Genomic DNA, 115343 nt, shown 5'->3' with positions numbered 1-115343 from the left:
CCAAACTGTTCGGAGATCGAGTCCAGCAGGCCGATGAACGCGTCCACGTCTTTGTTCTCACAATTCATGTGGAACATCACACCATCAATGCCATCGAAAATTTCCGGCTTGATGTGGTCAGCTTGTACGCCTAGACGAGAAAACTGACGTGCAGGGTTAGCCAAGTCTTGACCTGCGTAGCTTACGCCTGGGTTAAGGCGAAGACCAATAGACGCTTTGCCCTCAACGATATGGCGGTAAGCCGCTAGCTGTGACTGCGAGTTGAAAATCATCTTGTCACAGATATCTGCTACTTCACGTACGTCATCTTCACTGTAGCCAACGCTGTATGCGTGCGTTTCACCACCAAAAGTCTCGTAGCCAAGCTTCACTTCAAACGGACCTGAACTGGTAGTGCCATCTAAGTAAGGCTTGATGATGTCGAATACGCCCCATGTTGAGAAGCACTTAAGCGCCAACACAAGCTTCACACCAGAAATATCTTTCAGCTGCTTCGCTTTTTCTAAGTTCTCAACCAGTTTGTCTTCATTGATCATGAAGTACGGGGTTTTAAGCTGTTCTTTGTTCATAACTAACCATTTATCAACCATTAACCCCCTCTAACTCCCCCTTAAAAAGGGAGAGTGTAAACTGTACTCGGTTTGCCTCAGCTTCCCCCCTTTTAAAAGTGGAAGATTGGAAACTAAGCTCGATCTGTTTCTGCTCCTCCCATTTTTAAGGGGAGGCTGGGAGGGGTTAACCTCAAATACAACAAAAGCAGCCACGGCTTTTCGCCATGACTGCTCGAATTATCTAAACAAGTTTAATGATAAAACTTATTTGTTCAGTTCGTGAATCAGCGGTAAGCCCTGACCTGCTTCCAACTCCTGAACATGCCAATCTAGACCGATCGTTGGCATTGTTTCTAGGAACGGGTCTGGGTCTAGCTGTTCCATGTTGAACACGCCGTTATCAGCCCACTTGCCACGGAAGAATTGCAGTGCAGCAGTGATTGCAGGAACACCTGTAGTGTAAGAGATCGCTTGGTGTTCTACGTCTTCGTACGCGACTTCATGGTCTGCGTTGTTGTAGATAAACACGCTACGCTCTTTACCGTCTTTCTTACCTTGAACCCAAGTACCGATACACGTTAGGCCAGTGTAGCCAGGTGCTAGAGACGTTGGATCAGGCAACATCGCTTTTAGTACGTGTAGAGGTTGAACTACTGTACCGTCGTGTAGCGTTAGTGGTTCTGGACTTAGTAGGCCAATATCACGCATTACGTTGAAGTAGTTTAGGTAACGGTCACCGAAACCCATCCAGAACTCAATGCGTTTTGCAGGGATGAACTCTTTCATTGAGCGAACTTCATCGTGTGCCATTGAGTACACTTTGTGTGAACCACAGTTCGGGAAATCGAACTCTAGCATACGAGAGTGACAAGGTACTTGTTTCCACTCGCCGTTTTCCCAGTAGAACGAATCGCCTTGGATCTCAAGCATGTTCGTTTCTGGGTCAAAGTTGGTCGCAAACTTCTTACCGTGGTCGCCTGCGTTCACGTCCATTACGTCGATAGTGTCGATTTCATCAAACAGATGCTTCACTGCGTACGCCGCGAATACTGATACTACGCCTGGATCGAAACCCGCACCTAGGATACCGGTGATGCCCGCTTCTTCGAACTTCTCACGGTAACCCCATTGCCAGTCGTAAGCTTCAGGTACTTGCTGACCTTCAGAACATAGATCAACCGCTACTGATGTATCTAAGTATGAAACTTTTGCTCGGTAACACGCTTCCATGATTGGCATGTTAACCCACGGAGGACCCGCGTTAATCACTAGATCCGGTTTTACTTCTTCAATAAGAGCAACCAGAGAATCTACGTCGTCAGCATTCACTGCACGCGCGTCTAGTTTCTTAGCTGAATCTTTCAGGTTGTTTTTCTTCTGAATCGATTCGATGATCTTCTCACACTTACCGATAGTACGTGATGCGATAGTGATATCACCCAGAACGTCGTTGTTTTGTGCTGCTTTATGTGCAACAACCCAGCCAACGCCGCCTGCACCAATCTGTAGAACTGCCATAGTTTTCCGTTACCTTTATTAAACTAGCTCAACTGCTAGCGTGTTGATTTTCAAGAGCAAAGATTCAAAGTCCGCTGTCGTTAGACAAGGATTCAAAATCGTAAATTTAAGCGCGGTCTTACCATCAACGATGGTTTCACCAAGAACTGCAATACCGCGAGTCAACGCCTCAAGACGCAATGTTTTGTTCAGTTCATCTAAATCTGCACAAGCGTTTGTTGCACGGAATAGAACCGTAGAAAGCGCTGGCTCAGCCAGAAGTTCAAACTGCTCGTGGTCACGAACCATGTCCGCTACTTGTTGCGTTTGTACTAGCAAGTGATCGTACATATCGCCAAGCGCCTTAGGACCGACGTTTTGCATCGTCATAAAGACTTTCAATGCATCAAAGCGCTTCGTCGTTGCAATAGATTTGTCCACCAAGTTTGGTAGCTCATCGTGTTCACGGTTCAGGTAGTCAGCATGATGAAGTAGGAACTTAAAGTTCGACTTATCATTAACCAGTAGAGCACCACAGCTGATTGTTTGGTAGAACAGTTTGTGGAAGTCGACACTGATCGAGTGCGCACGCTCTACACCTTTCAGGCGCGATTTGTGGCTGCTAAGAATCAGTGCACCACCATAAGCGCCATCCACGTGCATCCACATTTCGTGTTTCACTGCCATATCAGCAATGAAATCAAGATCGTCAATTGCGCCGTGATCGGTCGTACCCGCGGTGCCAACAATAGCGAATGGAATCAAACCTTCTGCTTTTGCCTGAGTTAGAACGTGATCTAACTGAGTAATGTCCATTGTGCCATCAGCGTTCGCATCGACGGTCATCACGGCTTTCTCACCCAGTCCCATCCAAGATGCTGACTTTTGAACCGTGAAGTGCGATTTCTTCGAACATACGATACGAAGTTTGTCTGCGTAATCAGGAAGACCCAGCTTTTGGATTGAGTGGCTGCTAAGCTTGTCAGCAATCCAGTCACGCGCCAGCATTAAGCCCATTTGGTTGCTTTGTGTGCCGCCGCTAGTAAAGATGCCATCCGCCTTCTCACCAAGCTCGTATTTATCGCACAGCCAGTTAATCACTTTTTGCTCTACGTAAGTCGCAGAAGATGCTTGATCCCATGAATCCATTGATTGGTTCAACGCTGCAATCATCGCTTCTGCCGCGACTGCAGGCATCAGAGGAGGCGTATGCAAGTGAGCAATACAATCAGGGTGTTGAGTGAAGATCGCGTTTTTAGCGACAAGTTCTGCCGCTTCATCAATCACCGATTTCAGCGATGCATTTTTGTTATCCAGATCGACAGCATTAATTGCAGCTTCTAGAAACTGAGGATTCATACCTGAGTATGGTGCGTTCACTTGTTCGAATACCGACTTCATCGCCGCTGTCGTGTGATTCATTACAGACGCAAATTCAGCACTGCCAAGTTCACCGGTATGAATGAAGTGCTTTTTCCATTCTTCTTGTTGCGATGTTTCAACATGGCTACCGCCTGCTGCGATGATCGCATCTTCAAGAACTCGTAGAGCAAAGTCGATTTGCTCGAAAGAGATGATAAGCGGAGGAAGGAAGCGAATTACAGAACCATCACGACCACCCTTTTCTACCATCAAGCCACGCTCAAGTGCCGCTCGTTGGATAGCAAGAGTAAGCTGACCATCAGCGAGAGGCTCACCGAACTTGTTCAATTCGCCGTTTGGATTCTTAATTTCAACACCCAGCATTAAGCCTTTACCGCGAACGTCTGCGATACAGTTAACGCGTTTTTGAATGCTCTCAAGACCAAAGCGTAGATACTGGCCTGCAACGTTTGCGTGCTCAACAAGATTGTCGCGTTGGATGATTTCGAGTGCTTTCGCACCTGAGACCATAGCAAGTTGGTTACCACGGAACGTACCGGTGTGTTCACCTGGCTTCCACGTATCGTGTTGCTTATTGATCACAAGCAGCGACATTGGTAAGCCGCCACCAATCGCTTTAGACAAACACAAAATATCAGGAACGATCTCTGCTTCTTCGAATGCGAAGTTGTAACCAGATTTACCCACACCACATTGAATTTCATCAAAGATCAGAAGGATACCGTGCTCATCACAGATGCGGCGCAACTCACGTAGCCAGAATGCAGGCGCAGGAATAACACCACCCTCACCTTGCACAGGCTCCACGATAATCGCAGCAGGCTTCATGATGCCCGCTTCATCATCGTTGAGCAGACGCTCGATGTAACGAATACTCGCTTTCGCCCCTTCGTCACCGCCTAGACCAAATGGACAACGTAAGCTGTAAGGGAATGGCATAAAGTGTACATCTGACATCAAACCAGTACGGCGAGCTTTAGTGCCTAAGTTGCCCATCATCCCCATGGTACCGTTTGTCATACCATGGTACGCACCGCGGAAAGCAAACATGGTGTTACGACCGGTAGTTTGTTTGGCCAGCTTGATTGCTGCCTCAACCGCGTCTGCACCAGAAGGGCCACAAAACTGAATCACACAATTATCACTCAGTTCTTGAGGCAGGAAGCCTTTCACAGACTTAATGAAATGGGTTTTAGCAGACGTTGCAATATCGAGAGTCTGATACGGTAGGCCAGAGTCCAATTGTTCTTTTAACGCTTGGTTGATTTCTGGGTGGTTGTAACCCAAAGCCAAAGTGCCGGCCCCTGCAAGACAATCTAGGAAGATTTGACCACGCGTATCTTCAACCAAACAGCCATAGGCTTGCTTGATCGCTATTGGTAAACGACGTGGGTAAGAACGAACCTCAGATTCATGTTCCGCCTGTTCAATAAGGATTTGATCTGGCGTTAAATCATACGTTCCATCAACAACTGGAACCTGAGTAGAAAAAGTGTTTGCGATAGTATTATCGACTTCAAAGGCAGTGCTCATACTACATGACCCCTTGAATTAGAATGATTCTCTATCCTGTATTTATTATCGTTAGCATTAAATAACAGGAGATACAGATACACCTCCGCATTCGTCATCGATTAAACGACAAATACAGATAACCCGTCACAAAAAGCGTGACTTTTATTAAGCTTGGGGAGTAATCAAGGCTCCGTAATGCACCCGTTTTGTAAAACAGGACATTTCGGTAGTATGAAGCTGATTAGTGTGTGTTTATTTAAAGGTTTCAATGTTGGGTTTCCCATTAACATGCCGCTTCTACAGCACTAGTATCCCGTCTATCAACAAAAGGCTTTGTCGATACCTACCCTACGCAGTGTCACAATCAGCTTGAATGGTCGCTGCGCGTATCCCCCAGAGAATCAAATGACGTAAAATTACGCTCCGAGATTGCGCGCGAATTTATCACAGAATAAAATCTTCTGGCAATACGTTTTCATCAGTTTCATATTGATTAAGATCACAATAACAATAAACCGAGTGCTAAGGGCTTTGCCACTATATGGATCTGTCTCGCAGAAAAGTGCATTAGAGGTGTGTAAGAAGAAAGAAATAAGCAGAACTAGAAGCAGACCAACATCGTCGAAGCTGCAGTTTAGTGCTAGTAATTGGGATAGTGTCAAACGAGAAAAGAAAAAGCCCAGCATAAACGCTGGGCTTATAATCTGGAGCGACACACGAGGTTCGAACTCGTGACCTCAACCTTGGCAAGGTTGCGCTCTACCAACTGAGCTAGTGTCGCAGATTTTGAGATGGTGCCCCGGGCCGGACTTGAACCGGCACAACGCGAACGTCGAGGGATTTTAAATCCCTTGTGTCTACCAATTCCACCACCAGGGCACACAAATATTCTTTGTGATGCCTTTACAGAAAAGTAAAACACCATCTGATACCGCCAATCGCCATATCATTTAAATTTGGAGCGACACACGAGGTTCGAACTCGTGACCTCAACCTTGGCAAGGTTGCGCTCTACCAACTGAGCTAGTGTCGCATTTATTCTCGAAAGCCTTTCACTCTCAAAAGAATAATGGAGGCGCCTCCCGGAGTCGAACCGAGGTCCACGGATTTGCAATCCGCTGCATAGCCACTCTGCCAAGGCGCCTCATTTGTGAAGGAAGCTTAACTTCTCTCACCACCCTTTCAAGCTATGCTCTCTTGGGTACGGAATGCATTCTACGGATTCGGACGATCGAGTCAACACTATTTTTATTTTTTTAAATCGTTTGACCAGAATTTGTTCGAAAGACGGTAAATTGATTAGTTTTAATACTGAGATTAGCCCAAATACTCTTGTTTATCATGAATATTGCGCTACGCCGTTCACCTACCCTATGGCATTCCTTCTTGTATTAACTATCGATAATTAAAGGAACAAACCGCATTACGCGTTTAGTAGGATTAAAAACAAGACTCATGTCACATTTTTCTTTATCATGAATCCGAGACACAAAAAAGCAGGCTATCAAGCCTGCTTCTTAAAATGCTATTTGTGTTGGATTCTTTTAATGGTGCTCTTCATTGAGCAAATCATCCTTTGCAGCAGCCAGGTACTGAACCATTGACCAATACGTTAGGAAGGTTGCCACATACAAGGCACCAAAGCCTAACCACACCATCCAATCGTCATAACGCCAAATCAGAACCCACAGAGCAAACATTTGTGAGACAGTCTTGACTTTGCCCACCCAAGAAACCGCCACACTGGCTCGTTTCCCGATCTCGGCCATCCACTCGCGCAATGCAGAGATAATGATTTCACGCGCTATCATAGTAACCGCAGGGATCGTGACCCAAATCGTGTGGTAATGCTCAGTGATCAAAATCAACGCCGTCGCAACCAGCACTTTATCAGCCACTGGGTCGATGAAAGCACCAAAACGAGACGTTTGGCCTAGCTTACGAGCAAGCATGCCATCGAGCCAGTCAGTAAAACCTGCAACCCAGAAAACCATTGCTGCTGCAAAAGGAGCCCAAGAGTAAGGTAGATAGAAGACAACCACAAAAACTGGGATTAGGAACAGTCTTAGTAGAGATAGAATGTTCGGGATATTCAAACGCATTTTATTATTCTCTTACACATTGCGGCTTAATGTTGCGGGATTTTCCTTATTGTTTCAATGCTTGGAAAATAATTTCTGCCAAAGAGTGACTAATTCCCGGTACTTTGGCGATTTCTTCAACACTTGCGCGCTTTAATTCCTGTAAACCGCCCATGTATTTGAGCAAGGCTTGACGACGCTTTGGACCCACGCCCTCAATTCCTTCTAACGCACTGGTTCGTCGGGTTTTTCCCCGTTTAGCCCGATGCCCCGCAATTGCGTGGTTATGGCTTTCGTCGCGAATGTGCTGAATGAGGTGAAGTGCTGGCGCGTCACTTGGCAAATTAAACTCATCACCATCTACGGTAATTAAGGTTTCAAGGCCAGGCTTGCGGGTCACACCTTTGGCAATACCAATCATAGTTGGACGCTTCGGCCAATCTCCCCAGTAGTGGGATATGATTTCATGCGCTCGGTTGAGCTGCCCTTTACCACCATCGATGAAGATGATGTCAGGAATCTTCTCTACATCAAGCTGCTTCGAATAACGACGCTCTAGAGCTTGTCCCATTGCTGCGTAATCATCACCACCAGTAATGCCTGTAATGTTGTAACGACGATACTCCTGTTTAACAGGGCCTTCACTGTTGAACACCACGCATGAGGCAATGGTACTCTCGCCCATCGTGTGCGAGATATCGAAACATTCCATACGAGCGATGCTTTCCATCCCCAAGACTTCTCGCAGAGCTTTAAAACGCTGATTGATGGTCATCTTGTGATTGATCTTGGTGGTGATTGCCGTCAAAGCGTTAGTATTCGATAGTTTGAGGTAACGTCCACGTGACCCTGTTGGAGAGGTATGGAACTGAACCTTACGACCAGCAACCTCGCTCAGCGCCTGCTGAATCGGCTCTATATCGCCACTTAGCTCTTGATTCAAAATAATACGAGACGGGATGGTGCGCGCCTCGTTGTGGCTCAAATAGTACTGAGTAAGGAAGCTATCAAAGACTTCTTGTTGACTGGTGTTCTGTGGAATCTTAGGAAAATGACTGCGACTGCCTAGCACCTTGCCCTGACGAATCATCAAGATATGGATACAAGCGATACCGTTTTCTTGTGCAAAACCAAGTACGTCCATATCATCCATACTGTCTTCTGAAACGTACTGCTGTTCTTGTACGCGTCGAATCGCTTGAATCTGATCACGAAATTTCGCTGCATCTTCAAAGCGGAGCTGCTGGCTTGCCACTTCCATCTTCTCGATTAGTTGCTCAAGCACTTGTTTATCTTTACCCTGCAAAAACAAGCGAACAAAGCCCACCAGCTCGGCATATTCTTCATCAGAAATTATGGTGCTGACACACGGCCCTGCACAGCGACCAATTTGGTACATCAAACAAGGGCGAGTACGGTTGGAATAAACCGTATCTTCACACTGACGAACAGGGAGTGTTTTCTGCAAAAGGTGCAAAGTTTCTCGTACCGCACCAGAATCCGGGTATGGTCCAAAGTACTCACCTTTGCGCTTTTTCGCACCACGATGCATAGACAATCGCGGATGTTTATGGCCGCTAATGAAAATATAAGGGTACGATTTGTCATCACGCAGAAGTACGTTGTATTTCGGTAAATATTGCTTGATGTAGTTGTGCTCAAGGATGAGCGCTTCCGTCTCGGTGTGGGTTACCGTGACGTCAATTTTAGCGATATTACTTACGAGAGCGCGGGTCTTTTCACTGTCGACTTTCTTACGAAAATAACTTGAGAGGCGCTTTTTTAGATCTTTGGCTTTGCCGACATAAATCACAACAGCCTCGGCGTTGTACATTCTGTAAACGCCGGGCTGATGAGTTACTGTCTTGAGAAAGGAAGCCGAATCGAAGGGTTGATTCACACTAAAGGGTCTCGGTGTCCAGCATTCCGTGGCGGATCGCTAAGTGTGTTAACTCAACGTCACCATTGATGTCCAATTTACTAAACAGACGGTAGCGGTAGCTGTTGACTGTTTTTGGACTTAAATTAAGTTGTTCAGAAATATCCGTTACTTTCTGCCCTTTGGTGATCATCATCATGATCTGCAATTCACGTTCTGAAAGGTCTTTAAATGGATTCTCTGAGGCTGGTGAGAATTGACTCAACGCCATCTGCTGCGCAATCTCTGGTGAGATGTAACGCTGTCCACTGTTAACCACTCGAATGGCATTCACCATTTCGTCAGGTCCTGCACCTTTCGTTAAATAACCAGAAGCTCCCGCTTGCATGACTTTTGTCGGAAACGGGTTTTCAGTATGAACGGTTAAAACGATGATTTTGACATCAGGATTCACTCGAAGAATCTTCTTAGTAGCTTCCAAGCCACCGATTCCTGGCATATTCATGTCCATCAAAACGACGTCAGCATGATTACTGCGACACCATTTTACTGCATCTTCACCGCTGTCAGCTTCTCCTGCTACGTTCATTCCACGGACGTCTTCAATAATACGTCGTATCCCTGTGCGAACCAGCTCGTGATCATCTACAAGGAAAACATTTATCAAACTTGTATCTCCACACTTTTAATTGGCTCTGCACCCACATTCAGTTTATTCAATGCGGATATCAGTATGAGTGCCTATATAATACCGTATATGGCAAAAATTGCTTTATATGAATATGTGCTGAAACGCAAAGTTTAGCAAGAACTTATTTCTATATCTGGTCAGTAAGGCTGAATTTGCATATTTATCACAACCTTAGCCGAACAAAAAACCATCAACAAGTCGCTTCCCACATCATTGGGACAGCCATACAACAAATTGTCCTCACAACGAAAATGTAAACAAGTAATGCCCGAAAGAAGCGTGCCACAATGTGATACTGGTCAATTTAACAACATTATCAATAAGTTAACCTCGAACAGAAATTGGGTAGGAACGAGTGTCTCATATTTAATTCTAATTCAATTTCATCATTAAATTAGATTTGCAAATGCATATTGTTTCATTATTATGGCCGCCGCAATTTTATATTGCAGTTCTAAATTGGATATAACTTAAATATCAGGAAAATATAATGAAAAAGCTCTTAGCAGTGGCAGCGCTAGCTACTCTTCCTCTTTCAAACGTTGCAATGGCTGACTCTGACATCGGTTGTGGCTTAGGTACTATGATTTTCGACGGTAAGTCTGGCAAAGTATTTAAAGTACTAGGTGCAACAACTAACGGCACTTCTGGTAACCAAACGTTCGGTATCACTTTCGGTACGCTAGGTTGTGACGGTAACGGCACTATCACTTCAGCACAAAAACTAGCACTATTTATCGATGGCAACATGGATAACCTAGCTCGCGATATCGCGAAAGGCGAAGGTGAGACTCTTGCTACGCTTTCTGAAGTTTGGGGCATTCAAGAAGCCGATAAAGCGGCTTTCAACCAAATGGCTCAAGAAAACTTTGCGAAAGTATTCAAATCTGAGAATGTGACTTCACAAGAAGTCTTCGCTAACCTAAACGACTTGGTTGCTGAAAACAACGCTCTAGCTGCTTACACTATCTAAGCACTGGCCCCCCTAATAGAAAGTGTCCTTTTGGACACTTTTTTAATGCTATATTTTCGCGGTATTCGATGAAGTTCCCTTTTTGCACACATGCTTTAATCCTCTCGGCAAGTGTCTTTGCCTCCCCACTCTCAGCTCATGTTCACCAGATAGACTTGCAACAATTGTCCGAGGAGCCTTACTGGTTAAAGTTGGGGCATTACCTTCCTGCGACTTTGAGTGATTATAAAAGCACCGTTGACTCGAAAGCCTTTTTTTTATCAGTGGACGGCAAAACAAACCCAGAAGCTGAGTTGATCGCTACTTTTAATGCCTTTTACAACGCCGATGACACAACAAAGGCTGAAATGCGTTGTCGTTACCCAGCCCGCTTTACTTGGCTTGAACAACAACAGGATCGTGTGGCGATACTAAACTGCCCAGAAATGAATGACTGGAAAGAAGTACTAGACCCGGCAGGCATGACGTTAGTTTTTCCTACCGCCTTTATGAACAACCCTTCCTCCATGTTTGGCCATACATTGCTAAGAATCGATGCAAAGGATCAAACAAGACACAAGGAACTCGTGGCGTTTGCTGTTAATTTTGCTGCTGAGCCTCAGACCAATGATAATGCCGCTTTATACGCTCTCAAAGGCTTAGCAGGCAGCTATCCAGGTCGATTTACTGTCATGCCCTACTATCGCAAAGTCCGTGAATACAACGATATTGAATCTCGTGATATCTGGGAGTACAAGCTCAAGCTATCAGAAGATGAAGTAAATCGTGTGCTATTGCACCTATGGGAAATGCAAACTGCTGAATTCGATTACTACTTCATTGATGAAAACTGCTCTTATCAATTGCTCGCGCTACTTGAACTGGCAAGAGATGATCTATCTTTAGTTGCCGACTTCCCAGTTCACGCAATTCCATCAGATACGGTAGCAACACTCGCAGACAGTCACCTTTTAGATGAGCCTGAATATCGCGCTGCATTTGGCACTCGACTGCTTCATCAATCTAACGAAATAGACGAAGACCTTTTTCAAGCTGCAATCAAGGCTAAGCAAGGAGAATACCCTAGCGCTGCAAAATTTACGGATGAAGAGCGAGCAGCGATACTTGAGTTCGCTTACGAATGGCTAAACTATGAGCTTTACGACGACGGTTTAGAAAGAGATCCAACAGCAAAACAGCTGACTCAACTTCTCTATCAGCGCAGTCGAATCAAAGCTGACTCTCCCTTCTCTCCTGTGGAAGCACCTAAAGTATCCCCTGAAAAAGGCCATGCTTCTGCTCGAGTTGGATTGAGCTACCAATATAATGATGGGGCAACAAATCGAACACTCTTCCATTGGCGTGCTGCCTACCATGATTTGCTCGACTCTCAAGCGGGTTTTATTCCGGGAGCGAAAATTAGCTTTCTAGATACCACATTGAGTATCGACCAAGCGTCAAACGCCAGACTCGAGAACTTTCAACTTTTAGATGCGATGGCTTTAGCACCGGGAAATCGTGTTTTTGACAGCTTAGCGTGGAACATCCGTGGTGGCTTCGACCGAATGCCGGCAGAGAGCAAACTTGCCGGTCGATGGTTTGCTCAAGGTGGTGTAGGTAAAGCTTGGGGCGAGTCAGACAAGCTTCATCTATACACTCTCTTCTCCTTAGATGTTAGCGCAGGAGAACTCACTGAATACGACCTTACCGTGGGCTCTGGTGTTGAAGCTGGTGTTTTATGGCAAGCCACTCACAATCATCGTTTAGCCTTACAAGGTCAGTATCTGTATCTGTTTGACTCACTCGTAGATCAAAATGCTAAAGCAACAGCGAGTTGGAACTGGGCGTTGAGTCGAAACTGGGCAATTCGAAGCGAAGTCGAGTACCAGCATTGGTCTAGAGAAAACACCACAGCGAAGCTCACGGGATATTTTTACTACTGAGTTTTTGCTAATATCCTCTGATTAAGTAAAAAGGCTACCATATGTGGCCTTTTTGGTTTTTAAAGGAAATATTCGTTGGCGATTCAGCAAGGCTTTTTACTCACCAGACAAGCTCGGGACCTTTCAGGGCAAACTCAAATCGATCTTTGGGTCGCGACTAATAACGGGCCCGTAAACCTGACCATTCAAGGCGAAAAGCCTGTCTTTTTTATTGAGCAGAGTCATCAAGATCATGCTAGTACGCTAGCTAAGCAACATCATATCCCTTTAGAAATCAAACCACTCAACCTAAAAAGCTTTGAACTCATCCCCCTAAGTGCTTGCTACTGTCAAACGATCAGAGATTCATACACCTTGTCTGATCTGCTCGCTAAAGATGACATCATGACACTGGAAGCCGATATAAAACTCGCCGATCGCTTTCTCATGGAACGCTTCATTAAGGGAAGCATTGAGTTTACTGGTCGGTTTCAGGCTCAAAAGAATCATACTAAAGTATCTAAAGCCCAGTGCCGTCAAGGCGACTATATTCCTAGTTTGCATGTCGTTTCGCTCGATTTAGAGTGCTCAGAGAAAGGCATCCTCTATTCGATTGGTTTAGATAGCCCTGCTGATTCACGCGTGATCATGATTGGCGAACCTGAACCGGCAGACACACCAATCCAATGGGTGAAAGATGAGAAAGCGCTGCTTCAGGCGCTAATCGCTTGGTTTAAGCAATTTGACCCAGATGTGATTGTCGGCTGGAACGTTATCGACTTTGATTTCCGTCTACTGCACAAGCGTGCCGAGTGGCACAACATGAAGCTGGTGCTAGGCCGCGCTGACCAACCGAGTTTCTTCCGCAGCTCCGCGCAAAGCCAACAGGGCTTTATCTCTATTCCTGGTCGCGTGGTACTCGATGGTATCGATACGCTCAAAACCGCGACATACCATTTCCGCTCTTGGTCACTTGAGTCTGTTTCACAAGAACTCCTTGGCGAAGGTAAAGAGATTCATAACGTTCATGATCGAATGGACGAAATCAATCGCATGTACCGTTCAGACAAACCGTCTCTCGCTAAATACAACTTGCAAGACTGTGTGTTGGTCAACAAGATTTTTGACCACACTCACCTACTCGACTTCGCTATCGAACGCTCCCGCTTAACGGGAGTGGAACTGGATCGCGTTGGAGGCTCAGTGGCAGCGTTTACTAATTTGTATCTGCCGCAGATCCACCGAGCAGGGTATGTTGCGCCAAACCTGCATCCAGAAAACTGGATTGCCAGCCCGGGCGGCTATGTGATGGACTCCATCCCAAACCTTTACGACTCGGTATTGGTGCTAGATTTTAAGAGCCTGTACCCCTCGATTATTCGTTCATTCTTGATCGACCCTATGGGCTTAGTCGAAGGTTTGCAGCTTCAAATCGGCACAGCAGACGATGAAGCGGTACCCGGATTCCGTGGCGGTCAGTTCCATCGCTCGAAACACTTCTTGCCAGAAATGATCGAAAAACTTTGGGCAGCGCGCGATGTTGCAAAGAAGAACAATGAAAAAGCGTTCTCACAAGCGATCAAAATCATCATGAACTCATTTTATGGCGTGCTTGGTTCTTCTGGCTGTCGTTTCTTTGATACCCGCCTAGCTTCCAGCATCACTATGCGTGGGCATGAAATCATGAAGCAGACCAAGGTCTTGATTGAAGACAAAGGCTATCAAGTTATATATGGCGATACTGACTCAACTTTTGTCTCTTTAAACGGCGCCTTTAGCCAAGCAGACGCAGATAAAATTGGTAATGAACTGGTCGACTACATCAACCAATGGTGGAGTGACCATTTACGCAGTGAGTACAACCTCAACTCGATTCTTGAACTCGAATACGAAACCCATTATCGCAAGTTTTTAATGCCAACCATTCGAGGCGCGGAAACCGGCTCCAAGAAACGCTACGCAGGTTTGATTGGTGAAGGCGAACAAGAACGCATTATCTTCAAAGGATTAGAAAGTGCACGCACCGACTGGACACCACTGGCACAGCGATTCCAGAACATCTTGTATCAAATGGTCTTCCATGGTGAAGACCCTAGTGACTATGTGCGAGAGATGGTCGAAAAAACCAATAATGGTGAGTTTGATGATCAGTTAGTGTATCAAAAGCGATTACGCCGTAAGCTGCACGAATATCAAAAGAACATTCCGCCACAAGTACGTGCTGCGCGCTTGGCCGATGATATCAATGCGAAACTAGGCAGGCCATTGCAGTATCAAAATCGTGGTCGAATCGAGTACTTGATTACCGTAAACGGGCCAGAGCCACACGAATACCGTAATAGTCCTATCGACTATCAACACTATATTGATAAGCAGTTAAAACCTGTTGCGGATGCGATATTACCGTTTATTGGTACTAATTTTGAGCAACTCTCTGCACCACAAATGGGATTGTTCTAAAAGTACGACCAATGTTCTTTATTAAGGTTATCCGATTCGAAATTCCGTCTTCTGATATTCCTTCACTAGCCATTGTCCATATCCATCCAACAAGCCAAGCACCGAGCGTTTGGGAATCGAACGTCCAGAAAGCAAAATTCCCAATCGAGCAATTTCCGTCTCTTTCTCTGGGTGGTACTGAAGAAATACATTGCCACACTCCACGGGGTCATCAAACCAGCGTCGGTCTTTGTGCATAATAACAGAATAGGAAGCCCGTAATAGCTTCTTCGCGATAGTAACCTGAGCGCTAATCAGTTCGTCGGTGTCCTTGGCTTGCACTATTTTGGTTCGATATATCGACACCCACTCTTCTACATCCATGTTCCAATGCTTGGCAATCTCCCAGCTTGGAATGTAGTCACCAAAACAATCCGCAAGATCATCGCCGTAGACGCAAACACAACAATGCTTGAGCATGAAACCCCAGGTAAAAATACTATCTAGGTTGGCGACTTCTTTGGTCAGAGCTGTTCGTATAGAAACACCTGTCACTTGGGGATAACCTTTTTGCACACGCCAACGGATGGTATTAAGCAAAGTCACTCTGTTGTCTTCAAACCCAGTCTTAGTCACCACAACAATATCAAGGTTTGATTTGCCTACAACTGCGGTTTTACGCGCCACACTGCCATAGACATAAACACTATGGAGGTTTGGCCCTAAGCCCCCTTTTAAGCACATTAAAACTTCTCGAATCAAGGCTTCAAATTGGGGTTGGCAAGGTTCGCTTGGATCAATAACAGGTAGAGACATGTATCAGGAAATAAAAAGAGTTAATTGGAATATAGCCTATGATCGATCAGCTTCTGTAACGAATCAAGTTTATCGGTACTATACATCTAGGTTTCAGCTAACCACATGACTTCGAAGCTAAGGTTTAGCTTATATGGAGGTAAATATTTTGATGTCAGCTAGACAACTTAGCGCTATAATCTCCAAGTTTTGCTTAATAAGTGTAAATAGGAAAATACAATGCCAAAGGCAAGTGAAATCAAAAAAGGCTTCGCAATCGAGTCTAATGGTAAAACTCTTCTAGTAAAAGACATCGAAGTAACGACTCCTGGTGGTCGTGGCGGCGCTAAAATCTACAAAATGCGTTGTACAGATCTAAACACTGGTGCTCGTGTAGATGAGCGTTACAAGTCTGATGACGTTGTTGAAACAGTAGAAATGAACAAACGTGCAGTTGTGTACTCATACGCTGATGGTGATGAGCACATCTTCATGGATAACGAAGACTACTCACAATACACATTCAAGCACGCTGAAGTTGAAGATGACATGCTGTTCATCAACGAAGATACACAAGGTATCCATATTATCCTTGTAAACGGCGCTGCAGTTGGTATTGAACTACCATCGTCTGTTGAACTAGTGATTGAAGAAACTGATCCATCAATCAAAGGTGCATCTGCATCTGCGCGTACTAAACCAGCTCGCTTTGCTTCTGGCCTTGTTGTTCAAGTTCCAGAATACATCGCAACTGGCGAACGTGTAATTGTGAACACGACTGAACGTAAGTTCATGAGCCGAGCATAAGCATGTCTGATTTGATTTCTTACGACGACGTTATCGACGCTGCGTACGACATCTTCCTTGAAATGGCTCCAGACAACCTAGAGCCAGCTGATGTCATTCTGTTTACTGCGCAATTTGAAGATCGTGGTGCCGCTGAGCTTGTTGAAACTGGTGATGACTGGGTTGAACATGTTGGCTTTGACATCGACAAAGAAGTGTATGCAGAAGTTCGAATCGGCTTAGTAAACGAGGAAAATGACGTACTTGATGACGTTTTTGCTCGTATGCTAATCAGTCGAGACCCAGAACATAAGTTCTGTCATATGCTTTGGAAACGTGATTAACGGTTCCCTCAACATGATCAAAAACACCAGCTTCATGCTGGTGTTTTTTTATGTATGAAACCGACTTACGTCACTGTCCTCTTTTAATAAGACAGACAAGAAAAAGGCTTGCCGGGTAAGCAAGCCTTTCTAATTTTCGCTATCGATTAACGATGCTTGTTACGTGCACCCTGATCACCAGCGCTCTTCTTTGGCTTGCGGCGAGAAGGGTTGTTGCTGCGGCCTTTAGGCGTATTTACGCGCTCTTCGTGACGCTTAACAGCGCGACGGATTTTTTGGCTACGAGCACGTTCACGTTTGCGTGAAGTGTTATCTTTGTTCAGATCAAGCATGGTTTCTTTTTCTGGACGAAGCTCTACCAATTCTCGTAGGTAGTTTACTTCTTTAAGATCAAGTTCCATCCAACCGCCACGAGGCAGTTTCTTGTCCAGATAGATATCACCGTAACGAACACGTTTTAGGCGGCTAACCGTCGTATCTTGCGATTCCCACAGACGGCGAACTTCACGATTACGACCTTCGTTGATTGCAACATAGAACGTGTGGTTCATACCTTCACCACCCGCATATACCACATCTTCAAAGCGCGCCATACCGTCTTCAAGTTCAACACCACGAACCAAGTTTTTCACTTTTTGTTCAGTTACTTCGCCGAAAACACGAACAAGGTATTCACGCTCTACCTGACGACTTGGGTGCATAAGGCGGTTTGCCAACTCACCATCGGTTGTAAACAGCAGTAGACCTGATGTGTTCGCATCAAGACGACCTACTGAAATCCAACGAGAACCACGAATCTTTGGCAGACGATCGAAAACAGTGCGACGACCTTCTGGGTCGTGACGAGTACATAGTTCACCTTCAGGCTTGTAGTAAGCCAAAACACGACAGATCACTTCTTCTTGCGCCTTTGCAGACACAACGTGACCATCGATACGAACTACGCTGTTCTCATCTTCGAGTCTTTCACCAAGTTTAGCTACGATTCCGTTCACGCTAACGCGACCAGATTTAATTAACGATTCAATCTCACGACGAGAACCGTGACCTGCACGTGCTAATACTTTTTGTAACTTTTCGCTCATTTATCTACCTATGTGTCGTCTTCACAGACGTCGAGACCAGAATTGGTCATCATTTTGCAAGTTACCCACATGAATGGGATTTTTTCGGTCGGACATTATACGAGATTCTTAAATCTATTGTAAGAGCATTTCGTGCTTTGGTTGATGAAATTGCAGATTAGGATTCCACTCCAATTCCTCCAGCAAATAACCCAATAGTACTAAAACGAATCAGAAAAATTCGCTCTAAACTCAAACGCTAATAACCCACCACTTCAGCCTTACCTTGATAAAATTATCAGGATTTCTCACAGCTAGGGCGTGTTTCAGTGTCACTAGTCTCTTTGACGCATACAATCAAAAGGAAAAGATATGTCTCGATCAGAAAGCAGCTCAACAGCTCCCGACTATAATTGGATTTTTGGAACGGCTGAGGAAGATGATGTTAAAGGAACGGTCGATTCTTTTACGCCAGATGTATTCGTAGGCGATAGCGGAGATGAAAAGTTCGTCGGCTTTGGCGGAAATGATTATATCGATGGCAAAGGTGGTAATGATTATCTACTGGGTGGCAAGGGCGAAGATCATGTTTCTGGCGGAAGTGGCAACGACTATCTTTCTGGAGGATTAGGGGATGACTTCCTTTACGGTGGAGAAGGTGATGACATTCTATTCGATTACTCTGGCAACAACTTTCTCAATGCGGGCCTAGGAAACGACAAGCTTATCGTGGGTGATGGTAACTCCACGCTCGCTGGAGGCTCAGGCAACGACGAGTTTGTATTCTCTAATCGCCTCTCCGTCAAAACGCCTGAGGGCATCATCACCAGCAATGAGATTGAAATCAAGGCGGAAGTGCTCGACTTCAATATCTTCGAAGACAAGCTGACCTTTGATCTTGGAAGAGATACTGATGGCGATGGCAAGAGAGACTCCTTTCTTGAGTCTGAGGAACAGCTTGAGCTTTCCTTCAATGAATATGGATGGGCGGTTTACTCAAGTGACGAGTTCAATATTGAAGTAACGTTGAAAGGTGTTGATCAAGCGTACGTTGACTACATGAGTAACAACGACATTAATATTTTTGATTTCACCTAAATATACCCAAGTAACCTCGAGATGCTAGGTTCAGCGAGAATGACTTGGTTTGTAGACGCGGCGGCGATTTAAAGGTCTAGTGGGTCTAAATCAAGAATCGGCAACAAAGTATACAAGCCAAGGCAACTCGCCCTTTGGGAGCGTGTCATTGACCCGATTACTGCGTCAAACAACTTGGAAAGAGCTGGCTATTCCGCTGCGTTGTTTTCCTTGACCTCGAATCAATGACAACGCTCTGAATCCTGCATCTTGAAGTCACTTGGGTATAATATCTAAACCCCAATCAAAAAAGGGAAGCGGTAACGCCTCCCTTTCTTATTTCTTTAACAGCAAACCAATTATTCAAATGGTGCAGGGTCGCCAGAGCCAACACGTGCAACAACGGCTTCACCTTCACTAAAGTCAATTACCGTCGTTGGCTGTTCACCTAAATAGCCGCCGTTAAGGATAACGTCTACCGCGTGCTCTAGTTTGTCACGGATATCCTCTGGATCCGATTCTGTCACGTCATTACCCGGAAGGATAAGCGACGTTGACATCATTGGTTCACCAAGCGCTTCCAAAAGGTCTAGCGCAATACGGTTATCTGGTACACGAATACCAATGGTCTTGCGTTTTGCGTTCATCAAACGGCGAGGCACTTCTTTCGTGCCTTTAAAGATGAATGTGTAAGGCCCTGGTGTATTATTTTTCAATAGTCGAAACGCGGTGTTATCAACTCGCGCGTACAGAGAAAGCTCCGATAAATCACGGCATAACAAAGTAAAGTTATGCTTGTCATCCAGACGACGGATCTGACAGATACGTTCCAACGCCTGCTTGTTCTCCAGTTGACAGCCTAGCGCGTAACCGGAATCGGTTGGGTACACCACAACACCGCCATTACGAATGATTGCTACTGCTTGATTAATCAAGCGAGCCTGTGGGTTTTCTGGATGAACGTAAAAAAACTGGCTCATTGTAATTCCTCATTATCGAACCTCTCGGCTCTATATTTTTTAGGGAGTTTCGACTTCGTCTTGTTGCTTGTTGTCCAACGAAGGATCAATACCCCAATCTTTCCAAACTGGTTCTACGCCCGCAGGTAACCAGAGGTTTCTTCCCAACTCCATCCACGGTGATGGATAGTGAAAATCGCTGCCTTGAGAAGCTAATAGTTTGTATTGTATAGCATAATCAGCCAAGTTGCGTCTTTCTTGTTGCGCTTGTTGAGGTTGCGCAACTTCCATGGCATCTCCGCCTGCTTCGACAAATGCCGCTAACAAGCGTTTTACCCACTTTGCGGTAAGCTGATAACGACCCGGATGAGCCAATACAGCAGAACCACCCGCGGCATGAATCGCGTCAACCGCATCTTTCATGGAACACCAATTCGGTGGAACATAACCAGGGTTAGAGCGCGTCAGGAATTTCTTAAACACCATCTGCATGCTTTTGGCGTAACCATTGTCCACCAGCCATTTGGCGAAGTGAGCTCGTGTAATGGGCGCATCACCTGCAATTTGCTGGACTTCTTCTAGTACGCCCTCACGGGTGGCTTTTTGTAGACGCTCCGCGATCAATTCAGCTCGAACCACGCGGTGCGTTTTCTGCTGCTCAATCAGCTCCGTCAATGCTGGGCTATCTGGATCGATATTCAACCCCACAATGTGGATGTCTTTGTTCTGCCAAACGGTAGAGATCTCGATACCGTTGATGATTTTTATCGGGAGATTGTTCTGTTCAACGTATTGCTTGGCCGGAGCTAAGCCGTCAACCGTATCATGATCCGTGATCGCCAAAACCTCGATATCAAAACTCAATGCCCTATCCACTAAATCATGTGGTGCAAATCGACCATCTGATGCCGTAGTGTGGCTGTGTAAATCAATTCTCATCTTTTTTGTCGTTTTAATGCTGTTTTGGGGTTGACTTTTCACCTCTGCACTAGTTAACTAGTACACAAATACAAAGTACCTAGTTAAGGCTCACCATGTTACAAGAATTTAACCAAAACCAGGAAGCGAAAGTTGCAGTTCATACGAATAAGATGAATTCTGCTGATCTTGCTTGGTGGCGCACTTGGACAAGTTCTTGGTGGGCGAACGTGTACTTCTAGTTTATAGAATTAAACAACACAAAGCCCGCTACTTCAGCGGGCTTTTTATTTTGTCGTTCATCTCACATTCAACTGCTTAAACATTCATCGAATATGACCAAAACTTGATTGGGTGAACGTTTGCTTTATGCCACTATGTACGGCAGGAAGATATAAAACAGCTATAAGGAGGTCTTGTGAATAAGGCCATTGATATTCAGAAACTTGGACAGCTTGAAGTGCTAACGGCCTCCGTCCCTTATACTCAAGACCCGACTCGCTTGTTCCACACATTATGTGAGAACAAGACTGACAGCCTATTACTAGAATCCGCTGAGATCGATTCAAAGCAAGATTTAAAATCACTACTGATTGTCGATTCGGCCGTGCGTCTAGTCTGCTTTGGTCATAGCGTCAGCATGCAGGCATTGACCAACAACGGTAAAAACCTACTTTCCCATTTAAACCAGAACATTCGTGGTGACGTTGAGAGTGATTTCGATGGCGAAACGCTGACTTTGGAATTCACTCAACCGTGCGACACACTAGATGAAGACTCTCGCCTACGTGAAGCCTCTTCTTTCGATGCGCTGCGTTTGGTTCAGCATAGTTTTGATATTTCACAGCAAGACAAACACGCGATTTTCCTTGGTGGTCTGTTTGCCTACGACTTAGTCGCAAACTTCGAGCCTCTTGGTAATGCAGAAGCAACAAACCAGTGCCCAGATTACGTTTTCTACGTAGCGGAAACGCTGTTGGTTGTGGATCATCAAACCGAATCTTGCCAGCTGCAAGCGACTTTGTTTGTCGATGATTCAGAAAAAACAACACTAGAAACTCGCATCGCAGAAATCAGCTCTCAATGTGCGGCGCCAAAACTGCTGCCAAGTGCAGAGCAAATCGCCGACGTCACGGTTGAACCTAGCGTATCTGATTCAGACTTCTGCCAAATCGTTCGTGACTTAAAAGAGTTCGTAGTGAAAGGCGATGTGTTCCAAGTAGTACCGTCTCGCCGATTTACACTCCCTTGCCCTTCCCCATTGGCAGCCTACAAAGAACTTAAACAAAGTAACCCAAGCCCTTACATGTTCTACATGCAAGACGAACTGTTTACTTTGTTTGGCGCATCACCAGAAAGCGCGCTTAAGTACGAAACCGATACCAACCAAATTGAAATCTACCCAATCGCAGGCACTCGTCGCCGTGGTAAACGCCCTAACGGCGAGATCGATTTCGACCTAGATAGCCGCATCGAACTTGAACTGCGCACCGACATGAAAGAAAACGCAGAACACATGATGTTGGTTGACTTAGCACGTAACGACGTCGCTCGTATTGCACAAGCGGGCACTCGCCACGTAGCAGACCTACTAAAAGTTGACCGCTACAGCCACGTGATGCACCTAGTATCGCGCGTGGTTGGCCAACTGCGTGAAGACCTAGATGCACTGCACGCATACCAAGCTTGTATGAACATGGGCACGCTCACTGGCGCACCAAAGATTCGTGCGATGCAGTTGATTCGCGATGTAGAAGGCGCACGACGCGGTAGCTACGGCGGCGCTGTGGGTTACCTTACCGGCGAAGGCACACTCGACACATGTATCGTCATTCGCTCTGCTTACGTAGAAAATGGCATTGCTCAAGTTCAAGCCGGTGCTGGCGTGGTGTTCGACTCTGATCCGCAAGCGGAAGCAGACGAAACGCGCGGTAAAGCACAAGCGGTAATCTCTGCTATCCAAGCAGCGCATAAGTCACAATAAGGAATAGGGTTCAGAGATGGCTAATATCATTTTTATCGATAACTTTGACTCGTTCACCTACAACCTTGTGGATCAGTTCCGCTCGCTAGGTCACTCAGTCAAGATTTACCGAAACAACATCCCAGCAGAAACCATCGAACAAGCGGTAAACGAGCTTGAAAACCCAGTGGTTCTGCTATCACCAGGTCCTGGTGCACCGTCAGAGGCAGGGTCAATGCCAGAGCTTATCCAACGCATGAAAGGCAAAGTACCGATGATCGGCATTTGTCTTGGTCACCAAGCGATTGTCGAAGCATACGGAGGCACCGTTGCTGGCGCGGGCGAAATTATTCACGGTAAGGTCTCTATGATGGAGCACCAAAACCATGCGATTTACCAAAACCTACCATCACCACTTGCAATTGCACGTTACCACTCGCTGGTTGCGACCAAGGTTCCTGAGAGCCTAACCATCACAGCAGAAGTGGATGACTTAGTGATGTCTGTGGTTCATGAGGAAGATAAAGTTTGCGGGTTCCAGTTCCACCCGGAATCTATTATGACGACCTACGGAGCAACACTGTTGGCCAATGCCATTGAATGGGCGCTTGAAGAATAAACTTCAGTAAACCCACTCACTGCTTAAAAAGCACTTGGCACATAAGAAATTTAGGAGAGGAAATATGGAAGCAATCATCAACCCTATTATTACCAAACTGTACGAGCAAGAATCGCTTACTCAGGAAGAGAGCCAACAGCTGTTCGACATCATCATCCGTGGTGAGCTAGACCCAATTTTGATGGCATCAGCACTGACTGCACTAAAAATCAAAGGCGAAACGCCAGATGAAATTGCAGGCGCGGCAAAAGCACTACTGGCAAACGCAAACCCATTCCCTCGCCCAGATTACGATTTCGCAGATATCGTAGGTACGGGCGGTGACGGTCACAACACCATCAACATTTCAACCACTGCTGCGTTTGTTGCTGCAGCATGTGGTCTAAAAGTGGCGAAACACGGTAACCGCAGCGTTTCAAGCAAATCGGGTTCTTCTGACCTTCTTGATTCATTTGGTATCAACCTAGCCATGAGCGCAGAAGATACGCGCAAAGCGGTAGACGATATCGGTGTTGCTTTCCTATTTGCACCTCAATACCACGGTGGTGTGCGCCATGCGATGCCAGTGCGTCAAACTATGAAAACACGCACCATCTTTAACATTCTTGGTCCACTGATTAACCCTGCTCGTCCTAACATCGAATTGATGGGTGTTTACAGTGAAGAACTGGTTCGTCCTATTGCAGAAACCATGCTACAAATGGGTATGAAGCGCGCAGCAGTAGTACACGGTAGTGGTTTGGATGAAGTGGCGATTCACGGTGAAACAACGGTTGCAGAAATCAAAGATGGCAAGATCACTGAGTACACGCTAACACCAGCAGACTTCGGTCTAGAAGCGCACCCGTTAGAAGCGATCAAAGGTGGCGATCCTGAAGAAAACAAAGCGATCATTACCAATATCCTGACAGGTAAAGGTACAGACGCACAATTGGGTGCTGTAGCGGTGAACGTTGCTCTGCTAATGCGTCTATTCGGCCACGAAGATTTAAAAGCCAACACGCAACAAGCGATTGAGGCAATGAATTCAGGCAAGGCGTACCAATTGGTACAACAACTTGCCGCACACGCTTAAGGAATTGAAGAAGATGACTGACTTCAACACTCAGCAAGCTGACAACCTGTCTGAACACGTTTCTAAGAAAGAAGCAGAAATGGCAGAAGTACTGGCGAAAATTGTCCGCGACAAATATCAGTGGGTAGCAGACCGTAAGGTGTCTCAACCGCTAAGCACATTTCAGTCTGATTTGCTGCCATCGGATCGCAGCTTCTACGATGCACTGAGTGGCGAAAAAACGGCATTCATTACCGAATGTAAGAAGGCGTCTCCTTCTAAAGGTTTGATTCGTGATCACTTCGACTTGGATTACATTGCATCGGTTTACAACAACCATGCTGATGCAATTTCGGTACTAACAGACGAGAAATACTTTCAAGGTAACTTTGACTTTCTTCCTCAGGTAAGAGGTCAAGTCAAACAGCCCGTTCTGTGTAAAGACTTCATGGTGGACACCTACCAAGTTTACCTGGCGCGTCATTACAGTGCTGATGCTGTCTTGCTAATGCTGTCTGTCCTCAATGATGAAGAGTACAAAGCCCTAGAAGAAGCAGCACACAGCCTGAACATGGGCATCCTGACCGAAGTCAGCAACGAAGACGAGCTTCATCGTGCTGTTAAGCTAGGCGCACGCGTTATCGGCATCAATAACCGTAACCTTCGCGACCTAAGTACTGATTTGAATCGTACGAAAGAACTGGCACCGACAATTCGTGAACTGGCTCCTAACGCAACAGTAATCTCAGAATCTGGCATTTATACACATCAACAAGTTCGTGATTTAGCGGAATACGCAGACGGCTTCTTGATTGGTAGTTCACTGATGGCGGAATATAACCTAGAGCTAGCAGTACGCAAAGTGACGCTGGGCGAAAATAAAGTCTGTGGTCTCACTCATCCAGATGACGCAGCAAAAGCGTATCAATCTGGCGCAGTATTTGGTGGCCTGATTTTTGTCGAGAAGTCGAAGCGTGCGGTCGACCTTGAGAGTGCGCGCTTAACCATGAGCGGTGCTCCGCTGAACTATGTAGGCGTTTTCCAAAATCACGATATCGATTTTGTTGCTTCTGTCGTGACCTCTTTGGGTTTAAAAGCGGTGCAACTGCACGGTCAAGAAGACCAAGCTTACGTAAACCAACTCAAAGCCGAACTGCCAGCAGCGGTAGAAATTTGGAAAGCTTACGGCGTTACTGATGCCAAGCCAGAACTACTAGCAGACAACATTGATCGCCATCTATTAGATGCGCAAGTTGGCACTCAAACAGGCGGAACTGGTCAAGTGTTCGACTGGTCACTGATCGGCGACCCAAGTCAAATTATGCTAGCGGGCGGACTGTCGCCAGAAAATGCTCAACAAGCAGCGACACTAGGTTGCTTGGGATTAGATTTAAACTCTGGTGTAGAAAGCGCACCAGGCAAAAAAGATTCACAGAAGTTGCTCGCGGCCTTCACCGCCATTCGCAACTACTAAAGCTGGATATCAGCTAAAAAATTTAAAGCTATTCGTAGCGAAAAATACGAGAAGGAATATAACGATGGCAAAACTGAATGCCTACTTTGGCGAATACGGCGGTCAGTACGTTCCGCAAATTCTAGTTCCAGCATTGGAGCAACTAGAGCAAGCGTTTATCGACGCGCAAGAAGATCCAGAATTCCGCAGCGAATTCATGACGCTTCTTCAAGAGTATGCGGGCCGTCCAACGGCTTTGACTCTAACTCGTAACCTAACCAAAGGTACGAAAACCAAACTGTACCTAAAACGTGAAGACCTACTTCACGGTGGCGCGCACAAGACCAACCAAGTGTTAGGTCAAGCACTGCTTGCGAAACGCATGGGTAAAAACGAAATCATCGCTGAAACAGGCGCAGGCCAACACGGTGTTGCAACCGCACTAGCGTGTGCACTACTTGGCCTTAAGTGTCGCGTGTACATGGGTGCAAAAGACGTTGAACGTCAAAGCCCGAACGTATTCCGTATGAAGCTTATGGGCGCAGAAGTTATTCCTGTCCACTCGGGTTCAGCAACACTTAAAGACGCGTGTAACGAAGCGCTACGCGACTGGTCTGCAACTTATGAAGACGCGCACTACCTATTAGGTACAGCGGCAGGCCCTCACCCATTCCCAACCATCGTGCGCGATTTCCAACGCATGATTGGTGAAGAAACGAAGAATCAGATTTTGGCACGTGAAGGTCGTCTTCCTGACGCAGTTATCGCGTGTGTGGGCGGTGGTTCAAACGCTATCGGTATGTTTGCTGACTTCATCGAAGAAGAAAGCGTTCGCCTAATTGGTGTTGAGCCAGCTGGTAAAGGTATCGATACCGACCAACACGGCGCACCACTTAAACACGGTAAAACGGGTATCTTCTTTGGTATGAAAGCGCCATTGATGCAAGATCCAAACGGTCAAGTTGAAGAGTCATACTCTGTTTCTGCTGGTCTTGATTTCCCTTCAGTTGGTCCACAGCACGCACATCTAAACGCAATTGGCCGTGCTGAATATGACAACGTGACGGATGATGAAGCACTAGAAGCGTTCCAAGAAATTGCGCGTCACGAAGGTATCATCCCTGCTCTAGAATCTTCTCACGCACTGGCTCATGCACTGCGTATGGCTCGTGAGAATCCAGAAAAAGAACAATTGTTAGTTGTGAACCTATCAGGTCGTGGTGATAAAGATATCTTCACTGTACATGCCATCCTAGAAGAAAAAGGAGCGATCTAATGAGCCGTTATGCAAAGATGTTTGAGCGCCTAAACAAGAAAAAACAAGGCGCGTTTGTACCGTTCGTAACGGTTTGCGATCCAAACGCAGAACAGTCTTACAAAATCATGGAAACATTGGTTGAGTCGGGCGCAGATGCCCTAGAACTCGGTATTCCATTCTCAGATCCTCTTGCGGATGGCCCGACTATCCAAGGTGCGAACATTCGTGCTCTAGATTCTGGTGCTACGCCTGATATCTGCTTCGAGCAAATTGGTAAGATCCGAGCTAAGTACCCAGAGCTACCTATTGGCCTTCTGATGTACGCGAACCTTGTATACTCTCGTGGTATCGAAAACTTCTATGAGCGCTGCGTAAAAGCGGGCATCGATTCGGTTTTGATTGCAGACGTACCAACCAATGAAAGTGCCGAATTTGTTGCTGCTGCAGAGAAGTTTGGTATTCACCCAATCTTCATCGCACCACCAACGGCAAGTGACGAGACACTGAAGCAAGTATCAGAGCTAGGTGGTGGCTACACTTACCTACTATCTCGTGCAGGTGTGACTGGCGCGGAAACCAGAGCAAACATGCCTGTTGGTCACATGCTCGATAAACTGAATCAATTTGACGCGCCACCAGCGCTACTTGGTTTTGGTATTTCCGAGCCAGCGCAGGTAAAACAAGCTCTAGAATCTGGAGCAGCAGGCGCAATTTCTGGTTCAGCCGTTGTAAAAATTATCGAAGCGAACGTTGAGCAACCACAAACCATGCTCGACAAACTAAGCGAATTCGTTTCTGCAATGAAAGCTGCAACACAAAAATAACGTATCACTAATTTTATCAATATGAGATCGATTCCTTATTAAGCGATAAGAATCGATCTTTTTTTTAACATTCACTTTCTAAAATGCCCCTTCCTTTACCATTAATTTTATAAACACATCCAAGCTCGAACATGATCAACACCAATAGCAAACGTTTGCTGCTGGTTAAAAAATTATCACCAGTCAATAAATTACTTATTAGCTAGTCATTTTGTACTGAAATTGTATTGCTAATTGTGAATGATAAGTGTAAAAAGCAAGGCGATATAATTATCCAAATAACAACTTTAGATTGGTGGGTAATTTTAGGATTTTACATATTATTAGCACAGAGGTTATGGAAGTGTTAAAACAAAAGAGTTTGCTAAACAACATTGGCGTGCAAGTCGTCATTGCAATGATCGTCGGTACTGCCGTTGGTGCCTTCATGGGTCACAGTGCAACTGTATTTGCGCCACTAGGTGCTATCTTTATCAACCTAATCAAAATGTTAGTGATCCCATTGGTCGCTGTTGCATTGATTTCAGGTGCGGCAGGTCTGGGCAATAGTCAATCTGCTGGTAAAGTGGGCTTAGTAACCCTAGGTTACTTCGGTCTAACATCAGCTCTGGCAGTAGCACTGGCACTGTTTATGGGTGAAGTATTCCAACCAGGCATGGGTATCGACGTTTCTGGCGTTGAAGGCATGTTCTCGGCAGAATACGCTTCAAAAGGTGAACTACCTACTTTCTGGGCAACCATCACTGGTATGATCCCAACTAACGTTTTCCAATCACTAAACGAAGCAAATATCCTTCAAATCCTAGTGTTCTGTATGTTCTTCGGCATCGCGATTTCAAAGCAAGAGAAAGCTCGCCGCGAACCAATCATCAATGGTGTTAACTGCATCGTTGACGCGATGGTTTGGATGATCAACAAAGTGATGATCATCGCACCTATCGGCGTATTTGGTCTGATGGCAGAAGCGGTAGGTACGTTTGGTTTTGGTGCCCTAATGGTGGTGTTCAAACTGTTCGTCGTTTACGTCGCTGCAATTCTAGTATTTGGTTTCGTGGTTTACCCAGCAATGGTGCACGTGTTCACTAAAACATCAGCGAAGAAGTTCGTATCTGCAATGAAGAAACCACAAGCGGTTGCACTGTCTACAGCTTCTTCAATGGCGACACTGCCAGTAACAATGGATACGTGTGAGAAAGAGCTAGGTGTTCGCAACTCAACAGCGTCATTTGTTCTGCCTCTTGGCGCGACCATCAACATGTCTGGTAACGCGATTTACTACGGCCTAGTGGCCATTTTCTTCGCGCAACTGTTCAACATTGACCTAGGCATGGGCGCTTACATCGCTATCATCGTGACATCTACACTAGGTGCGGTAGGCCAAGCTGGTGTCCCTGGCCCTTCATTTCTAGTTGTGGCGGTACTGCTTGCTGCTGGTATTCCAATCGAAGGCTTACCACTGCTGTTCGCTCTTGACCGTATCTTCGATATGATTCGTACGGCACTAAACATCACCGGTGACGCAGCATGTGCTGTTATCGTTGATGCGCTAGTGGAAGAAGAAGCAGAACAAGTAGAGCTTCAAAAACAAGAAGCGTAATTACCTACTTTATTTTGTATTTAATTGAAACCGGGATTCGTTCCGGTTTTTTATCGCCTTAATTCTTCGCCTCCTCTCACAATATGGCAAAAGAGTCCTAGCCCTACGCCTCTTCTCACTATGAAACCTGTTTTAATACGATTAGTATATTCAGCATAAGAGTCGATATAGAACAAGACCTTAAGCAACTGCTTTTTAGAATGTGCGTTAGACACAACTAGCAGTATGCTCAATCAATTCGACACAAACATAATGATAAGGGTGGTTTGGCAAACACCTGATTGAAACGTCAAACGAGGCTAGGATGGCGCAATACTCGACTGAAGTAGAGTCGAGCCTAGAATTTCATCTTGATTCAAGAGTCAAAAAAGAAAGAGCTTTTGAAGCATTTATTAGGCTTGAAACTATTCAAGGCAAACACCTAATTGAAGAGGTTTGTCGAAAACGTATTTCTGATGCAAGAAAAATAGACCCATCGCTAGAAAGCGGTAATTTGCTCAAAATAATCACCTCCAATGCATATGAGAAAGCATGCCTTTCGAGTTCACTTGGAAGTATAGCCATTGAGCTAGAAGCGCTAGAAAGCACAATTCACCAACACTACCCATCGTGGCTCGATTTTTGGTGTGATTATCTCATCTATAAGCTTCGCAAGAGTTACCAAGGGTATAGCTGTCCAGAGCAAGCTCCAACTTACGCTTACATGCCACGAGTCGATGGGTATTACAAATCCGAACTCGTAAACGTCTCCAGCAATACCGAGTTAGTTTTCACACCATATTGCAGCCAACCGATGAGACTTGCTGATGCCATACTAATGAGCAATTTACAAACCCTTGTCCGCAAAGAGCAATGGTATGAGATTTTGTTGGACTTGGAGTTATCCCAAAATGAAACACATTTTGTATTAACCGCCCCGAGTATCGATTCAGAACATAGGCATCTTATATCAAGCGCTCGAATTCAGTGCGGGAAATCACTTTCTGAATGGTTGTTCTTTTCTCATTACTTCAATAACCCTTTGTGGCATTTTGAAAACTCTAATGAATTGGGGCAGCTTCTTGTTCAACAAAAAGTGACCTCTGAAACAACGACTTCTGATGCTTCCTTACAACATCAATTACATCACCACACACTGAACAAAAATGCCATTTGCGAAATAATAAGACTGGCAATTTCTGCCCCACGTTCACTTGGGCTGTATTTCTTGTACCTTAGCCAAAAACGTTTAGCTGAAGTGCTAGACGAGAATCAGTTCTGCACGGCTTTCATCATTACGCAAAATCCGGCCATGCTCTATTTTTATCAATCGATGTCGCAGAAAAGCTACACAAACTTGGCATTTTTCAGTTCCGGTACAGAGCAAATCAATAAAGGTATGTGGTATTTGCCCAATGTACGGAGAGACTTCGAGACAACGGACTTTCGAAGCTATAAAACGAAAGTCCTAGCAGAAAAGCGGAGTCAAAATTGATATGGATATTTTGAATCTCTTTGACGTAATGACGTATCCAAAAGCAATAACACTGGTCGTGACTGCTGGCTTTGTGTTGGCATGGATCGGATACTTCATCAACTCATTAGTTCGTAAGCACTATGATTTTAAATCTGGGTATTATATCTATTACATCGGCTACTCTTTCAGTCTATGCCTGTGGATATTAACCAATGTGTACTTTCACACCGAACTGCCATTATTGCTCGGAAAAACACTATCTATTGGTTTAGCCGTATTGTCGAATTTGTTTGCTTACTCGGCATTTGCATTTGCTTATACGTTTTCGTGTTTACTTAGTGCCGGAGTATCAAAACCAGAACTAAAGTCCAGCCAAAAGTTGGTGCTCTTAGCCTTTAGTACAGTCGCTATAGCAATAAATCTAGTACCAGGACTTACCGTCATTGATGTTGCTTTTGCCGCACCTAGTGAGTTTTCAATTCAGTTTGGCCCATTAACTAGCTTATTTTTCACCTTGGTTTTTGTGCTGATCATCCTTACGCTAAAAAACCTGTTTTATATTAAAGGAAGTAAATTTAGACTTATCAAAGTCCGCTCTAACTACATGATTGCCGGGATTGTTATCTTTATGCTTTCTACGCTAACAATTCAGGTTGGAATGACTTTTTTCCTTAATGACTTTTCGCTAACTTGGCTTCCACCTGCCCTATCCATCAGTGAAATGCTCTTTGTCGGATATGCATTGCTGACATCACGTTTTTACAGCGCTAGGTATTTGACATACATGGTAATCACCGCGGTGTTTACTGCAGCAATGTACTCTATTCCCCTCGTTGCCTTATACATCCCGTTATCAGAAAGTCACCAATTGGTCACTGCTGCTTTCATCTGTTCATTCATCGGCATAACTTGGCAATCTGTATTCAAACAGGTAAGTCGCTATACCTCCTTCCTCATCTATGGGGAAGTTCTAACCCCCGTTCAGCAAATTCTTTCTCTAGAAAGTGAGTTTAAAGATTCAATCGATGATGCAATGCATCAACTAGCTTTTTTACTGAATATATCAAGTGAGAAGCTTCGTTTAGTGACCAGCAGTTATACCGAAACCGTTTATGAAAACTACTTGCCGAATAAGAAATCTGCACTGGTTTTTGACGAGTTGGTGGAACGACTAGAGCAGTCCTATTCAACTGAACGCGAACTAAAACAGCTGCATGAGAAAATGAGCTCGAATAAGACTGCACTCGTATTACCGCTTTTTGGAAAAGGAAAGTCTGTGACTCATTTGCTTATCTCTCCTCACAAAATCGATAATGCACTCTTCTCCAACGAAGAAATTTCGGCACTGCAAACGCTATTAAACCGCGTCCAGACAACCATTGAAGCCGACAGGAAGATCAGACAAAGTCGCGCTCTGGCGAATTCGATTGCCCACGAAATGCGAAATCCATTAGCGCAAGTTCAGCTCCAGTTTGAAAAGCTAAAGCAGCATATCGAAAAGAAATCAGAAACAGCAGATACGTTAGTTGACATAGAAAAAGGACAAGGCGCAATTCAAAGAGGTCGCCAGCTTATTGATATTATTCTGCGAGAAGTGAGCGACAACGCTCAAGAGCATGAGCCAAGCTCACAAGTCTCCATTCAGGCGGCTGTTCAGCAAGCGGTACAGCGCTATGGGTTTGAAAGTGCAGAAACAAGTCAACGTATTCACTTATCTGCGAATAATGATTTTATTGCCAACTTAAACGAAACACTGTTTAGCTTTGTCATCTTCAATCTTTTGCGAAATGCGATTTACTACTTCGATTCTTACCCTCAGAGTCAAATTGAGATTCAATATGAGATTGGCCAGTACGAAAACACTCTCGTCTTTCGTGATACCGGACCTGGCATTGACGAAAATATTCTGCACAGAGTATTTGAGGACTTTTTCAGCCACCAAAAAAGCGGTGGTAGCGGACTTGGTCTTGGCTACTGTCAACGTGTTATGCGCTCGTTTGGAGGCCGAATCGAGTGTCAATCGGTCTTAGGGCAATACACTGAGTTTTATCTATATTTCCCAGTGGTACCAAATGCTATCAAACCTATCGACAAGAAGATAACCAACCTACCGTCACTGTCAGCTCAACCGAGTAAAGCGATAACGAATCGTGACGGGCTTCAGTTTAACAACGTCAAAGTTAATGCCCCAACAATTCTTGTCGTCGATGATAAAGAAGTCCAACGTGCGTTGGTTCAGATGTATCTTGATAAACTTAAGGTCAATACTATTCAAGCAAACAACGGTGAAACTGCCGTCAATATATTCAAAACAAATGATATTGACTTGGTATTGATGGATGTACAGATGCCAATCATGAATGGATTTGAAGCAAGCAAAAAAATCAAAGAGTTATCTCCAAACACCCCTATTATTGCTTTATCAGGAGAGTCAGGAGATCGTGAACTAGAGCTGATTCACGAGTTGATGGATGATCGCCTTTCAAAACCTACGACCATAACTGCCCTCAACAGTATTCTTGATCGATGGCTCAATAATCAGCATACAAGAGAACAAGAAGTAGAAAAGATATAAAACATGGCACTTGTTATGCAACATCGTCAGCAATAGGAACATTACAGTACCAATTAATACATTAAATTATTGGTACTGTGAGGAGGCTATATGCTAATGCAGAGACATACTTACTACGGATTGATACACCACGGTATAAAAGCACTGTTGTTAGACAGAGTTGGGCACTTTACTGAGGATGAATACCATCAGTATTTGTCTATCATGACAGGCAAATCAACCTGCTTCACAATGTCTGAAGAAGAGCTTGAAATGACGGTCCACAATTTATTGCACGAGGGCTACTTAGAAGACGTGAAATCATTGGTCTCCCAGTACCAAAACGTAGCTTAGCCAAGGTAGAAAATTGCCGCGTAAACGTGGCAATTTTTGTCTCTAAACACCTTCAAGTGTTCACATTGCCCGAGATTCCGCTAGACTGTCCTCAACTCAACAACTCGGTTTTTCTGCAATATGAAGCAAATCATTGATTTTATTCCCCTCATAGTCTTCTTTGCCCTGTACAAGATGTACGATATATATGTTGCGACTGGGGCGCTTATTGTCGCAACCGCGATTCAAATTGTGTTGACGTTCGCTTTATACAAAAAAGTAGAAAAGATGCAGCTCATTACGTTTGCTATGGTCGCAATCTTCGGTGGCATGACTATCTTCCTACACGATGAAAACTTCATTAAGTGGAAAGTCACCATCGTTTATATGATCTTCGCCATTGGTCTAGCAGTTAGCCATGCGATGGGTAAATCGGCAATCAAAGGCATGTTGGGTAAAGAGATCTCCTTACCAGAAGCCGTTTGGACGAAGATCAACTGGGCATGGGTTGGCTTCTTCTCTCTCTGTGCGGGCTTAAACGTTTATGTTGCATTTAAGCTACCATTAGATGTGTGGGTAAACTTCAAAGTATTTGGCTTGTTGATTGCAACGTTTGCATACATGATCGCGACAGGTTTCTACATCTACAAACACATGCCCAAAGAGCAGAAAGAAGACTCATCCGATGTATCGGTTGATGATTAAAAACTCAGTTTTGCTATAATCCGCGCACATTTATTATTTACAGCGACCCTTGGGTCGCTGTTTTGTTGTTTGCTCCATTTTTTGCATATTAGAAATATTAGGATGTCATCATGAGTGAAGAAGGTCATTCACCTAAAGGGCAATTACTGCTTCGTACATTGGCTATGCCAGCTGACACAAATGCCAACGGCGATATCTTTGGCGGTTGGATCATGTCTCAATTGGATTTAGCTGGTGCAATCTTGGCCAAAGAAATATCTTCCGGCCGCGTTGTTACTGTTTCAGTTTCCAGCATTACCTTTAAAAAGCCGGTTAGCGTTGGAGACGTTGTATGTTGCTACGGCGTATGCAGTAAAATTGGTCGTACTTCAATGAGCGTTGATCTAGAGGTTTGGGTAAAACCAGTCAAAGTACACGGTGTTGAAGACCGCTTCATGGTTTGTGATGCCACATTCAACTACGTAGCCATCGATAGTGACGGTAAACCACGCCCGATTCAAAAGTAATCTATTGTACTTAAATGCTAGGAATTGCTTCACAATTTCGCATGTAAACTTGTTCGTGGTATAAAAAAGGCGTTAAATTAACACTTTACCCTCCCAATTAAGGAACTATGCTATGTGGTATGTCATCTTTTCTCAGGATATTGAGAATTCGTTGGAAAAACGTCTAAGTGTTCGCCCTCAACACCTTGAGCGCTTACAACAATTACAAGATGAAGGTCGCCTACTTACAGCAGGGCCAATGCCAGCGGTCGATTCCGATAATCCCGGTGAAGCAGGCTTTACTGGCTCAACCGTGATAGCAGAGTTTGCTAGTTTGGAAGATGCCCAAGCATGGGCAGACGCTGACCCTTACATTGCGGCGGGTGTTTACGAAAACGTGATCGTAAAACCGTTTAAGAAAGTATTTTAAGTTATGAAAAAATTACTGTGTCTCTTCCTTGTATTTGGTGCGTTAGCCGGTTGTACATCTAACGATGACCAACAACGTCAACTTGAATTGATGGCATCAAACCGCGCAGGCGTTCTATCTGCAGGCCTGCCTGTTGAGTATGGGCCACTGAAGATCTTGCGCGTTTCATCCAATAAAAATGTTGTTGAGATGATGATGATCTATAACGACGATGCACTAGGTGCTAAGCCGTTAAATCAAGTACTCAACACCAGTATCTACACATACTGCAATACACCTGCAGTACGTAAGCAAATCGATATGGGATTGATGTACCGAATTAAGATCCGCAACTCTCGTGGCCAATTAATAGCGGATGAGTTGGTATCTGAACAAACTTGTACTGCGACTCAAAAGCCACAGTAATTGCTGGATTGGTTTACCTAAAACCAATCAGGGATACAAAAGCGAGGACAACGGTCCTCGCTTTTTTGTTTCTCTAAGATACTTACATAACTGGTTTATGCTAACTCTGCGCGCAACTTTTTAGTCGCTGACACTAAATTAGCCAATGCCGCTTCGGTTTCTGTCCAGTTACGAGTTTTCAAGCCACAGTCTGGGTTCACCCACAAGCGCTGCGCTGGTATTTTCTCTGCCGCTTTTTTGATCAAGCCTTCAATCCAATCTTCTGTAGGGATGTTAGGTGAATGAATGTCGTACACACCAGGTCCAATTTCATTTGGATAATTGAAATCCTCAAACGCTTTGAGTAGTTCCATGTTAGAACGAGACGTCTCAATAGTAATGACATCCGCATCCATTGCCGCAACAGAGTCAATAATCTCATTGAACTCGCTATAGCACATATGGGTATGAATTTGAGTTTCTGGCTTCGCGCTAGCTGCCGAGATCTTAAATGCATCAACGGCCCAGTTGAGGTACTCATTATGATCGCGTTTTTTCAGAGGTAAGCCTTCACGAATCGCAGGCTCATCAATTTGAATAATATTGATACCAGCCTCTTGTAAATCTGATACTTCATCTCGCAACGCAAGGGCGAGCTGGTTTGCAATTTCTTTGCGAGTAATATCTTCACGAGGAAATGTCCAACACAAAATCGTCACGGGGCCAGTAAGCATACCTTTCATCTGCTTACTCGTAAGTGATTGCGCGTAGGTCGACCACTCTACCGTAATTGGCTTTTCGCGTTCTACGTCCGCGACCACAATCGCAGGTTTCACGCAGCGAGAGCCATAGCTTTGTACCCAGCCAAACTTAGTGGTTTGGAAGCCAGCTAAGTTTTCTGCAAAATACTCCACCATATCGTTGCGTTCAGCTTCACCGTGTACCAATACATCAAGGTCGAGCGCTTCTTGACGCTTTACCGCGTCGGCAATGTGACCTTTCAGCGCTTGATGGTACTCAGCCTCTGAAAGTTGACCGCTTCTGAACGCACTGCGCTGAACACGTATTTCACCGGTTTGTGGAAAAGAACCGATAGTCGTAGTAGGCAACAATGGCAAACCTAGCACCTCGGCTTGATGCGCCGCACGCTCGACATAAGGAGCACTGCGCTCCGTCAAAGAAGCCGAAATCCCTTTCAAACGATTTTGCACATGTGGCTTATTTACGTGAGTCGCGGTTTTACGAGCTTTTATTGGCTGGCTATATGTATCACAAGCGAGGATCGCATTGTGGTCACCATCGAGTGCGCGTCCAAGTAGCGCTACTTCAATCACTTTTTGTTTTGCAAACGCAAACCAACTTTTCACCTCATCACTTAGCGCTGGTTCCAATTCCAAATCCACAGGGCTATGCAGAAGTGAACAAGAAGTCGCGATCCAAAGCCTATCACCAAGTTTGTCTTTGATTGGTTGCAAGCGCTCTAACTGGGAGCTTAAATCTGAGCGCCAAACATTACGGCCGTTTATCACACCAGCAGAAAGTACCCAACCTTGTGGTAGTTTAGCGACAACTTCCTCTAGCTGCTCTGGAGCGGTTGACAAATCAATATGCAAGCCATCGACTTTCAGAGCTATCACCTTATCAATCGTGTCAGTAACAGAATCAAAATAGGTCGTGAGAAGCACCTTCACATCACTTCGGATCACTTGATAAGCCAAGTTAAACGCGTCAGCCCACTTATCTTCAAGTTCAAGTGAAAGAATTGGCTCATCAATTTGTACCCATTCCACACCTTGGCTTGCCAACTTAGACAAAATCGCTTGGTACGCTGTTAGTAATCTCGGGAGTAAGGTAAGGCGGTCAAAGTCTTCTTCTACTTCTTTGCCCAAGTACAGATAGCTAAGAGGACCAAGCAACACAGGCTTTACTTTATGCCCCGCTTTGATTGCGTCGTTCACTTCTTCAAACAACTGTGGCCAGCTGACTTCAAATGTATCGTCCTTACTGAACTCAGGTACAATGTAGTGATAGTTGGTATTGAACCACTTGGTCATGTCAGAGGCCGCTGCACCTGCACAGCCACACCCCGATTGAGACTGACCACGACCCACTTTGAATAAGGTATCCAGATCTGGGAAGCCAGTTGCATGACGCTTAGGAACATGCCCCAAAAGCAACGTCGTGGTTAATACGTGATCGTACCAAGCAAAATCTCCGGCAGTTGCGAAACTCAATCCCGCTTCTGATTGGGTGTTCCAGTTTTTCTCGCGTAGTCCCGCGCCGACTCGTTTAAGCTCAGCTTGATCGATTTCACCTCGCCAGTATTTCTCCTGTGCAAACTTCAGTTCGCGCTTTTCGCCAATGCGTGGGTAACCAAGAATATGCGTTGTCGTAGCCATGTCCGTATTCCTTATTCATTTTCTGATATTGAGGTCAGCACATCGGGAATGAAATTCACCAAGATGTCTGGATGGCTAAAACTATCTCTCTCATGCATGAATTGAACAACATCCAATTATTCAACTTGTTTATTAAAAAAATTCATAGTGAGCGATCTCACTCGCACTAGATTGGCATAAATGGACGTCTAGACGTTTACATATCCATTTTTTATCGGTAAGTTAATATGGCTCATGGAAGACACATAAGGATGAAAGGGATTCATGATAGAGTTGAAACACTTACGTACCCTCACTTCGTTAAGAGATACTGGGTCACTCACTGCGACCGCGACGGCATTGCACTTAACGCAATCCGCCCTTTCACACCAAATCAAAGACTTAGAATCTCGTATTGGTGGTCAGCTGTTTTTGAGAAAAACTCGCCCAGTAAAATTCACTTCTGAAGGAGAGATCCTACTGCGTCTTGCTGATGAAATATTGCCAAAGATCGCCAAATCCGAGAACGAGCTGGCCAGCCTAAAAGAGGACGTTAACGGCCGCTTGCACATGGCGATTGAGTGCCATTCTTGCTTCCAGTGGTTGATGCCTGCCCTTAAGGAATATCAGCTCACTTGGCCAAGTGTCACGCTTGATTTCTCCTCTGGTTTTGGTTTTGAGCCGCTTCCAGCCTTACTCGCTGGAGAACTTGATTTAGTAATCACATCCGACATACAGCCACGTTCTGAAGTGCACTATGAGCCACTGTTTGATTTCGAAATGCGTCTGATCACGTCCACCAGCCATTCGCTTGCCAATAAAGAGATCATTGAACCAGAAGATCTTGCCGATCAAACCATGCTCTCCTACCCGGTTCAGAAACAGAGGTTGGATGTGGTAAAACACTTTTTGCAACCAGCAGGTGTGGAACCAGCCAAATGGAAACAAGCAGATAACACGCTAATGCTGGTACAAATGGTGTCAGCAGGATTGGGCGTCGCGGCGTTGCCTAACTGGGCTATTTCGGAGTTTTCGCGTCAAGGGCTCATCACCAGTAAGCCATTTGGGGATGGGTTGTGGCGTCGCTTATTTGCAGCAACACGCAACTCAGAAAAGGATAAGCGTTACTTGCAAGCCTTCTTTGCCACCGCGCGCCAACAATGCAAAAGCCACCTTGACGGCATCAAGATGGCTTAAAATATGGGATATAGAAACGAAATTAACGTTCGTAGGATTTGAATTGATTGGTAAGTGGGTCGTATTGGTAACCAAGCATATCAAGCTTGCCCACCACCGATTCCACGTCCATCTCATACATAGAAACCAGTTCTTCAAAGCTGTCGCACTCTAAGCGCAACTTTTCATTCACGATACCCAGCAAGATAATGCTGTCCCAGTTACTCACATTGCTTAAGTCCATAGCGACACTCCTCTAAAACAAGGTATTCTGCCTCAATTCTGTTGAGCACATGCGTCTTGGCGCGCTCTAATCCAATAGAGGCTATATCTAAAGCGTAGACTTAATCTAATGATTTGAAAGTGAGCTCGGTCTAAATCCCGAGCTCATCAATAAGAATTCTGATAGGAGTGTTAAACAGATAGGCTTATGCGCTAAGCAGGAATAGACCTTGAAGGCTGGTCATTGAAGCAAGAGCAAGTAACAATGCCGCTGCAACTTGGACTTTGTTTGGTGTCTTATGGGTAAAGATATGCCAGCACCAAACCACGATCGCCATAATCAGCATCGCCAATGACGCCAAGATATGTTGAGTAACAGAGTTAAGCGTCACTTCATCTAATTGATAGGCAGAGAACAGGCTCATCACAACCAACAGCATACCTGATACCACGCCTGTCACTGGAAGAATGCGATGGAAAGCTTGTAGACGGCTACGCGCTATCACAAGTAGAAGCTGCGCAAATACTGCCCCTAAGAAGAAAACCATCAGAGCCATAGAAGCGGAAGCAGCCCAGTGCGGTTGTTCTATCACTTGAATGCTCACATAAGCAAACGCCAAACCGTTCGCTAGATGCAGCGCCCATAAAGGACCTTTTTCACGTGTCTTTTTGGTTTGAACTTGTGAGTAAAAATAGAAGATAGCGAATACAATCATGAATGCTTCAATACGAAGCGATGCTACTGCTAACCAAAGAATGCCAATTGATGGCAACATCTTGTGCAGACGACCACGTTGACCCGGACAGATATCGCCCTTAATCAAAAGCAAGGTCAACAGCGCTTGGGCGCCAAATAGCATAGGAGGAAAAGTTAACAGCAGTTGTTGAATCATGTTGAATGCAAACTCAAAAGTCATTTTGGGGTGGCGATAATAGCAAATCACTATGATCTCTACTACTACCGCCCTAATCTATTGATACGTTTACTGGCATTCAACTATTTGCTAGGTAGTACAAAATATCATCTTGTGTAATAACACCTCGGAAATAATGATTTTCGTCGCAAACAACCCAAGGAAAACTAATATTAGCTTGTAGCAGCTCAGGAATATATTTGAGCTTGGTGCTTGACTCTACCGTTTGAAACTTAGTACTCATCACTTGATTAATGGGTTTCTTCCAAACTCTAGCTTCTCTCTCTGTCTCTAAATCCGTCCCCATGGAAGGTGTCAAATGTAGACTGATGTGCTCTTTCAAAATAATGCCAACACAACGCTTTTCATCAACAACAACTAACGGGGAGCCCTCATTCAAATTCATAAACTCGACTGCAAGGGACAAAGGCTCGCCAGGATCGAGGTGGTGAACATTCGCATGACATATCGAGAGCAACGAAGCGTTGGGGTTCAATTTTGACTGCACCTCAACAAACAGATCCTCGTATGAAACAAGCTTGTCAAACATTACTGTGGGAAGCGCCTCTGAGAACACAAACCCCTGCATGAAGTCTACACCTATTCTTGATAGCGCTTTCAGCTCAGCCAATGTTTCAACCCCTTCCGCAATAACTTGCACTCCTAAACTGTGGGCAAGCTGAGTGATCATTTTGACAATATTGTATTTCGTACTTCCCTCTGTAAGGTTTTGCACAAACTTTCTGTCAATTTTAAGTACATCAAACTGACCATCTTCAAGGTAAGAAAAGGAAGAGTACCCCGTGCCAAAATCGTCAATAGCAACCCTGATGCCATGTTGACGCAGTTGTTCAAGAGCCATCGCGTGCTCAGCATCTTGCTCAAAGTACGCAGTTTCAGTTAGCTCTATGGTTACCGCGCGGGGGTCAACGCCACTCGACTGAATGATTTCAAATGAATTTTGCAATACTTGTAATGAGTCAAGACGAGTATTCAAAGACCGATTAATGGTTAAGCCAATATCTTCTCCATAAACACTCTGCAAATGTGGCAACTGCTTGATAGCAATTTGGCAAACCAAATCATCCAGCGCTGAAACCAACTCAAGATCTTCAATAACAGTGATCATCTCTTGAGTGCTGCACTGCTGATTTTTATGTTGGAACCGAGCGAGTGCCTCAAATTTTACAACTCGTCCTGTTTTAGTCTCTATAATTGGTTGAAAATAAACATCTATTTGTTTTGATGCTATTTGTTCTCTCAACTGGCTTTCTAGTTGAAGTCGTTTTACCAGTTCAGAGTGCAAATCACTGTTGTAAAAGTTGAAGTAACTTTCAATTCCAGATTTAGCAGAAACCATTGCTTGTGCAGCTTGAACTACCGCTTTAGTTGGACTGTCTGTATCATAACCAATGACCGAGACACCTGTACGACCTGCGACAACGGAATCGTGCATTTCAGAGCCTACTTCCGCCCTTAGTTCAGTGAAGAACCCTCGAATTGCAATTTGTATCAATCGTAATGGGCTAAGCCAACGGCATTTGGGTGTTTGTATACAAATAGAAAAAACATTTTTGGTAAGTTGGCTCGCTATACTGACATGTTTACTGCGCATTAAAAAATCAGAAAAACCTAACTGCTCTTCAACCATAAGTTGGGAGCTGAACTTAGGAGCAAGAGTCATGACAATCTTGATGTCTTTTTTCAAATCATTGCCACATAAGGCATTAAGTTGTTTTTCGAACTCTAACTTATTTGGTAGATAACTAATCCAATTAGAGTGACCATCTTTTCGGCTCTTTAATCTAAATAAAGACGCGGAAATGTCCGTCGAAAAACCCAAATATAGAATTTGCTGACTTGGAAGAGCAAGCTTATAGACACAAAGGTGATGAGCTTGGTCGCCTCCCGAAGCATTGAGGCTGAGTAAGTTGCCAGACCAACTTCCTTCCCGTTCGACTTCTTCCCAAATTTTCTCGTAGAAATCTCGACTATGTAGCTCAGAGCTAAATATCTGAGTTTTGAGTCCGACAATATCTAGGTTTTGATAACCCATTTGTCGTTCAAATGCCGAGTTGCATCCTAATATTTTGGTTTCTTCATCGGCAACCAGCACACCAACATTCGGCAGTTTAAAAATCGTTTCAAGAATTTTGGCCAGTTCTTCAGTTCCGTGTAGCTTTAACTGTGGGACCAGAGTTCCTTGGATGTAGGCATCATTAATCTTTTCAAAACAACAATCTATGTGAACTAAGACATCCTGTTTCGGAACGATACAGCATGAGAATCCGTCCTCTCCACCTAATGCCTTTACTCGGTTAAAACGATTCAGAGCATCTTCTCTTTGCTGTTTAGACATATAGTCAATTAACTGCTCAAAGCTAAATATCGGTTCTTCGATTGCACAGCAATCCTTTAGTGCTTGCCTATCACAATCAAATACAAGTGTTTCTAAATCAAGCGACCAATTAATCACTTTGCTTGCATTCCTTTGTGTGAGCTCTGCCTGCTGCAGCATATTAAGCATTTCAGTCATAACTTAGCCTCACTCCTTTAGCACCTCCTGTGCAACACCTTGAGTATAGAAAAGTTTTCCTATAAGCACACTAATGCTTATAGGTAAAGTTTGATCCCCCTCAAACCTTGTAACCTTAAGAATTAAATGGCCAAATTGCCTAAAAATTCTTCCTAAAAATCGTAGCTCTGAACAAATCGCCTTGAACTAGCTGAGATATGCGACTTCACTGTAGATACCTGATCATCAAATCGCTATAATTCGCGCTCCCTGGAACAGAGAGCAAAATATGACCAACGACATTACTCCTATTCATGAGTACAAAAAATACTGGGCTGAGTGTTTTGGTACGGCACCTTTCTTGCCGACCAGCCGCAAAGAAATGGACGCCCTAGGATGGGATAGTTGTGACATTATCATTGTCACGGGTGACGCATACGTGGACCACCCGAGCTTTGGTATGGCAATCATTGGTCGTCTTCTAGAAGCACAAGGCTTCCGTGTTGGTATCATTGCTCAACCAGAATGGAACAACAAAGATGCTTTCATGCAGCTTGGTAAGCCAAATCTGTTCTTCGGGATCACCGCGGGTAACATGGACTCGATGATCAACCGTTACACGGCGGATAAAAAGCTTCGTCACGATGATGCGTACACGCCAAACAACGAAGGCGGTAAACGTCCTGATCGTGCAACCTTGGTGTATTCACAGCGTTGTCGTGAAGCCTATAAAGGCACACCTATCGTTCTTGGTGGTATCGAAGCAAGTTTGCGACGTGTGGCTCACTACGATTACTGGTCTGATAAAGTTCGCCGCTCTGTTCTGTTCGATGCAAAAGCGGACATCCTTCTTTTTGGTAACGCAGAACGTGCCCTAGTGGAAGTCGCGCACCGTCTTGCCGATGGCGAAGACATTTCGACCATGACCAACATTCGCGGTACTGCGGTAAACCTTGCGGCAGAGCCAGAAGGCTACACCATTATCGATTCTTCTCGCATTGAGAAACCTCGTAAAGAAGCGTTCGTACCTAAGAACCCTTACGAAGTGGAAACTCAGTGCGATACCAAAAAAGATGAGCCCGTCGCACAGCCGATCACGATTCGTCCATCGCGTCACGATGCAGCAACGACCGCTGTCCGCCTGCCTCATTTTGAAAAACTCAACAACGACCGTATTCTTTATGCGCACGCGAGCCGTGTGATGCACTTGGAAACCAACCCATACTCTGGCCGCGCACTGATTCAGCGTCATGGTGACCGTGAGCTTTGGGTAAACCAAGCTCCGATCCCGCTAAGCACAGAAGAGATGGACTACGTGTTCGGCCTATCGTACGCACGTGTTCCCCACCCAATGTACGGCAAAGCAAAAATTCCTGCTTACGACATGATTAAGACCTCGGTTAACATCATGCGTGGCTGTTTTGGTGGCTGTTCTTTCTGTTCGATTACCGAGCACGAAGGCCGCATCATTCAAAACCGCTCACAAGACTCAATCATCAATGAGCTGGAAGAGATCCGCGACAAAGTACCTGGCTTTACCGGTACAATCTCTGACTTGGGTGGCCCTACAGCAAACATGTACCGTCTTGGCTGTAGCGATCCGAAAGCAGAAGCAAACTGTCGTCGCCCTTCTTGTGTGTTCCCAGGTATCTGTAACAAACTAAACACGGACCACAAACACACCATCGATCTTTACCGTGCCGCGCGTAAAGTGGAAGGCGTGAAGAAAGTCATGATCGCATCAGGCGTACGTTACGACCTAGCGATTGAATCACCAGAGTACGTGAAAGAGCTTGTAACTCACCACGTAGGCGGTTACCTGAAGATTGCTCCAGAGCATACCGAGAAAGGTCCACTGGACCTGATGATGAAACCGGGCATGGGCACTTACGACCGCTTTAAAGAGATGTTTGAGAAGTACAGCGCGGAAGCGGGTAAGAAGCAATACCTGATCCCTTACTTCATCTCAGCACACCCAGGTACCGAAGACGAAGACATGCTGAACTTGGCGCTGTGGTTGAAGAAAAACAACTTCGAGTGTGACCAAGTACAGAACTTCTACCCATCGCCGATGTGTAACGCAACGTCAATGTACTACTCAGAGACAAACCCTCTGAAACGCGTGAAGTACAAACAACGTGAAGATGTACCAGTAGCAAAAGGTGAACGTCAACGTCGTCTACATAAAGCGCTACTTCGCTACCACGATCCAGATAACTGGCCAATGATCCGTGAAGCGCTGATCAACATGGGCAAGAAGCACCTGATTGGTGATAAGCCGAACTGTCTGGTTCCAGCAGAAGACATTGATGCGCAAACACCAGCACAACGTCGTAAGTCTGGTCGTCACGGTGCAAACCGTTTCGCAACTAAACACACCAAGAACCAACCAGGCTTTGGTGGTCACTTGAACAAACGTTCTGAAGGTGGCTCGCGTGATGGCAAACCATCTGGCAACCGCAACGGTTCAGGTAAAACGCAAGGCGGTCAAAACGGCCAAGGTCGTGGAAACCAAAACCGCGGTAATGGTGGCGCAAATGGTCAACGTCCTAACTCGAGCTCTCGACCAGGCGGTAACAACCAAAACCGTTCAAACGGCGCAGGTTCACAAGGTCAAGGTCGTCCTCAAGGACAAGGCAAACCGGCTGGTCAACGCAAACCGAAACGCCGTTAATTCAATATGACTTGAATACTAAAAAGGGCTCCAGAGATAACTCTGGAGCCCTTTTGTTTTGTCTGAATGAACCTGGATAGCTAAATTATTTCGCTACGTTACCTGCAACGTTCAGTGCATCCCAAGTACGTGCGAATGGTGGTGCGTAGCAGAAGTCCATGTAGCCTAGTTGCTGTGTTGTCATCTTCGCGGTGATGGCAACAGCAAGTGCGTTGATTCTGCCTACTGCGCCTTTCTTACCAACGATTTCGCCACCAAGCAATACATTGGTTTCTGGGTGATAAACCAGCTTCACTTTAATGTCTTCTTGACCTGGGTAGTAGTCGGTTTGGTTCTTATCTGAAATGGTTGAAACCTTCACTTCCAAACCGTGTTCTTTGGCTAGAAGTTCTGATACGCCTGTGCATGCCAGTTCGTAGTCCAGCACTTTCAAGCAAGACGAGCCCAAGAAACCACTCATGTAAGTGTCTTTGCCTGCAAGTTTATCCGCCATCATGCGCGCTTGTTTGTTAGCAGTGGTTGCAAGTGGAACATACACTGATTTTCCTAGCGCCATGTGGTGAACCACTGCACAGTCGCCAGCTGCGTAGATGTGTGCATCTTCTGTTGCGCCAAACTCATCGACTAGTAGTGCGCCGTTCGCGGCTTTTGGTAACTCGAACGCTTCTGTGTTTGGTTTAAAGCCAAGTGACATGATCACAACGTCTGCTTCCACATTGCCGTTGTCGGTTTCTACGATGTAACCGCCTTGCTCTGCGTCGCGAATGGCTGATACGCTGCAACTGGTTTTTAGCTCAGCGCCAGATTCACGAATCGCGCCTTCTACCACTTCAATCATCTCAGGGCTGAACTGACGGCTCATCACGTGTTGTTCACGCTCAATAATGGTGACGTGTTTGCCTAGTAGGTGCGCAGCATCGAACACTTCAAGGCCGATAAAGCCGCCGCCGATAACGCAAACGCGTTGTTTGTTGCTGTCCTTAAGCGCTTCTTTTACCGCCAAGCCATCTTCCATGCTGGTTAGCGTGTATACGTGTTCTGGGTTGAACTCGCCAAACGATGGCACGATTGGACGCGCGCCCGTGGCAATCACCAACATATCGTAATCGATGGTGCTTTCTTCACCTTGGTGACGGACTTTAATCTGCTTTTCAGTGCGGTCTAGTGCCACCATTTCAGTTTCAATGCGCACGTCTAAACCCGATTTAATCGCTTGTTCTGGCGTACGAGAAATCATGCGTTCAGTGTCATCAAACATGCCACCAGCAAAGTAAGGTAAGCCACACGCACCGAACGAGATGTAATCGCGCTTATCTAGCACAATCACTTCATCTGATGGCTGATTACGTTTGTATTTCGCTGCGAAACTCATACCTGCAGCACTACCGCCTACGACAACAACTTTCATATTTATTACCTAAATAACCTGAACTCAGGAAAAACGGAGAGCACCCGCGTTGGGTGCTCTTTATTAAGTTTGGAAATTACACTGCTGCTTCTTTTGTTACTGTTGCAGCAACATCAGCGTTGTATTGCTCAGTGTTTAGTGAGCCATTCTTCTTCGCGGTTAGTACACCTGACAACATTGAGCCAGAGATGTTAAGCGCGGTACGAGCCATGTCGATAAGTGCTTCGATAGAAACCAGAATCGCCACAACCGTAATGTCTAGACCCATGATAGTCAGCACCGCTACCGCCGCGAACGTTGCACCGCCACCAACACCTGCGATACCGAATGAAGCAATTGCGATGACAGCAATCAGTTGTAGGATGAAGCCTAGGTCAACTGGCATACCCATTACTTGAGCCGCCATGATAGCGAGCATTGCTGGGTAGATACCTGCACAGCCGTTCTGACCGATACTGGTACCGAACGTTGCTGACATGTTTGCTGTTTCTTCGTCCACACCTAGACGTTGAGTTTGAGTTTCAACGTTTAGTGGGATTGCCGCCATGCTTGAGCGAGAACCGAAGCCAAATACGAGCACTGGCCAGATTTTCTTCATGAACTTCGCAGGAGACAGACCGAACATTGACACCATCACGAAGTGGATAGCGAACATTACACCGATTGCCACGTAGCTTGCTAGTAGGAAGCGCCCCATTTCTGCTAGTGCGAACAAATCGTTTGTCATCATGAACGTGGTCATCAGAGCGAATACACCGTAAGGCGTCAGCTTCAGAATCTCACGTACCATTGAAAGTACGACTTCTTTTGCAGAGTTGATGAAATCAACGAAGTTTTGCACTTTCTCTGGCTTACGGTTTTTCACTTGCAGGATACAGTAGCCAAGGAACATACCGAACAATACCGTTGATAGCGTCGACGTACGTTGAGAGCCCGTTAGCATGTCAAAGATGTTGGTTGGGATGATAGACAGCGCCATACCTGACAGACCGCTGCTCGCCATCGCATCTTGTGTTGCAATCAGAGAGTCACCACGTGCTTCGATAGCGCTGTTAGTGCCGATAGTACTGACTAGCGCGTTAGCATCGATACCGAATAGGTAAATACTTGCGATGCCCACTGCCGCTGAGATAGCACAAGTGAAAAGTAGAATACCGATGATTTTTGGTGCGATGCGCGATAGTGCACCACCGCCTTCTACGTTCATGATCGAAGAGATCATCGCCACAAATACTAGCGGGATTACGATCATTTGTAGAAGCTTGATGTAACCTTTACCGAACACAGAAATCAGTTCAGCAAAACCTGCCGTTGCAACGTTGCCTACACCGAATACAAGCTGAATCGCACCGCCGAATAACAGGCCAGCAGCAAGCGCACTCAGTACGCGGAAGTTAAAGCTTTTCTTTTGTTTTTTGAAGTTCGCAAGTAATGCGTAGAACCCAAAGAACAGGATGCTCAATCCAATAAATGAAACGCTCATGAGAATCTCCTATTGATACCCATTTATGTCCGAAAATCGGTTACTTTTTGTATGCAATGGCTTCAACTTCAACCAATGCGTCTTTTGGTAGTCTTGCTGCTTCAACACAAGAGCGAGCTGGTGCGTTTTCTGTACCAAATACTTCTGTGTACACTTCGTTAAATGCGGCGAAGTTTTCCATATCTGATAGGAAGCATGTTGTCTTCAATACTGTGTCTAGGCCCGCACCGCTTGCTTCTAGAACCGCTTTTAAGTTCTCTAGAGACTGACGAGCTTGCTCTTTGATGCCGCCTTCAACAAACTGCATGGTTTCTGGAACCAGTGGTAGTTGGCCTGATGTGTAAACCATTTCGCCATAAGCTGTACCTTGAGAGTAAGGGCCGATAGCTGCTGGTGCTTGTTCAGTGGCAATGATCTGTTTCACAATGTAACTCCTAAGTTATTAATTTTATTCTGATTTAAATTCACGGATAAACTTGTAAACCGCCTGACGGCTGATCCCAAGTTGCTCTGATACTTGTGTTGTCGTCTCTTTAAGCTCGAATACGCCGTTATCAAACAGGCAGCGAATGATGGCTTTGTTACGACCTTTTGCTGAAATCGTCTCGTCTTGATCCACTTCTTGCGTCGCTGCACTCAACGCTTGTTTGATGACATCATTCGCGTTGTTGCTGAACGTTTCGCTGACTAGGGTTTGCGATACATTGCATTGCGGCATCAGTGTTTTAACGATTTCAGGGAATGGGAAAGATAAGTTCATGTTGATGCACAGCATTCCTATCGGCTTTTGCTCTGGACCAGCCAAAATGCAAGTGGTCGATTTCAGTAGCGAGCCATCGGCTGCATTGGTGAAATAACTCTTCGGAGAGACCTCGCCCGTTTTCTCGAATGTGCTCCACATACGTAGACCCAAATCGGTGATTGGCGAGCCAATTTCGCGGCCGGTATGATGACCATTCACGATCTTCACGACTGAATTTTCTAAGCTTTCAAATGAATGAATAACCACTTCACAGTACGGTCCGATCAAATCGGCAATCGTGTCTGCCAAACGAAAGTAGTTGCTTAAACATTCTCTATCTTCATCGGTGAATCGTACTTGCTTTACACTCTTCATCTTGGTTTACATTTTTGAACTCAATGACTGTAAATTACTTCTTTCGGGTTAGTTGAGCAATACAGAGTAAACTTCTGTAAACCATCAATTTACGTCTAAAACACCAACAAAAATCGAAGAATTGATCGAAATCACGCGCAATAGTTGAACAAGATCACCAAAAACATATGAGTCAGGTTTAATTTCTTAAACCACATCAAAGTTTAAATATTTAAAATCAAAGATTGCAATTTTGAACACTTTAATGATCTAGAGCAAGTTCTAAAATACAGTAAACACTCCATACGGTAATGACTCCTAAGAAGCACCATTTGATTTATAAAATCCAGCCAATTAAAGCATTCATCAGATCATTAAATGTGCATAAACCATCACCAAGCATCATTGAATCAATCCCAATTCATACTTGTAGGACGTAGCAAATTTCAAAAAGACGCAAATTAAAGAAAAAAACGGAAGAGAATAGACAAAAAAACGAGTGCACTACGCACTCGGTTTATCGATAACTCAGTAAAAGAGAGAATAAGAAAGCTTGAACTGTGATGAGAATAAGTCGCTTGATTAATTCCAGACAGAACTGAGAATGTGCTGATACCTCACTCCTGGCGAAATACCCACTTTGAGCTCAAAAAATAGTTGCTCACCATGCCTGTCAGTATTCCCAAAACTAATGCAACGTACACCATGAAACCTTGAGTTCCTAAGAATAAAGTGACGCCTTTGAAAACAATGAAATTTGGTAGAGCACTGACACAAGCACTCATCATAAACTTTTGCCATTGGCGTAAAGGATTGGCTTTGCTGGACTGGGAAAATGTAAGCCAGCGATTACCAAGCCAGGTTGTGGTGGCCGCAAACAAAAAGGCAATACTACGGGCAATCATTAGCTCCAAGCCAATAAAATGGAATAGCAACGCAAAGATAAGGGTGTCGACCACAAAGCCAACACCACCGACAAAAGCAAACCGAGCAAATTTAGCCATTCGCTTCACTAGTAATACAGCTATATAGGGAGCGCTTAGAATTGGCAGTAAACTCGTTCATGCAACTTAATGATTTATTCTTGATGAGAACATCAACTTCATGATCTTTACCAACTAAATGGTAACGAGGTAATGATTCTAGAACGGCAAGATCTTCGAGTTGTTTCGCTTGGCCTTGGCTATAAAACTGTCCAGAGAATGGACGCTTGCCAACGTAGAAGACAGGAACGTCATCTTTTACCTGCTCTAAGATCACACGATCGCTGCGGCTATCCGCCTTACCAAGATTCAGAACTAGCATCGCGATCATCAGAAGAACCGGCAGAACAGTTGCAGTCCCAGAAAGCCACTTAAGGTCTTGCTTGTCGACTAGCATCGCGATGATTAACCCAAGCGCGGGAACTCCTGGAAGCACATATGCAGGTAAGATGTTGCCTGCCATCGTAAACAAAATCATTGGGGAAATTAGCCAACAAAGCAAAAAGGTAAATAAACCCTGATGATCGGTTTCGATCTCCTTCAGTGCTTTTCTACGCTTCAAAGCTAAAACGGGTAAAACGATAGACCATGGCGCAGCTGATTGTAGCCAGAATAACCAAATCATACCGCGAGGTTGGTCGTGGGCAGAGCCATATAAGTCCCCTTCCCAACCACTTACCACAAAGCGTTTAAAGTGTTCACCAACTATAAAGTAATCAATAAAGCCAGGGGTCGCCATCTCTGCCATGATGTACCATGGCAATGCAATTGCTAGCATCAGTGCCAATCCGGAAACAATTGGGAAACGCTGCCACAACGTTTTGAAAGCCCCCACAAAACCATGTTGGATGATAAGCCACGGGAATACAGCGATACCCATGATCACAATCGCCACTGGTCCCTTAGCTAGCAGACCGCACGCTAAACCAAAGAAGCCTAAATAGCCCCAAAGTCGGCTGTACTTATCTTTTCCAAGCCAGCAGTAATAGAAACCTATCATAGCTATTGTCATCGCAAGGGTAAGAGCCATGTCAGTCATGACCGCTCCCGCTGCGATAGAAAAAATGCCACAAGTCGCCAAGACGAGAGAAGCGATCAGAGCACTGAAACCTGCTCGATGCGCCATAAATGCAATAAGGCCGATTGTCACTACACCTGCTAACCAATGGGGCGCGCGCACAGCAAACTCATTCAAGCCAAACAGCTCAATACCGTATGCACTCATCCAAGTAAATAAAGGTGGCTTACCCCAGAAAGGCACACCGTAGTCAAATTGCGGGGTTAACCAATTCCCAGTTTCCACCATTAAGCGTGCCATTTCTCCATAACGGGCTTCCGTGGTGTCCATTAAAGGATAAGTAGCTAGTGAAATAAGACGGAGTAAAAGAGCAAACGCCAATAACAACCACAGGTGGGTTTTATTAATACTCATGATTACGCGGTTTCTCCCAATTTAAATTTCAGAGATTGGATGGATTGATGTTTTGCTGGCTGCTCGTAAACAGACTGAACAAGATAGAGAGGACGTTGCTTGGTCTCGACGAAAATACGCCCGATGTATTCGCCCAAGAGGCCAATAGACAGAAGTTGAACGCCACCCAATGCGAGTTGAACCACCATCATGGATGGATAACCGGTGACGGGCTCACCGAATACAACGGTTTTCATCACTATGAAAGCACCGTAAAGAAATGCACTAAACGCAACTAAAGCACCCGCCAACGTCGCCAAACGAAGAGGACGGATTGAAAAGGACGTGATGCCATCCATAGCAAGCCCGATTAGCTTGAGATAGTTCCACTTAGTTTCTCCGCAATGTCGAGCATCGCGTTCAAACTGAACCGTGACTTGCTTGAAACCAGGCCAAGAGAAAATACCTTTCATGTAACGGTTACGCTCCGGTAAGGCGTTGATGTGTTTTACCACTTTTGCACTCAACAGACGGAAATCACCTACGTTCTCCGGTACATCGAGCTTCGCCATACTGTTTAGGAGTTTGTAGAAGCAAGCCGCAGAGAAACGTTTAAACCACGTCTCACCATGACGCTCACTGCGTTGCATGTTCACCACGTCATAGCCTTCACGCCATTTAGACACCATCTTAGGAATCAAATCTGGCGGATCCTGCAGGTCGGCGTCGATCACTATGACAGCCTCACCTTTACAATGCTCTAGGCCTGCACTCATGGCAGATTCCTTTCCAAAATTACGGCTAAGAGCAATACAACGAACCACGCTAGAGGATTGAGAAAAGTTTTGCGCGATCATCAAACTGCTATCTTGGCTACCATCATCAACGTAGATAATTTCGCAATGCTCTGGCATAGCATCTAATACATCAGTTAGGCGGCGATGAAACTCAGGAAGGACTTCCTGTTCATTGTAAAAAGGCACAATGACAGACAAAACCGGTTTAAGCTCAGAGTCTTGATTGACCTTTGAAAAGGTTGCGGCGTGAATGTTTAAAGTCGACATGCTACTCTTCCACTGGAATCTTTTAGTTGCACTAATCTACTTGTTGCAATGTGAAAGAGTTGTTGTCGACATCTTTTTCACGCCCTTAGTGCATAATGTTCGGTTAAAACAGAAAGCGATTTTCTAAAATCTGCAAAAAATGGAGAGCAATACATGAAACGCGTACTTTTAGTCGAAGATAATCGAGAAATTGCCGGCATGCTTTTCGATTATTTCGAGTGTGCAGGAATGGATCTCGATTATGCAGATAATGGTGAGTTGGGATTGAAACTTGCTATGGAAAACAGCTTCGACATTATTTTGCTCGATTTGATGCTTCCACGAATGGACGGCTTAACGGTATGCAACAAACTTAGAGATGCTGGCAACAATACCCCAGTATTGATGCTGACCGCACTTGATAGCCGTGACGATATGCTTAAAGGCTTCCAGCATGGCGCAGACGACTACCTAACCAAACCATTTGACTTGGATATCTTAGAAGCTCGAATGGAAGCACTCATCCGTCGTTATCGTGGGACTGTGGCTTCAGCCAAACTCGAGTACGGTGAAGTGTCGATCGACCAAAAAACACGAAAAGCTTACAGACAAGACAAGTTACTGGCGCTCAATCCAACCACATACACCATCTTAGAAATGCTGGTAAAGAGTGCCCCGGATATCGTTACGCGTGAGGATATTGCATTTAGCTTGTGGCAAGAAAATGAGCCCAATAATGATGTATTACGCAGCCATATTTACCAGCTGAGGAATCAACTCGATAAACCGTTCGAGTCACATCTGTTAAAGACAATACCGAAAGTCGGCTTTAGATTGGAGAGTGGTGAATGATACGCCGACTGCTTGACAACACACAGAGCATGACTGGGCGGTTAGCTCTGTTTTTCTCTTTGGTTTCAATCGTCATCGGTATATTTTGCTTCCTATTAGTTACAGCGTCACTACTATGGTCTGAAGATCGTGTCGGTGAGCGTCGCATCATGATAGACAAAAAAGAGGCCATAGAGCACTTTCAACTCTATCCTGATGAAGGGATCATTAAACTCGACCTGCTAACCACCGCGTACAACGATATAGAGTTAGTTCCAACCGAATATCAAGAATACTTAGTAGGAAAAAAACAGTTTCTCGATGAAGTGGGTGACGAAATATCCTCACGTATGGTCTACATGAGTACTTATACACATAATGGTGTTGAGTACCCAGTCATCCTCATTTCGCTCATTGATGAAATTGAAATCACCTACGATGAATTTATCTTCGTCGTCGCTTTAGTACTCAGTGTCGTTGCGGTCCTCATTTTTTTGTTTGGCAGTCTCTTATTGCGACTATCTCAAAGCCTAATTGAGCCTGTAAATTCATTGAAAAGCCAGTTGGATCAACATCATGGTGACCCAACGCAGATTTTTTCAGTTCCAGCCGGATCAGCACAAGAATTCCAGAAACTGGCTTCGCACCTAAACGAATACCGAAGTGAAATTAATAAAACCATCAAGCGTGAACAAGCGTTTGCTCGATATGCGAGTCACGAGCTTCGTACTCCTCTAACGGTAATGAAAGGTTCAAGCAGCTTATTGGCAAGAAGTGCAAATACAGATTTCCAAACACGCCAAGTGAATCGAATTCAGGATGCCACGCAGCAGATGTCAACTATGGTGGACGCCCTACTCGGTTTAGTGCGATACGAGCGCAATGCAGATGACTCTCCTATGCGAAGCATTACCGAAGAGGAACTCAGCCAAATCATCTCCCAAAGCCAAGCTCAAGCGGATGAAAAAGCGCTCAAATTTGATGTTCAGGTAAACGGTAATCCAACAACGCGAGCCACCAAAGCGGTGCTCACTATTATTCTTGGCAACCTAATTCGCAACGGTATTGCGGCAACACCATCAGGGTCGATTCACATAGGCATGGATAAAAACACCATCTCGGTCCGTGACGAAGGGGAAGGCTTCTCAAGTATTCCTCATTCTGATGGTCATGGCTTGGGCTTGATGATTGTGGATGACTTATGCCAACGTTATGGCTGGCAATTTAAGATTGGCACACATCCAGAGGGTGGATGTGAAGCACTGATTGATCTCGCGTCAGAGTATAAAGAGTAGATCATAGCTCCACCCTAAGTAACGCGAATTGCTTAGGCGTAACTTGCTAAGAAAAAGAGTCAATCAGAGAGGTATCTTACTTGCTTAGTATCAACACAGGCAATCTGATACCTCTTTCTGATTCGCTTAATTGACACCCTATGCGATGAGCGCTGCTAATCGTTTGAATGCTTGTGACGTAGGCGCCGACTCTTCACACACAGAAAACAAGTCTTCGATAAAGTACGTCAACGCTCTGGATTCAATGGTTCTAATCGCAGTTTGTTGCTCTTCAGATAAATAGCCGTAAATGCTCGCCGCACCAAAATCACCGAAGATCATCTCACCTTGTTCATTCACCAAGGTATTGTGTGCATACAAATCACCGTGACATACCTTGTTGTCATGCAAGTGATTAAACACATCCACCATCTGTTCAACAATGGCATTTACTTGCTCGACGGTTAAGGTAAACCCTTTTGGGAAGGTGTCTCGTGTGCAGGTTTCCAAAGTTGGCGGCAAACCTAAGTTGTAGTAACTGTTTGGAATCAGCTCCATCACCAACGCTAACTCATTACCGTCATCCACTTGAGCGATGGATTTCACCAAGTTGTTGTGATGTCCCGCTTGCAGACACGCTTCAAGTTCATCATGTGGGTAACCGTCACTTGTCACTTCGCCCTTGAACACTTTCACCGCCACTTCACTCGGGAAGTCGTATTGAGTGTCAGTCCAGTTAGCATGAGAAATCACGCCACTCGCTCCTTGGCCGAGAACATGGTTAAGCGAGTAACTGTTTGTCGTCACTTTCGGCACACTGTCTAGAGAAGATAGATGTTTGCAGAATGGGTTACCTGCGAACGCAAACCACGCCAGCTTAGGCAGCTTCATCAATACGTCCGGGAACTGCTCTAACTGGTTCGCAGATAAACGAATCAATTCCAAATTGACCAAGTTTTCCATGCTATTTGGCAGTTGCTTGATGCGGTTCCCCGCCAATGCCAGCTTTCTTAGGCGCGGTCTTTCACCAAGGCTGTTTGGGAGAACTTCAATCTCGTTATCCGTCAGAATCAACCAACGTAACTGGCTTGGCAGCGAGGCTTCACTCACCATTTTGATCTTATTGGTTTTAAACCCAACCATCTCAAGGTTTGGTAGCTTGCCCAGAACCTCTGGCAAATGGGTGAACTGGTTATTCGAAGCAAAGATGATTTTCAGCTTGGTCAGTTGTTCCAATTCTGGAGGTAAATCTGACAGTGCGTTGCCGGATAAATCCAATACTTCAAGCGTTTCTGCAAGCTCTAAAATTTCCATCGGAAACTCAGTTAGCCCTTCCGCCAACTTCAGTTGTTTGATTCCTACTAATTGTCCTGTTTGTAATTGTTCTAGAGTCTGCAAAACCAAGCCTTCTGATTGAATGAAAATAAGCGGCGTAGTTTACGTGGCTTGAAGAAGAAACGCGAGTCGTGATACCGCTTGGTTCATTTAAGCTGCAAACCTTGTTGGATATGAAACCTTTTAAGACTCCCATGACCATCAGGAATAATCGAAAAGGTTGTATTGAAACACGGACTTTTTATCTGAGTTTAATGGCGTTACACTACGCGCCCTTTTTACGGCAAGGTCACGTGGTTGGACACGTCAGCAGTAGCATGAAACTCTCTGAAAGCCCGATAACTCAACACAGCTTTAACGGTCATACCTTTTTCCTAAAGCGTGATGACATGCTGCACTCTCACTTTTCTGGGAATAAAGCACGTAAGTTTATGGCGTTGATGGAAACGCAGAATAGCGATATCAAAACGCTTATCAGTTATGGTTCAGCCCAATCCAATGCGATGTATTCCCTTGCTGCACTGGCACAAATCAAAGGCTGGAACTTCGAGTTCTACGTTCAGCACATTCCTTCTTGGCTCCAAGACGCGCCGATTGGTAACTATCGTGGCGCACTTGATCTGGGAATGACCATCACCGCAATGCAAAACATTGGCTCTGAGCTTCACCCTCTGGAGTATATTGAACAAGTGCGTGGTGTGGACGAAACCACCCTTGTGGTACCAGAAGGTGGACGAGCTTCCATTGCCGAACCGGGTGTGAAACAGCTAGCGATGGAAATCCTTGAGTGGACGCGCTTTGAAGGCAGTAAACAGTTTGTCATCGCCTTACCATCCGGAACAGGCACAACCGCACTCTATTTGAGTAAGCATTTAAAACCACACGGAATAGACGTAGTAACCTGTGCTTGCGTAGGTGACGCACAATACCTGACTGAACAATTCAATACTTTGGAAACGGATAACCATCCGACCATTTTATCCGTACGCGATAAGCACCACTTCGGCCGTTTATACCAAAGCGATTACGAAACATGGAACGCGTTGCACGACCAAACTAACCTTGAGTTTGACCTGCTTTATGACCCTTACATGTGGCAGTGTTTACAGCCGTGGTTGGCAGAAAATAAAGACAAAACTCTCATCTATATCCATCAAGGTGGATTACTTGGCAACGAGTCCATGTTGCCAAGATATCAACGAGAATTCGAATAAATGCTGTAGCGGAATCTGGTTACTTAATGAGTGTTAGGATTGATTTAAATTCTGGCACGCGGCAATCTTCAACCATTTCATACAAGCACATTTCCACACCAGTTAAACCAACACCATTGGCGGTCAGTTTGGCTAGCGCCAGCGCTTTGTTAGCTGGTGTTCGGGAAGAAACACAATCAGTCACAAGTTCCACTCGGTAACCCATCTGCCGCAGCGAGACCGCAGTTTGATACACGCAAATATGTGCCTCGATGCCACAAACCAACCACGTATCGACTTTGGCATTTTCTACAGCGAGTTTGAATGTCGGCTCTTTGCAACCATCAAACGTGTACTTGGCGATCGGCAGATGATCTTTCGCCAACACTTCACGAATTGGCTCTACCGTTGGCCCCAAGCGCTCTGGGTTTTGCTCTAGCCAAACGATAGGTAAGTTGAGTGCTTTCGCTCCTTTGACTAGTTTGGTGGTGCTTTCAATCAGCGCTTCGCTTTCATGCATGAGCGTTGCCAACTTACCTTGTACATCGACAATAATCAGACCCGTGGCATTTTTCGATAACATTCTCATCTCCTATGAGTCGCTTGAGAATCAACATATTCAAGCGTTTGATTAAGATAAATCTACCAGAACTACCAAACAATCAGATGAGCAAATTCGCAAAGTTATTGCCCGCTCACGCTATTCCTATTGAAATTTTTCTCTAAACAGCTCAATCAAGGCTTTAACCTTGTTTGGTAAAAACAGGTTAGATGGATAAATCAGAGTCAGATGCTGTTTAGGATGAGTAAACTCTGGCAACACTTCGACCAACTGCCCGTCCTCCAAGGCAGGCTTTGAATGCACTTGAGGTATGAATGCGATGCCGTTTCCTGCAATCGCCATTAGACGCAGCAAGTTCAAATCATCTGACCTAACCGCCACGTGTAATTCTGGATCCAATAAATCTGCGTTGTATCTATTGGTCAACAACCGATGATGTTTTAAGTCATCCATGTTTTTCAGCGGCGGATGTGCATCAAGATAGGCTTGGGATGCCACGAAATGACTACGATACGGCAATAAACTGAACTGAACATAACTGTCATCCGAGACTTTTGCAACGCTCGGAAGAAGCTGAAGGTCGAATGCTTGGCGCTTGAGATCGACACTCTCTTGATGGTTTTCAATCTCCACCGACATCTCCGGGTAGCGCGTGGTGTATTCGTTGATGATCCAATTGAACGCCGCCGAGCTCATCAACGCAGAAGGAATAGCAACCCGTACTTTCCCCGTCAGTTCTTGTTGATATTCGTGCATCACATTCAAACCTTGCTGAATGTGCTCAATGGGTTGCCCCACCAGCTCAAACAGACGCTTGCCGTGCTCGGTCAACTCAATGGTTCGCGTGGTTCTAATCAGCAATTGGCAGCCTAGCGCTTTTTCCAACTCCTGTAGTCTGCGGCTCACTTTGGAGCGCTGTAATTGGTTAGCGTCTGCGGCAGCACTGATGCCTCCGTGTACAACGGTTTGGCTAAACAGGTGAAGATCATCGAAACTTACGTTCATTGTCCTACTTTTAGGTCATTCATGCACTTAATGTCATTCTACTGAACTGTGACCAACTTCTCTATAATCGCCTGTCTTATTTGCTTGTTAGCGCCATAAATTCAGGTATCTCTTATGACAGCGGATCATAAATTCAAACACTGGATGCGAACACTTATTGTCCTGTTCATTGTACTCTTTTTCTACATCATCATTGCTGACCGTCACGCGCCAATCACCACCGAAGGGCGAGTTCAAGGTTATGTGGTGCAAGTCGCGCCAGAGGTCTCTGGCAAAGTGACCGACGTGCTTATCGACAACAACCAGTCGGTTCACAAAGGCGATGTGCTATTCAAAATCGATGACCGCAAATACAAAATTGCTCTAGAGCAAGCGGAGTTGTCACTGCAATCGGCTTACGAAAAAGAAGCCACCCTCTACTCACAACGTGAAGCAGCATTGGCGAACATTGCACGAGCAGAAGCGACCTACAATAACGCACACCGTGAATACTCCCGTCTGCAGAAGCTGTCTCAACAGAAAGTCATTTCACAATCGAACTTAGACAACGCCTACGCACAAAACCAAGTATCGCGTGCAGCCCTAAAGGCTGAGCAGCAAAACCTGAAAGTGATTGAAGCCCAACTTGGCGATAAAAAAGGCCAAAGCACCGCTGTGCGCATTGCTAAAAATGGTATCGAGAAAGCACAGCTCGATCTTGCAAATACCTCAGTACTTGCACCAAGTGACGGTGTTGTGACTAACCTGCAGTTGGAAGTGGGAACCATGGCAAACACTAACATGCCACTACTGACATTCGTACCAACAGGTTCAATGTGGGTGGCGGCTGATTTCCGCGAGAAATCGGTTGCCAACGTCAATAACAGCTATCACGCAATGGTCGCGTTTGATGCTAATCCAGGCTCAGTCTACGACTTCGATCTGTCCAGCCGAGATTACGGTGTCGCAGCAGCACAACAAACACCCAATGGCGCGCTAACCAAAGTCGAAGTAAACAACCGTTGGGTACGAGATGCACAGCGCACTCGCGTGAACCTAACCAGTGAAGAAGCACTGCCTTCCTCTCTGTTCGTTGGTTCTCGTGCCACCATTGTGCTTTATCCAGACAACAGCCCGTTCTGGGCGCTGATGGCACAAGTACAAATCTATCTTGCTAGCTGGTTCCACTTTATCTACTAGGCGGCTACGATGAAAACCTTACGTATTTGGTTCGGCTGCTCAATGGGGTTGGCATTGAGCATGATCTTTGGTTGGTCATACGGTTTCTTTGCCGTCATGCTGCCACTGTTCGTGCTTGGCCGCATGGATCACTTCAGTCTGCCCTTAGTATTGATGGTGCTGTTCTCTGCGGTTTGGACAACGGTTCAAGCCACCTTTGTTCTTGAATACCTGCAATTTCATCCCACCCTGATGTTTGCTGCTGTTGGCATCATGATGATGTTCAAATGCATTGCAATGATGAACCAGAAAACCTACTTGTTTGGTTATATGGGATTGCTGGTCGGCTCTATCGTACTTAACTTTGCAAGCTACGATTTCATGGATATTGAAGAGTTCAACGTCAACCTTTGGGTGATCTCATTCAGCAATATCTTTGTTTGCGCCCTTGCCTACTGGCTGTTCCCAGAGCCTGAATCAAAGATCCTGCAAACAGAAATGACCACGCCAGTGAAAAGCGATATTGACTACATTAGCCAAGTTGCAATGGGTTGGGTCGTCGCTATGGCAGCGTTTGTGGTGTTCCAAGTGGGTGATTTGTACGACTCACTCTCTGCACAAGCTTCGATACTCATTATCCTAACGCCAATGACACTGGCTGGCTCACTGGCAATGGCAAAGATACGCATCATCGGCACCGCACTAGGCTGTATTGCGGGTATGACAGTACAATTAATTTTGGGCAGTTGGTTTGGGCACGGGTTGTTGTTCTGGCTAGCATTTACCATCGCGATGGGACCATTTTGTCTGTGGCTCACCAAGGGGCAAGCCAAAGCCGCCATTGCATTCTCGGCCATGTCTGCTCTATCCGTGCCACTAACAACATCGTTAGTACCCGAGCAAAAAGACGCGTTCTTTTCCATCTTGTACCGCTTTAGCTCTATCTTCATTGCGGTGTTGCTCACTGCCATGGTGATGTGGGTCGTACACCACTGGATTCGAGTGATGTTATTGAAGCACCCAGAGATTCAACATGTGGAAATGTAGTTGTGCATGGTGAACCGAACCTGGTTCTGGTTCTGGACGGTTTACGTCAGTAGCCGCTTGTGAAAACTGCGCACTATTATTCGTTATATAATTACAAACTGCCTGCGTTCTCTCTTTTTCTTATCATGAACGCAGGTGATGACCATCACCTGCAAGCCATGTAACAAACTGTTTGATTGCTATTTATTGTGATTGAACGTCACTATTTATCAATTAATCTCTCATTAAGAGCCAGTTCTACTCGTCACCATCTGCCTGCATTTTCAAAACTCAATAAATATGTAAACAATACGATCTAATTGTTATGTTTTTGATAACCACAATGGCAAAAACTGATCCTTAAATTACGTCACACTTTCACGATCACAATTTATTAACACAAATCGCTATAGAATTTTTCATTAACGTGTGTAAATCACACTTCAATCTCTGGTGCTCAATCTTCTATTGAAATACACCTTAAGATCACCTCATCGATTCAACTTACCCTACACATAACGAATAAAGGATTGATGAAGATGAAAAAGGTCTTACTAACAGCGGCAGCTTTAACGCTAGCCCTTGCTGCTGCAGGCGTTCAAGCTAAAGATTATGAAATCGTAAACGTAGTTAAAGTGTCTGGCATTCCTTGGTTTAACCAAATGAATAAAGGGATCGAGCAAGCAGCTACGGATTTCGGCGTGACAGCTCGCCAGCTTGGTCCTTCCACTCCAGATCCAGCGCAACAAGTTAAAATTATTGAAGACTTAATTGCCAAAGGTGTTGATGCAATTACTGTGGTGCCGAATGATGTAACTGTATTGGAGCCAGTATTTAAAAAAGCTCGTGAGAAAGGGATTATCGTATTAACCCATGAGTCACCAGATGGACATGGCGCGGATTGGGATATCGAAACGATTGATAACCAAGCCTACGCGAAAGCAACCATGGATGAGCTTGCAAAAAATATGGACAAGCAAGGTGGTTACGCGGTTTATGTTGGCTCATTAACAGTGCCACTGCATAACAACTGGGCAAATCTAGCGATCGATTACCAAAAGAAAACCTACCCAGACATGTATGAAGTCACTAGCCGTATGCCAGTTGCTGAAAGCATCGATCAATCTTATGCCGCAACGAATGACCTGATGAAAGCACACCCAGATATGGCAGGCATCGTTTCTTACGGCTCATTAGGTGGCATCGGCGCAGGTGAAGCCATTAAGAAAAAACGCGCAAAAGACAAAATCAGCGTCGTGGGTATTATGATGCCAAGCCAAGCTGCTCCGTACTTAGCTCGTGGCGAGATTGATAAAGGCTTCTTGTGGAACCCAGCAGATGCAGGCTACGCCATGGTTGCCGTTGCTAAGCAAATGCTCGAAGGCAAAGACGTATCACAAGGGGTCAATGTCCAAGGGCTGGGTGATGCAGAAATCGATACGCAAAACCGCGTGATCAAGTTTAACAAGATTCTAGAAGTGGATAAAACCAACGCACGTCAGCTTGGTTTCTAAGCTAAACAAACTCTGTTCTAAATTGGGCGGTGCAACGCCGCCCTCCCATATTGGAAATGATCATGTCTGGAACTCCTTTTATTACCCTCAAGCAAGTATCCAAGCACTTTGGTTCCGTGAAGGCATTGGATGGGATAAACCTAACATTCAATCAGGGTGAGGTGCACTGCTTAGCCGGCAAAAATGGCTGTGGGAAAAGCACATTATTTAAAGTGATATCTGGCGTTCACGCACCAGAGAAAGGCGCTGAAATCACATTAGCGGGCAAACGCTACTCTCGACTCACTCCACAGCAATCAATTGAACACGGCATTCAAGTTATCTATCAAGACTTATCCCTATTCCCAAACTTGACTATCGCAGAGAATATTGCCATTCAGGATCATGTTGAATGGACAAAAGGGCTGGTGCAACAAAAGCGTATCCAGAGCATTGCAACTCAAGCAATGGCAAAAGTAGGTGTCAAATTACCACTGGATAAACGCGTTGAGCAGCTTTCAATTGCCGAATGTCAACTCGTCGCCATTTGCCGAGCCATGGCATCTGATGCCAAATTAATGATCATGGATGAGCCAACCGCCTCACTCACTCGCACCGAAGTGAATCACCTCATCGAAGTGGTCGCAGACCTTAAATCCAAAGGCGTCACAGTGGTATTTGTGAGCCACAAGCTTGATGAAGTAATGGAGATCTCCGACCGAATCACTGTCATTCGTGATGGCCGCACCATCGGGACCTATCAAGCTGATGAAGTAGACAGTGACGAATTGGCTTTTCTAATGACCGGACAACGATTCGAATTCACTCCTCTTGCCGATTACCACCAGCAAGGTGCCATCAAACTTGAAGTCGAAAAGCTGTCAAAACGTGGCCAGTTTGACGATGTTTCATTTCAAGTTCGCGCGGGAGAGATCGTCTCCATCACCGGCTTACTTGGCGCAGGCCGAACCGAATTGTGCATGGCACTGTTCGGCATGACTCAACCAGACAGCGGCGTTATCCGCATAAACGGCCAACCGACTACATTCAAATCTAACCGTGACGCGATTTCTCAAGGCATCGGTTATGTCTCTGAAGACCGCATGTCGACTGGGTTGGTGATGGAACAAGCGATTCAAGACAACATTACCGCCTCAGTCATGCACAGACTGAAGAAGCCCTCAGGTTTTCTTGACCATCTAAAGGCAAACAAGCTCGTCGATAGATTGATTTCTTCATTGTCCATCAAAGTCGCGGACCCAAAACTCCCAGTAACCAGTTTATCCGGTGGTAATGCGCAGCGTATCTCTATCGCAAAATGGATAGCCGCTGAGCCAGAAGTGCTCATCCTTGACTCTCCGACCGTGGGTGTTGACGTTGCCAACAAAGAAGCAATCTACACCATCGCAAAAGACCTTGCCGCAAAAGGAATGGCAATCATCATGGTCAGCGATGAAATCCCAGAAGTGTTCTACAACAGTCACCGCGTGATTGTGATGAAAGAAGGACGTTTTACTCATGACTTCCAACCCGCTCACTCTACCGAGCAACAAATCATGGAGGCAGTCGATGCTTAACCAGTTTCGTTGTTCCTTATCTTCATTCACCAAGCGTCATGAATTCTACCTCTCATTGATGATTGTGTTGATTGTCGCAGTGCTGACTTTTACCTCTGAAGATTTCCTCACTCTTGGAAACATCTTTGATATGTCAGTCAGCTCTGCATTGCTAGGCATCATGGCTTGTGGTTTGTTTGTCGTGCTTATCGCTGGAGGCATCGACATCTCATTCCCAGCGACCGCTGCGATTGCGCAGTACATCACCGCAACGTACATTTTGACGATTGGTGGTAACTTCATGATTGCGTTTGCTATTGCAACCGTTGTGGGTGTGTTACTTGGCATGATCAACGCCACACTAGTATACAAACTCAAGGTGCCAGCGATCATCATTACCATTTCAACATTGAACGTGTTCTTTGGCTTACTGATTTACTTTAGTAACGGCGAATGGTTGTACGGTTTTCCTGACTGGTTTATGGATGGTATTGAGCTGTTCACGTTTACCGGTAGCGACGGCTATGACTACGGTTTGTCACTGCCAATCTTAACCTTAGTTGCAATGATTGCCCTCACCTCATTCCTGATGTCTAAGACCCGCTTAGGTCGTCAGATTTATGCGGTAGGCGGCAATGCAGACGCGGCGAGTCGTATTGGTATTAACCTCTTTGGTATTAATCTGTTCGTTTATGGCTACATGGGGGCACTTGCAGGCATTGCTTCAGTGGTTCAAACCCAAATTACCCAATCAGTCGCTCCAAACTCTCTTATGGGGTTTGAGCTTACGGTACTGGCTGCAGTTGTACTTGGTGGCACGAGTATGACAGGAGGCAAAGGTACGCTGTTTGGCGTGGTCCTTGGGGTGATCTTGCTCGCCGTTGCTAAGAACGGCCTGACGTTGCTCGGTGTACCTTCATATTGGCACACGGTCGTAACTGGCTTAATCATTGTTTGCAGCATCAGCATGACGGCAATCAATGAGAAAAAACAAGCGCTACAAGAGGCATAAACCATGGAACAAGTGCTAAATAGTTTAAAGCTACCGACAGACAAGAACATTCGTTACTTACTGGTGATTTTAGTTGGCATTCTCGCCGTCATGGCGTTCTCAAGTGGGCAAGCGTTCTTCTCCATTGATAACTTACAATCGATGTCATCACAAATGCCACTGCTCGGTCTACTGGCACTGGCAATGGCCGTGTGCATGCTGACTGGTGGTATCAACCTGTCGATCATTGCAACAACCAACGCGTGTGGTTTGGTAATGGCGAGCATCATTACTCAAGCACCTGATAGCTCAACAATGCTTGTCTTGGCGCTTTTCGGAGGCCTCATTACCGCTACGGTTATCGGCTTGCTCAATGGTGCATTGATCGCGTACGTTGGCGTTTCACCAATACTCGCAACCTTAGGGACAATGACCCTGATTAACGGTCTGAACGTGTTGATCTCTGGCGGTAGTGTTATCTCTGGTTTCCCCGAAATCCTTTTGGTACTCGGCAACGGCTCTATCTTTGGTGTACCTATGCCGCTGATCTTGTTCGTTGGTTTTGCAATCGGCTTATGGGCACTATTGGAACACACCAGTTTAGGTCGAACCATCTACCTGATGGGGTCCAATGAAAAAGCCACTCGTTTCTCTGGTATCAACACACAAAAAGCGACCTTGTACGTTTATGTCATCTCTTCTGTGCTTTGCTGGGTCGCAGCCATTGTGATGATGGCAAAATTCAACTCCGCGAAGGCTGGCTACGGAGAATCCTATCTTTTGACGGCTATTCTCGCTTCAGTACTGGGGGGAATTAACCCAGACGGTGGTTTTGGACGCATTATCGGAATTGGTCTTGCACTTATCGTATTACAAACATTAGAAAGTGGCTTTAATTTGCTGGGAGTGAGCAGCTATCTCACTATGGCGCTATGGGGCGGCATCTTGATCTTATTTATCTTCTTACAAAAAAATAAGGCTTAACGGAGCAGTATATGAGTATTTATTTTATCGGCGTTGATGTAGGCAGTGGCAGCGCGCGTGCGGGTGTCTTTAACGCAGAAGGTCGTAAAGTGGGCGAAGCCAAACGCGACACCATGATGTTCAAACCTCAAGCTAACTTCGTTGAGCAATCTTCCGATGACATCTGGCAATGTGTATGTCTTGCGGTTAAAGATGCGGTTTCTCAAGCCAACATCGACCCTATCCAAGTCAAAGGCATCGGTTTCGATGCAACTTGTTCATTAGTCGTGTTGGATAAAAGTGGCCAGCCGCTAACGGTGAGTCCTACTGGGCGCAGCGAACAAAACGTCGTAATGTGGATGGACCATCGCGCTATTGCGCAAGCCGATCGGATCAACAAAACTCAGCATCCTGTATTGGCTTATGTGGGCAACCGTATCTCACCAGAAATGCAAACACCTAAGCTGCTTTGGCTCAAGCAAAACATGCCAAATACATGGGCAAAAGCAGGTTACTTCTTCGACCTGCCCGACTTTTTAACTTGGAAAGCAACATTCGATGCCAGTCGCTCCCTTTGCTCAACCGTATGTAAATGGACATACCTTGGCCATGAAAACAAATGGGATCGAGGCTTTTTCGAACTGATTGGTTTGGAAGACCTACTGGAAGATAATGCAAAAACCATTGGTGACAGAATTCTACCTATGGGTCAGCCTGTCGGTGACGGTCTAACGGTGCACGCAGCCGATGACTTAGGTTTAACCCCAGGTACTGCCGTGGGCACATCCATCATCGACGCCCATGCCGGTGGTATTGGTGTTCTTGGTGCCTCAGGGATGACGGGTGAGAAAGCCGACTTTAACAAACGTCTTGCTCTGATTGGCGGAACCTCGTCTTGCCATATGGCAGCATCAAAGACTGCTCGATTCATTGATGGTGTTTGGGGTGCGTACTACAGTGCAATGATCCCGGGTTACTGGCTCAATGAAGGTGGGCAATCAGCTACCGGTGCTTTGATCGACCACATCATAACCTCTCACCCACTGTATGAAAACGCGAAGGAGCTAGCCGACAAGCAAGGCAAAACCGTTTATCAACTATTAAACGATCGCTTGTTGGAACTTGCTGGCAATAAAGAAGACATCGCATTTTTGACAAAAGACATTCATGTTCTGCCTTACTTCCATGGCAACCGCTCACCGAGAGCGAATGCTCATTTAACTGGCACAATCACCGGACTAAAAATGTCAAAAACGTTGGATGATATGGCATTGCAGTACCTTGCGACCATTCAAGGCATCGCACTCGGCACACGCCATATTATCGAGGTGATGAACGACTCAGGCTATGACATCGATACCATTATGGCCTGTGGCGGTGGTACGAAAAACAGTGTCTTTCTACAAGAACACGCCAACGCGACTGGCTGTATGATCCTACTACCAGAAGAGAGTGAAGCCGTACTTCTTGGCTCTGCAATGTTGGGCTCCGTCGCTGCAGGGTTCTACAGTGATATTCCAGATGCGATGAATGCGATGAGTCGGATAAGCAAAAGCGTGATGCCTCAAACAGAGAAAATAAAACACTTCTATGATGCGAAGTACAAAATTTTCCACAAAATGTATGAGGACGATGCTCAATACAAAGGTCTAATGGAAGCGTTTTAAAACACCAAACCCAAGGCTCATCACCTTGGGTTTTCTAATTCTGGGTACAGATAAGCCATACCATCACATTGGCTCGCTCATCCCTTAGATAAATGATTTAAAGGAGCCCACCCCCATTCACCTAACGCCCCAACCTTCTCGCACCATATCCAGCCATTTAGCTCATATTCTTCGACAAGTTCATCGCCCACTGACAGCGTGTGTTCTTTTGCAAAGTAATCTTTGCGCACCAGAACATCGCAGCCTTCAATTGTAAGTATTTGCTTTGGCACCCAGCCTTCTTTCCCGACGCCTTTACAGAATACCCAATTGGCCCAATCCCCATTTGGGTCGGACTCTTCAATAAATTGTAATTGTTCACCTTCAGACACCTGTATCGGATCCTTTGGTGCATCTGTGTACTCTTTGATTACCTTATATTTCATGGTTTTATTCCTGATCGGCTCTTAGCGCCTGTTGATTGGCTTAGCAATGCAACCTAAACGTTGCTTAGCTCAGAGGAATTGAAGGAAAACATACGGACTTCATCACGTGGGAACCACCCCAACTTCTCATAAAATGCTTGCGCATTAAGGTTTTCATTAGCAACAAAAAGGTGAGTTTTCGCAATCCCTACTTGAGACAACGCATCCACTGCACTTGAGATAAGTCGAGCACCAGTACCCAAGCCTCGGCACTCAGGCTTAACCGCTAAATGTTGAACATAACCTCTACGCCCATCTGTCCCGACTAAAATGGCGCCGACAACCACATCACCATCCAACGCAACAAAACTCAAACCAGGATTGCGTTCTAGATATTTGGCGATATTTTCTTTGGAATCGGCATCCCTTAGCAGCATGGCTTCTGTTTCAGACCACAACGCAATAACCTGATCATAGTCTGAGATTTCCATTTCTCTTATCACAGTAAACTTCCCTAAAAACAAAATGATGCAATTGCTCTTTACTCTATAGACACATCAAGCGGCTTACCAGCCAGTTTTGTATAAAAATGCCAATAGTTACGCATCAATACGAAGGAGTCGAAAATGCAGGTTTAACTTGAGGGTGCTTGAATTCGGTCGAATAAAAGATGAGATATTTGAGCCTATTAAGCTATTGTTTTTGCGCAATCAGAAAGTCTTTTTGCAAGCGCAATAGGCTCAAGTGCAAGTAAGAACATAGTGTGACGCACTTACCTGTTAACGCGATTACCAGTTACAAGTATCGTTTCGTTTTGGATCTAGCTTTAGGCTGGTTTCAGTGAACCACTGTGAGGTAAATCCATCAGCAGGAAATAACTCTGTTCTGTCGTCTGAGATCTTAAAAGTGAACTTGCCGTTCGAGTTCAACACGACGTAGTTACCATCGTCTTTCACCTCAATTTGGTACAGTCTTGGAGCCATGCCAGCGTATGCTTTACCGCTATCACAGAAGATAGCTTCATCCATCAAAGATGACTCATCTTGGTTAACATAAACCCCTTCCAACCATTCAGCAGCAAAACAGCCATTAGCAACCAAACCTAGCGAACAAAGCGATAACAACAGTGATAATTTTTTCATTGTTTCCTCTATATAATCACTTATCTATCCAAGTGGCTTCATCACAAATAATTTAGCCACCTCATATGAATCGTGATTAATATACTAATTTTATATATTCAGCTCTAGTGGATTAAATAGGCATTTTTTGTTTCCGAATTAAAATCACAAAGGGGCTGAATTTTATTAGATGCCTTATCTAATACTAACTTTTATAAACCAAAAACAATCTATATTGTTGATTTAATAGACAAAAACAATCAAGAGCTTAACTCTTGGGTTTGTTGTGAACGACATAATTCCCAGTATCTGTCATCCTGAACAGCGAGGGACGAGCATGATTCAGGATCTACCCACTGAGAGCTGTGAAGTTCTAAGATTATCGCTACTTCCCAGCGAGTTGTGAGTAGATTCCTAGTCTCGCTTAAACTCGCTGGAATGATCCTAACTTTAGTTTATGGTGTCGAACCTAAGTTTTAGTATTAGCCAGCCAACTCTTTTCGAATGATCTCTGCGCCTGCGCTGAGTGCATTCAGCTTCGCAGTTGAAACTTCACGAGATAGAGGCGCCATGCCGCAGTTGGTGCATGGGTAAAGTTTGTCCGCATCGACGTACTTAAGCGCTTCGCGCAGTGTTTCTGCAACTTCTTCTGGTGTTTCAATCTCGTTGGTTGCTACATCAATTGCACCAACCATCACCTTCTTGCCTCGGATAAGTTCTAATAGTTCGATAGGTACACGCGAGTTGTGACACTCAAGCGAGATAATATCGATATTGGATTTCTGCAGCTTCGGAAATACCTCTTCGTATTGTCGCCACTCAGTGCCCAATGTTTTCTTCCAATCCGTGTTGGCTTTGATGCCGTAGCCATAGCAGATGTGCACTGCGGTTTCGCACTTGAGCCCTTCAATAGCGCGCTCTAAACAAGCAATGCCCCACTCGTTCACATCATCAAAGAACACATTAAATGCGGGCTCATCAAATTGGATAATGTCGACGCCTGCCGCTTCAAGCTCTTTGGCTTCTTGGTTAAGAATTTTTGCGAATTCCCAAGCCAGTTTTTCACGGCTCCCGTAGTGATCATCATACAGTGTGTCGATCATCGTCATTGGCCCCGGTAGCGCCCACTTGATCGGTTGTTTGGTTTGCTGACGTAAGAACTTCGCATCTTCCACAAACACAGGTTTGGTTCGGCTTACTGGGCCAACGACCGTCGGTACACTCGCGTCATAGCGATTACGAATGGTCACGGTTTTGCGGTTTTCAAAGTCTACTCCGCTAAGGTGTTCAATAAAGGTTGTCACAAAGTGTTGGCGTGTTTGTTCACCGTCACTGACAATATCGACCCCTGCTAGTTCTTGCTCTTGTAAAGAGACACGCAGCGCATCGCGTTTGCCATCAATTAGCTCGTCGCCTTGCAGTTTCCACGGTGACCAAAGCGTCTCTGGTTGAGCCAGCCAAGAAGGCTTAGGTAAGCTGCCCGCCGTTGAAGTCGGTAATAGTGTTTTCATCGTTATTCCCTTCTAGATTCTCGTTATTGATTACGCGTAATTTGCAGACCATTGCTCAAGGATCGCTTGATAAGGCTTGATGAAGTGCTCCTCAGCAAACTTCCCTTGCTCTTTCGCAAGCTGGCTGCGCTCTTCGCGGTCATAAACGATTTGGGTTAACGAGTGATCGAGATTCTTCAAGTTCGGTTGGTAACATTGACCGGCTACCGCGTTCGCGTTGTAAATTTCTGGGCGATAAATCTTTTGGAACGTCTCCATGGTACTGATGGTGCTGATAAGCTCTAGATTCGAGTAGTCATTCAACAAGTCACCGAAGAAGTAGAACGCTAACGGAGCGACACTGTTTGGCGGCATAAAGTAGCGTACCTGTAAGCCCATCTTTTTGAAGTACTGCTCAGTCAATGACGATTCGTTTGGCTGGTATTCAAAACCCAACACTGGATGCTGGTTGTCAGTGCGGCGGTAAACCTTGTTGTCCGACACACTCAAGCAAATCACTGGCGGCTTTTGGAAATGTTGTTGGTACGATTCTGACTTCACGAACGCTTTAAACAGCTTGCCGTGTAGCTCACCAAAATCAGCGGGGATGCTAAATCGAGGCTGGTCTTTGTTGTGGTCTAACAGTAGAACGCTAAAGTCGTAATCACGCACATAAGAAGAGAAGTTGTTACCGACAATACCTTCGATACGTTCGTTGGTTTTGCGGTCAATAATGTTGGTTTTAAGCACTTCGATGGAAGGGAACGCTTCACCACTACCTTGGATATCCATATCCACCGAGATGATTTCCAACTCGACACTGTAACGATCGCCATTTGGGTTATCCCAATGTGCCAAGGCATTAAAACGATTGTCGATCATGCGCAGTGCATTGCGGAGGTTATTTTGGCGGCTGTCACCACGAGCTAAGTTGGCAAAGTTGGTCGTGATGCGCGTGTTGTCTGATGGTTGGTAGTTCTCATCAAAACGGATGCTTTTAATAGCAAAGTTGAAATCGTTATTCATGGTGAGTTGGTATCCTATTTCCTTAGATAAACGCTGACTGATTCCTAACTCTGTTCTTGGGGATGGTTGTGTTTTTTGATTTTCCCAATCGTCAGTGTGTGCAGCGTTTACTTCGAAAATTCAGTTCAAAAACAGCTGTCACAGTGGCTAACACCAGAGCAGTCTGTTTTTTATACTTGCTTCGTTATTTGAATAACATTGGTAATACTTCACGTTGAACATGAAGGAATTTCATGGTTTGAGGAAAAAGCCTGTCTAGTGCGCGTTACGCATACAGTCGATAAAGACTTCCATTGCAGGCGTGACACACTTCCCGGCATGGTAGCCACACAGCGGTTTGATCATTTGAGGTGCGTCGGTAAACGTGAGCTCTTGCAGGCAGCCCTCTTGCAGTTCTTTTTCTACAGTGAAGCGAGGCAGATAAGAGATACCGATATTACTCTCTACACAGTTTTTGATGGTGTTAATACTGCTTAGCTCAATCATGTTATCGATGCTGATGTTGCGCTCTTGGATGATGCTCTCAAAGGTCTGACGAAAAAGGCACTTAGGACCATTACTGATGAACCCCAAATCAATGTGTTGATCTCTTTTCTGTAAATCCAATCCTGTTAACAACGGCGAAGCGACAAGGACTAACGGCTCTTGTTCAAACTCATGTACGTTGAGTGCATCATCATTACCGACACGATAAAACACACCCAAATCGGCTTTATCAGCAATCAATTCATCACGAATCTTGTAGCAGTTTTGTGATTGCAAAGAGAGCCTGACCTTCGGCGCTCGTATTCTGAATTCCTTCAAAACATTGGCCATTTTATAAGCGAGCTGAGTTTCTGCGATTAAAACCTTCAGCTCCCCTGTCGGCTCAGAGCTCTCTTGTTGTGCCGTGCCTTCAATGTTTTCCATCACTCGTGCGAGCTCATAAACGTACGGAAGGATCTTTTCTCCTGCCTGCGTCAGCACCATTTTTCGACCGATCTTTTCGAACAACTGCAATGAGAGATCTTGTTCTAACTGTTTGATCTGAAAAGTCACTGTCGACTGAGTGCAATAAAGCTTTTGCGATGCTTTAAGAAACGAGCCTTCCTCAACAATGGTTTTAAACGTAAGGAAACGCTTTAGATTCATGACCAAACTCCTAACCGTATAGTTCGAAAAGTTAAAACTCTTAGTTTAAATATATTCAATTTTTTAATTGATTAACGCGAAGTATAGTGCACAAAAAACAGGAGAGATAGAGATGAGTGCCATCTACACCGCATTTTTCACCTACGTCATCATTACTTCGATCACGCCGGGTCCCAACAACATTTTGTCGCTCAGTGTTGCAACCCAGCACGGGCTAAAGCGATCTACCAACGTCATTTCTGGGATGTTCTGCGGCTATATTGTTTTGATGCTGCTGTGTGGCGTTTTCACTTACCACATGGTCAGCCTGCTTCCTGTGATTACACCTTGGCTCACATGGGTGGGTGCGGCTTACATCATCTGGTTAGCTTGGGGAATTGCGACAAGTGATATCAAAACCGCATCACAAGATTCTGAGGGCATCACTTTCTTGACGGGCTTTGGTTTGCAGTTCGTAAATGTGAAAATCATTCTGTACGGCGTTACATCCATCTCAACATTCGTGTTGCCTTACACACAAAACATCTACTGGATCTTAGCCACCAGCCTAGTACTCGCGTTTATTGCATTGGCCAGCAACTTGATCTGGGCGATTGCAGGCAAACTTCTTCAATCGCAATTCCAGAAATATGGCAAAGCGATCAATATGACCTTAGCGGCGACACTGATTTACTGCGCGGTACAGTTGTTTGCTTGAGGTTGGGGTGATGAGACGCAGCGATTTCTGCGTCTCGAATTTGTAGTGAAGAGGTTATTGGCTTTGAGTGTACCAGCTCAAAGTTGGATAATTATTAGTTTCGGACAATCGAAAATTAGCAAATTATGAATAACTAAGATTACCGCAAATTGGGAGAAGCCTACGTATTGGTTTGAAGCAGTGGGCTAAAGTTTTGTAGGGCAGCTATTGCTATGCTCTAAACCGCATTAAGGCGTCTTATCCTCAAATGGTTTGTCTGACACATCCCCTTTACCATCATATAGGACGGTAACTACAGCGACGCTTTTAGGGTGCCTATTGGGGGAAGGGACTATCCATCCATTAGGGTCTGCACCTTCGTTAACCGTGCAGTCATCATTTGCAGATTTCACACACAAAATAGAATACAGAAGCATAACTTTGTCATCATTAACAAGAAGCTTCATGACTGGGTTTGCACGATGGTTCTTGTAGTAATGGTTCATTGTTTCTATTTTTTGTTTGGCAAGCTCACTGTCTATCACATCATCAATTCGAAACCATTTAGTATCATAATTCTCATCGAAATTACCCCATTCTGGCTTCCAACGCTTTTGCCACTTTTCACGTGATGAGCCGCCACCAACCCCATTTTCCCATTTGCCTTTTATAGCGCTAGGAACACCAATACCAATGCTTGCACTAGCACAACAGCCTTGGACGCTCCCATACGCAAAGTTTGCACCTCCACCATAAATATCACTGACCCACATATCACGAATAAAATGTGGACCACCTAAAGACCCGGCATTGCCAATGCTCGCAACTGAAACAGGCTTACTCTCAAAGCAACCATTCAGTAAAAAGCACATGCTTACAGCAATTAAAAATTTATACTTCATTATCAAATACCACTCGCTTGAGTTGGTTACCTTCTTTCGTTACCGCATTAACAATACTGTCCATTGCAGTCTCACACCCTGCATTGATGAGTGCATCATGAGGACGATGTATCCATTCCTTTCCGTATTGGCTAATCTCACCTTGCCAATGTGTCGCTGCAATGCTTCCTAGCGGTTGAGCTAATAACTTTTCATTCAACGTTTTTAAAGCCACATCATTTCCTGTCAATTGGCTAAAATCTTGAGGATAGGCGAGCTTTTCGTCATCCCAATTCACACCTGCGACCTCTGCCTGCTGTTTCATTCTTTCTAATGGCAAAGCCGAAAGAGCATTGCTAATAGGCTGAAGCTCGTAATAATAGAGAATGCCATTCACCAGTGTCACAACACCATATAACCCCTTAGTGCGGCATTCCAAATTCCAAGCATCTTGAGCGTGCTTGTATAGGCGTTCGCTGTAAGCGGCGGCTCCATAAACATTCTGTTGTGCTTGTATCTCTTCTCTTATGGATTCTGTTTTTATTAGCTCACGATTATAAGTTGCAGACAGAGGCATCCCATACCTTTCAGGTAAACCTTGCTTTGCATACTGCTCTTTTGAAGGATAACCGCCACCAATGTCTGTGTGACAGCCAGCAAACACTTCCTCATAAAAGTTAGATGGTAGAATGCCATCGCTAGGAAGCAGTGACGTTAGAGGGAAGTTCTTTCTGTATTCGTGATGAGCACTTATCTGGAATACACGCTCCGCACAACTAGTATCAAGTCCTAGTTCAAAATTGCCTTCATCGTTGTTTCCAGCCAGATAGAACGAGCCTACGGTATCGAACAGCCCTAAAAAACGAACACTACAGGTTCGTGTTTCGTCAGGATAATAACCATGTTTACGTTGGCTACTGATATCTTCTTGGTGTGACAATAAGTTTGGGAAAACTTCACCGAATGCTTCACCATCTCGCGGCTTGTCATAATCAGGTAGTCCATCTTTAACGGCATTAACAAAGTGACGAGCTAAAGCCGCGCCGCGACTAAAGCCGAAAACGTCGAACTCAATGTGCGTTATATCGTGAAATAATTGGTTGTCTTTTAAGTACTGGATAATGTTAAAATACTGCTTTGTCCAGTTTTGCCACTTGTAAAATGCCCCTGTTTCGTCCGCGACAAGGTTGTAGGCTACGTCAATGAACGTCGATGTTTTCTCTAAATTGTTTGGGCTAACACCAAACGCTTGCGCTAAATCGACCTCATCTTTTCCTTCATCTATCAAGGTTGGAGTTTGCCACGCCCCATCCACAGTCCCGACCCCAGCAACATAAATTTTATTGGTATCATCATCTAATGGGTAAATTTCAAATAGCCGTGCCACATTGGTGCGTGATTTTACCCCACGTGTTTCTTTGTAGAGATCATTCAGATGGTTTTGCCCAGTTCCATCAAAGAACACCCCAATTCGTAGTATTTTTTCTTCGACTTTTTTCAAGTTAACTACAGGAATGTCTTTTTCGACCAACCTTTCGTTACTAATTGAGACTATTGACGTATTAGCTAAATAGTGATCTGTATAGTCATAATATGTATTCAACGGTTGATTAAATCGCTTAGGACGCTCAGGAGGTATCTCGTAAACGGATTCCTTTTCAATGCGTTGAGGTTGCGATTTCTGTACATTCAAAGAATCACCAAGCGATAAAGACATCGGATCTGCGTCATACTGCGGATTGATACCTAACAAAGCTTTTGGAGCAAGACCGTACTGCTTGGCAATCTTCGCCCACGTTTCTCGTGATCCTGTTTCGGGATCAGTTTGAACAATATGATGAAGTAGCTCTGGCTGTTTTTGCTCGGCTGGTTTCTCTGCTACGGTTCGTTTGATTATGGGATGTTTGGTCGCTTCAAGTAATTGAGGAATATCTAACTTCACTCCATGCTCATTCAGCCACTCTTCGGTCAAGTTATCTAACTCATCACGAGTAATTTGTCTTTGTAGGTAAACAAGATACTGATTTTCAATAACCTTGCCACCTAGCTTCCAAAAGACCAGAATGGCAGATTGGTCCGTGTTGTAACCCCTTTCAGGATCAAGACTCTGATGCGAGCTTAGAGTGGCATAAAAATCCCAACGTTTATCACCCAGTAAACGGTACTCTTGTACCAACTTGCAATCATGGAAGTGATAATAAAAGCCTTCGGTAGGGAACCCTAAACGTTCGCCCAATTGCACAGTGGGTGTCACGGGAATAAATCCTTCATCAGCGACTTGTGTGCCGATACTCCTGACTTTGACGAGATGCGTGGGAGAAACTCCCATAGCACGAGAAGCAACTTGGGCGACAAGTTGTTTAGGTTCATCAAATGCAGTCAATATAGTGTAGCGGGTGCCATGTTCTGTTTTTGTTTCAACCCAACGACCTAGCTCCACTTCATTCTCTGTATTGGCCAAAATAAAGTGGCAGTTACCCACTTTACGTACCGAATCTTGAGAGCACGTAATTTCAAAGCTGTATTCATACTTTAGCTTAGGAGGTTCATCTGAGTAATCAGGTAATGGAGGCTCAGGAATATACGTAGGCATAGGTAACGGCGGATAGAGATTCTGACTGCGACTGTAACCAGCACTACTTTCATTCATTCGAGTTCTATCCAGCAATGCACTTTGTGCAGCAGGCTCAACATTATTGGTAGCTTGGGGGTTCAAAGCCCACGTATTGCTACTCCCCATCGCTCCTGATTCAGACAGCAGCATCGGTGTTGAGGGTGAATCTGTCAGTAATACAAGGTGTCCTTGCCTTAACTGCTCCATAAAAGCTTTAAACTCCATGCCTGATGGAATGACTGCCTTTAACTCGCTTTCAATGAGTTCATTAAAGCCACCTTCAACGTGTCCAAACTCATAAGCCATTAACTCTGTGATCTGTACAACTCGATAGCTCATATCACCTTGACCTGATTAAATATTTTTACGACTTCATGTTAACTGATACGCCATAGATTGCACATCGAAGTTGAAAAGCATTTATTGAATGAGATTCACACATTGACATGAAGATATCGTGGTTTAGCCATTGAAAAACGCCATTCACTACTGAAGGTGGGATGATGGTTGGGGGAGAGGTTTTTCATACTAACGCGCAATCGAGAGCACGTACCGCCTAAAGCCCATAATGATGATGCTTTTTTCCCCTAGGCTCGGATTAGATTTGATGGGGAATGCACGCCTTAAAAATAAATAGAGCATTAGCTCTGATCAATTTTGGGGCATTTCGTATCACACGCCCCGTCAGCGCACTTTTTAACACCGATTGTTTATCTCAATTTACCCAAATCTCTCACGCGACTAACGCTTCCCCCGACTTCCCTTTTCCACCACTTTCAACGATACTCTTGCGCCTTATTGTTCAGTTGGAAAACTTCATGCCTCAAGCTAACTCCGTTGTCGTACTCGACTTTGAAACCACAGGTCTGTCTCCGAATATGGGGGATCGCGCGATTGAAATCGGTGCGGTTAAGATCGTCGATGGTGAGGTGGTCGATAGTTTTCAGCAACTTATGAATCCTGGCTTTCGTGTGAGCTCATTTATTGAGGGTTACACAGGTATAACCAATAACATGCTGCGCACAGCGCCGAGCTGCGATGAAGTGATGGCTTCGTTCAGTGAGTTTATTGCGGGAGAGAATCTTATTGCGCACAACGCGTCGTTCGATAAGCGATTTCTGGATGCAGAACTAGAGCGAATCGACTGCGGTTATTCTGGCGAGTTCGCGTGTTCTTTATTGGTGGCACGACGCCTTATTCAAGATGCACCGTCACACAAGCTTGGTGAGTTGGTTCGTTATAAGAACATTGAAAACGACGGTGTATTCCACCGCGCGTTAGCCGATGCACAGGTAACGGCAAAGCTGTGGTTGTTGATGGTAGAAGAGCTTGAGCAATCCGGCATTGCAGCGCCAAGCTTCAAGTTTATGCAGACGGTAAGTAAAACAGCGAAAGGAAAAGTGGACCAGCTACTGGCTAAAAGCCGCGCTTAGTTCGACTTCTTGGCGTATCTTCCTACTTGCCTCTATTTAATCAGTTCTGATTCTGTCCTATTGGACAGACAAATTTTGTTATAACGCTTGATAACGACATTGAGATTTTCGTCTTGTTATCAAGCGTTCATCTTATGTGATTCAAACTCACTTAAGCAGATTGGAACCTGCTCATCTAGTATTGAATAAGTGCCCTACTTATTCGCCAACATGCGTTTTTCAACGGTTGCAAGTGCATCCTCAATCGATTGTCTGTCTGTAAGTACATCCGCAATTGCAGCTTGTTGACCAAACCAGAATGGCATCATTTGAGGGATATTAGGCATTACTTCACCTCGAATTGCATTCTCATAGGTTGCGGCCACTCTAAAGTCTTTCTTTAGTTCTTCATTGAATGATTTCAATGCAGGTACACCAATTGGTTTATCGTTATTCATGTAGCGAAGACCATCGTTGGTCAGAAGGTAGCTTTCGATAAACTCTCTTGCCAAATCTTCATTTGGTGTGGCAGAGCTAATGCCGGCGGTCAAAACACCCACAAATGGCTTGGATGGGTTACCGTTGAGTTTGGGAAGGACAGCCAACCCATAGTTCATTCCGTTTTTGTCCAAGTTAGCCCATGCCCAAGGGCCATTGATCGTCATAGCTACCTTGCCTTGATTGAAGGCAGACTCAGCATTAGCATAATCGGCATCAGCGATGATGATCTTGTTATCGACGAGCTCTTTCAAAAATGCCATCGACTTATGAGCACCTTTGTTGTTTACCCCTACATCTTTTGCATTGTAGCCTTTGTCATTTATACCAAAGGCATAAGCACCATTAGTGGTTAACAATGGCCAAGTAAAGAACGGAGATTTAATATCCCACATAATGGCTTTCTTGCCTTGTTTGGATAGCTCTTTATCTAGGGCGTAAACATCTTCCCAGTTCTCAATTGGCTCTGAAATAATGTCTTTGTTATAAATGAGTGAAAGCGTTTCCGCCGAAATCGGGTATCCGAAATACTTACCATTGAAGTTCATTGCACTCCAAGTAAAGGCTTCAAATTTACTTTTGTATTCCTCGCTAGGCTTAACTTCACGAACAAGGCCAGCTTGAGCGTAACCACCAAATCGATCGTGAGCAAAGATCATGATGTCTGGCCCCTGACCAACCGCAGCACGACTCTCGTATTTCACTTCTAGTTTGTCAGGGTATTCCACAACTAAGTTAATACCCGTTTCTTCAGTGAATTTCTTACCAATTTCGATAATGCCGTTGTAGCCTTTGTCACTCGGCACCCACACTGTAATTGTGTCTTCTGAGAAAGCGACAGCGTTTGAAGAAGTTATTGCCAATAATGTAGCGATACTAAGCGCTTTTAGTTTGTTCATTGTTTCACCTTATTATTACTGTTGTTCAACCACTGCTTTAAATCCATAAGGTTCCAAAGTAATGACTGTTTTATTTAACGTAACTGCAGCTTGTTTCGATGAAAAATTAATGCAAATAATGACTTTGTTTTTTTCTTTTTCACGAGAAAAAACAATAACTTCACCGTTTGAAGCTTCTAGAATCTCTGGTACAGAACCATATTGGCCGTTCCATAATGCTGGGTTGTTTTTCTTTAGGAAAAACAGTTCTTTGATTAGCGGTGTAAAGGCGAATGTCTTCCAATCGATGGTATCTTTTTCAAAAAAAGCGAGCTTTTTGCCTAATCCCGACTCTTGCCCGTTATAGATCAATGGCATGCCGTGAAATGTCATCGTCAGCGCCAAATACGCTTTCAATGCATCGCCGAAGATTTTCACATCGCACTCATCCCAGGAATTTTTGTCATGATTCGTAGTAAAAGCCATACGATAAGCATCATATGGGTAACGCGACACCTCTTTTGATAGGTACTCTTTGAAGGATGTGATGATTGGTTTACCAGCAGCCACCGATTTCATAACGTCGTAGAAATCCCAGTTATAAGTCATATCAAACGACTTTTCATGTAGCTCCACCGTTGACCATTCAGCAAGCATGAAGACTGGCTTAATTTCATCCAACGTTGCTCTTACGCGCTCCCAAAATTGGGTTGGAACAAGACCCGCGACATCACAGCGATACCCATCAATGTTAGCCTCTTGAACCCAATACTTAAGAGCGTTTTCCATTTCGTCCCAGAGTGGCTTCTGAGTGTAATCGAAGCCCACGACATCATCCCAATACTCAAGCTCTTCACCGTTATCATAGACGTACGAATGGATCTCTCCTTGGGCATTCTTTAGGTACCATTCAGGATGCTCAGTAACCCAACGGTTATCCCAAGCTGAATGGTTAGCGACCCAATCCATAATGATGTACATTCCTAACTCATGAACGTCATCCACTAGAACTTTGAAATCATCTAAAGTGCCAAGCGTTGGACAAACTCCATAATAATCTTTTACAGAATATGGGCTTCCCAAGCTCCCCTTACGCTCTTTTTCACCAATAGGATGAATGGGCATTAGCCATATAATATCTACACCCAACTCTTTTAGACGCGGAAGGTCTTGTCTAAATGACTGAATGTCTCCTGCTTCTGAATATTGTCTAAGGTTGACCTGGTAAATATTGGCCGATTTTGACCACTCAGGATGCTGAAAGCTTGTATTTACAGTTGCCAATTTAACTCTCCGTGTAAACGTTAAAATTTTTATCGTTGCTGTGTCGAACTACGTCTAATGAGCTCGACGGGTAATATGGTTTGAAGCTCTTCGATCGGTTTGCCATCAAGCAGAGATTTCATTTTTTCTGCTAGTGGCTTTGAAGAGTCATTAATTGGAGACAATGTCACTGTGAGCGGAGGGTTGAATTTGGCGCTGTTAAGGTGAGCTAGCACGTCATCATGTGCAACGACAGATATGTCTTTTCCAACTTCCAGTCCGCTTTGTTTAATTGCTTGATAGCATCCCAAGGCCAAGCTGACACTTGAGCATACGATTGCCGTCGGAATGAAATGATTGTTGGGGTTAAGCAATGCCATTGTGGCTTCAAAACCTTCATGTTCAACAACGGATACGTTGACAACCTTGCTTTTAATATTTGCGACTCTTCTTTCAAAAGCCGCTTGACGCTGCTGAGCAAACGCTAAATGTGTTGGGGCGTTTATGAACGCGATCTTCTCGTGACCAAGCTCTATGAGATGGTCTACTGCAAGTGTGGCGACTTGTTCATTATCAATATCGTAAAAAGCATAGTTAGGTTTAACCTCTGAGCGACCATGAACGACGAACGGGAAGTTTTTTTCCAATAAATATTTGATTCGCGGGTCATCAACTTCTGGCGCTTTTAAAATCAAACCGTCAACCGTTTTTTTTGAGACAAATTGTTTAATGGTAGAGAGCGCGTCGCCTTTCACAGAAGAACCGATGAGTAGATGGTGATTTAATTCCGCAAGGTAAGAACTGATCGAGGCAAGCTCTTCAACATAGGTTGGAGCATCGACTAGTTCGTTCGTTGATTTCAAAATCATTCCAATCATCCCAGAACGGCCAGTAGCCAGTTGTTTTGCACTCGCGTTTGCAGAGTAGTCAAGCTCTTTGGCTGCTTTAAGAACGCGTTCACGAGTTTTCGCTCCTACTTCAGGGTAACCATTTAGAGCTCGACTTACTGTCGCCTTTGATAACTTAAGATGTTCGGAAAGTGTTTTGATAGTCGTCATCATTTTCGCCAAATATTTAAACCGGTTTAAATTTAGAGCCAAGAACAATTTAGGACAATAAGAACAATCACTTATTGTGATCACCACCTCTAACTGTGCAAGAAATTTAAACCGGTTTAATTTATAGACAATCGAAGAAAAATGATTAGCCGATCATTAGGCGACAATTTATGGACTTTGCGATAAGGATAGAAAGAAAGGGTTAAGCAATTCTGATTTAACCAACCAAAATTGCTTCTTGTTTAGAGCTGTTTATTAGAGGAACTCAAGTCTATAGGAAGACTTTTTAAGTCGGCACTCTATCCGAAATCACCTTGCCATCTTTAATGGTGATGATGCGTTTGGTGCGCTCTGCTAGGGCGTTATCGTGAGTTACGATGATCAACGTTCTGCCTTCGGCGTGGAGTTGATTGAACAAGGCTTCAATCTCCGCACCAGATTTCGAATCCAATGCCCCTGTTGGTTCATCCGCTAAGATGATTTGCGGATCGTTGACCAAGGCTCTTGCAATCGCGACCCTCTGTTTTTGACCGCCAGAAAGCTGGTTTGGTTTATGGTCGAGACGGTCCCCTAGCCCCACTTGTTCTAACAACTTCGCGGCACGTTGGCGACGCTCCTTGGCTTTGATGCCAGAGTAAACCAAAGGTAATGCCACGTTATCCAACGCTGTCGCGTATTCCAACAAGTTAAAGCTTTGGAAGACAAACCCTATCTTTTGGTTGCGAATACCCGCTAGGTCGTTCGCGCTTAAACTTGCCACGTTTTGACCACCTAGTTGGTATTTACCATCGGTCGGTTTATCTAGGCAGCCGAGCATGTTCATTAGCGTTGATTTCCCCGAACCAGACGGGCCAAGAATCGAAAGAAACTCACCTTGATTGATGGTTAAGTCAACGCCGTCTAGCGCACGTACTTCCGCCTCTCCGCTAGAGTAGTATTTGCAGATGTTGGTTAGCTCAACAAGTGGTTTGTTCGACATCTTCTCTCCAGAATTCTTATTATTATTCACTTTGCAGTGCCTCCAACGGGCTCACTTTGGCAGCTCGGTTTGCAGGCAACCAAGCGGATGCAACACCGATGATCACCAAGGTGGTAATCACAATCGCGACGACAATCCACGACAGCTCCGGGACTGGTTTACCAAGGTGTTCATAGAACACGTTACCTTCTAGGTTGATGGCGCTGATTGCCGATACCAACGCGTAAGTCACGCCTAATCCCAATACGCCACCTAACATCATGGTCATCAGTGATTGGACCAAATAGTGCAAGCGAATCGCCGTTGGTGTAGCACCGACCGCCATTCGTACGCCGATGTCTCGGGTTGAACGCTTCACGGTCGCGTACATAACGTTGGCGATCCCCACGCCCGCAACAGCAAGGGTGACAAAACCGATGATGCCAAGAAAGCTTTGCAGGCCAATCAAGAACTGCTGCATGCTTTTCTGTTTGAGGAACATGTCTTCCACTTGCACCACTTGCTCATCACTGACACTAGCGCCATGTTTGCGAGCAATGACTTGGCGAATGGTCTCTGCGAGCTTTTTGCGGTCGGTGTTAGCTTGTGGCTCCACGTTGATGCCGCCAATATCGCCATTGGTATGAAAGCGCTGCCACGTTGCTAACGGCACAAAGCTGGAATAATTGATTTGGTCGCCCTGCTCAATCTCGGCACTGCTCTTCTTCAATACACCAATCACGGTGAACTCTTCACTGCCAATCTTGACCTTTTCCCCCACGGGATCGGTTTGCAGTGTCACTGGCGCGAACCAGCTGAAGTCATCGACAGGGTTAAACAAGTCTGCCGCGAGCGAATAACCCAATACGACCACTTTGCGCATCTGCTTTTGATCGAGTGGGTTTAGCCAACGTCCGCCATCCATTGGCGTTAGGTTGGTCATTGACGCAAAATCTGTAGTGACGGCCAATGGCTCTTGCCATGAGCCTCGGTCGCCCACAGTAATGCGCTCATTCCAAATTGCGGTCGGTGCAACGCTCTTCACTTCAGGAAGGGCTTTGACCACATCGGTATCGTCAACTTTTAAGGTTAAGAATTTGCCTTGGTGAAAAGCGCCATAATCGACCGTCGCCATGCCACCCGTTAGGTAAATCAGGTTCCCGTTACCATTTTGCGCGGTTCTTAATACGCCCTGACGAATGCCCTCGCCCACGGCCAGCATCGCGGCGATACACAAGGTCGCCCACGCCACAGCAAGAATGGTTAAACCTAAGCGAAGCTTTTCTGCCGCCATTTCCTGAAAGATTTGTCTCATTGGTAGCAACATGATTATGCCCTCGCACTCAAAGCAATTACTGGAGTGAGTCGCGATGCTCGTCTCGCTGGGAAGTAAGACGCTAACAACGCCAGAACCAGTGTGACTAACAGTGACCACGCAATAGAATCTGGTGTGATTACAGGGAAACCTAGCCACTCTGGTAAGGTAATAGAGCCTAACAACGCCACCACCATATACGCGACTAATAAGCCAAGTGCCGTACCGACAGCCACCAAGAACAAGCCCTCCAGAATGAACTGGCTAAGGATGGATTTTTGTGTCGCGCCTATTGCCAAGCGCACGCCGATTTCTCGCGTTCGCTCTGTCACTGAGAGGAACATAATGTTCGCGACACCGAGCGCCCCAACAGCCATGGTCATTGCGCCACTTGCCCCAAGGAAGATTTGAATGCCTCGGAAAATGCCCGTGATTAGCGCAGCACCTTCACTAAAGTCCGGTAGGTTGATCGCTTCTTTATCGGTTGGGTCAAAGTGCAATTGCTTAGCGTAGAAGTTGACAATGGCTTGTCGGAAAGCGGGACCATTCATACCTTCTGTTGGCTTAAGCAATAGCATCCACGGTTTGGCACCCCACAAATCGAGATATGTGGTTTGCGGAATAAAGACTTTGCGGCTGTCGCCGAATGAAATGCCTGCGTCTTCATCTTTGATGATACCAATCACCAAGAAGGGAATGCCGTTCACTTTGACCATTTGCCCAATGCCGATTTCACCCATCTTGGCAATTTGATCACCAAGCACGGCAACACGCGTGTGGTTAGCGATATCAGTTGGTGACAGGTTGCGCGAGCCAGACTCCAACTTACGTTGAATGAGGGAGAAGTAAGACGGGTCAATACCGCTGACGTTACTGGTCAGGTTCTGGCCTTTGTCATTGGTGACGCTCGCATCCCATTTGGCATAAACGCTCGACGCAGCCTCGACAAAGCCGGACTGCTTGATCATATCGACTTTGTCTTGCGGGATCTGAATTTGACGCCTTGAAGGTAAGCCGTGCCATGGTTTGCTGGTGCTCGACGGAAACGCGATTTGCACGTTGTTGACCATAAACGACAACTGCTGAGTTTGATGGCGATAAAAGCCCTCACCCAGTGCAATCAGCACCACCACGGATATCACGCCCCAAGCAATGGCAATGATGGCGAGCATGCTTTTCATGCGATGCGCCATCAGCGTTTGCCACGTTTGTTGCAATAAACTGGTCATGAATTAAAAGCTCGGGAGATCAGTGCCATGGTGTCGTCGTCTAGCTTGCCTGCAGTTTGCAGTAGACCGATGCGCTGACGCCAGTAGTTGTACAAGTTGCTTTGCAGGCTATTTTTGGCCTCAAACAAGTTGTTGTGCGCGCTAATGACTTCCGATACTTCTAACATACCCGCATCGTAAAGTTTCTCTTTGCTGCGCAGCACTTTCTCACGAGAGGTAACCAGTTCGTTTGCCATCAAGACTTGGTTCCAGTTGATGTCGACTTGAGTAAACTGCTGGATAACGCGCTTTTGAATGTCGATTTCGACTCTGCGTAAATCTTGCTTGGCACTGAGGATATTCAAGGATGCTTCGTCGACTCTTGCACGCGTTGCACCATTCAGATCGATCGGCACGCTTAGAGTAATGCCAGCGTTGAACTCTCCGTCTTTGCGTCGGTCATCATCGTTATACCCGACGTTCCCTTTTACTGTTGGGTAGTAACCACCTTGAGCTGAGTCTTTGGCAAACTCACTGGCTTTTACGTTTTGCGCAGCCACTAACAACTCGGGGCTGCTGTCTTTGGCAAGCTTTAACCATTGCTCTTGAGAGTCCACCATCATTGGCGGTTGAATAAGAGAATCGGTGCGAATTTGGTCAACGCTTTGTGGGATCTGATTGATCAACGCAGCAAGCTCGGCACGTTTGACTTCCAAATCAGACCTTGCACTCAAGATCCCCGCTCTATCAGCCACTTGAGTCGCACGGATCTCTTCGACATCAACGGATTTAACCTTACCAGCGCGGTAACGCTTCTCGATGATCTTCAGCAGTTTGTTGCCTTCTTCCAATTTGGATTGCGCCAATTGCAAATCGCCTTGTGCGCTCGCGACATCCAAATACGATGAAAGCAGTCTTTGTGCTAAATCATTATGTGATTGAGCCAGTTCTAATTGAGCCTTGATGTAATTGGCGTTGGCTTGGTCTAGATCGGACCACAAACTGCTATCCCAAATGGTTTGAGAAAGTGATGCACCGTAGCTGTTGGTGTTATCGGCAGATTCACTCCAATCCGCTGATGCCGTCGCACTCAAACCCGGCAGTAATGAACTGCGGCTCGCATCCACACCCACTTCACCGAGTTGCACGCCAATCTTGGCTTTCTCGTAATTTGGGTCACTCTGTTTCGCTTGTTGCCACGCTTGTTCAATTGAAATCGCATAGCTTGGTAAGCTGAGTGTTGCGGCTAAGATCGCGCAACCAATTTTAGACAAATGCAGCTTAGCCATGCGCGGCTCCCATCATCATGCTGTTATCGATGATCTCTTCGTTGAGCTCAACACCATCCAATACTTCTACATTGATGCCGTCTGACAAACCAAGCTTCACTTTCTGTTTGTGGAAGCCTTGTTCTGAACTATCTGGAATCAACACGTTTGGCGTATCACCATCAAATTGCAGCGCACGCTCAGGCAGCGTTAATACGTTCTCTGATTTCTTCAGCGTGATTTGCGCGTTGGATGAGAAGCCTGAGCGAAGCAACACTTCTTGTGGGATCTTCAGCTCACCTACTTCGACTTCAAAACCGTTATCGAAGCTTTTTGCCGACGCATTACCTTCTGGCGAGTTTAGGTTCTCTGATTGAATTGCAACTTTAGTCAGGACGCCGGAGATTTCTACATCTGGATACGGCGCAACGGTCAGCAATACCGGCATGCCCGGAGAAAGCTGCGCTGCATCATGCTCGCTTACGCTGCCTTTGAAGATCAGGCTGTTCATGTCGGCCAGAGACATCATTTCTGTTGCAGCTTGGCTGGATTCGGTTGAGATGATTGGCTCACCCACTTCCACTTTGCGGTTCAATACTGTGCCATCAATAGGCGCGTAGATGGTAGAGGTCAAACGTGCGTTACCAATCGATGCTTCACCGCTGCGGATCAATTCTAGGTTCTGGCGTTTTTGAAGCACGTTCGCTTGAGCCGATTTCACTGTCGAGCGCGCACTAACGTATTCATCGTAGTTGCTTGGAATGATGTCTTGCTTCACCAAACTCTCTAAGTTAGCAAGCTTTTGCTTAGCGGATTCGAGGTCCGCTTCACTGCGCATCAAATCCGTGGACGCATCCGTAAGTGCCTGTGGCGTTGGGTTCGGACGAACCTTAATCAATGGCTGGCCTTGTTTCACTTTCTCGCCAACTTGGACGTAAATCTCGCCGACGATACCGTCAATTTGCGACTTAATCGAAACTGAGTGTGCAGGGACAATATTGCCGACTGCGACCGCTTGTTTCTCAATGGTTCCCTTTTCCACTGCCAGAGTCGGAAATGCCTCTGGTTGAGCCGAAGATTGCAGATAGAAATACGCACCGCCGCCAAGCAATGCAACGCTCACAGCAGCGACAAGCCAAGTTTTTGCCATCATTGATTCCAATTATTGTTTTGTAGTCTTGTGACCATCTCATGAACATTAAGTTCTAAGGATATCGTGGTTTGAAGCCGCTAAGATTGTCATATTTAGTAAGGTTTTGTCAGGGCGCTTTGACAATAAGCAGGATGAATAGCTGAAATCGGCGTTAAACGCTTAGATTTTGTACTTGTTTGAGAAAGATGGAATTCGCAGAGATGACGCTAACCTAGAAATAAAGAGACAGAATAAAGAAAACCTCAAGTTCACGCGTAAATGAACTTGAGGTCTAGTTTTAGGTTAGTAAGTATTTACAACGCCAGTTTGAAGCCCTCGTGCGTGGCCTTAAAACCCAACTTTTCATAGAAGCGCAGCGCATCAGGGCGTTGTTTATCACTGGTCAATTGAACGAGTTGACAACCTTTGTCTTTCGCCTGCTTTATCGCGTATTCAAACATCTGCTCACCAAAGCCACGTCCGCGATAATCTTGATGAATTCGGACGCCTTCAATCAAGCAACGCCAACTGCCAATGTGGGTCAGATAAGGGATAAAAGTCAGCTGTAACATGCCAACCAAAGCACCTTCAAGTTCTACCACCAGCAATTGGTTGTTCGGGTCTTTGTCAATCGCTTCAAACGCAGAGAGGTAAGCCTGATTCAGTGGCGAGCTTGCGTCTTCTCTCTTGCTTCCTAACGGGTCATTAGCCAGCAATGCAACCAAGCTGGTTAAGTCTTCAAATGTCGCGCTACGGTATGTCAGTGGCATCGATTCTTCCTTGTGTTTTTGCTTTTCGTGTTGTGTTAAGCGAGAGTAGCTTACTTCGTTCGTACCATTTGAGGAAAACCACTTTGCGCGATTTCATAGGTGACGAATCCAAACTTCTCATACAGCTTTTGAGCGGCTTCGTTTTTAGGATGAACGCCAAGACGAATACCATCACAAGTGCCTTCGACTCTCTGTAATAGTGCTTTCATGAGTTCTGATGCGACGCCTTTGCCGCGATGACTGGCATGAACCGCCATTGCCAATTCTGGATACTCAGCATATTGGACAGTTTGGCTCGATTTATAGCGAATCTGAACGATGCCAATTGGCTCATCGAATTGGTTTAATGCGAATAATCCGAGGTCGCCCGCTTTACCCCATTCTTCACAATAGGCTTTGATGTGCGCCAGTTCGAGCACTTTTGGATCGTGGTCGGGTTCATCATCCGGCGTCCAAAGCGCCACCAACAATAGCTCTTTTTGCAGCGCTAAATCAGACGCTGTCACTTCTCTAAACTTCATTTTTTCCGTGGTTCTTCCGTGGATGCTTGTGTTCTTCGTCAGGGTAAATCTCTCAACTTCTTCGCTGGATTCCCTGCATAGATGCCTTTCTCTGTGATGTCTTTCGTCACCACGCTACCTGCGCCAATAACCACACCTTCACAAATTTTCACGGCAAGTATCGTGGCATTCGAGCCTATAGTTACGTTATTGCCAATAACGGTGCGCCCCCAGCTGTCTGGATTCGCGTCTGGTTTTCCGTCTTTGAACAGGTCGTTGGCAAACATTACCCCATGACCAACAAAACAATCACTGCCGATGGTCACGTATTCGCAAATAAAGGTATGAGATTGGATTTTAGTTCGCTCACCAATCACTGTGTTCTTCTGGATTTCAACAAAAGGGCCAACGAATACGCCTTCTTTTAGCTCGCAGCCATAGACGTTTGCAGGTTCGATGATGGTGACATTTTCACCACAAGTCACATCTTTGATTTGTGCGTGTAAGACTTTTGGACTGTACATCTATTCTCCAAAATAAAAATGAGTGATTGATTAGATTTCAACACGACGCCCAGTTGGTAAATGCTCTAAACGCTCATCAAGTACTTCTTTCAACAAATGATACGCTTTCATGCCCGTGCAGTGGCCCGTGTAAAACTTCTCAATGGGGTATTCAGACAGGGCTTTACCTAATGCTTTTATATCGTCTTTAGTACCGCCGATGCCATTAAATACAGGTAAGCCCACAAGATGAAAGCCACCCACTACCGCTTTGATTCTGCAGTTTGGAAATAATTCAATGGCGGTTTCAATCATGTTCAATACTCCGCTGTGCGCACATCCCGTGAACACAACCAAGCCATCTTCTTCCTTGATCACCAAAAGTAACTCGTGTTCAAAAGCATCTTGCTCATAACCGCCATCTTTCGATTGGGTATAGAGGTACTGATTTCCTTTGGGTTGTGGGTACTTGTCGCTGATCTTGGTAATCACATGAACATTCGGAGCAACTTGCGTCGTTTCGCTTACCTGCACTATGCGGTCATTGGTTGTGTCTAACAAAGCTTTGTCGATACCAACATCACTCTTGAAACCAAAAGCTCGAAAGTAATAGTCCTGATCTCCACACGATTTTAAATAGACTTTGGCTACATCGTTTTGCTCTAGAAAGTGAGAAGTACCGTTGCAATGGTCATGATGCCGATGAGAAATAACCGCGAGATCAACTTCTTGGATATCGATGTTTAGTAAAGGTGCGTTGTCGCAAAACGTTCGCCCACTGCCCATATCGAACAACAGTTTGGTTCCTTCTGTATCGATATGCAGCGATAAACCGCGCTCAACACAGAGATCGGCTCGGTCCTCAACACGAGAATTATCAACGAGAGTGGTAACGATCATGGTGTCTCCTAATGACGTTGAACCGCTTTAGTGGATGAGACAATAACGAGATTTGATGCTTCTAGAAAAAAGTAATGGTAATTGTGTGATTAGACAGAGGTTTACAACATCAGTTTCAATCACCTTCGATTCTTACTCTACTTTTAATCCACTTAGCCCATCAAGGGACCTTTTTCTGATCCATTGATGTGGAGTCATCCAGATGAGCAGGTGCAATAACGCCTAAGCAACAAAAGCCCAAAACACATATTTTGGGCTTAGGTGAATAAGATTCTACTGGTCGCAATGTGCAAAAACTATTTGCCCGTCAGTTAGGTTCTTAGCGGCTTCTTTCGCTATCAAAACTTGTTCTTGGGTAACTGTGAATTCAGCCCCCGTTCCCGGCCAGTAGTACCCTTGCTCATCATGACAAAGAGTGATGATTATTGGATCAATTCCAATTGTAGGGGAATCTCCAATCTCTGTGTACATACCGAAAGTAATGTTGGTAGTAATGTGGCCTCGAACTCCATCCAGCACCTTAGCTTGAACCTTATAGTAGTTATCTCCACCGTCTTTCTCCGGTCCCTCAAAGCCCGTTAGTACCACAACAGCCGAGTATGGAGTCTCTTCAACGGCAGTTTGAAGCCTCTCATTTGCTACTGCTTCAGATCCGATGAGAGTCATTAAGCATATTAGCCATTTCATGCTTTCAACTCTTTTAGCTGCATATCCAAACAATCCTGAAGTTCGTCGCTAAGGGCAGGAAATACCGCATACTCTTTCAAGACACCTTGTTTCTTAAATCCACATTTTTCGAGCACGCGAATACTGGCTTGATGGTCAATATGAGGAGCCGTATAAATCTCTTCGACTCCGATGCTTTTCAGATACTCAATGCCGAGCTTACACGCCTGAGTCGCATACCCTTTACCTTGATAATTTCTAGAGATCCCAAAGTGAATTTCGCTATGACTGCCTTCAGGGATTAAGACTAAGCAACCAATGGGAACTTGAGTTGCGCTTTCTTCAATTGCGAGTACCAAGAAATTAGGGTGAGCCAACTCGTACTGAGCTCGCCATCGACCGATCGCTTGTAGCGTTTGAATTGGGCTTAGATGGGCTTGTCGATTGAGATACAAACACGTTTGCTCATCACCAAGGTAGTTTTCAAACAAAGGAACGGCATCAGTTTCTTCAAGGTATCTTATTGCTATATCTTGCGCTTCTCGCCTCATTGGTTCTCACCTTGATACACGTTTGGATTCCAAATCTGCATAAAGTTTTCGGCGGGCTCGATGGGCTTAAAGCCGTATTGTTCATAAAGACCATGTGCATCGCGCGTCGCAAGAATCATTCTACGTAGACCTTGAAGGTCTGGGTGGGACACAATTTCAGAAACCAACCACTTACTAATACCACTGCCGCGGTAATCAGGGAGTACGAAAACATCGGCGAGATAAGCGAAGGTGGCTTTGTCAGTAATAAGGCGAGCAAACGCGATTTGCTGATTCGACTCGGTAAACACACCAAAGCAAAAAGAGTTTCGTATCGCTTTATCTAGCGTGTCCCTTGGCACTCCTTTCGCCCAATAGCTCTGTGAGATGAACTGATGAATGCAATCCAAATCCATCTCTTCAAAGGCTGTGCTAATACGATATCCTTGCATTGCGTTCTCCCAATAAATCAAAGCTTCTCTGCGACGCAAATTAGGTTGTTTGAGTTTTCAGACAACTTATCTTCTGTCCACGAGCTGTATTTTTCGGTAATACATAAACCCGCCTGAGCAAGAAACGCTTCAATTTCAGATAACTTTCGATACCTCAAGTCAATGCTTGAGTAGACCATTGTCCCATCTTGGTAGTGACGTTCTTTCTTCAAATAAAGTACTGTACTTTCAGCGTCATAACGTTCGCTCATTCCCATGTACTTCACTTCGCCTTTGTCTGGCAATTCATAGGTTTGCCACAGCGACATTTCAGCATCAATTTCCAAGTTATCTGGCGTTGGTAAGCGGGTATCAAAGATGAAACGCCCACCTCTATTGAGGTGATTAGAAATCGAATTAAGGACGCCAACTAGCATCTCATCGGAGAGGAAAGCTTGGAAAGCGTTGCCCGTCATAATCGCCATGTCGAAGCGTTTATCGAGAGAGAATTGAGTGGCATCCTGTTGCAAGAAAGAAAGGTTATCTAATCCCTGCGCTTTGTGTTTAGCATGTTTTAACATCCCTTCGGCAATATCAATACCGACAGCATTATCGAGTTGCTTCGCGACAGGTATGGTGACAATACCCGTACCACAGCACACATCCAGCAAACTTCGAGCACCCATCGCCGCAATGTGCTTTTGTATCAGAGCAATATCATCTTCGTAATGTTTATCATACTGAGCATCGTATTCCATGCCTGATGCAAACTCACTCAGGTCTTGTGTCTTCAAAAACAGTCCTTGTTTATTATCTACATCAAGAGTCCGAATGTAGCACGCCATACTCACCTGCACACTTATGTCATTGTAAAATCGTGAAAAAAGTCGACGTGCTACGCATTGATTTAGGCCATCCAGATCCTTGCCAGAATGCCCATTGGCGTTGTGACGCCTGTGGTAATTGAGCTCACTTCTCCATCTTTTAACACATAGATGGTCGGGGTCACGCTAATGCTCCATTCTTGCATGATGGCGCTTTTCGGGTCATTAATGTTGTCAAACTGGTAGTCTTTAGACTGCATGAACTTTTGCACCCGTTCTTGCGGGCCAGACGCACCAGATACCGCAACCACCTCATAGTAATCACTCAACCAACTCACGCTTGGGCTAACAAACTTGCATGCCGGACACCACGTTGCCCAAAAGTACACCACGACGGGTTCTTCATGGCTTTTGGCAATCATATCGACAAATTCGCCATCGGCCATGATCGCACTCAGAGGTGGTGCTTGCTCTTTAGGGATGTCTTTAGTGCGATACCAATCCATGGCGACCGAAATCACGGTCACCATAAGGACGAGTTGTAGCGCTTGACTGAGCCAGTATTTGAGCGACTTGCGCTTTTTTACTGTGTTCACTTAATTGCGCCTCCACTTGCCTGTTCGATTGCTTTCACCACCACATCGTCAGTCAGAATCACTGGCAGAGGAATCCCTTCTGGTGCTGCTGGGCCATACACGATGTTAAATGGCACACCAAAGCGACCGTGCGCACGCAAGAAATCGGTCACTGAGCCATTCGGATGTGTCCAATCGCCTTTCAGTGTCGCCACGTTCGGGCTTTGCAACAGTGAGTAAACCGGATCTTGCCAGATCACGCCGATTTTGTTGGCTTTACAAGTCACACACCAATCTGCAGTCACATCGACGAACACCACACGGCCATTCTTCACGTGGTCTGCAATCGCTTCGTTTGACAGTTTTTCCCAAGCCAAATCTTCTGGCAATGGCGTCGCCCAATGATTTGCAGTCACACTGCCTAGTACCAAACCACCAGCAATCAGAATCAACGAAACCGTGCCAGAGATCGCCAACGCTTTATTGCCATAAATACGCTTAACACGCGCCATGATGACGATGAACGCAGCTAGGCCAATCAGAATGACCCAAAATACCGGCAAGTGATTCGCCATCAATGACAACAACCACGCACTGGTTGCTAACATCATGATGCCGAATACAATTTTCACGACATTCATCCATTGGCCTGGCTTAGGTAGTTTGAGTGCAATCCCCGGGAAGATAGCCACTAAGATCCAAGGCAGTGCCATACCCATAGCTAACGCAGTGAAGATAGCAAACAGAGTCACTACGTCTGCACCCAGTGCAAACGCCACCGCAGTGCCTAGGAAAGGTGCAGAACAAGGCGTTGCTAGCAGAGTCGCGAACATACCTTGCACGTAATGCCCAAGCAGTGAGTTATCACCTTTTGAAGCCAACCAAGTGTTCGTACCCGAAGACAAGCGAATTTCAAACAAGCCAAGCATGTTGGCACCAAACAATCCGGTCACCAACAGCATTAGACCTAAGAACCAAGGGCTTTGGAATTGCACGCCCCAGCCGATGGCGTTACCAGTGAGCTTCAGCACTAAGATAAAGCCAGCGAGTAGCCAGAAAGACGTTAGAATACCTAGCGAAGACGCCACGAACTGAGTGCGAATTTGACGACGTTCAACGCCTTGTGCCGCTACGATGCTACTTAACTTCATGCCGAGAACGGGCAATACACAAGGCATGATGTTGAGAATCAAACCACCGAGTAACGCGAACAAGAAAATGTTCACCAGTGATGTACTTGGTAAGGCTTCAGTAATCAAACCTGCTTTGGCTTGCGCGGTTTCTTGCGCCAATAAGTTGTTGTCTTTGATTGAGACATAAACTGACTGGTTATCCAGCTCTACGTCACCCAACCAAGTATTGACTAGGTAGTTGGCAGTAAGCGTGTTGCCCTCTTGATGCAGCCCTTCTAATTTGAAGCTGTAATCGCTGGTTGCTTCGTCGACACCATCAACCAACACTTCTGGTTTTTGCCAACCTTGTGAGTTAGTCAGTTTGATTTGTAGCTTAGACTGGTTTGCATCCCAGTTCGCTTCTGTCACTTCAACAAATGGTGAAGCTTGAGGCACACTGCTTACCGCTTGCGCGTAAGTGAACATCACATCTTCATCGACTTGTAGATCGGAAGGTAGGAAAGACAGCTGAATGTGGTAATCCGTCAGGACACAAATCGTTGTACATGAAGATAGTGTCAGCGTCGCATCAATCGTCACTGGCTTGTTCATGTCTTCGACGTGCAACGTCATTGGAAAGACAGTGTCACCTTTGTAGCCTAGCGTCTCAATGCCAAGCAGTTCGTATTTCTGCGGGTACGGCCATTGCCAATCCACTTTAGTTAGGTTTTGTGATTTTTCCCAATCAATGGAAGGTGCAACACCGCCCTCACCTGGCGAACGCCAATAGGTTTTCCAGTCACCGGTCAGTTTGACATCAAGGTAACCTGTGATGGTGTTGGTATTCGGGTCTTGCTGTCCGGTTAAGACAAAGCGTGTCTGCACAGGTGGGTGCTGAGGATTGGTCAGCCAACCTGTGTCCGTCATTTGTGCTTGGGCAAACAGTGAGAATAAGCTCAGTGCCAACGTCATGATGAGCATCAACGCGGCTTGAGTCGTTTTTTTCATGTGGTTCATAGTTATTCCTAGTTAAAAACAAGTCGATACCCAAGTGACTTCAAAATTCAGGATTCAGAGCTATGTCACTGATTTAAGAGCAAGGAAAACAACGCGGTGGAATAATAAGCTATTTCCAAGTTGTTTGACACTGAAATTGAATCAGTGACATGCTCCCAGAGGGCGAGTTGTCTTGGCTCGCATACTTTGTTGACGATTATTGATTTAGAACCACTAGATCTTCAAATCGTCGCCGCGTCTGCAAACCAAGCCATTCTCGCTGAACCTAGAATCTTGAGGTTACTTGGGTATAAGAAATCGCTGACGAAACTCGTCAGAAATCACTTGTCATTCGCGGAATACACACAGGGTGAGATGGACTCGATACTTTCGGGCTATCGGTTCGGTCCATTGCCTTTTGCTGGCGAACGCACAACAGCGCCACACGACAAGCGCGAGAATGCCAACAAACAAAACAACGACCAAGGTTTCCAGTTGTTGCTGAGCAAATTGAATCAGCTTTTCAGACAACTCACACTTACCAGATTTGTGCCCGCTCTCTGCTTTTACGATTTTGACTTCATCGCCAACGACCGCAGAAGTAGAGCTCGCGTCATATTGCATTGCACAACTGAACATCAAGCCAGAATTTTTCATCAGACACACCACAATCACCCAGCCAATTAACGCTAGGAGCCATTTGCCCTGTTGTCGTGACGCAGCAGATTGTGAGGTGGATGAATGCATTCTAACTTCGATAAATGTGGAAACGCCGGAAATCATACGCAAGTTAGCATAAACCTCAAGTGGTATGATTTTTTGCGTCGCTCTCATTGGTAACTAATTATGATAGTCTTATGACTACCGTTTCCGTAAATAATTCAACATGCTCAATAAAGTTAATCTTGCTGATATTCGCTCGTTCGTTTTGATCGCTCAACTGGGTAACTTCACTAAAGCGGCAGAAGCCCTTTCGGTGTCTCGTTCTCATGTGTCTCGCCAAATCAGTGGGCTTGAAGCGCAAATGGGCGTGACCTTGCTGACCCGTACGACAAGGACCCTGCGCCTGACTCATGCCGGAGAGCGTTTCTATCAAGAATGTGAAAAGGCACTGCACGATATCGACCAAGCGTTGATCGCCGCGGTCGACGACACTCAAGAAGTGCGCGGTTTGATTCGCGTAAACTGCGTGGGTGGTTATATCGGTGAAGACATCATTGCTAAATACGTCAATGAGTTCATGTTGGAATACCCGAACATTACGGTCGATCTCGACTTCTCTTCACCGCGGATTGATTTGATTGAAGATCAGTTCGACGTTGCGATTCGCATGGGCGAGTTGGAAGACGCAGGCTTTGTCGCGCGCAAGCTAATGATGATTGATATGGTGACGCTAGCAAGCCCGAAATACTTGAAGACTTATGGCGAGCCGGTCACCCCAAAAGAGTTAGCCAAACATCGCACGCTAACGGGCTCAGTCACTCGCTGGAGTTACCGCAACGTTGCTAACCCGAAAGAGCACAGCGATGTAATTGTGAAAGGCAATCTGCGTTGCAAGAACGGCCGCGCGCTAGTTATGGGTGCACTACATGGTAACGGAATTATTCGTGTGCCATTGAGTTACTGTGACGAGGAAGTCGATCAAGGCCAACTGGTTAAAGTGATGCCGGAATGGGAGATCCCGTCTGTGCCGCTGTCCGCCATTTTCCACCGTGATCGCTACCAACCGAAACGTCTTCGTACCTTCATCGACTTCGTCAAAACCAAATTTGAACAAGACTTTAATATTTAAGTTTGGCGCATAAATAAGTGCGTAAGAACCGAAGCGCTTACGCACACTTTTCAAACTTGATGAAGGCTAAGATAGCTTCTCTAAATAGCCCTCAATATCGACATCATCGATAAGCTCATCTGGCAGATAGCGCTTAGCGTAACGTAGGTAAGTGCCACTGGTTAACAACAGCTTAAATACGTCTTTATCAATGTGCCCACCGAGTGCCATTTTCGACATAATGCTGATTGCCTCACTCAAGGATTTGGCTTTCTTGTACGGTCGATCAGCCGCGGTTAACGCTTCGAAAATATCCGCTACCGCCAGAATGCGTTCAGGGATCGATAGCTCCTCTCCCATCAAACCTCTCGGATAACCAAAGCCTTCCATCGCCTCGTGGTGCGTAGTAGCGTAGCGAGGAACGCGCTCAAGTTCGGGTGGGAACGGTATGCTTTCGAGCATCTTGATTCCGCTGATCATGTGCTCATTAATCTTAAAGCGCTCTTCTGCTGATAACGTACCGCGCTGCACGGCCAAGTTATACAGTTCACCATGGTTATAGAGCTTTTCTGGCACCGTCATATTGATGCCAAACTCAGGGTCAAGATCAAACGGCTGTTCACGCTCAATCACATGCTCAGGACGATCAGAAAGCAGCTTCTCTATTGCCGGCGTTGGTTGCGGTTGATAACGCGTTTCTTCTAATGGCGATAAACCAAGTCCACAATCGAAGTGACGCGTCCACTCTTTCTCGGCCAACTTGTGTAGGCGTTCAATGTCTTGATCCGACATAAACTCCGCCCCTACGTTCGCATTGGCGACAAATTCGAACTCTTCTTTCAGCGCCGCAAATTCTTGTTCCAGTGCTTGCTCGGGCTGCTCATCCACACCCATCGTTTTTAGCTTTTTGAGTAGATATTGAATCTGCGCATCTCGCCACAGCACTTCGAATCGCATGCGAACTTCGTGAATTCGGTTGTAGTTGGTTTCTAGCTTACTGCCTTTATCAACCACATACTCAGGCGTCGCGATCTTGCCACAATCATGAAGCCAAGCAGCGATGCGGAACTCACGGCGCTCTTCATCGCTTTCAAAAGCGAACGACTCAAACGCCCCTTGCTCTGACTTCTCAGCTTCTTCCGCCAGCATTAAAGCAATCTCCGGCACGCGGTTACAGTGCCCTGCCGTGTACGGAGACTTTTCATCGATCGCGCGTGCGATAAGCTGAATGACAGATTCAAAGAACTCATTTTGCCTTTGCTCAAACTGCTTAAGCGAGTTACTGCCTCGCATCACTGAAAGACCAAGTTGGTGAATCTCTTCAATACGAGAGTGAACACGCTGCACTTTGTCGTATTCGCGATCGCGTACAAATCTGACTTGCTTTCTCAACATATTGATTGGCTGAGAGATTGGTTTCGCCATCTCCCATGCAACGGGAATCAACAACGCAAGAACAAACAAGGATGCGCCCACAGCATAAAGCGTCACTTCATTTACGCCAGACATGACATAAGCTTGCGGAATCACGACAGCAAAGTAACGCTCTTCCTTATGAGTGAGCTTGGAGACGAAAACATATTTGTCTTTCCCATTGATCTCCACCAGTTGAACCGAGTTGATGAACTCAGGCTCTTGGGCAAATTTGACCAATTCTTCGTATGGCGTAAAGGTATAAGTCGACAGTGCTTCCTTACCCTCAAACCATTTTTCACGCAGCTCTTTTCTTTGCTCTGGCGTAATCGCATCAATGGCGCGGTTAATGATCTCAACTAAAGGTCTTTGTTCCTCATTCGCCAAGTAGTAAAAGGCGTTGGGAAGGTTGGAATCCTTAACCAAAGTGATGGCTAAGTTCTGACGAAACATTTCGCGTATTTTGTTGACCAATATTTGACGAATGTCGAGCACAGCGACGATGTCACCGTTCAATACCCCGTCGATCGCATCGTGCAAAGAAGCGTAATTGACGATGGTCATTTGCGGGTAAGCTTCTAACAAGTCATCTTGAATGCTCCATCCTTTTAGCAAGCCAATTCTTTCGTTCTTCACTTGCTCTAAGGTATTGATGTGCTTGTTTTCTTCTTTGGTAAGTAACGCAAACTTTGCGTGATAAAGAGGTTCACCCACTACACCGATGCTCGAAAGATCATCTTGGTCGGCAATCGATTGAAGAATATCGATATTGCCATTTTTAAAGTCGTTGACGAGCTCATTCCAACTTCGACCGTTCACAAACTTAAACTTTAATCCGGTCATTTCCGAAATCATCTTAAACAGGTCAATCGAGAAGCCATTTGGCCGACCGCCAACGGTATAATCAACCGGAGCCCAGTTATTTTGGTTCGACACTTTCAACTCTGGTGTTCGTGCAACCAGCGCTCGCTGCTCATCCGTTAAGTTCACCGGAGAAACCAAGGGCAAGCGCTCTTCGATGTCGATCATCTTGTTGGTTGCAATCAATCGACCATTCGCTTGGTAGATAAACGCTTCCGCTTCTGAAGCTTGCTTATTTTCGATAAAACGGCTGGTGAGTTGAACCTCAAGCGAGGAGAGAAGAATGTCCACACCAACTACGGTATCGGATTCTGGCACCTTGATGGAGAAGGTTTCTCCAGAGACTTTTAGCGTGTTAAACAGATACGGAGAGGTGTTATAAGTGTCATCGTAATCGGCATTTTCAAACCAGCTGCGCTGAGTCGGGATGAAGTTACTAAACTCATCAGAAGCATGGCGTGATACAAAGTTTTCATCGTAGTAAATACTCACCTTACGACGATCTCGCTTCACGCCACTGTGAACGATCAACAACCATTTATCGCCGGGTTGTGCTTCCACACGGGAACGTATTTCGTCTGAAGAAAGGTTGATCAGCTGGAAGAAATCGTTATTCGCTTTGGCAACAAAAATACTGTGAATGCTAGGTTCTCTTACCAGCAATTTAGACAAAGGGATGATGATGCTCTCTTCGGGCGTATCTACCCCGATAAGTGACACTAACTGCGCACCACTTCGTGTCACGGTCTCAGCTAAGTGTTGTAAATTCGATAGATGACTCGATACCCCTGTCGCGATGGCTTGATATCGAGTGAGGGTGTGTTGCAGCTCAGTTTTTCTTGCAAAGTGGTATTGCAAAACTATCGCCACACCTACTGTCACTAGGGTACAGAAGACAAACATCAACCCTAGCACTGTCCTTAACGAAATGCGTTTACGTTTTTTCATCGTTTTATCTTGGAGTAATCCAAGCGCCTTAATCCTTTAACCAACTGAAATTATTGTCTAAAAATTGAATTTCAGCCAATCAAAAAACTTTATCGAAGCAAATAAAAACGCCTCCATCTGGAGGCGCTTTATCTTAGTGACTAAATTGAGTTGGGGTACTTAAGTGAAAACGCAACGATTATGCTTGTGCCGGTACGCTTTCAACTTGAGTTTGTTGCTCAGCTTCTTCTTTGTTGAAGCCTTCATGTAGATGGTAGTAACGTTGGTAAATCACGCCAATTTTGGTCGGGTGCTCTTCCGTAGCAGTATCAAATAGACATGAAACCAGTCTCCGAGGCTAGTTTTTTCATTTAAACAGGTTAGAAGCTTGTAAAACATCTCCGCTAAAACAAGCGCATATCGATAAAAAGGGTTATTCTTAGTTATTAAAAGTACGAAATAATAATTGAATGAGCATTCAACCTAATTCTCGCCAATTGATCGCCTGTGAAGAATGCGGCCTAGTTGTCCGTATTCCAGATATACAGCAAGGTCAAAAAGCACAGTGTCCACGCTGCGAGCACTCACTAACAAAAGTTAACGCTAAACCCTATCAAAGTGTAGTGGCGGTATCGATCGCTAGTTTGATCATGTTGGTTTTGAGCATTTCATTTCCATTCATGTCATTTAGCGTTCAAGGGCTCACACAAGAAATAACGTTAATGCATGCAGCCAAAATGCTGGCTGAGTTTCACAACGTTTTACTTGGTGTCCTTTTACTGGCTACCGTAGTCGTGTTACCTGCCATTTATGTTGGTCTGATATTGTTCCTTCACTTGGAAGCATTGAAATCAACGAAGCACCCATTAAGCAAAAAGAAAACGCGCATGGCAAAAGTGCTGTGCCGGATTTTATTCCGGGTGGAACCTTGGCTAATGGTCGATGTATTTCTGATTGGGGTATTGGTTAGCCTGATTAAAATCGCCTCTCTCGCAGATGTCGGTATGGGCAGCTCATTCTGGGCATTCTGCGTGTATACGGTGTTAGTTGTTAAATGTATTTCTATGGTCGATAGAAGCTGGCTCTGGGGGCACTTCATTGCAGCGGTAGAGCTACCAAGTGTAAAAGAAGGCGACACTCACCACAGCGAGAATCACATCGGCTGCCACACTTGTCATCAACTGAACCCTATTGAAGATAAAAAACACCAGAAGTGTATTCGCTGCCAAAGCCCTGTGCATAAGTATGATCCCATAAATAACCTGCAAAAAGCCTGGGCACTATTGTTGGCGTCGATCATTTTCTATATCCCAGCCAACTTATACCCAATGATGTATACCGTCAGCCTTGGTCATTCCGAAGGTTCAACAATCATGGAAGGTGTCGTGCTACTGTGGCAACTGGGCTCTTACCCGATTGCTGCAGTTATCTTCTTCGCTAGTGTATTTATCCCGATGGCCAAAATGCTCGCGCTGGCTTGGTTGTACTACAACGCCCAAAAAGCGCAGTACTTGCCTCCGGAAGAGAGTATCTCGCGTTTAAAAGTGTACCGTATGACCGAGTTCATTGGCCGTTGGTCAATGATCGATATCTTTGTTGTCGCCATCTTAGTGGCTTTAGTGCAACTACAGAACTTAATGGCAATATACCCTGGCCCTGCAGCACTCTCTTTCGCTGCAGTGGTCATTTTTACCATGCTCTCTGCAATGATTTTTGACTCGCGTTTATTGTGGCAACTTCCACAAAAACAAGCGCAGGAGCCAATAACAGATAACTTAACTGAGAAAGCTAAATATGAGTGATGAGAACAAAATAACCGCTCAAATAACCCCACAAAAGCAGATATCTGCGATTTGGATTATCCCAATTCTTGCATTGGCAATGGGCGCATGGATGCTGTTTCAGTACGTCAACAGTACCGGGCCAGAAATCAACCTAAAACTTCCAACCGCAGAGGGTATTGAAGTCGGAAAAACCGAGATCAAAGCTCTAAACGTTAAGGTTGGGGTGATTACCGATGTAAAACTGAGCAAGGACTATGACCACATCATTGCCACCGCACAGATGAATAAAGATGCTAAGCGCATGCTTCGCGAAGACTCGATGTTTTGGGTGGTAAAACCTCGTATTGGTCGTGAAGGCGTATCGGGCTTAGAAACACTGCTTTCCGGTGCTTATATTCAGCTTCAACCTGGTAAATCAAACATAGAGCAAGAGCACTTTGATGTGTTAGATGTTCCACCTGTCGCCGCTCCTGATGCGGAAGGTTTACGAGTAGTACTGACCAACCGAGAGGCAGGTAAACTGGGCGTTGGCGATCCGGTTATCTACAAAGGCTTTACTGTCGGTCGTGTTGAAACTACAAGCTTTGATGTTGATACTCGCCGTGCACTGTACCAACTGTTTATCTTCAAGCCATACGACAGTCTCATTCGAACTAAAACACATTTTTGGTTGAGCTCTGGCGTCGATCTTCAGTTAAACGCTGAAGGCTTCGAAGTCAAATTCGGCTCCTTAGAAACGTTGATCACCGGCGGTGTGACATTTGATACGATTCCAGGAATTGGAGATGGGGCAGAAGTCACTGAAGACATGACAAAATTCCGTTTATTCGATGACGTGAAACAGGTTCGTGAAGGCATGTATGACGAGTACATTCAATTCGTTATGATGTTTGAAGAATCGGTTCGAGGGTTGAAACGCAAAGCACCTGTTGAGTACAGAGGCCTAAGAATTGGTACTGTGATGAAAGTGCCTATGCGCATGCCAACCCCTGAGGAAGATTTTTCCGCAAAGAAAATTCCAGTATTAGTACGTATCGAATTGGGTCGAGTTTATGACAATCTTCCAGTAGATAAACTTCCGCTGTTTAAAGGCAAGTTAAAAGAAGAGTTTAAGAAAGGCCTTCGCGGCACGCTAAAAACTGGTAACTTGCTGACTGGTGCATTGTATATTGATACAGACTTCTACCCAGAGGAAGCCCCATACGTAGCAAGTACTTTCGAGGGCTTAGATGTGTTTCCTACAAAACAAGGGGGCTTTGCTCAAGTACAACGACAGGTTAATGACTTCCTAAATAAGATCAACAATTTACCAATGGAAGATACATTGCTTTCCCTAAACAAGACGCTAAAGACCTCCGAGAAGACATTAGCATCTGCAGAGCGTGTCGCGAGCAGTATCGATAAGTTGCTAAATCAACAAGACACTAAAGCAATACCAGCGGATATTCGTCAAAGCCTGCAGCAGTTACAAAAGACACTTGATGGCTATGGCCCGAACTCAACGATGTACAGCGAAATGGAATCAACTTTGAAAGAGCTAGAGAAAGTGATGACCGAGTTCAGGCCCGTCCTGCAGCAATTGAACGATAAGCCAAACTCACTTGTATTTGGTAAAGATGAGATGAACGACCCAATGCCAGTTAGAGGACAAAAATAATGAAACGTAGAATTTTATTGATCTCTGCCCTACTCGCTGGCTGTAGTAGCGCTCCGAAAAACACCGATGCCTTTTATGTGTTGCCAGAGTTCAGCGCGGCAAAAATTAATAGCACCCTAGTAGTCCAACGCACTCCGCTCATTGTTCGTCCTGTCGAGTTAGCCAGTTATCTCGCTGATAGCGGAATTGTGTATCGCACATCAGAAACTCAGATTGTTCAAGCAAAGCACAATCAATGGGCACACAGCATTTCTGAGCAGATCACTTCTCGCGTGATTAACGAACTACGAACCAAACAAACGCAATACTGGCCTGTTGAAGTCAACAACTTGCTCGATCAGAGTCACGAAAGCAAACTTCAGCTTTCTCTAAGCAAGTTCAACGGTAACTTTGAAGGCAATGCGGAGCTCGAAGGCGAATGGTTAATTATTGATGCGAATGGCAAAGTGACAAACAGCGCGCCAGTAAACATCAATGTTCCCTTGCAAAACGACGGCTACGACGCACTTGTTGATGCACTTTCTGAAGGCTTAAGTAATCTAACAGACCAAATAGCCACTAAGCTGTAATCGGCCATGCCAAAAAACAAAGCCCTAGCAATAATGCTAGGGCTTCTTATTCTACCGTCTCTTAGAGCTTAAAGGTTTCCATTCTTGATTTCAGATTATGGGCAAGACTACTAATCTGCTGACAAGCCACCGCCGTTTGCGATGCCCCTTCAGCCATTTCTGTTGAAGCACTATTGATGTGCTCAACACTACGATTCAGTTCCTCAGAGACTGAGTTCTGTTCGCTACAAGCCGTCGCAATTTGAGTACTCATTTGAGCAATGTTATCCACCGAGTGTTCAATTTCATTGATTTGATTACCTGCTTGATTTACTTGTTCCACACACTGGGCAATGCCTGCTTGGCAATCTCGACTTGAGTGCCCCATCTTGCTGGTGTTCTCTTGCAGTTGATTCACGATTTCGATGATTTGCGAAGTTGAATCCTGAGTACGTTGAGCTAAAGAACGAACCTCATCTGCCACAACCGCAAATCCTCGCCCTTGTTCACCCGCACGCGCCGCTTCGATTGCTGCGTTGAGCGCTAGCAAGTTTGTTTGCTCTGCGATGCCGCGAATCACATCTACGACCAGGTTGATGTTGTTCGAACTAGATTCAAGCTCCTGTGCTAAATCATCTGACTCTTGAATTGTCTGCGATACACGCTCGATAACAGCAATAGTTTGTTGAAGCGTTTCCGTACCCTGCTTCGCTACCTCGGTAGCTGAGTAAGCAGAAGTCGCACCTACTTCGGTATTTTGAGCCACTTCCCCTACAGCGGCTTGCATCTCTGTCATTGCAGAAGCGACGGAGCTCAATTCAAGCTGTTGATTCTGCATACCAGAAGCGGTTTGAGAAGAGATTGCGCTGACCTCTTCTACTGCAGCGGTCAATTGAATGGTCGAATCACTAATTTCAGATACTAATGAATGCAAATTGCTTTGCATCGTCACAAGCTCTTTTAGCAAAGTACCAAGTTCATCTTTGGTTAGATCTTCCTCGTCAATCGTGTTGTTCAACTGACCCTGCGCGATCTTAGAAGCAAATGCCAATGCACGATCTACAGGGCGACAAATCGCACGTGAAAGTAAAACTGAAGACAACGCGATGACCACGATAATAACGAGCGCACCAATGCCAGCACTGTATTGAGTCGAAAGCGCCTCTGCATGCACTTCTTCACCAATATGGTTCACAAGCTCATCATTTAGTGCCAGCGTATCATCTAAACTATTCAGTGCTTTTGAGTAAGTTGAGAAGCTGAATAAAACGACTTTGTTCGCTTCATCAGACTTACCTTGGCTAAGTAAATCATTATAAGGTTTAGTCTCTTTTATGTATTGGTTCCAAGTTTCCTTAAATACAGCAAACGATTGCTTTTCTTCCGTATTTAAATTCAATGCTTCAAAAGCGGCAATCCCTGACTGCACATCTGCACGCCATTGATCAAGATCTTTCAGCCATTCACCAATCTTTGGGTGATCCCCATTTGGAAGCAACGAAAACTCATCTTTTCGCACTTTAGTGATGTCGACTTGGATCCCCTTCAGAATAGCAACTGACGGTAGGCTCTTCTCCGTAAGTACCGCAATATTCTTATTCAGAGTCGATAAGCTCAGCACCAACATAATAGATACCACTGCAAATACGGCAAACACAGTCAAATAACTCAACCATATTTTCTTTACGACACTTAAGTCTTTAATACTCATAAACTTCCTCGCGACAGCGTTAATGAGACGTCTCAAAAATGAAACAACATCAAACGCAAAAAACAATACTTACTAACAATGTGACTACTTCACGCCTCTTTATAACCGGGGCGTTACACGCTCACTTTAACCACCCATTGATAAAGTTGTTATCACTATTTTCTGATTTTGATACGTAGCTCTACTTATATATACCGCTTCAATAATCAGCTATTTTTTTCCGTAATATTTCACGACGAATTTCCAAAACCTCATCAATCAATTACGCTTTTATGATGACACAAAAAAACCGAACCATTACAGTTCAGTTTTTTCGATACAAAGCGGTGGTAATAACAATAACTAGTCAGCAATAGCTGATTTAACTGTACGTTTTAAATTCTGCATAAACCCTTTGAACGCAGGCATGAAGTCAATGAACAGTGGGTACTTTCTGTCTTTCATCATCACAGGGCCTAGCAAACGTATTGCTACACCAACTTTTGTCGCCTCAGCTTCATCTAGCCCACTTCCCTTTCTCAAGCTATCAACGTCTAATCGTTAAAGAAGCGAATCCAGAAGACAAACGTAGCCAATGGCTCCTAGTCACAGATGAAGGCAATGTAGTCATGGAAAAGATCGCACACGTTGATGAGTTGATACTCAAAAAAATGACACAAGATATGTCTTCGGAAGAGCTCGAAGCTTTTCAAAAAACAACGAGCAAAATAGTTAGAAACTTGAGTGAATAGATGAAAATCGCACGCTATTTAATTTAGCGTGCGTTTTTTGATGATAAATAGAACACGAAGTCAATACGGCTAGACTTTAAAAAACGCGACTTCTTCTTTTAGTCTGTTCGAAAGCGCATTCAGATTTTGGCTTGCAACGTCGTTATTTTTCATCGAATCAATCGAGTCTTTAGACATACTGGAAATTTGATCCATCGCCACTACAAGCTCGCTCACTACTTGAACTTGTTCTTCTGTCGCACTCACAATGTCACGAACTCGTTCCAGTGAATCCTGCGCTTGTTTCTCAATACTCACCAATAAATGCGTAGCTTCTTCGGTGTTCCTTTGACAACTTTCCACTTGTGGCTGAGTGCTTTCCATCGCATTTACGCTGGCAACCGTTTGGGCTTGAACCTCTTTCAACATGCTTTCAATTTGAGTCGTTGCTTCACCAGTACGTTTAGCTAGATTTCTCACCTCATCTGCAACAACTGCAAAGCCACGCCCAGACTCACCTGCTCGTGCCGCTTCAATTGCAGCATTGAGCGCCAATAAGTTGGTCTGCTCAGAGATGTCACTGATCATATTCACAATGCCACCAATATCGCGCGTTTTCGCTTCCAGCGCTTTCACTTGCCCTACAGTGCCATTCACCGCAGCGGTAACTGACAACATTTGCTCTGCAACAGCAGCAATACGCTCACGGCCATCACGAGCATTCTCTGATGTGTTAGCAGAGTTTTGCTCTGATAAATGAACGATCTTGGCAATCTCATCAATGCGAGCATGCATCGTTTCCAATCTAATCGCCATTTGGTCCGTCAGTGAGGCTTGCTGTTGAGCCGTATCAAATACTGAGCGAGAACCGTGAGACACCTCTTCGACTTGTTCTGCCAATTGTTCTGATGCTCCGCGAATATTGCTGACAATCGAGCTTAGTTTTTCTGACATCAAAGACAGAGAATGCAAAATACTGCCCGGCGCACTATCGCTATGATCTTGTGTTAACTCACCTTCTGCCATCGTCTGAATCGCACTTTGAGCGACAAACGGTTCACCACCCAGTGAACGTCGGAAACTGCGTTCGATAACAAAGCCAACTAAGATTGAAATCAGTAAAGCAATTCCACTCAAAGCAAGCATCAAGCTTTGAAACCCACTTGCCTGTTCGCGAGCAATAGGTGTGAGTTGTTGATTCAATTCCTCTTGGTAATCGATGAACTCATTGATCACCTTCAACCACATTGCAAAGCTAGGGCGAACTTGATCTAACAGCATTGTCGTGACTGGTTCACCGTTTTCTTTCTTGGTAATGACCTCTTGCACCAAAGGCAATGTCTGCGCCTGAATCTCATCAATACTGCGCAAGATTTTTAACTCCTTTTCCGTAAAAGGAACACCATCAGCCATCATCTTCTGCATACGCAACTCCGACTGACGGTAGAATTCTTCGAGCCTTTTGATCTCATTTTCAAAAACACGCATTTCTTGTGTATCACGAGCCATAACCACATCACGAATGGCAATCGCGCGGTCATGAACACTGCCGCGATAGTTAATCGCATATCGTTGTTTCACTGAGTTAATGTCTGTCACCTCAGACAAGGTCATATCGATAAAGTTAACCTTTTGAATTCCAACTATTGTAAGCACTGCCATTAGCGCTACTAACGTACCAAAACCTAGCGCCAAACGAGTTCTCACTTTCAACTGAGCAAGGTATTGCATTTCATACTCCTGATAGCAAACGAGAAAGTTGAGGGCTACTTGATCAGTAGCCTCTATTTTTATTTTTCCACGAAAGAAACCAGACCTTCCAAGCCTTGCAAAAATTACAAATAAAATGTGATTTTGGCTAAGTCAGTTCCAATTCGGTAACCTAATCACAAAAGAAACTCGATTTAACGATGGATGAAGATAATTGGGGCGAGATTTCAGGGTTGCGAAAGGTTTCAATGGCAGGATTGTTGCAGAGGGTAAATAAACTCGTCCAATCGCTTACATCAATTAAATCAATAGGTTTTACCGAATGTAATAGGGCCCATTAGATAAAGAGCCCCTATTGAGTGTCCGCACTGCTTTACGTTGAGTACGCACTCGATGTAGCTGTATCCGCGAATCTCAGAACAGGTTCAAACCAAACACACCTTTTACATCAAACAGTACTTGTTCGGTTTTCTCACGTGAACGTTGGCTGCCTTGTTTGAGGATATCGACAAGCTGCGCTTTATCATCTAGGAACATGGCGCGTTTTTCTCGGATTGGTCGTAGCATTTCTTGTAAGCATTCTTCCAATACTTTCTTGGTAGTGCCGTCACCTAGCCCGCCACGACGATAATGTGCTTTTAGCTCTTCAACATAATCTTTATCGGTATGAAAAGCATCTAGGTAAGTGAACACGATGTTGCCTTCCACTTGGCCTGGATCTTCGATGCGCAAATGGTTTGGGTCTGTGTACATAGACTTCACAGCCGCTGAAATCTCTTTCTCTTTAGCCCCTAGATTAATCGCGTTACCCATGCTTTTCGACATCTTGTTTTTACCATCGGTACTAGGCAAACGCGGCGCGGCGCTGAGCAGCGGACGGCACTCCTTCAGAATCTCTTTTCCACCGAGATGGTTTATTTTTCTTACGATTTCGTTAGTTTGCTCAAGCATTGGCAATTGATCATCGCCGACAGGAACTAAGGTAGCGTGAAAGCCTGTTATATCTGCCGCTTGAGAGATTGGGTAAGTCAGAAACCCTGTCGGAATCGAACGTTCAAAGCCTTTATTTTGGATTTCGTTTTTTACCGTCGGGTTACGCTCTAACCGCGCAATTGAAACCAGATTGCTGTAGTACATGGTGAGTTCAGCAAGCGCTGGCACCTGAGACTGCAAACAGATGGTCGTTTGAGTCGGGTCGATGCCTACCGCAAGATAATCCGCCACCACGTTCAGAATATTAGAAGAGACCTTAGAAGGGTTGTGCGCGTTATCGGTTAACCCCTGCATGTCGGCAACTAAAATGGTTTGATCGTGCTGACTTTGTAGCGCAACACGTTGCTGTAATGAACCAACGTAATGGCCTAAATGCAAAGGGCCTGTAGCTCGATCGCCAGTAAGAATGATTTCACGTTGTTGAGTACTTAGTGTGGTGTTCATGACTTATCTCCGACTAAAAATAGATCGCTACTGGAGATAAAAAAGACAAGACACTCTTAGCTACCGTCCAGCAGCGTAAGAATGTAAGGATTCCGCGCCGCTCTAATTAGAGCGCCACCAGAAGAAGTTTGATGAAGGGGTAAATGTCGTTTTCATATTTTTTAAACTAACAAGGAGCAGAGCTAAAAACAACCCTACCCCTTGCATAACTTGATTTTCCAGTTTTGATAGGTTCAACCAACACTGAATCAAATTTGGATATACATTGCGATGACCAGTGCAGCGCCAAACACGCTACCTGATACAAACGCAAACAATACCGCTCGGTTCTGTTTACTTTTCATCCGTGAATACCTTAGTTAGAACCAATTAATGGCTCCTAAAATAAAAATCGCGCCTAATCCAATTAGGCTAATTACAAACGCAATACTTCTTAGTATTTTTAAGTTGATGTAGTAAAACAGCATATGCAACACACGACCAGTCAAGTATACCCAAACTGCGATATTGAGCAGATCAGCAGATGCACTAGATAGTAATGCGAACATCACAAACAAGATGTAGATGCCAACACTCTCATTACTGTTATGTAGTGACCGTGACGCCCTAAATAGAAAGCTTTCATGATCTGCTTCTATGGGATGTCCCGGGGTATGCCTTTGGGCTAAACCCAATACGTCCAGAACAAGAAGCTGAACCAGAAAAACCAAACCAGTTAATCCGATTGCAACTATCGTCGGTGAGTAAGCAGTATCAAGCTCCATCTACATTCTCCATAAATCTACACTAAGTTTTGCTCTGTAGGCTCGAGGCAAGCGGACCGAAGTTAAATGCTGAATCGCTATATCTGCGAGCCATTTCAGAAAAACTGACGCTTATGGCTCCCTCTATCTCGAGATTTTTCGCTTTTGGTCACCGTAGTAAAACATCAAAGCAAAATACCCAACTAATAACTAAACTTTTGGGACACTAACCCTTGTTAGGGAGCAAGAGATGAGCGACAAAAACCATCACTCCAAATGCCCTGTTATGCACGGAGCGAACACTAACCAACAAGCCAGCGAGTTCAATTGGTGGCCGAAAAGCCTCAACCTCGACATTCTTCATCAGCACGATCATAAGACCGATCCAATGGGCGCGGACTTTAGCTACGCCGACGCATTTAACTCACTCGATTTCGAGGAAGTGAAAAAAGACCTGAAAGATCTGATGACCGACAGCCAAGACTGGTGGCCAGCAGACTGGGGGCATTACGGTGGCTTAATGATTCGTATGGCGTGGCACTCTGCAGGTACGTATCGAATTGCAGATGGTCGTGGTGGCGCAAGCCGAGGGAACCAGCGTTTTGCGCCACTCAACAGTTGGCCTGATAACGGCAACCTCGACAAAGCACGACGTTTACTGTGGCCAATCAAAAGAAAATACGGCAACAAGCTCTCTTGGGCAGACTTAATGATCCTTGCTGGCAACATGGCTTATGAATCGATGGGCTTTAAAACGTTCGGTTTTGCAGGCGGTCGTGAAGACATTTGGCACCCAGAAAAAGACATCTACTGGGGTGCAGAGAAAGAGTGGCTACAACCGAGCGGCGGCGAAAATAACCGTTACTCTGGCGAACGCGATCTTGAGAACCCACTCGCCGCGGTGATGATGGGCTTGATTTACGTGAACCCAGAAGGCGTCGATGGCAAACCAGACCCACTCAAAACCGCACACGACATGCGAGTCACCTTTGCGCGAATGGCAATGAACGATGAAGAAACTGTTGCGCTAACAGCTGGCGGCCATACCGTGGGTAAAGCTCATGGTAATGGCGATGCTTCGGTACTTGGGCCAGAGCCTGAAGGCGCAGAAATTGAAGACCAAGGTTTTGGCTGGCTCAATAAGACCTCTCGTGGCATAGGGCGTGATACTGTCACCAGTGGCGTTGAAGGTGCATGGACTACTAACCCGACGAAGTGGGATAACGGATACTTCCACTTGCTGTTCACCTACGATTGGGAAATCACCAAGAGCCCTGCAGGTGCCGCCCAATGGCAACCAGTAGACATCAAAGAAGAAGACATGCCAGTGGATGTGGAAGACGCTAACATCCGTCACAATCCGATGATGACCGATGCGGATATGGCACTCAAATATGACCCTGAATATCGCAAGATTGCGGAGCGCTTTCGTGACAATCCAAAAGAATTCGAAGACTGTTTTGCTCGCGCTTGGTTCAAACTAACACACCGCGATTTAGGCCCTAAGTCTCGTTACCTTGGCCCCGATGTGCCAGCGGAAGATTTGATTTGGCAAGATCCGGTTCCACCTGTCTCTTACTATCTATCTGAAGACAATATCGATGCACTGAAGATGGCGATTCTCAATAGCGAATTGAGCATTGCTGAGCTCGTTTCTACAGCATGGGACAGCGCACGTACTTACCGTGGCTCTGACCGTCGCGGCGGGGCAAATGGCGCTCGTATTCGTCTTGCCCCACAAAAAGACTGGGTAGGTAACGAACCTGAAAGATTGCAGAAAGTACTCAATGTGCTGGATTCGATTCGCACTACGCACCACTCACCTATCAGCATGGCCGATATGATTGTACTCGGTGGCAGCGTAGGTATTGAGAAGGCCGCCTCCAATGCTGGAATGGATATCTCAGTACCATTTAGCCAAGGCCGTGGAGATGCTACCGATGCAATAACCGACGCCGATTCGTTCGATGTACTCGAGCCAATCCATGATGGATTCCGTAACTGGCTAAAATCCGATTACGTGGTCACCGCGGAGGAACTTTTACTTGAAAGAAGTCAATTGATGCAGCTAACTGCGGTTGAGATGACAGTGCTTATCGGCGGCATGCGCGTACTGGGCACCAACTATGGCGGCACGAGCCAAGGCGTACTCACCAATAACGTCGGCGCGCTAACTAACGACTTCTTCGTCAACCTCACTGATATGAGTTACACCTGGCACCCAGTCGGTGCTAACGAATACGAAATCCGCGAGCGTGCTTCTGGCCAAACAAGATGGACAGCGTCACGTGTGGATTTGGTGTTTGGTTCGAACTCGGTGCTCCGCTCTTATGCCGAGGTTTACGCTCAAGACGACAACAAAGAGAAGTTCGTACATGATTTTGTTGCCGCGTGGGTGAAAGTGATGAACAACGACCGCTTCGACTTATAAAGAACGCTTTATCCTTCACCTTTCAAAAGAGCCGATGACCTCGGCTCTTATTTTCCATCCTAACTGCCACTGTTCCCTTTCTCCCCGACAGAACAATTGTAATACAATTAATATTATTCATTGGACAAAAATTTGCGTAATTAAAGCGAATATCTCAGTTATATTTGGTATCGACAAACTCATTATCTGAAACACTAAAAACCACCAAAAACCAAGATAAATCGAACCTACAGTCCAACCAACCTCTCACTTTTGCCCAAAAAAATCGATAAAACCTTATTCACTGCATTTTCCGATTGCAAAATCCAACTGAGGATTTAAGATGAGACCATATAATCATACAATACGATATTTGGAGTCTGATATGACAAAACCTGTCATTGGTTTCATCGGCCTTGGTCTGATGGGTGGAAACATGGTTGAGAACCTACAAAACCGTGGTTACGAATTAAACGTAATGGATTTGAATAAAGACGCTGTGGCAGCTTGTGTGGCTCGCGGTGCTAAAGCGGCAAACACACCTAAAGAACTTGCTGAAGCAAGTGACATCGTGATGCTATGTCTAACGACTTCTGAAGTTGTAGAAAAGATCGTTTACGGTGAAGAAGGTATTCTAGCGGGTATCAAAGAAGGCGCGACTCTGATCGACTTCGGTACTTCTATCCCAGCTTCAACTCGCAAGATCGGTGCAGACCTTGCAGCGAAAGGCGCTGGCATGATCGACGCGCCTCTAGGCCGTACACCTGCTCACGCAAAAGATGGTCTTTTGAACATCATGGCTGCAGGTGACATCGAAACATTCAACAAGGTGAAGCCTGTACTGGACGATCAAGGTGAAAACGTATTCCACCTTGGCGCGCTAGGTTCTGGTCATGTGACTAAGCTAGTAAACAACTTCATGGGCATGACAACAGTAGCAACCATGTCTCAGGCATTTGCTGTTGCTAAACGTGCTGGCGTTGATGGTCAACAACTATTCGACATCATGTCTGCAGGTCCATCAAACTCACCATTCATGCAGTTCTGTAAGTTCTACGCAGTAGACGGCGAAGAAAAGCTAGGTTTCTCAATCGCAAACGCAAACAAAGATCTAGGTTACTTCCTAGAAATGGTTAAAGACCTAGGTACTGAGTCTCTTATTGCTGAAGGTACTTCTAAGAGCCTACAAGCAGCAG

General features: G+C 45.3%; 98 protein-coding genes, 4 tRNA genes, 1 pseudogene and 1 other annotated feature (2 of these 104 only partly in view). Of the genes and pseudogenes, 42 read left to right on the top strand and 61 right to left on the bottom strand.

The annotated features are described in order from the left end of the window. The 10 genes from nspC to uvrY form a co-directional block, all read right to left on the bottom strand. Positions 1–569: the 5' portion of a carboxynorspermidine decarboxylase gene (gene nspC, locus J4N37_RS06040; protein WP_252042110.1), read on the bottom strand. Its footprint begins 565 nt before the window's first position; the window shows 569 of its 1134 coding nt (coding positions 1–569); it begins with the start codon at positions 567–569; its stop codon lies beyond the left edge, outside the window. A 246-nt stretch (positions 570–815) separates the two neighbouring features. After that, positions 816–2069, bottom strand: coding sequence for a carboxynorspermidine synthase (locus J4N37_RS06035; protein WP_252041906.1), 1254 nt, complete (start codon positions 2067–2069; stop codon positions 816–818). 18 nt (positions 2070–2087) lie between these two features. Beyond that, positions 2088–4964 (bottom strand): pyridoxal phosphate-dependent class III aminotransferase, encoded by a 2877-nt coding sequence (locus J4N37_RS06030; protein ID WP_252041905.1) that lies wholly within the window; start codon positions 4962–4964, stop codon positions 2088–2090. A gap of 687 nt (positions 4965–5651) precedes the next feature. After that, positions 5652–5727, bottom strand: a tRNA-Gly gene (locus J4N37_RS06025). An 11-nt stretch (positions 5728–5738) separates the two neighbouring features. Beyond that, positions 5739–5825 (bottom strand) — tRNA-Leu (locus J4N37_RS06020). A 78-nt stretch (positions 5826–5903) separates the two neighbouring features. Then, positions 5904–5979: transfer RNA gene (locus J4N37_RS06015), tRNA-Gly, on the bottom strand. A 37-nt stretch (positions 5980–6016) separates the two neighbouring features. Continuing rightward, positions 6017–6090, bottom strand: a tRNA-Cys gene (locus J4N37_RS06010). Positions 6091–6490: 400 nt separating this feature from the next. Beyond that, positions 6491–7048 (bottom strand): CDP-diacylglycerol--glycerol-3-phosphate 3-phosphatidyltransferase, encoded by a 558-nt coding sequence (gene pgsA, locus J4N37_RS06005; RefSeq protein WP_005445072.1) that lies wholly within the window; start codon positions 7046–7048, stop codon positions 6491–6493. Positions 7049–7094: 46 nt separating this feature from the next. Continuing rightward, entirely contained in the window at positions 7095–8927 is a 1833-nt protein-coding gene (gene uvrC, locus J4N37_RS06000; RefSeq protein ID WP_071236132.1) for an excinuclease ABC subunit UvrC, read from the bottom strand. A 1-nt stretch (position 8928) separates the two neighbouring features. Continuing rightward, complete coding sequence (uvrY, locus tag J4N37_RS05995; protein ID WP_010447546.1) at positions 8929–9573, bottom strand: UvrY/SirA/GacA family response regulator transcription factor; 645 nt, start codon at positions 9571–9573, stop codon at positions 8929–8931. 514 nt (positions 9574–10087) lie between these two features. On the opposite strand from uvrY, the gene J4N37_RS05990 reads away from it, so the two are divergent. From J4N37_RS05990 to J4N37_RS05980, 3 genes are all read left to right on the top strand, one after another. Continuing rightward, entirely contained in the window at positions 10088–10570 is a 483-nt protein-coding gene (locus J4N37_RS05990; RefSeq protein ID WP_038885009.1) for a DUF3015 domain-containing protein, read from the top strand. 155 nt (positions 10571–10725) lie between these two features. Then, complete coding sequence (locus J4N37_RS05985; protein WP_231571990.1) at positions 10726–12492, top strand: Lnb N-terminal periplasmic domain-containing protein; 1767 nt, start codon at positions 10726–10728, stop codon at positions 12490–12492. A 75-nt stretch (positions 12493–12567) separates the two neighbouring features. After that, positions 12568–14931 (top strand): DNA polymerase II, encoded by a 2364-nt coding sequence (locus J4N37_RS05980; RefSeq protein WP_045387797.1) that lies wholly within the window; start codon positions 12568–12570, stop codon positions 14929–14931. A 27-nt stretch (positions 14932–14958) separates the two neighbouring features. On the opposite strand, the gene J4N37_RS05975 is transcribed toward J4N37_RS05980, so the two are convergent. Then, positions 14959–15726 (bottom strand): nucleotidyltransferase family protein, encoded by a 768-nt coding sequence (locus J4N37_RS05975; RefSeq protein ID WP_045387800.1) that lies wholly within the window; start codon positions 15724–15726, stop codon positions 14959–14961. 219 nt (positions 15727–15945) lie between these two features. Between J4N37_RS05975 and efpL the strand changes: the two genes are divergently transcribed. Together efpL and J4N37_RS05965 are read left to right on the top strand one after the other, a co-directional pair. After that, positions 15946–16512, top strand: coding sequence for an elongation factor P-like protein EfpL (gene efpL / locus J4N37_RS05970; RefSeq protein ID WP_010447515.1), 567 nt, complete (start codon positions 15946–15948; stop codon positions 16510–16512). Between the two features lie 2 nt (positions 16513–16514). Further along, complete coding sequence (locus J4N37_RS05965) at positions 16515–16835, top strand: HI1450 family dsDNA-mimic protein (RefSeq protein ID WP_005431208.1); 321 nt, start codon at positions 16515–16517, stop codon at positions 16833–16835. Between the two features lie 146 nt (positions 16836–16981). Here the strand turns inward: J4N37_RS05965 and rluB are convergent, their stop codons facing one another. Further along, the gene (gene rluB, locus J4N37_RS05960; protein ID WP_010447509.1) at positions 16982–17920 is read right to left on the bottom strand and encodes a 23S rRNA pseudouridine(2605) synthase RluB; all 939 of its coding nucleotides are present in this window, start codon (positions 17918–17920) and stop codon (positions 16982–16984) included. Between the two features lie 351 nt (positions 17921–18271). Here rluB and J4N37_RS05955 point away from each other — a divergent pair, with 351 nt between their 5' ends. Continuing rightward, positions 18272–18997, top strand: a complete 726-nt coding sequence (locus J4N37_RS05955; protein WP_252041903.1) for a calcium-binding protein — start codon at positions 18272–18274, stop codon at positions 18995–18997. Between the two features lie 338 nt (positions 18998–19335). On the opposite strand, the gene J4N37_RS05950 is transcribed toward J4N37_RS05955, so the two are convergent. Together J4N37_RS05950 and rnm are read right to left on the bottom strand one after the other, a co-directional pair. Continuing rightward, positions 19336–19956 carry an L-threonylcarbamoyladenylate synthase gene (locus tag J4N37_RS05950; protein WP_010447505.1) on the bottom strand — a complete coding sequence of 207 codons (621 nt, stop codon included), beginning with the start codon at positions 19954–19956 and terminating at the stop codon, positions 19336–19338. A 39-nt stretch (positions 19957–19995) separates the two neighbouring features. After that, positions 19996–20874 carry an RNase RNM gene (gene rnm, locus J4N37_RS05945; protein ID WP_252041902.1) on the bottom strand — a complete coding sequence of 293 codons (879 nt, stop codon included), beginning with the start codon at positions 20872–20874 and terminating at the stop codon, positions 19996–19998. A 95-nt stretch (positions 20875–20969) separates the two neighbouring features. Here rnm and trpL2 point away from each other — a divergent pair, with 95 nt between their 5' ends. The 15 genes from trpL2 to J4N37_RS05870 all read left to right on the top strand — a co-directional run bounded on the left by trpL2 (position 20970) and on the right by J4N37_RS05870 (position 35989). Next, positions 20970–21095, top strand: a complete 126-nt coding sequence (gene trpL2 / locus J4N37_RS05940) for a tryptophan operon leader peptide (RefSeq protein WP_010447500.1) — start codon at positions 20970–20972, stop codon at positions 21093–21095. Beyond that, positions 21042–21145 (top strand) — a sequence feature (Trp leader region). Its footprint overlaps the gene before it by 54 nt. 126 nt (positions 21146–21271) lie before the next feature. Beyond that, positions 21272–22837, top strand: a complete 1566-nt coding sequence (locus J4N37_RS05935) for an anthranilate synthase component 1 (RefSeq protein WP_138956357.1) — start codon at positions 21272–21274, stop codon at positions 22835–22837. A gap of 16 nt (positions 22838–22853) precedes the next feature. Then, complete coding sequence (locus J4N37_RS05930) at positions 22854–23435, top strand: aminodeoxychorismate/anthranilate synthase component II (RefSeq protein WP_038885018.1); 582 nt, start codon at positions 22854–22856, stop codon at positions 23433–23435. A gap of 64 nt (positions 23436–23499) precedes the next feature. Then, positions 23500–24510, top strand: coding sequence for an anthranilate phosphoribosyltransferase (gene trpD, locus J4N37_RS05925; RefSeq protein ID WP_009700797.1), 1011 nt, complete (start codon positions 23500–23502; stop codon positions 24508–24510). Positions 24511–24523: 13 nt separating this feature from the next. Further along, on the top strand, positions 24524–25963 hold the full coding sequence (trpCF, locus tag J4N37_RS05920; protein WP_252041901.1) for a bifunctional indole-3-glycerol-phosphate synthase TrpC/phosphoribosylanthranilate isomerase TrpF: 1440 nt from the start codon (positions 24524–24526) through the stop codon (positions 25961–25963). A gap of 64 nt (positions 25964–26027) precedes the next feature. Then, positions 26028–27218 carry a tryptophan synthase subunit beta gene (gene trpB, locus J4N37_RS05915; RefSeq protein WP_005445041.1) on the top strand — a complete coding sequence of 397 codons (1191 nt, stop codon included), beginning with the start codon at positions 26028–26030 and terminating at the stop codon, positions 27216–27218. After that, positions 27218–28024: a tryptophan synthase subunit alpha gene (gene trpA, locus J4N37_RS05910; protein ID WP_252041900.1), complete on the top strand. Its 807-nt coding sequence runs from the start codon at positions 27218–27220 to the stop codon at positions 28022–28024. Before trpB ends, trpA begins: the two co-directional genes overlap by 1 nt. A 337-nt stretch (positions 28025–28361) precedes the next feature. After that, complete coding sequence (locus J4N37_RS05905; RefSeq protein WP_252041898.1) at positions 28362–29621, top strand: dicarboxylate/amino acid:cation symporter; 1260 nt, start codon at positions 28362–28364, stop codon at positions 29619–29621. Between the two features lie 304 nt (positions 29622–29925). Continuing rightward, positions 29926–31095, top strand: a complete 1170-nt coding sequence (locus J4N37_RS05900; protein WP_045387828.1) for an acyl-homoserine-lactone synthase — start codon at positions 29926–29928, stop codon at positions 31093–31095. Between the two features lies 1 nt (position 31096). Continuing rightward, positions 31097–33652 (top strand): hybrid sensor histidine kinase/response regulator, encoded by a 2556-nt coding sequence (locus tag J4N37_RS05895; protein WP_045387831.1) that lies wholly within the window; start codon positions 31097–31099, stop codon positions 33650–33652. Positions 33653–33742: 90 nt separating this feature from the next. Continuing rightward, entirely contained in the window at positions 33743–33985 is a 243-nt protein-coding gene (locus J4N37_RS05890; RefSeq protein ID WP_010447482.1) for a hypothetical protein, read from the top strand. A 120-nt stretch (positions 33986–34105) separates the two neighbouring features. Beyond that, positions 34106–34669, top strand: a complete 564-nt coding sequence (locus J4N37_RS05885) for a septation protein A (RefSeq protein ID WP_038885028.1) — start codon at positions 34106–34108, stop codon at positions 34667–34669. Positions 34670–34779: 110 nt separating this feature from the next. Next, positions 34780–35175 carry an acyl-CoA thioester hydrolase YciA gene (gene yciA / locus J4N37_RS05880; RefSeq protein ID WP_010447478.1) on the top strand — a complete coding sequence of 132 codons (396 nt, stop codon included), beginning with the start codon at positions 34780–34782 and terminating at the stop codon, positions 35173–35175. Between the two features lie 112 nt (positions 35176–35287). Beyond that, positions 35288–35584: a YciI family protein gene (locus J4N37_RS05875; RefSeq protein ID WP_010447476.1), complete on the top strand. Its 297-nt coding sequence runs from the start codon at positions 35288–35290 to the stop codon at positions 35582–35584. A gap of 3 nt (positions 35585–35587) precedes the next feature. Continuing rightward, on the top strand, positions 35588–35989 hold the full coding sequence (locus J4N37_RS05870) for a GspS/AspS pilotin family protein (RefSeq protein WP_038885032.1): 402 nt from the start codon (positions 35588–35590) through the stop codon (positions 35987–35989). Positions 35990–36084: 95 nt separating this feature from the next. On the opposite strand, the gene metE is transcribed toward J4N37_RS05870, so the two are convergent. After that, complete coding sequence (metE, locus tag J4N37_RS05865; RefSeq protein ID WP_045387835.1) at positions 36085–38367, bottom strand: 5-methyltetrahydropteroyltriglutamate--homocysteine S-methyltransferase; 2283 nt, start codon at positions 38365–38367, stop codon at positions 36085–36087. Positions 38368–38631: 264 nt separating this feature from the next. Between metE and metR the strand changes: the two genes are divergently transcribed. Next, complete coding sequence (gene metR / locus J4N37_RS05860) at positions 38632–39543, top strand: HTH-type transcriptional regulator MetR (protein WP_045387838.1); 912 nt, start codon at positions 38632–38634, stop codon at positions 39541–39543. Positions 39544–39565: 22 nt separating this feature from the next. Here metR and J4N37_RS05855 read toward each other — a convergent pair whose 3' ends face one another. The 3 genes from J4N37_RS05855 to J4N37_RS05845 form a co-directional block, all read right to left on the bottom strand. Further along, positions 39566–39766 (bottom strand): DUF4250 domain-containing protein, encoded by a 201-nt coding sequence (locus J4N37_RS05855; RefSeq protein WP_005445023.1) that lies wholly within the window; start codon positions 39764–39766, stop codon positions 39566–39568. 184 nt (positions 39767–39950) lie between these two features. Continuing rightward, positions 39951–40661: an HI_1241 family integral membrane domain gene (locus tag J4N37_RS05850; RefSeq protein WP_029560957.1), complete on the bottom strand. Its 711-nt coding sequence runs from the start codon at positions 40659–40661 to the stop codon at positions 39951–39953. 76 nt (positions 40662–40737) lie between these two features. Continuing rightward, positions 40738–43194 (bottom strand): EAL domain-containing protein, encoded by a 2457-nt coding sequence (locus tag J4N37_RS05845; RefSeq protein ID WP_045387841.1) that lies wholly within the window; start codon positions 43192–43194, stop codon positions 40738–40740. Between the two features lie 268 nt (positions 43195–43462). On the opposite strand from J4N37_RS05845, the gene J4N37_RS05840 reads away from it, so the two are divergent. Beyond that, the gene (locus J4N37_RS05840; protein ID WP_071236149.1) at positions 43463–45847 is read left to right on the top strand and encodes a YgiQ family radical SAM protein; all 2385 of its coding nucleotides are present in this window, start codon (positions 43463–43465) and stop codon (positions 45845–45847) included. Between the two features lie 85 nt (positions 45848–45932). On the opposite strand, the gene J4N37_RS05835 is transcribed toward J4N37_RS05840, so the two are convergent. The 7 genes from J4N37_RS05835 to J4N37_RS05805 form a co-directional block, all read right to left on the bottom strand. Next, positions 45933–47255, bottom strand: a complete 1323-nt coding sequence (locus tag J4N37_RS05835; protein WP_252041897.1) for a CoA-disulfide reductase — start codon at positions 47253–47255, stop codon at positions 45933–45935. Positions 47256–47331: 76 nt separating this feature from the next. Continuing rightward, positions 47332–48738: a cation:dicarboxylate symporter family transporter gene (locus J4N37_RS05830; protein WP_010447454.1), complete on the bottom strand. Its 1407-nt coding sequence runs from the start codon at positions 48736–48738 to the stop codon at positions 47332–47334. A 40-nt stretch (positions 48739–48778) separates the two neighbouring features. After that, the gene (locus J4N37_RS05825) at positions 48779–49162 is read right to left on the bottom strand and encodes a RidA family protein (RefSeq protein WP_071236150.1); all 384 of its coding nucleotides are present in this window, start codon (positions 49160–49162) and stop codon (positions 48779–48781) included. A 24-nt stretch (positions 49163–49186) separates the two neighbouring features. Then, positions 49187–49855: a helix-turn-helix transcriptional regulator gene (locus J4N37_RS05820; protein WP_010447450.1), complete on the bottom strand. Its 669-nt coding sequence runs from the start codon at positions 49853–49855 to the stop codon at positions 49187–49189. Positions 49856–50451: 596 nt separating this feature from the next. Beyond that, positions 50452–50838: a GtrA family protein gene (locus tag J4N37_RS05815; protein ID WP_171358728.1), complete on the bottom strand. Its 387-nt coding sequence runs from the start codon at positions 50836–50838 to the stop codon at positions 50452–50454. Further along, complete coding sequence (locus tag J4N37_RS05810) at positions 50831–52249, bottom strand: ArnT family glycosyltransferase (RefSeq protein ID WP_252041896.1); 1419 nt, start codon at positions 52247–52249, stop codon at positions 50831–50833. Before J4N37_RS05810 ends, J4N37_RS05815 begins: the two co-directional genes overlap by 8 nt. A gap of 2 nt (positions 52250–52251) precedes the next feature. Next, the gene (locus tag J4N37_RS05805; protein ID WP_171358730.1) at positions 52252–53292 is read right to left on the bottom strand and encodes a glycosyltransferase family 2 protein; all 1041 of its coding nucleotides are present in this window, start codon (positions 53290–53292) and stop codon (positions 52252–52254) included. 153 nt (positions 53293–53445) lie between these two features. Here J4N37_RS05805 and J4N37_RS05800 point away from each other — a divergent pair, with 153 nt between their 5' ends. Further along, positions 53446–54123: a response regulator transcription factor gene (locus tag J4N37_RS05800; protein ID WP_010447445.1), complete on the top strand. Its 678-nt coding sequence runs from the start codon at positions 53446–53448 to the stop codon at positions 54121–54123. After that, the gene (locus J4N37_RS05795; RefSeq protein WP_045387861.1) at positions 54120–55397 is read left to right on the top strand and encodes a sensor histidine kinase; all 1278 of its coding nucleotides are present in this window, start codon (positions 54120–54122) and stop codon (positions 55395–55397) included. Before J4N37_RS05800 ends, J4N37_RS05795 begins: the two co-directional genes overlap by 4 nt. A gap of 138 nt (positions 55398–55535) precedes the next feature. Here J4N37_RS05795 and J4N37_RS05790 read toward each other — a convergent pair whose 3' ends face one another. Beyond that, on the bottom strand, positions 55536–56774 hold the full coding sequence (locus J4N37_RS05790) for a leucine-rich repeat-containing protein kinase family protein (protein ID WP_045387865.1): 1239 nt from the start codon (positions 56772–56774) through the stop codon (positions 55536–55538). Between the two features lie 254 nt (positions 56775–57028). Between J4N37_RS05790 and J4N37_RS05785 the strand changes: the two genes are divergently transcribed. Beyond that, positions 57029–57925, top strand: a complete 897-nt coding sequence (locus J4N37_RS05785; RefSeq protein ID WP_252041895.1) for a 1-aminocyclopropane-1-carboxylate deaminase/D-cysteine desulfhydrase — start codon at positions 57029–57031, stop codon at positions 57923–57925. A gap of 19 nt (positions 57926–57944) precedes the next feature. Here J4N37_RS05785 and J4N37_RS05780 read toward each other — a convergent pair whose 3' ends face one another. Both J4N37_RS05780 and J4N37_RS05775 read right to left on the bottom strand, forming a co-directional pair. Further along, entirely contained in the window at positions 57945–58487 is a 543-nt protein-coding gene (locus J4N37_RS05780; protein ID WP_252041894.1) for a hydrolase, read from the bottom strand. 123 nt (positions 58488–58610) lie between these two features. After that, positions 58611–59471: a LysR family transcriptional regulator gene (locus J4N37_RS05775; RefSeq protein ID WP_252041892.1), complete on the bottom strand. Its 861-nt coding sequence runs from the start codon at positions 59469–59471 to the stop codon at positions 58611–58613. 114 nt (positions 59472–59585) lie between these two features. On the opposite strand from J4N37_RS05775, the gene J4N37_RS05770 reads away from it, so the two are divergent. The 7 genes from J4N37_RS05770 (at position 59586) to J4N37_RS05740 (ending at position 68325) form a co-directional block, all read left to right on the top strand. Then, positions 59586–60650, top strand: coding sequence for an HlyD family secretion protein (locus J4N37_RS05770; RefSeq protein WP_010447439.1), 1065 nt, complete (start codon positions 59586–59588; stop codon positions 60648–60650). Between the two features lie 9 nt (positions 60651–60659). Beyond that, positions 60660–61676: a DUF2955 domain-containing protein gene (locus J4N37_RS05765; RefSeq protein ID WP_010447438.1), complete on the top strand. Its 1017-nt coding sequence runs from the start codon at positions 60660–60662 to the stop codon at positions 61674–61676. Positions 61677–62194: 518 nt separating this feature from the next. Beyond that, positions 62195–63169, top strand: coding sequence for an autoinducer 2 ABC transporter substrate-binding protein (locus J4N37_RS05760; RefSeq protein ID WP_252041891.1), 975 nt, complete (start codon positions 62195–62197; stop codon positions 63167–63169). 62 nt (positions 63170–63231) lie between these two features. Continuing rightward, the gene (locus J4N37_RS05755) at positions 63232–64725 is read left to right on the top strand and encodes a sugar ABC transporter ATP-binding protein (protein WP_252041890.1); all 1494 of its coding nucleotides are present in this window, start codon (positions 63232–63234) and stop codon (positions 64723–64725) included. Beyond that, positions 64718–65716, top strand: a complete 999-nt coding sequence (locus tag J4N37_RS05750; protein WP_002162592.1) for an ABC transporter permease — start codon at positions 64718–64720, stop codon at positions 65714–65716. The genes J4N37_RS05755 and J4N37_RS05750 overlap by 8 nt, the downstream gene beginning before the upstream one ends. A 3-nt stretch (positions 65717–65719) precedes the next feature. Next, entirely contained in the window at positions 65720–66679 is a 960-nt protein-coding gene (locus tag J4N37_RS05745; protein ID WP_252041889.1) for an ABC transporter permease, read from the top strand. Positions 66680–66690: 11 nt separating this feature from the next. After that, a complete protein-coding gene (locus J4N37_RS05740) occupies positions 66691–68325 on the top strand; it encodes an FGGY-family carbohydrate kinase (RefSeq protein WP_045387893.1) in 1635 nt (544 codons plus the stop codon). Positions 68326–68402: 77 nt separating this feature from the next. On the opposite strand, the gene J4N37_RS05735 is transcribed toward J4N37_RS05740, so the two are convergent. The 6 genes from J4N37_RS05735 to J4N37_RS05710 all read right to left on the bottom strand — a co-directional run bounded on the left by J4N37_RS05735 (position 68403) and on the right by J4N37_RS05710 (position 73497). Then, on the bottom strand, positions 68403–68750 hold the full coding sequence (locus J4N37_RS05735; RefSeq protein ID WP_010447429.1) for an SH3 domain-containing protein: 348 nt from the start codon (positions 68748–68750) through the stop codon (positions 68403–68405). 53 nt (positions 68751–68803) lie between these two features. Continuing rightward, positions 68804–69220 carry a GNAT family N-acetyltransferase gene (locus J4N37_RS05730; protein WP_045387896.1) on the bottom strand — a complete coding sequence of 139 codons (417 nt, stop codon included), beginning with the start codon at positions 69218–69220 and terminating at the stop codon, positions 68804–68806. A 297-nt stretch (positions 69221–69517) separates the two neighbouring features. Further along, complete coding sequence (locus J4N37_RS05725; RefSeq protein ID WP_252041888.1) at positions 69518–69871, bottom strand: hypothetical protein; 354 nt, start codon at positions 69869–69871, stop codon at positions 69518–69520. A 461-nt stretch (positions 69872–70332) separates the two neighbouring features. Beyond that, positions 70333–71361: a methionine synthase gene (locus tag J4N37_RS05720; RefSeq protein WP_038880590.1), complete on the bottom strand. Its 1029-nt coding sequence runs from the start codon at positions 71359–71361 to the stop codon at positions 70333–70335. Positions 71362–71391: 30 nt separating this feature from the next. Further along, a complete protein-coding gene (locus tag J4N37_RS05715; protein ID WP_252041886.1) occupies positions 71392–72366 on the bottom strand; it encodes a DUF1852 domain-containing protein in 975 nt (324 codons plus the stop codon). Between the two features lie 255 nt (positions 72367–72621). Beyond that, a complete protein-coding gene (locus J4N37_RS05710) occupies positions 72622–73497 on the bottom strand; it encodes a LysR family transcriptional regulator (protein ID WP_252041885.1) in 876 nt (291 codons plus the stop codon). Between the two features lie 112 nt (positions 73498–73609). Here J4N37_RS05710 and eamB point away from each other — a divergent pair, with 112 nt between their 5' ends. Beyond that, complete coding sequence (gene eamB, locus J4N37_RS05705; protein ID WP_010447421.1) at positions 73610–74194, top strand: cysteine/O-acetylserine transporter; 585 nt, start codon at positions 73610–73612, stop codon at positions 74192–74194. Positions 74195–74421: 227 nt separating this feature from the next. Here the strand turns inward: eamB and J4N37_RS05700 are convergent, their stop codons facing one another. Together J4N37_RS05700 and J4N37_RS05695 are read right to left on the bottom strand one after the other, a co-directional pair. Next, complete coding sequence (locus tag J4N37_RS05700; RefSeq protein WP_252041884.1) at positions 74422–75075, bottom strand: hypothetical protein; 654 nt, start codon at positions 75073–75075, stop codon at positions 74422–74424. Further along, entirely contained in the window at positions 75065–77974 is a 2910-nt protein-coding gene (locus J4N37_RS05695) for a DUF2235 domain-containing protein (RefSeq protein WP_252041883.1), read from the bottom strand. Before J4N37_RS05695 ends, J4N37_RS05700 begins: the two co-directional genes overlap by 11 nt. A gap of 512 nt (positions 77975–78486) precedes the next feature. Between J4N37_RS05695 and J4N37_RS05690 the strand changes: the two genes are divergently transcribed. Then, positions 78487–79101 (top strand): 3'-5' exonuclease, encoded by a 615-nt coding sequence (locus J4N37_RS05690; protein WP_010447410.1) that lies wholly within the window; start codon positions 78487–78489, stop codon positions 79099–79101. Between the two features lie 194 nt (positions 79102–79295). Here J4N37_RS05690 and malE read toward each other — a convergent pair whose 3' ends face one another. The 19 genes from malE to J4N37_RS05595 all read right to left on the bottom strand — a co-directional run bounded on the left by malE (position 79296) and on the right by J4N37_RS05595 (position 97212). Next, complete coding sequence (gene malE / locus J4N37_RS05685; protein ID WP_252041882.1) at positions 79296–80477, bottom strand: maltose/maltodextrin ABC transporter substrate-binding protein MalE; 1182 nt, start codon at positions 80475–80477, stop codon at positions 79296–79298. A 15-nt stretch (positions 80478–80492) separates the two neighbouring features. Then, positions 80493–81740 (bottom strand): alpha-amylase family glycosyl hydrolase, encoded by a 1248-nt coding sequence (locus J4N37_RS05680; protein WP_252041880.1) that lies wholly within the window; start codon positions 81738–81740, stop codon positions 80493–80495. A gap of 29 nt (positions 81741–81769) precedes the next feature. Next, positions 81770–82861 (bottom strand): substrate-binding domain-containing protein, encoded by a 1092-nt coding sequence (locus tag J4N37_RS05675; protein ID WP_252041879.1) that lies wholly within the window; start codon positions 82859–82861, stop codon positions 81770–81772. A 202-nt stretch (positions 82862–83063) separates the two neighbouring features. Further along, positions 83064–83756 carry an ABC transporter ATP-binding protein gene (locus J4N37_RS05670; RefSeq protein ID WP_252041878.1) on the bottom strand — a complete coding sequence of 231 codons (693 nt, stop codon included), beginning with the start codon at positions 83754–83756 and terminating at the stop codon, positions 83064–83066. A 22-nt stretch (positions 83757–83778) separates the two neighbouring features. After that, a complete protein-coding gene (locus J4N37_RS05665; RefSeq protein WP_005443345.1) occupies positions 83779–85062 on the bottom strand; it encodes an ABC transporter permease in 1284 nt (427 codons plus the stop codon). Between the two features lie 2 nt (positions 85063–85064). After that, the gene (locus tag J4N37_RS05660) at positions 85065–86279 is read right to left on the bottom strand and encodes an ABC transporter permease (protein WP_252041877.1); all 1215 of its coding nucleotides are present in this window, start codon (positions 86277–86279) and stop codon (positions 85065–85067) included. Further along, positions 86276–87547: a TolC family protein gene (locus tag J4N37_RS05655; RefSeq protein ID WP_252041876.1), complete on the bottom strand. Its 1272-nt coding sequence runs from the start codon at positions 87545–87547 to the stop codon at positions 86276–86278. The genes J4N37_RS05660 and J4N37_RS05655 overlap by 4 nt, the downstream gene beginning before the upstream one ends. Further along, positions 87540–88676: an efflux RND transporter periplasmic adaptor subunit gene (locus J4N37_RS05650; protein WP_020197206.1), complete on the bottom strand. Its 1137-nt coding sequence runs from the start codon at positions 88674–88676 to the stop codon at positions 87540–87542. Before J4N37_RS05650 ends, J4N37_RS05655 begins: the two co-directional genes overlap by 8 nt. A gap of 296 nt (positions 88677–88972) precedes the next feature. After that, complete coding sequence (locus J4N37_RS05645; protein WP_039984290.1) at positions 88973–89428, bottom strand: GNAT family N-acetyltransferase; 456 nt, start codon at positions 89426–89428, stop codon at positions 88973–88975. 50 nt (positions 89429–89478) lie between these two features. Beyond that, on the bottom strand, positions 89479–89949 hold the full coding sequence (locus J4N37_RS05640) for a GNAT family N-acetyltransferase (RefSeq protein ID WP_252041875.1): 471 nt from the start codon (positions 89947–89949) through the stop codon (positions 89479–89481). Positions 89950–89987: 38 nt separating this feature from the next. Beyond that, positions 89988–90452, bottom strand: a complete 465-nt coding sequence (locus tag J4N37_RS05635) for an acyltransferase (RefSeq protein WP_039984293.1) — start codon at positions 90450–90452, stop codon at positions 89988–89990. A 30-nt stretch (positions 90453–90482) separates the two neighbouring features. Then, complete coding sequence (locus J4N37_RS05630) at positions 90483–91331, bottom strand: MBL fold metallo-hydrolase (protein ID WP_199454875.1); 849 nt, start codon at positions 91329–91331, stop codon at positions 90483–90485. Positions 91332–91604: 273 nt separating this feature from the next. Beyond that, the gene (locus J4N37_RS05625; RefSeq protein WP_252041873.1) at positions 91605–92018 is read right to left on the bottom strand and encodes a hypothetical protein; all 414 of its coding nucleotides are present in this window, start codon (positions 92016–92018) and stop codon (positions 91605–91607) included. Further along, positions 92015–92548 carry a GNAT family N-acetyltransferase gene (locus J4N37_RS05620; protein WP_252041872.1) on the bottom strand — a complete coding sequence of 178 codons (534 nt, stop codon included), beginning with the start codon at positions 92546–92548 and terminating at the stop codon, positions 92015–92017. The genes J4N37_RS05625 and J4N37_RS05620 overlap by 4 nt, the downstream gene beginning before the upstream one ends. Then, complete coding sequence (locus J4N37_RS05615; protein ID WP_045387936.1) at positions 92545–92979, bottom strand: GNAT family N-acetyltransferase; 435 nt, start codon at positions 92977–92979, stop codon at positions 92545–92547. Before J4N37_RS05615 ends, J4N37_RS05620 begins: the two co-directional genes overlap by 4 nt. Before the next feature lie 17 nt (positions 92980–92996). Next, complete coding sequence (locus J4N37_RS05610; RefSeq protein ID WP_252041871.1) at positions 92997–93752, bottom strand: class I SAM-dependent methyltransferase; 756 nt, start codon at positions 93750–93752, stop codon at positions 92997–92999. A gap of 113 nt (positions 93753–93865) precedes the next feature. After that, positions 93866–94378, bottom strand: coding sequence for a protein disulfide oxidoreductase (locus tag J4N37_RS05605; RefSeq protein ID WP_252041870.1), 513 nt, complete (start codon positions 94376–94378; stop codon positions 93866–93868). Further along, a complete protein-coding gene (locus J4N37_RS05600; RefSeq protein WP_252041869.1) occupies positions 94375–96486 on the bottom strand; it encodes a protein-disulfide reductase DsbD family protein in 2112 nt (703 codons plus the stop codon). The genes J4N37_RS05605 and J4N37_RS05600 overlap by 4 nt, the downstream gene beginning before the upstream one ends. Positions 96487–96813: 327 nt before the next feature. After that, a complete protein-coding gene (locus J4N37_RS05595) occupies positions 96814–97212 on the bottom strand; it encodes a hypothetical protein (RefSeq protein ID WP_005438907.1) in 399 nt (132 codons plus the stop codon). Between the two features lie 139 nt (positions 97213–97351). Between J4N37_RS05595 and J4N37_RS05590 the strand changes: the two genes are divergently transcribed. Next, on the top strand, positions 97352–98257 hold the full coding sequence (locus J4N37_RS05590; RefSeq protein WP_252041868.1) for a LysR family transcriptional regulator: 906 nt from the start codon (positions 97352–97354) through the stop codon (positions 98255–98257). A 66-nt stretch (positions 98258–98323) separates the two neighbouring features. Here J4N37_RS05590 and J4N37_RS05585 read toward each other — a convergent pair whose 3' ends face one another. After that, entirely contained in the window at positions 98324–101458 is a 3135-nt protein-coding gene (locus J4N37_RS05585; protein WP_252041866.1) for an HD domain-containing phosphohydrolase, read from the bottom strand. Positions 101459–101907: 449 nt separating this feature from the next. Between J4N37_RS05585 and J4N37_RS05580 the strand changes: the two genes are divergently transcribed. From J4N37_RS05580 to J4N37_RS05570, 3 genes are read left to right on the top strand one after another with little or no spacing between them, the layout of a single operon-like run. Continuing rightward, entirely contained in the window at positions 101908–103239 is a 1332-nt protein-coding gene (locus J4N37_RS05580) for a paraquat-inducible protein A (protein WP_252041865.1), read from the top strand. Continuing rightward, a complete protein-coding gene (pqiB, locus tag J4N37_RS05575) occupies positions 103232–104878 on the top strand; it encodes an intermembrane transport protein PqiB (RefSeq protein WP_045387955.1) in 1647 nt (548 codons plus the stop codon). Before J4N37_RS05580 ends, pqiB begins: the two co-directional genes overlap by 8 nt. Further along, positions 104878–105447, top strand: a complete 570-nt coding sequence (locus J4N37_RS05570; protein WP_252041864.1) for a PqiC family protein — start codon at positions 104878–104880, stop codon at positions 105445–105447. The genes pqiB and J4N37_RS05570 overlap by 1 nt, the downstream gene beginning before the upstream one ends. Positions 105448–105508: 61 nt before the next feature. Here J4N37_RS05570 and J4N37_RS05565 read toward each other — a convergent pair whose 3' ends face one another. Both J4N37_RS05565 and J4N37_RS05560 read right to left on the bottom strand, forming a co-directional pair. Then, a complete protein-coding gene (locus tag J4N37_RS05565; protein WP_045387960.1) occupies positions 105509–107137 on the bottom strand; it encodes a methyl-accepting chemotaxis protein in 1629 nt (542 codons plus the stop codon). A gap of 342 nt (positions 107138–107479) precedes the next feature. Then, positions 107480–107653 (bottom strand): annotated as a pseudogene (locus J4N37_RS05560) (DUF3861 family protein); the annotation flags it as partial. On the opposite strand from J4N37_RS05560, the gene J4N37_RS05555 reads away from it, so the two are divergent. Continuing rightward, positions 107605–107868, top strand: coding sequence for a winged helix DNA-binding protein (locus J4N37_RS05555; RefSeq protein WP_252041862.1), 264 nt, complete (start codon positions 107605–107607; stop codon positions 107866–107868). The pseudogene J4N37_RS05560 and the gene J4N37_RS05555 sit on opposite strands and share 49 nt — an antisense overlap. A gap of 69 nt (positions 107869–107937) precedes the next feature. Here the strand turns inward: J4N37_RS05555 and J4N37_RS05550 are convergent, their stop codons facing one another. The 3 genes from J4N37_RS05550 to J4N37_RS05540 all read right to left on the bottom strand — a co-directional run bounded on the left by J4N37_RS05550 (position 107938) and on the right by J4N37_RS05540 (position 111758). After that, the gene (locus J4N37_RS05550; RefSeq protein WP_252041860.1) at positions 107938–109578 is read right to left on the bottom strand and encodes a methyl-accepting chemotaxis protein; all 1641 of its coding nucleotides are present in this window, start codon (positions 109576–109578) and stop codon (positions 107938–107940) included. Positions 109579–109971: 393 nt separating this feature from the next. After that, on the bottom strand, positions 109972–110994 hold the full coding sequence (trpS, locus tag J4N37_RS05545) for a tryptophan--tRNA ligase (RefSeq protein ID WP_252041859.1): 1023 nt from the start codon (positions 110992–110994) through the stop codon (positions 109972–109974). Positions 110995–111353: 359 nt separating this feature from the next. After that, the gene (locus J4N37_RS05540; protein ID WP_252041858.1) at positions 111354–111758 is read right to left on the bottom strand and encodes an MAPEG family protein; all 405 of its coding nucleotides are present in this window, start codon (positions 111756–111758) and stop codon (positions 111354–111356) included. 229 nt (positions 111759–111987) lie between these two features. Here J4N37_RS05540 and katG point away from each other — a divergent pair, with 229 nt between their 5' ends. Continuing rightward, complete coding sequence (gene katG, locus J4N37_RS05535) at positions 111988–114168, top strand: catalase/peroxidase HPI (RefSeq protein ID WP_252041857.1); 2181 nt, start codon at positions 111988–111990, stop codon at positions 114166–114168. 364 nt (positions 114169–114532) lie between these two features. Beyond that, positions 114533–115343 carry the 5' portion of an NAD(P)-dependent oxidoreductase gene (locus J4N37_RS05530; RefSeq protein WP_045387984.1) on the top strand. 68 nt of this gene lie beyond the right edge of the window, so 811 of the gene's 879 nt are visible here — the first part of the coding sequence; it begins with the start codon at positions 114533–114535; its stop codon lies beyond the right edge, outside the window.

Origin of the sequence: Vibrio sp. SCSIO 43153 (genome assembly GCF_023716625.1) — a bacterium.
Classification (GTDB): Bacteria; Pseudomonadota; Gammaproteobacteria; order Enterobacterales; family Vibrionaceae; genus Vibrio; species Vibrio rotiferianus.
Note: the sequence above shows the minus strand (reverse complement) of the source record. Positions and strands in the feature narration are given on the sequence as shown.

Excerpts from the sequence above, each read along its gene's own strand:
- J4N37_RS05635 (WP_039984293.1), bottom strand. The coding sequence starts at position 90,452 with ATGTACAGTCCAAAAGTCTTACACGCACAAATCAAAGATGTGACTTGT.
- J4N37_RS05930 (WP_038885018.1), top strand. The coding sequence starts at position 22,854 with ATGGCTAATATCATTTTTATCGATAACTTTGACTCGTTCACCTACAAC.
- J4N37_RS05785 (WP_252041895.1), top strand. The coding sequence starts at position 57,029 with ATGAAACTCTCTGAAAGCCCGATAACTCAACACAGCTTTAACGGTCAT.
- J4N37_RS05830 (WP_010447454.1), bottom strand. The coding sequence starts at position 48,738 with ATGAGCGTTTCATTTATTGGATTGAGCATCCTGTTCTTTGGGTTCTAC.
- J4N37_RS05710 (WP_252041885.1), bottom strand. The coding sequence starts at position 73,497 with ATGAATCTAAAGCGTTTCCTTACGTTTAAAACCATTGTTGAGGAAGGC.
- J4N37_RS05700 (WP_252041884.1), bottom strand. The coding sequence starts at position 75,075 with ATGAAGTATAAATTTTTAATTGCTGTAAGCATGTGCTTTTTACTGAAT.
- trpL2 (WP_010447500.1), top strand. The coding sequence starts at position 20,970 with ATGTTACAAGAATTTAACCAAAACCAGGAAGCGAAAGTTGCAGTTCAT.
- trpA (WP_252041900.1), top strand. The coding sequence starts at position 27,218 with ATGAGCCGTTATGCAAAGATGTTTGAGCGCCTAAACAAGAAAAAACAA.
- J4N37_RS05670 (WP_252041878.1), bottom strand. The coding sequence starts at position 83,756 with ATGTCGAACAAACCACTTGTTGAGCTAACCAACATCTGCAAATACTAC.
- J4N37_RS05875 (WP_010447476.1), top strand. The coding sequence starts at position 35,288 with ATGTGGTATGTCATCTTTTCTCAGGATATTGAGAATTCGTTGGAAAAA.
- J4N37_RS05805 (WP_171358730.1), bottom strand. The coding sequence starts at position 53,292 with ATGTCGACTTTAAACATTCACGCCGCAACCTTTTCAAAGGTCAATCAA.
- J4N37_RS05990 (WP_038885009.1), top strand. The coding sequence starts at position 10,088 with ATGAAAAAGCTCTTAGCAGTGGCAGCGCTAGCTACTCTTCCTCTTTCA.
- J4N37_RS05570 (WP_252041864.1), top strand. The coding sequence starts at position 104,878 with ATGAAACGTAGAATTTTATTGATCTCTGCCCTACTCGCTGGCTGTAGT.
- J4N37_RS05900 (WP_045387828.1), top strand. The coding sequence starts at position 29,926 with ATGGCGCAATACTCGACTGAAGTAGAGTCGAGCCTAGAATTTCATCTT.
- J4N37_RS05850 (WP_029560957.1), bottom strand. The coding sequence starts at position 40,661 with ATGACTTTTGAGTTTGCATTCAACATGATTCAACAACTGCTGTTAACT.
- J4N37_RS05845 (WP_045387841.1), bottom strand. The coding sequence starts at position 43,194 with ATGACTGAAATGCTTAATATGCTGCAGCAGGCAGAGCTCACACAAAGG.
- J4N37_RS05760 (WP_252041891.1), top strand. The coding sequence starts at position 62,195 with ATGAAAAAGGTCTTACTAACAGCGGCAGCTTTAACGCTAGCCCTTGCT.
- J4N37_RS05565 (WP_045387960.1), bottom strand. The coding sequence starts at position 107,137 with ATGAGTATTAAAGACTTAAGTGTCGTAAAGAAAATATGGTTGAGTTAT.
- J4N37_RS05750 (WP_002162592.1), top strand. The coding sequence starts at position 64,718 with ATGCTTAACCAGTTTCGTTGTTCCTTATCTTCATTCACCAAGCGTCAT.
- J4N37_RS05800 (WP_010447445.1), top strand. The coding sequence starts at position 53,446 with ATGAAACGCGTACTTTTAGTCGAAGATAATCGAGAAATTGCCGGCATG.
- rnm (WP_252041902.1), bottom strand. The coding sequence starts at position 20,874 with ATGAGAATTGATTTACACAGCCACACTACGGCATCAGATGGTCGATTT.
- J4N37_RS05715 (WP_252041886.1), bottom strand. The coding sequence starts at position 72,366 with ATGAATAACGATTTCAACTTTGCTATTAAAAGCATCCGTTTTGATGAG.
- metR (WP_045387838.1), top strand. The coding sequence starts at position 38,632 with ATGATAGAGTTGAAACACTTACGTACCCTCACTTCGTTAAGAGATACT.
- J4N37_RS05645 (WP_039984290.1), bottom strand. The coding sequence starts at position 89,428 with ATGCCACTGACATACCGTAGCGCGACATTTGAAGACTTAACCAGCTTG.
- J4N37_RS05870 (WP_038885032.1), top strand. The coding sequence starts at position 35,588 with ATGAAAAAATTACTGTGTCTCTTCCTTGTATTTGGTGCGTTAGCCGGT.
- pgsA (WP_005445072.1), bottom strand. The coding sequence starts at position 7,048 with ATGCGTTTGAATATCCCGAACATTCTATCTCTACTAAGACTGTTCCTA.
- trpS (WP_252041859.1), bottom strand. The coding sequence starts at position 110,994 with ATGAACACCACACTAAGTACTCAACAACGTGAAATCATTCTTACTGGC.
- J4N37_RS06030 (WP_252041905.1), bottom strand. The coding sequence starts at position 4,964 with ATGAGCACTGCCTTTGAAGTCGATAATACTATCGCAAACACTTTTTCT.
- J4N37_RS05885 (WP_038885028.1), top strand. The coding sequence starts at position 34,106 with ATGAAGCAAATCATTGATTTTATTCCCCTCATAGTCTTCTTTGCCCTG.
- J4N37_RS05810 (WP_252041896.1), bottom strand. The coding sequence starts at position 52,249 with ATGAGTATTAATAAAACCCACCTGTGGTTGTTATTGGCGTTTGCTCTT.
- katG (WP_252041857.1), top strand. The coding sequence starts at position 111,988 with ATGAGCGACAAAAACCATCACTCCAAATGCCCTGTTATGCACGGAGCG.
- J4N37_RS05755 (WP_252041890.1), top strand. The coding sequence starts at position 63,232 with ATGTCTGGAACTCCTTTTATTACCCTCAAGCAAGTATCCAAGCACTTT.
- J4N37_RS05650 (WP_020197206.1), bottom strand. The coding sequence starts at position 88,676 with ATGGCAAAAACTTGGCTTGTCGCTGCTGTGAGCGTTGCATTGCTTGGC.
- J4N37_RS05815 (WP_171358728.1), bottom strand. The coding sequence starts at position 50,838 with ATGGCTAAATTTGCTCGGTTTGCTTTTGTCGGTGGTGTTGGCTTTGTG.
- eamB (WP_010447421.1), top strand. The coding sequence starts at position 73,610 with ATGAGTGCCATCTACACCGCATTTTTCACCTACGTCATCATTACTTCG.
- J4N37_RS05720 (WP_038880590.1), bottom strand. The coding sequence starts at position 71,361 with ATGAAAACACTATTACCGACTTCAACGGCGGGCAGCTTACCTAAGCCT.
- J4N37_RS05905 (WP_252041898.1), top strand. The coding sequence starts at position 28,362 with ATGGAAGTGTTAAAACAAAAGAGTTTGCTAAACAACATTGGCGTGCAA.
- rluB (WP_010447509.1), bottom strand. The coding sequence starts at position 17,920 with ATGAGCGAAAAGTTACAAAAAGTATTAGCACGTGCAGGTCACGGTTCT.
- J4N37_RS05630 (WP_199454875.1), bottom strand. The coding sequence starts at position 91,331 with ATGATCGTTACCACTCTCGTTGATAATTCTCGTGTTGAGGACCGAGCC.
- J4N37_RS05895 (WP_045387831.1), top strand. The coding sequence starts at position 31,097 with ATGGATATTTTGAATCTCTTTGACGTAATGACGTATCCAAAAGCAATA.
- J4N37_RS05855 (WP_005445023.1), bottom strand. The coding sequence starts at position 39,766 with ATGGACTTAAGCAATGTGAGTAACTGGGACAGCATTATCTTGCTGGGT.
- trpB (WP_005445041.1), top strand. The coding sequence starts at position 26,028 with ATGGCAAAACTGAATGCCTACTTTGGCGAATACGGCGGTCAGTACGTT.
- J4N37_RS05690 (WP_010447410.1), top strand. The coding sequence starts at position 78,487 with ATGCCTCAAGCTAACTCCGTTGTCGTACTCGACTTTGAAACCACAGGT.
- J4N37_RS05975 (WP_045387800.1), bottom strand. The coding sequence starts at position 15,726 with ATGTCTCTACCTGTTATTGATCCAAGCGAACCTTGCCAACCCCAATTT.
- J4N37_RS05695 (WP_252041883.1), bottom strand. The coding sequence starts at position 77,974 with ATGGCTTATGAGTTTGGACACGTTGAAGGTGGCTTTAATGAACTCATT.
- efpL (WP_010447515.1), top strand. The coding sequence starts at position 15,946 with ATGCCAAAGGCAAGTGAAATCAAAAAAGGCTTCGCAATCGAGTCTAAT.
- J4N37_RS05550 (WP_252041860.1), bottom strand. The coding sequence starts at position 109,578 with ATGCAATACCTTGCTCAGTTGAAAGTGAGAACTCGTTTGGCGCTAGGT.
- J4N37_RS05890 (WP_010447482.1), top strand. The coding sequence starts at position 33,743 with ATGCTAATGCAGAGACATACTTACTACGGATTGATACACCACGGTATA.
- J4N37_RS06035 (WP_252041906.1), bottom strand. The coding sequence starts at position 2,069 with ATGGCAGTTCTACAGATTGGTGCAGGCGGCGTTGGCTGGGTTGTTGCA.
- yciA (WP_010447478.1), top strand. The coding sequence starts at position 34,780 with ATGAGTGAAGAAGGTCATTCACCTAAAGGGCAATTACTGCTTCGTACA.
- J4N37_RS05620 (WP_252041872.1), bottom strand. The coding sequence starts at position 92,548 with ATGAGGCGAGAAGCGCAAGATATAGCAATAAGATACCTTGAAGAAACT.
- J4N37_RS05580 (WP_252041865.1), top strand. The coding sequence starts at position 101,908 with ATGAGCATTCAACCTAATTCTCGCCAATTGATCGCCTGTGAAGAATGC.
- J4N37_RS05655 (WP_252041876.1), bottom strand. The coding sequence starts at position 87,547 with ATGGCTAAGCTGCATTTGTCTAAAATTGGTTGCGCGATCTTAGCCGCA.
- J4N37_RS05590 (WP_252041868.1), top strand. The coding sequence starts at position 97,352 with ATGCTCAATAAAGTTAATCTTGCTGATATTCGCTCGTTCGTTTTGATC.
- trpCF (WP_252041901.1), top strand. The coding sequence starts at position 24,524 with ATGACTGACTTCAACACTCAGCAAGCTGACAACCTGTCTGAACACGTT.
- J4N37_RS05730 (WP_045387896.1), bottom strand. The coding sequence starts at position 69,220 with ATGGAAATCTCAGACTATGATCAGGTTATTGCGTTGTGGTCTGAAACA.
- J4N37_RS05740 (WP_045387893.1), top strand. The coding sequence starts at position 66,691 with ATGAGTATTTATTTTATCGGCGTTGATGTAGGCAGTGGCAGCGCGCGT.
- malE (WP_252041882.1), bottom strand. The coding sequence starts at position 80,477 with ATGAACAAACTAAAAGCGCTTAGTATCGCTACATTATTGGCAATAACT.
- J4N37_RS05965 (WP_005431208.1), top strand. The coding sequence starts at position 16,515 with ATGTCTGATTTGATTTCTTACGACGACGTTATCGACGCTGCGTACGAC.
- J4N37_RS05585 (WP_252041866.1), bottom strand. The coding sequence starts at position 101,458 with ATGAAAAAACGTAAACGCATTTCGTTAAGGACAGTGCTAGGGTTGATG.
- J4N37_RS05835 (WP_252041897.1), bottom strand. The coding sequence starts at position 47,255 with ATGAAAGTTGTTGTCGTAGGCGGTAGTGCTGCAGGTATGAGTTTCGCA.
- J4N37_RS05735 (WP_010447429.1), bottom strand. The coding sequence starts at position 68,750 with ATGAAATATAAGGTAATCAAAGAGTACACAGATGCACCAAAGGATCCG.
- J4N37_RS05770 (WP_010447439.1), top strand. The coding sequence starts at position 59,586 with ATGACAGCGGATCATAAATTCAAACACTGGATGCGAACACTTATTGTC.
- pqiB (WP_045387955.1), top strand. The coding sequence starts at position 103,232 with ATGAGTGATGAGAACAAAATAACCGCTCAAATAACCCCACAAAAGCAG.
- J4N37_RS05595 (WP_005438907.1), bottom strand. The coding sequence starts at position 97,212 with ATGCATTCATCCACCTCACAATCTGCTGCGTCACGACAACAGGGCAAA.
- J4N37_RS05660 (WP_252041877.1), bottom strand. The coding sequence starts at position 86,279 with ATGACCAGTTTATTGCAACAAACGTGGCAAACGCTGATGGCGCATCGC.
- J4N37_RS05840 (WP_071236149.1), top strand. The coding sequence starts at position 43,463 with ATGACCAACGACATTACTCCTATTCATGAGTACAAAAAATACTGGGCT.
- J4N37_RS05600 (WP_252041869.1), bottom strand. The coding sequence starts at position 96,486 with ATGAACCACATGAAAAAAACGACTCAAGCCGCGTTGATGCTCATCATG.
- J4N37_RS05820 (WP_010447450.1), bottom strand. The coding sequence starts at position 49,855 with ATGAAGAGTGTAAAGCAAGTACGATTCACCGATGAAGATAGAGAATGT.
- J4N37_RS05665 (WP_005443345.1), bottom strand. The coding sequence starts at position 85,062 with ATGTTGCTACCAATGAGACAAATCTTTCAGGAAATGGCGGCAGAAAAG.
- trpD (WP_009700797.1), top strand. The coding sequence starts at position 23,500 with ATGGAAGCAATCATCAACCCTATTATTACCAAACTGTACGAGCAAGAA.
- J4N37_RS05780 (WP_252041894.1), bottom strand. The coding sequence starts at position 58,487 with ATGTTATCGAAAAATGCCACGGGTCTGATTATTGTCGATGTACAAGGT.
- J4N37_RS05640 (WP_252041875.1), bottom strand. The coding sequence starts at position 89,949 with ATGAAGTTTAGAGAAGTGACAGCGTCTGATTTAGCGCTGCAAAAAGAG.
- J4N37_RS05775 (WP_252041892.1), bottom strand. The coding sequence starts at position 59,471 with ATGAACGTAAGTTTCGATGATCTTCACCTGTTTAGCCAAACCGTTGTA.
- J4N37_RS05745 (WP_252041889.1), top strand. The coding sequence starts at position 65,720 with ATGGAACAAGTGCTAAATAGTTTAAAGCTACCGACAGACAAGAACATT.
- J4N37_RS05955 (WP_252041903.1), top strand. The coding sequence starts at position 18,272 with ATGTCTCGATCAGAAAGCAGCTCAACAGCTCCCGACTATAATTGGATT.
- J4N37_RS05950 (WP_010447505.1), bottom strand. The coding sequence starts at position 19,956 with ATGAGCCAGTTTTTTTACGTTCATCCAGAAAACCCACAGGCTCGCTTG.
- J4N37_RS05765 (WP_010447438.1), top strand. The coding sequence starts at position 60,660 with ATGAAAACCTTACGTATTTGGTTCGGCTGCTCAATGGGGTTGGCATTG.
- J4N37_RS05795 (WP_045387861.1), top strand. The coding sequence starts at position 54,120 with ATGATACGCCGACTGCTTGACAACACACAGAGCATGACTGGGCGGTTA.
- J4N37_RS05540 (WP_252041858.1), bottom strand. The coding sequence starts at position 111,758 with ATGGAGCTTGATACTGCTTACTCACCGACGATAGTTGCAATCGGATTA.
- J4N37_RS05725 (WP_252041888.1), bottom strand. The coding sequence starts at position 69,871 with ATGAAAAAATTATCACTGTTGTTATCGCTTTGTTCGCTAGGTTTGGTT.
- metE (WP_045387835.1), bottom strand. The coding sequence starts at position 38,367 with ATGGCTACGACAACGCATATTCTTGGTTACCCACGCATTGGCGAAAAG.
- J4N37_RS05625 (WP_252041873.1), bottom strand. The coding sequence starts at position 92,018 with ATGAAATGGCTAATATGCTTAATGACTCTCATCGGATCTGAAGCAGTA.
- J4N37_RS05615 (WP_045387936.1), bottom strand. The coding sequence starts at position 92,979 with ATGCAAGGATATCGTATTAGCACAGCCTTTGAAGAGATGGATTTGGAT.